General features: G+C 49.9%; 91 protein-coding genes and 1 pseudogene (2 of these 92 cut by a window edge). 68 read left to right on the forward strand and 24 right to left on the reverse strand.

The genetic code is table 11. The features are described 5' to 3' along the window. Nucleotides 1-461, forward strand: partial view of a sensor histidine kinase gene (locus AC3Y23_RS04255; RefSeq protein WP_379196011.1) — the 3' portion only. The gene continues 1,339 nt to the left of window position 1, outside the view; only the last 461 of its 1,800 coding nucleotides appear in the window; the start codon falls outside the window, past its left edge; the stop codon is at nt 459-461. A 192-nt stretch (nt 462-653) separates the two neighbouring features. Then, on the forward strand, nt 654-2,975 hold the full coding sequence (locus tag AC3Y23_RS04260) for a glycoside hydrolase family 95 protein (RefSeq protein ID WP_379196013.1): 2,322 nt from the start codon (nt 654-656) through the stop codon (nt 2,973-2,975). Between the two features lie 460 nt (nt 2,976-3,435). Here AC3Y23_RS04260 and AC3Y23_RS04265 read toward each other — a convergent pair whose 3' ends face one another. Further along, nucleotides 3,436-4,551 carry a GntR family transcriptional regulator gene (locus tag AC3Y23_RS04265; RefSeq protein WP_379196015.1) on the reverse strand — a complete coding sequence of 372 codons (1,116 nt, stop codon included), beginning with the start codon at nt 4,549-4,551 and terminating at the stop codon, nt 3,436-3,438. Nucleotides 4,552-4,852: 301 nt separating this feature from the next. Between AC3Y23_RS04265 and AC3Y23_RS04270 the strand changes: the two genes are divergently transcribed. Both AC3Y23_RS04270 and AC3Y23_RS04275 read left to right on the forward strand, forming a co-directional pair. Beyond that, nucleotides 4,853-7,963, forward strand: coding sequence for an alpha-mannosidase (locus AC3Y23_RS04270; protein WP_379196017.1), 3,111 nt, complete (start codon nt 4,853-4,855; stop codon nt 7,961-7,963). Between the two features lie 110 nt (nt 7,964-8,073). Further along, entirely contained in the window at nt 8,074-10,206 is a 2,133-nt protein-coding gene (locus AC3Y23_RS04275) for a glycoside hydrolase family 3 C-terminal domain-containing protein (RefSeq protein ID WP_379196019.1), read from the forward strand. A 145-nt stretch (nt 10,207-10,351) separates the two neighbouring features. On the opposite strand, the gene proC is transcribed toward AC3Y23_RS04275, so the two are convergent. Genes proC through proB form a run of 3 tightly spaced genes read right to left on the reverse strand, consistent with a single transcriptional unit; the run spans nt 10,352 to nt 13,643 of the window. Further along, nucleotides 10,352-11,221, reverse strand: a complete 870-nt coding sequence (proC, locus tag AC3Y23_RS04280) for a pyrroline-5-carboxylate reductase (protein ID WP_379196022.1) — start codon at nt 11,219-11,221, stop codon at nt 10,352-10,354. Between the two features lie 28 nt (nt 11,222-11,249). Then, nucleotides 11,250-12,497, reverse strand: a complete 1,248-nt coding sequence (locus AC3Y23_RS04285; RefSeq protein ID WP_379196024.1) for a glutamate-5-semialdehyde dehydrogenase — start codon at nt 12,495-12,497, stop codon at nt 11,250-11,252. A 42-nt stretch (nt 12,498-12,539) separates the two neighbouring features. Next, nucleotides 12,540-13,643 carry a glutamate 5-kinase gene (proB, locus tag AC3Y23_RS04290; protein WP_379196026.1) on the reverse strand — a complete coding sequence of 368 codons (1,104 nt, stop codon included), beginning with the start codon at nt 13,641-13,643 and terminating at the stop codon, nt 12,540-12,542. A 446-nt stretch (nt 13,644-14,089) separates the two neighbouring features. On the opposite strand from proB, the gene AC3Y23_RS04295 reads away from it, so the two are divergent. Next, the gene (locus tag AC3Y23_RS04295; RefSeq protein WP_379196028.1) at nt 14,090-14,287 is read left to right on the forward strand and encodes a hypothetical protein; all 198 of its coding nucleotides are present in this window, start codon (nt 14,090-14,092) and stop codon (nt 14,285-14,287) included. A 201-nt stretch (nt 14,288-14,488) separates the two neighbouring features. Here the strand turns inward: AC3Y23_RS04295 and AC3Y23_RS04300 are convergent, their stop codons facing one another. Further along, nucleotides 14,489-15,406 (reverse strand): LysR family transcriptional regulator, encoded by a 918-nt coding sequence (locus tag AC3Y23_RS04300; protein ID WP_379196030.1) that lies wholly within the window; start codon nt 15,404-15,406, stop codon nt 14,489-14,491. 247 nt (nt 15,407-15,653) lie between these two features. Between AC3Y23_RS04300 and AC3Y23_RS04305 the strand changes: the two genes are divergently transcribed. From AC3Y23_RS04305 to hmpA, 19 genes are all read left to right on the forward strand, one after another. Next, nucleotides 15,654-16,475 carry a GNAT family N-acetyltransferase gene (locus tag AC3Y23_RS04305; RefSeq protein WP_379196032.1) on the forward strand — a complete coding sequence of 274 codons (822 nt, stop codon included), beginning with the start codon at nt 15,654-15,656 and terminating at the stop codon, nt 16,473-16,475. A gap of 291 nt (nt 16,476-16,766) precedes the next feature. Continuing rightward, nucleotides 16,767-18,191: a 3-isopropylmalate dehydratase large subunit gene (gene leuC, locus AC3Y23_RS04310; protein WP_379196034.1), complete on the forward strand. Its 1,425-nt coding sequence runs from the start codon at nt 16,767-16,769 to the stop codon at nt 18,189-18,191. A gap of 29 nt (nt 18,192-18,220) precedes the next feature. After that, complete coding sequence (leuD, locus tag AC3Y23_RS04315; RefSeq protein ID WP_379196036.1) at nt 18,221-18,823, forward strand: 3-isopropylmalate dehydratase small subunit; 603 nt, start codon at nt 18,221-18,223, stop codon at nt 18,821-18,823. A 204-nt stretch (nt 18,824-19,027) separates the two neighbouring features. Beyond that, nucleotides 19,028-20,584 (forward strand): N-acetylmuramoyl-L-alanine amidase, encoded by a 1,557-nt coding sequence (locus tag AC3Y23_RS04320; RefSeq protein ID WP_379196039.1) that lies wholly within the window; start codon nt 19,028-19,030, stop codon nt 20,582-20,584. A 164-nt stretch (nt 20,585-20,748) separates the two neighbouring features. After that, entirely contained in the window at nt 20,749-22,185 is a 1,437-nt protein-coding gene (locus AC3Y23_RS04325; RefSeq protein ID WP_379196041.1) for an N-acetylmuramoyl-L-alanine amidase, read from the forward strand. Between the two features lie 104 nt (nt 22,186-22,289). Beyond that, nucleotides 22,290-22,979 carry a GerMN domain-containing protein gene (locus AC3Y23_RS04330; RefSeq protein ID WP_379196043.1) on the forward strand — a complete coding sequence of 230 codons (690 nt, stop codon included), beginning with the start codon at nt 22,290-22,292 and terminating at the stop codon, nt 22,977-22,979. Nucleotides 22,980-23,058: 79 nt separating this feature from the next. Beyond that, a complete protein-coding gene (locus AC3Y23_RS04335; protein ID WP_379196045.1) occupies nt 23,059-25,809 on the forward strand; it encodes an S-layer homology domain-containing protein in 2,751 nt (916 codons plus the stop codon). A 241-nt stretch (nt 25,810-26,050) separates the two neighbouring features. Then, the gene (gene nth / locus AC3Y23_RS04340; RefSeq protein WP_379196047.1) at nt 26,051-26,761 is read left to right on the forward strand and encodes an endonuclease III; all 711 of its coding nucleotides are present in this window, start codon (nt 26,051-26,053) and stop codon (nt 26,759-26,761) included. 2 nt (nt 26,762-26,763) lie between these two features. Then, on the forward strand, nt 26,764-27,030 hold the full coding sequence (locus tag AC3Y23_RS04345) for an NAD/NADP transhydrogenase alpha subunit (RefSeq protein WP_066363024.1): 267 nt from the start codon (nt 26,764-26,766) through the stop codon (nt 27,028-27,030). Nucleotides 27,031-27,685: 655 nt separating this feature from the next. Beyond that, complete coding sequence (locus tag AC3Y23_RS04350; protein WP_379196050.1) at nt 27,686-31,354, forward strand: dynamin family protein; 3,669 nt, start codon at nt 27,686-27,688, stop codon at nt 31,352-31,354. Nucleotides 31,355-31,510: 156 nt separating this feature from the next. Continuing rightward, nucleotides 31,511-32,701 (forward strand): formate-dependent phosphoribosylglycinamide formyltransferase, encoded by a 1,191-nt coding sequence (gene purT / locus AC3Y23_RS04355; RefSeq protein WP_379197088.1) that lies wholly within the window; start codon nt 31,511-31,513, stop codon nt 32,699-32,701. Beyond that, the gene (locus AC3Y23_RS04360) at nt 32,691-33,155 is read left to right on the forward strand and encodes a GNAT family N-acetyltransferase (RefSeq protein ID WP_379196052.1); all 465 of its coding nucleotides are present in this window, start codon (nt 32,691-32,693) and stop codon (nt 33,153-33,155) included. The genes purT and AC3Y23_RS04360 overlap by 11 nt, the downstream gene beginning before the upstream one ends. 884 nt (nt 33,156-34,039) lie before the next feature. Beyond that, nucleotides 34,040-35,689 carry a response regulator transcription factor gene (locus AC3Y23_RS04365; protein WP_379196054.1) on the forward strand — a complete coding sequence of 550 codons (1,650 nt, stop codon included), beginning with the start codon at nt 34,040-34,042 and terminating at the stop codon, nt 35,687-35,689. Between the two features lie 3 nt (nt 35,690-35,692). Next, nucleotides 35,693-37,519: a sensor histidine kinase gene (locus AC3Y23_RS04370; protein WP_379196055.1), complete on the forward strand. Its 1,827-nt coding sequence runs from the start codon at nt 35,693-35,695 to the stop codon at nt 37,517-37,519. Continuing rightward, complete coding sequence (locus AC3Y23_RS04375) at nt 37,516-38,541, forward strand: substrate-binding domain-containing protein (RefSeq protein WP_379196057.1); 1,026 nt, start codon at nt 37,516-37,518, stop codon at nt 38,539-38,541. The genes AC3Y23_RS04370 and AC3Y23_RS04375 overlap by 4 nt, the downstream gene beginning before the upstream one ends. A gap of 312 nt (nt 38,542-38,853) precedes the next feature. Further along, complete coding sequence (locus AC3Y23_RS04380) at nt 38,854-39,948, forward strand: galactose ABC transporter substrate-binding protein (RefSeq protein ID WP_379196059.1); 1,095 nt, start codon at nt 38,854-38,856, stop codon at nt 39,946-39,948. A 137-nt stretch (nt 39,949-40,085) separates the two neighbouring features. Then, the gene (locus AC3Y23_RS04385; RefSeq protein ID WP_379196061.1) at nt 40,086-41,597 is read left to right on the forward strand and encodes a sugar ABC transporter ATP-binding protein; all 1,512 of its coding nucleotides are present in this window, start codon (nt 40,086-40,088) and stop codon (nt 41,595-41,597) included. A 215-nt stretch (nt 41,598-41,812) separates the two neighbouring features. Continuing rightward, entirely contained in the window at nt 41,813-42,820 is a 1,008-nt protein-coding gene (gene mglC / locus AC3Y23_RS04390; RefSeq protein WP_379196063.1) for a galactose/methyl galactoside ABC transporter permease MglC, read from the forward strand. A gap of 394 nt (nt 42,821-43,214) precedes the next feature. After that, nucleotides 43,215-44,474, forward strand: coding sequence for an NO-inducible flavohemoprotein (gene hmpA / locus AC3Y23_RS04395; RefSeq protein WP_379196065.1), 1,260 nt, complete (start codon nt 43,215-43,217; stop codon nt 44,472-44,474). Here hmpA and AC3Y23_RS04400 read toward each other — a convergent pair. Continuing rightward, nucleotides 44,471-44,989, reverse strand: coding sequence for a Crp/Fnr family transcriptional regulator (locus AC3Y23_RS04400; RefSeq protein WP_379196067.1), 519 nt, complete (start codon nt 44,987-44,989; stop codon nt 44,471-44,473). The two genes, hmpA and AC3Y23_RS04400, sit on opposite strands and share 4 nt — an antisense overlap. 673 nt (nt 44,990-45,662) lie before the next feature. On the opposite strand from AC3Y23_RS04400, the pseudogene AC3Y23_RS04405 reads away from it, so the two are divergent. Then, nucleotides 45,663-46,840: pseudogene (locus tag AC3Y23_RS04405) on the forward strand (IS3 family transposase). 177 nt (nt 46,841-47,017) lie between these two features. Here AC3Y23_RS04405 and AC3Y23_RS04410 read toward each other — a convergent pair. Next, nucleotides 47,018-47,200, reverse strand: coding sequence for a hypothetical protein (locus AC3Y23_RS04410; protein WP_379196071.1), 183 nt, complete (start codon nt 47,198-47,200; stop codon nt 47,018-47,020). Between the two features lie 300 nt (nt 47,201-47,500). On the opposite strand from AC3Y23_RS04410, the gene AC3Y23_RS04415 reads away from it, so the two are divergent. From AC3Y23_RS04415 to AC3Y23_RS04450, 8 genes are all read left to right on the forward strand, one after another. Beyond that, nucleotides 47,501-49,465 carry a WG repeat-containing protein gene (locus tag AC3Y23_RS04415; RefSeq protein WP_379196073.1) on the forward strand — a complete coding sequence of 655 codons (1,965 nt, stop codon included), beginning with the start codon at nt 47,501-47,503 and terminating at the stop codon, nt 49,463-49,465. A 215-nt stretch (nt 49,466-49,680) separates the two neighbouring features. Next, nucleotides 49,681-50,409 (forward strand): CAP domain-containing protein, encoded by a 729-nt coding sequence (locus AC3Y23_RS04420; RefSeq protein WP_379196075.1) that lies wholly within the window; start codon nt 49,681-49,683, stop codon nt 50,407-50,409. Between the two features lie 203 nt (nt 50,410-50,612). Further along, nucleotides 50,613-51,548, forward strand: a complete 936-nt coding sequence (locus tag AC3Y23_RS04425; protein ID WP_379196077.1) for a GDSL-type esterase/lipase family protein — start codon at nt 50,613-50,615, stop codon at nt 51,546-51,548. Between the two features lie 66 nt (nt 51,549-51,614). After that, nucleotides 51,615-52,595 carry an ABC transporter ATP-binding protein gene (locus AC3Y23_RS04430; RefSeq protein ID WP_379196079.1) on the forward strand — a complete coding sequence of 327 codons (981 nt, stop codon included), beginning with the start codon at nt 51,615-51,617 and terminating at the stop codon, nt 52,593-52,595. Next, nucleotides 52,588-53,577 (forward strand): ABC transporter permease, encoded by a 990-nt coding sequence (locus tag AC3Y23_RS04435; protein ID WP_379196081.1) that lies wholly within the window; start codon nt 52,588-52,590, stop codon nt 53,575-53,577. Before AC3Y23_RS04430 ends, AC3Y23_RS04435 begins: the two co-directional genes overlap by 8 nt. A gap of 73 nt (nt 53,578-53,650) precedes the next feature. Continuing rightward, nucleotides 53,651-55,633, forward strand: a complete 1,983-nt coding sequence (gene parE, locus AC3Y23_RS04440; RefSeq protein ID WP_379196083.1) for a DNA topoisomerase IV subunit B — start codon at nt 53,651-53,653, stop codon at nt 55,631-55,633. A gap of 28 nt (nt 55,634-55,661) precedes the next feature. Beyond that, nucleotides 55,662-58,103 (forward strand): DNA gyrase subunit A, encoded by a 2,442-nt coding sequence (gene gyrA / locus AC3Y23_RS04445; protein ID WP_379196085.1) that lies wholly within the window; start codon nt 55,662-55,664, stop codon nt 58,101-58,103. 350 nt (nt 58,104-58,453) lie between these two features. Next, nucleotides 58,454-58,897, forward strand: a complete 444-nt coding sequence (locus tag AC3Y23_RS04450) for a MarR family winged helix-turn-helix transcriptional regulator (RefSeq protein ID WP_379196087.1) — start codon at nt 58,454-58,456, stop codon at nt 58,895-58,897. 594 nt (nt 58,898-59,491) lie between these two features. Here the strand turns inward: AC3Y23_RS04450 and AC3Y23_RS04455 are convergent. The 4 genes from AC3Y23_RS04455 to AC3Y23_RS04470 form a co-directional block, all read right to left on the reverse strand. After that, entirely contained in the window at nt 59,492-59,824 is a 333-nt protein-coding gene (locus AC3Y23_RS04455) for a hypothetical protein (protein WP_379196089.1), read from the reverse strand. Between the two features lie 62 nt (nt 59,825-59,886). After that, nucleotides 59,887-60,150, reverse strand: a complete 264-nt coding sequence (locus tag AC3Y23_RS04460; protein WP_379196091.1) for a hypothetical protein — start codon at nt 60,148-60,150, stop codon at nt 59,887-59,889. Between the two features lie 40 nt (nt 60,151-60,190). Further along, complete coding sequence (locus AC3Y23_RS04465; protein WP_379196093.1) at nt 60,191-60,937, reverse strand: RluA family pseudouridine synthase; 747 nt, start codon at nt 60,935-60,937, stop codon at nt 60,191-60,193. A gap of 3 nt (nt 60,938-60,940) precedes the next feature. After that, entirely contained in the window at nt 60,941-61,804 is an 864-nt protein-coding gene (locus AC3Y23_RS04470) for a class I SAM-dependent methyltransferase (RefSeq protein WP_379196095.1), read from the reverse strand. Between the two features lie 253 nt (nt 61,805-62,057). Between AC3Y23_RS04470 and AC3Y23_RS04475 the strand changes: the two genes are divergently transcribed. The 4 genes from AC3Y23_RS04475 to AC3Y23_RS04490 all read left to right on the forward strand — a co-directional run bounded on the left by AC3Y23_RS04475 (nt 62,058) and on the right by AC3Y23_RS04490 (nt 64,864). Beyond that, nucleotides 62,058-62,891 carry a helix-turn-helix domain-containing protein gene (locus AC3Y23_RS04475; RefSeq protein WP_379196097.1) on the forward strand — a complete coding sequence of 278 codons (834 nt, stop codon included), beginning with the start codon at nt 62,058-62,060 and terminating at the stop codon, nt 62,889-62,891. A 100-nt stretch (nt 62,892-62,991) separates the two neighbouring features. Continuing rightward, nucleotides 62,992-63,357, forward strand: a complete 366-nt coding sequence (locus AC3Y23_RS04480; protein ID WP_379196099.1) for a VOC family protein — start codon at nt 62,992-62,994, stop codon at nt 63,355-63,357. 272 nt (nt 63,358-63,629) lie between these two features. Next, nucleotides 63,630-64,082, forward strand: coding sequence for a flavodoxin (locus AC3Y23_RS04485; RefSeq protein WP_379196101.1), 453 nt, complete (start codon nt 63,630-63,632; stop codon nt 64,080-64,082). A gap of 2 nt (nt 64,083-64,084) precedes the next feature. Further along, entirely contained in the window at nt 64,085-64,864 is a 780-nt protein-coding gene (locus AC3Y23_RS04490) for a hypothetical protein (RefSeq protein ID WP_379196103.1), read from the forward strand. A 123-nt stretch (nt 64,865-64,987) separates the two neighbouring features. On the opposite strand, the gene AC3Y23_RS04495 is transcribed toward AC3Y23_RS04490, so the two are convergent. Further along, on the reverse strand, nt 64,988-65,830 hold the full coding sequence (locus tag AC3Y23_RS04495; protein WP_379196105.1) for a GNAT family N-acetyltransferase: 843 nt from the start codon (nt 65,828-65,830) through the stop codon (nt 64,988-64,990). 69 nt (nt 65,831-65,899) lie between these two features. Then, entirely contained in the window at nt 65,900-66,193 is a 294-nt protein-coding gene (locus AC3Y23_RS04500; protein WP_379196107.1) for a GNAT family N-acetyltransferase, read from the reverse strand. Between the two features lie 169 nt (nt 66,194-66,362). On the opposite strand from AC3Y23_RS04500, the gene AC3Y23_RS04505 reads away from it, so the two are divergent. The 8 genes from AC3Y23_RS04505 to AC3Y23_RS04540 all read left to right on the forward strand — a co-directional run bounded on the left by AC3Y23_RS04505 (nt 66,363) and on the right by AC3Y23_RS04540 (nt 74,584). After that, on the forward strand, nt 66,363-67,268 hold the full coding sequence (locus AC3Y23_RS04505; RefSeq protein WP_379196110.1) for an ArsR/SmtB family transcription factor: 906 nt from the start codon (nt 66,363-66,365) through the stop codon (nt 67,266-67,268). A gap of 223 nt (nt 67,269-67,491) precedes the next feature. Continuing rightward, nucleotides 67,492-69,258, forward strand: a complete 1,767-nt coding sequence (locus AC3Y23_RS04510; protein WP_379196112.1) for an ABC transporter substrate-binding protein — start codon at nt 67,492-67,494, stop codon at nt 69,256-69,258. A gap of 61 nt (nt 69,259-69,319) precedes the next feature. Further along, nucleotides 69,320-70,276, forward strand: coding sequence for an ABC transporter permease (locus AC3Y23_RS04515; protein WP_379196114.1), 957 nt, complete (start codon nt 69,320-69,322; stop codon nt 70,274-70,276). 13 nt (nt 70,277-70,289) lie between these two features. After that, the gene (opp4C, locus tag AC3Y23_RS04520) at nt 70,290-71,213 is read left to right on the forward strand and encodes an oligopeptide ABC transporter permease (protein WP_379196116.1); all 924 of its coding nucleotides are present in this window, start codon (nt 70,290-70,292) and stop codon (nt 71,211-71,213) included. 12 nt (nt 71,214-71,225) lie between these two features. Continuing rightward, nucleotides 71,226-72,209 (forward strand): ABC transporter ATP-binding protein, encoded by a 984-nt coding sequence (locus tag AC3Y23_RS04525; RefSeq protein ID WP_379196118.1) that lies wholly within the window; start codon nt 71,226-71,228, stop codon nt 72,207-72,209. Next, the gene (locus AC3Y23_RS04530) at nt 72,202-73,167 is read left to right on the forward strand and encodes an ABC transporter ATP-binding protein (RefSeq protein WP_379196121.1); all 966 of its coding nucleotides are present in this window, start codon (nt 72,202-72,204) and stop codon (nt 73,165-73,167) included. Before AC3Y23_RS04525 ends, AC3Y23_RS04530 begins: the two co-directional genes overlap by 8 nt. 112 nt (nt 73,168-73,279) lie before the next feature. Further along, nucleotides 73,280-73,753 (forward strand): GNAT family N-acetyltransferase, encoded by a 474-nt coding sequence (locus tag AC3Y23_RS04535; RefSeq protein ID WP_379196123.1) that lies wholly within the window; start codon nt 73,280-73,282, stop codon nt 73,751-73,753. A 219-nt stretch (nt 73,754-73,972) separates the two neighbouring features. Then, nucleotides 73,973-74,584, forward strand: coding sequence for a 50S ribosomal protein L25 (locus AC3Y23_RS04540; protein ID WP_379196126.1), 612 nt, complete (start codon nt 73,973-73,975; stop codon nt 74,582-74,584). A gap of 177 nt (nt 74,585-74,761) precedes the next feature. Here the strand turns inward: AC3Y23_RS04540 and AC3Y23_RS04545 are convergent, their stop codons facing one another. Beyond that, the gene (locus AC3Y23_RS04545) at nt 74,762-75,259 is read right to left on the reverse strand and encodes a GNAT family N-acetyltransferase (protein WP_379196128.1); all 498 of its coding nucleotides are present in this window, start codon (nt 75,257-75,259) and stop codon (nt 74,762-74,764) included. A gap of 37 nt (nt 75,260-75,296) precedes the next feature. Next, a complete protein-coding gene (locus tag AC3Y23_RS04550; RefSeq protein ID WP_379196130.1) occupies nt 75,297-76,286 on the reverse strand; it encodes a GNAT family N-acetyltransferase in 990 nt (329 codons plus the stop codon). A 499-nt stretch (nt 76,287-76,785) separates the two neighbouring features. Between AC3Y23_RS04550 and AC3Y23_RS04555 the strand changes: the two genes are divergently transcribed. From AC3Y23_RS04555 to AC3Y23_RS04570, 4 genes are read left to right on the forward strand one after another with little or no spacing between them, the layout of a single operon-like run. After that, nucleotides 76,786-77,415 (forward strand): YhbD family protein, encoded by a 630-nt coding sequence (locus AC3Y23_RS04555; RefSeq protein WP_379196132.1) that lies wholly within the window; start codon nt 76,786-76,788, stop codon nt 77,413-77,415. Between the two features lie 14 nt (nt 77,416-77,429). Next, the gene (locus AC3Y23_RS04560) at nt 77,430-78,113 is read left to right on the forward strand and encodes a hypothetical protein (protein ID WP_379196134.1); all 684 of its coding nucleotides are present in this window, start codon (nt 77,430-77,432) and stop codon (nt 78,111-78,113) included. Next, nucleotides 78,106-78,777: a polymer-forming cytoskeletal protein gene (locus AC3Y23_RS04565; RefSeq protein WP_379196136.1), complete on the forward strand. Its 672-nt coding sequence runs from the start codon at nt 78,106-78,108 to the stop codon at nt 78,775-78,777. The genes AC3Y23_RS04560 and AC3Y23_RS04565 overlap by 8 nt, the downstream gene beginning before the upstream one ends. Nucleotides 78,778-78,833: 56 nt before the next feature. Next, on the forward strand, nt 78,834-80,366 hold the full coding sequence (locus AC3Y23_RS04570) for an MFS transporter (protein WP_379196138.1): 1,533 nt from the start codon (nt 78,834-78,836) through the stop codon (nt 80,364-80,366). A 52-nt stretch (nt 80,367-80,418) separates the two neighbouring features. Here the strand turns inward: AC3Y23_RS04570 and AC3Y23_RS04575 are convergent, their stop codons facing one another. From AC3Y23_RS04575 to AC3Y23_RS04585, 3 genes are all read right to left on the reverse strand, one after another. Then, nucleotides 80,419-81,042, reverse strand: a complete 624-nt coding sequence (locus tag AC3Y23_RS04575; protein WP_379196140.1) for a GyrI-like domain-containing protein — start codon at nt 81,040-81,042, stop codon at nt 80,419-80,421. 751 nt (nt 81,043-81,793) lie between these two features. After that, entirely contained in the window at nt 81,794-82,909 is a 1,116-nt protein-coding gene (locus AC3Y23_RS04580) for an ABC transporter substrate-binding protein (protein ID WP_379196143.1), read from the reverse strand. A gap of 154 nt (nt 82,910-83,063) precedes the next feature. Continuing rightward, nucleotides 83,064-84,707, reverse strand: a complete 1,644-nt coding sequence (locus AC3Y23_RS04585; protein ID WP_379196145.1) for a helix-turn-helix domain-containing protein — start codon at nt 84,705-84,707, stop codon at nt 83,064-83,066. 269 nt (nt 84,708-84,976) lie between these two features. Between AC3Y23_RS04585 and AC3Y23_RS04590 the strand changes: the two genes are divergently transcribed. From AC3Y23_RS04590 to AC3Y23_RS04620, 7 genes are all read left to right on the forward strand, one after another. Continuing rightward, nucleotides 84,977-85,321 (forward strand): DUF2294 domain-containing protein, encoded by a 345-nt coding sequence (locus AC3Y23_RS04590; RefSeq protein WP_379196147.1) that lies wholly within the window; start codon nt 84,977-84,979, stop codon nt 85,319-85,321. A 290-nt stretch (nt 85,322-85,611) separates the two neighbouring features. Beyond that, nucleotides 85,612-86,706, forward strand: a complete 1,095-nt coding sequence (locus AC3Y23_RS04595) for an ABC transporter substrate-binding protein (RefSeq protein ID WP_379196149.1) — start codon at nt 85,612-85,614, stop codon at nt 86,704-86,706. A 2-nt stretch (nt 86,707-86,708) separates the two neighbouring features. Continuing rightward, a complete protein-coding gene (locus AC3Y23_RS04600) occupies nt 86,709-87,668 on the forward strand; it encodes a nucleoside hydrolase (protein WP_379196151.1) in 960 nt (319 codons plus the stop codon). Nucleotides 87,669-87,672: 4 nt separating this feature from the next. Continuing rightward, entirely contained in the window at nt 87,673-88,494 is an 822-nt protein-coding gene (locus AC3Y23_RS04605; RefSeq protein ID WP_175373577.1) for an ABC transporter permease, read from the forward strand. Nucleotides 88,495-88,498: 4 nt separating this feature from the next. Then, nucleotides 88,499-89,287: an ABC transporter permease gene (locus tag AC3Y23_RS04610; protein WP_379196153.1), complete on the forward strand. Its 789-nt coding sequence runs from the start codon at nt 88,499-88,501 to the stop codon at nt 89,285-89,287. Between the two features lie 15 nt (nt 89,288-89,302). Further along, nucleotides 89,303-90,367 (forward strand): ABC transporter ATP-binding protein, encoded by a 1,065-nt coding sequence (locus tag AC3Y23_RS04615; RefSeq protein ID WP_379196155.1) that lies wholly within the window; start codon nt 89,303-89,305, stop codon nt 90,365-90,367. Between the two features lie 22 nt (nt 90,368-90,389). Continuing rightward, complete coding sequence (locus tag AC3Y23_RS04620) at nt 90,390-92,108, forward strand: adenine deaminase (protein WP_379196157.1); 1,719 nt, start codon at nt 90,390-90,392, stop codon at nt 92,106-92,108. Nucleotides 92,109-92,340: 232 nt separating this feature from the next. Here AC3Y23_RS04620 and AC3Y23_RS04625 read toward each other — a convergent pair whose 3' ends face one another. Further along, entirely contained in the window at nt 92,341-93,564 is a 1,224-nt protein-coding gene (locus tag AC3Y23_RS04625; RefSeq protein ID WP_379196159.1) for an MFS transporter, read from the reverse strand. Between the two features lie 250 nt (nt 93,565-93,814). On the opposite strand from AC3Y23_RS04625, the gene AC3Y23_RS04630 reads away from it, so the two are divergent. Continuing rightward, nucleotides 93,815-94,546, forward strand: coding sequence for a type 1 glutamine amidotransferase domain-containing protein (locus tag AC3Y23_RS04630; RefSeq protein ID WP_379196161.1), 732 nt, complete (start codon nt 93,815-93,817; stop codon nt 94,544-94,546). Between the two features lie 149 nt (nt 94,547-94,695). Here AC3Y23_RS04630 and AC3Y23_RS04635 read toward each other — a convergent pair whose 3' ends face one another. After that, on the reverse strand, nt 94,696-95,115 hold the full coding sequence (locus AC3Y23_RS04635) for a MarR family winged helix-turn-helix transcriptional regulator (protein WP_379196163.1): 420 nt from the start codon (nt 95,113-95,115) through the stop codon (nt 94,696-94,698). 201 nt (nt 95,116-95,316) lie between these two features. Between AC3Y23_RS04635 and AC3Y23_RS04640 the strand changes: the two genes are divergently transcribed. Further along, nucleotides 95,317-96,777 carry an MFS transporter gene (locus AC3Y23_RS04640; RefSeq protein ID WP_379196165.1) on the forward strand — a complete coding sequence of 487 codons (1,461 nt, stop codon included), beginning with the start codon at nt 95,317-95,319 and terminating at the stop codon, nt 96,775-96,777. A 4-nt stretch (nt 96,778-96,781) separates the two neighbouring features. Here AC3Y23_RS04640 and AC3Y23_RS04645 read toward each other — a convergent pair whose 3' ends face one another. Together AC3Y23_RS04645 and AC3Y23_RS04650 are read right to left on the reverse strand one after the other, a co-directional pair. Then, nucleotides 96,782-98,389 (reverse strand): helix-turn-helix domain-containing protein, encoded by a 1,608-nt coding sequence (locus AC3Y23_RS04645; RefSeq protein WP_379196167.1) that lies wholly within the window; start codon nt 98,387-98,389, stop codon nt 96,782-96,784. Between the two features lie 80 nt (nt 98,390-98,469). After that, complete coding sequence (locus AC3Y23_RS04650; RefSeq protein ID WP_379196169.1) at nt 98,470-99,474, reverse strand: ABC transporter substrate-binding protein; 1,005 nt, start codon at nt 99,472-99,474, stop codon at nt 98,470-98,472. 205 nt (nt 99,475-99,679) lie between these two features. On the opposite strand from AC3Y23_RS04650, the gene AC3Y23_RS04655 reads away from it, so the two are divergent. From AC3Y23_RS04655 to AC3Y23_RS04670, 4 genes are all read left to right on the forward strand, one after another. Beyond that, nucleotides 99,680-100,129 (forward strand): carboxymuconolactone decarboxylase family protein, encoded by a 450-nt coding sequence (locus AC3Y23_RS04655; protein ID WP_379196171.1) that lies wholly within the window; start codon nt 99,680-99,682, stop codon nt 100,127-100,129. A gap of 43 nt (nt 100,130-100,172) precedes the next feature. Beyond that, complete coding sequence (locus AC3Y23_RS04660; RefSeq protein ID WP_379197092.1) at nt 100,173-101,093, forward strand: sigma-70 family RNA polymerase sigma factor; 921 nt, start codon at nt 100,173-100,175, stop codon at nt 101,091-101,093. A 448-nt stretch (nt 101,094-101,541) separates the two neighbouring features. Continuing rightward, entirely contained in the window at nt 101,542-104,763 is a 3,222-nt protein-coding gene (locus AC3Y23_RS04665) for an ATP-binding protein (RefSeq protein WP_379196173.1), read from the forward strand. 74 nt (nt 104,764-104,837) lie between these two features. Continuing rightward, entirely contained in the window at nt 104,838-105,128 is a 291-nt protein-coding gene (locus tag AC3Y23_RS04670) for a hypothetical protein (protein ID WP_379196175.1), read from the forward strand. Nucleotides 105,129-105,857: 729 nt separating this feature from the next. Here the strand turns inward: AC3Y23_RS04670 and AC3Y23_RS04675 are convergent. After that, complete coding sequence (locus tag AC3Y23_RS04675) at nt 105,858-107,213, reverse strand: PFL family protein (RefSeq protein ID WP_312876365.1); 1,356 nt, start codon at nt 107,211-107,213, stop codon at nt 105,858-105,860. A 16-nt stretch (nt 107,214-107,229) separates the two neighbouring features. Beyond that, nucleotides 107,230-107,499, reverse strand: a complete 270-nt coding sequence (locus AC3Y23_RS04680) for an ACT domain-containing protein (RefSeq protein WP_175373564.1) — start codon at nt 107,497-107,499, stop codon at nt 107,230-107,232. Nucleotides 107,500-107,755: 256 nt separating this feature from the next. Here AC3Y23_RS04680 and AC3Y23_RS04685 point away from each other — a divergent pair, with 256 nt between their 5' ends. From AC3Y23_RS04685 to AC3Y23_RS04710, 6 genes are all read left to right on the forward strand, one after another. Continuing rightward, on the forward strand, nt 107,756-109,387 hold the full coding sequence (locus AC3Y23_RS04685) for a GGDEF domain-containing response regulator (RefSeq protein ID WP_379196178.1): 1,632 nt from the start codon (nt 107,756-107,758) through the stop codon (nt 109,385-109,387). Between the two features lie 49 nt (nt 109,388-109,436). Beyond that, on the forward strand, nt 109,437-109,799 hold the full coding sequence (locus AC3Y23_RS04690; protein WP_379196180.1) for a response regulator: 363 nt from the start codon (nt 109,437-109,439) through the stop codon (nt 109,797-109,799). After that, nucleotides 109,796-113,074 carry an ATP-binding protein gene (locus tag AC3Y23_RS04695; RefSeq protein WP_379196182.1) on the forward strand — a complete coding sequence of 1,093 codons (3,279 nt, stop codon included), beginning with the start codon at nt 109,796-109,798 and terminating at the stop codon, nt 113,072-113,074. Before AC3Y23_RS04690 ends, AC3Y23_RS04695 begins: the two co-directional genes overlap by 4 nt. 243 nt (nt 113,075-113,317) lie before the next feature. Continuing rightward, complete coding sequence (lspA, locus tag AC3Y23_RS04700) at nt 113,318-113,767, forward strand: signal peptidase II (protein ID WP_379196185.1); 450 nt, start codon at nt 113,318-113,320, stop codon at nt 113,765-113,767. A 163-nt stretch (nt 113,768-113,930) separates the two neighbouring features. Then, a complete protein-coding gene (locus tag AC3Y23_RS04705) occupies nt 113,931-114,827 on the forward strand; it encodes an SDR family oxidoreductase (RefSeq protein WP_379196187.1) in 897 nt (298 codons plus the stop codon). Nucleotides 114,828-115,183: 356 nt separating this feature from the next. Continuing rightward, nucleotides 115,184-115,343 carry the 5' end (the start) of an assimilatory sulfite reductase (NADPH) flavoprotein subunit gene (locus tag AC3Y23_RS04710; RefSeq protein WP_379197094.1) on the forward strand. Its footprint extends 1,688 nt past the window's final position, so the window shows 160 of its 1,848 coding nt (coding positions 1-160); its start codon is at nt 115,184-115,186; the stop codon falls past the right edge of the window.

The raw sequence follows: 115,343 nt of genomic DNA on the forward strand, positions 1-115,343 counted from the left end.
TCAAGGCCTATGTCCTGATTGAACAGGCGAGAATCGGTATGCCGCTGCGGGTGCTGTATTTTTTTGAAGAGGGGCTACTGGACCTGCAGTTTATACGCTTGCTCTTACAGCCACTGGTGGAGAATGCCATCCAGCACAGCATACGTGACAACTTCGAACATGGGAAGGTTGTGCTGTCAGGGCGCATTGAAGGGCAGGATTTATTGATCAGCATTGCGGATAACGGCAAGGGCATTCCTCAGTCCGTTCTGGATGACTTAGAGCAGGATCATTCTGAGCTGCGAAAGGGGAAAGGTTCCGGCGTTGGACTGCGCAATGTGAACGAGCGTCTCAAGATCACCTTTGGAAGTAACTATCAGCTGCAGATTGAGTCCAGGGAAGGCAAGGGAACCCGGATTACGATCAGGCATCCGATTTTGGACGGCGATTTCACCGAGAAGACCGATGATGTGGAGGATTAGCGGAAGCATGACCCTAAGTCTTTCGCAATTCTATTACTTAACGATGGCATAGACGAACCGCACGCTGCATGGCTGATGGAATTGTTCAAGCGCCCCGCGTTCCATGCTGCGGATACGCCTTCGACGATCTGCCGCTGATGAAGAGAGCGAAGAACAAATCTGATACAGGCTGAACAAGAGAGGGGATTATATATGCCAGAATTAATAAAGAAGCAAGGCCAGGCTGATGACCTGAAGCTTTGGTACACGAAGCCGGCGGGAGACTGGAATGAGGCACTGCCCATCGGTAATGGCCGACTGGGGGCAATGGTATTTGGCGGGGCGAGGGAAGAGAAGCTTACGCTGAATGAAGACAGCCTGTGGTATGGCGGGCCAAGCAATCGAATTAACCCTGACGCGCGCACCAATCTGGAGACGATTCGGAATTTATTGAGGGCTGGCCAAGTGCAGGAGGCACAGCAATTGGCAGTGCTGGCGTTGTCCGGTGTGCCGGAGTCGCAGCGTCATTATGTTCCCTTAGGGGAGTTTACGCTGGCTATGCATCATGGGGGAGATGTGAATTCATACGTCCGTGAGCTGGATATATCGACTGGTATGGCCGCGGTTCGTTATGCGGCGAACGGCGTGAATTATACGAGAGAAGTCTTTGCTAGCTTTCCGGACCAGGTGCTGGTACTGCGCTTGACGGCGGATGCACCGGGGGCAATCAGCTTCACGGCGAGAATGCGCCGAGGCCCGAACAATCGTTATTATGATGAGTTGGTGCAGGAGGATCAGCAGACGCTTGTGATGAGAGGAAATGGGGGTGGCACGGACGGCGTGGATTTCCGGACGGTGCTGCGGGTGGTAGCGAAAGGTGGCAGCTCCAAGTTTGTCGGAGAGCACCTGCTCGTGGAGCAGGCGGACAGTGTAACCTTGCTGCTAACGGCGGCCACATCCTTTCGCTATGACGATCCGGAAGCTGAAGCGTTGCGGAGGGCGAAGGAGGCGGAGACGCTGGGCTACAAGTCTTTGAAGGAGCGACATACAGCGGATATGGGGGCGTTGATGGGCCGGGTATCACTGCGGCTGGGCGAGAGCGGGTCAGCTGCGGAGTCTCTGCCTACCGATGCCCGGCTGGAGCAGGTATCGCAGGGCAAGCTTGACCTGGGTCTGATCGGATTGTATTTTCAATTCGGGCGTTATTTACTGGTGGCAAGCAGTCGTCCTGGCTCCTTACCAGCCACGCTTCAGGGCTTATGGAACGATCAGTTTCTTCCGCCATGGGATAGCAAATACACGATTAATATCAACACCCAGATGAATTATTGGCTGGCAGAACCCGGGAATTTGGCCGAATGCCATGAGCCGCTGTTCGATATGATTGAACGCATGCGGGTGTCTGGCAGGGTAACGGCGAAAGAGATGTACGGTTGCCGGGGCTTTGTCGCCCATCACAATACCGATATATGGGCCGATACGGCACCGCAGGATCATTATGTTCCGGCAACCTACTGGACGATGGGAGCTGCCTGGCTCTGTCTGCATTTATGGGAGCACTATGAGTATGGGCAGAAGCAGAGTTCCCTGGAGCAGGCTTATCCGGTGCTAAGGGAAGCGGCTGAATTCTTCGAGGATTTCCTGACCGAACAGCCGGACGGCAGAGTTGTAACGAACCCTTCCGTATCGCCGGAGAACTCCTATCTCCTGCCGGACGGCACAGAAGGGATATTGTGTATAGGTGCCTCCATGGACAGTCAGATATTGCATGAGCTGTTCAGCGCCTGCATTCAAGCCGCCGACATCCTCGGTATGGATACGGACTTCCGGGAACGCCTGACGACGCTGCGCGCCAAGCTGCCGCAGCCGGAGATCGGTAAGCACGGCGGGTTGTTGGAATGGCTGGAGGATTATGAGGAAGCGGAGCCGGGACATCGCCATATTTCCCATTTATTCGCACTTCATCCCGGAACCCGCTTTTCGGTAAGAGATACGCCGGAATGGGCGGGGGCCTCTCGCGTTACGCTGGAACGGCGTCTGGCTAATGGGGGCGGCCATACCGGCTGGAGCAGGGCCTGGATCATTAATCTGTGGGCTCGGCTCGAAGACGGGGAAAAGGCGGCGGAGAATGTACAAGCGCTGCTGGCGCATTCTACCTTGCCAAACCTGCTTGATAATCACCCACCGTTCCAGATTGACGGCAACTTTGGCGGCGCGGCTGGCATCGCAGAGATGCTGCTGCAAAGTCATGGCAGCGGGCTGCACTTGCTTCCTGCTCTGCCGGATCGTTGGGCGGAAGGAGAAGTGAAGGGACTGCGAGCTAGAGGTGGAGTGACGGTTGATCTTGCGTGGAGCGAGAACAGGTTGAGCGAAGCCCGTATCCGTCTGGATCGGGCAGGGAAATGTACGGTCCTGGTCGCAAACGAGGTGGAGTTGATGGAGGAGGAGCGAGTACTGGCCTGTGAGCAACCTGCTCCCGGCGTGCTGAGCTGGCAGGCTGAAGCAGGAGTCTTGTATGTACTGCGCTCCAAATAGCGGGTCGGTCCAGCCTCTCTGCTTCCGGCGTGCTGAGCTGGCAGGCTGAAGCAGGAGTCTCGTATGTACTGCGCTCCAAATAGCGGGTCGGTCCAGCCTCCCTGCTTCCGGCGTGCTGAGCTGGCAGGCTGAAGCAGGAGTCTGGTATGTGCTGCGTTCCAAATAGCGGTCCAGCCTTACCTGCTTTCGGCGAGTTGAGCTGGCAGACTGAAGCAGGGATCTAATATGTACTGTGCTCCAAAAAGCGGTCCGGTCCTGCTTTGCTGCTTACCGACCTGATTGTCGACCTGCTGGGAAGTATGATTGCACCTGCGCCAATGTTTACTTAAGCGAGTATTTTAATGGCAGGTTGCTGCCGCATAACAACAAAACAGCGTCCCTCTTCGCCGGCTGCACTGCCTGCTAATGAGGGACGCTGCTGTTATTGGATATTCCTTAACAGGGCTTCAGCGCATTCTGCTTATAGCGCCGCCGGACCTGTTGATGCACGAGGGACCAGAGTCACCGGCACGGTTCTGAAGACCGGCTCGCGCTGCGGCTGCAAAATAAGGTCTGCGATCATCTCGCCCATGGCTGCGAAATTTTGATCGACGGTGGTGATCTGGGCACTACCTGTTACAGCCCATTCGATATTGTCAAAGCCGGTAATGTTCATCTGCTCTGGCACCTGGATCGACAGGCTGAGGCAGCACATATATACGTTGAACGCGACCTCGTCATTTTCACATTCAATCGCTGTTACGCCGGAGCGGAACAAACTGTTGATGGTATGCTTGAGCATATGGTGATCAGTGCTCAGGTTCATGTGGATATGCTCAGGGGGGACCGGCAGATGATGGTCCTGCATACATTGCACGAATCCCCTGTAGCGCTCGGACAGACTGGTTCGCTCCTGTGGGGTGAATCTGGATAAATAGGCGATGTTGCGGTGCCCATAATCAATAAGATGGCGGGTTAACATGTAGCTGCCACCATAATTGTCGCAGACGATGCTGCTCAAATAGCTGATGTCATGCGGCATATCCAGTATGATAACTGGCTTCCCGCTATCCGCGAACAGCTTGAGTATGTCTTTCGGCAGTTCTGCGCCTGCAGGATAGAGAATCAGCCCGCCTACAGGCTGGGCGCTGAGATGCTGAAGCAAGTTGCGCTCCTGTTCCAGCTCGCGCTCGCAAATATGAACCGCCAAATGGTAGCCGTACGCGGCCAGTTGTCTGGAGGCTGCTTCCACGATCCGTAGCATCCCGCCCTCAGTTACTGCGAAGGGGAGGACAAAGGGCAGAGTTTTGCTGGATGTCGCGGCCCCTTGGGGCGTCAACGAATTGGCAGGATCTTTAGAGAACCCGTCAGGAGGGCGGCGAACAAAACTGCCAACTCCGCGCCTGCGGTACAGAATGCCTTCCTTCTCCAGATCGTCGATGGCCCGTTTGGAAGTAATGCGGCTGACGCCATATTGCTCGGACAGGCCTTTTTCGGTACAGATCGGCTCGTCATAGCTGAACTGCTTGTGTTCAATGAGCGACAAAATGTCCTCTTTTATTATTTGATATAGCAATTTTGGGGAATCCTTTGACATATCTTTCTCCGATTTCGTTTTATGACTTAGTGTATCAAACCTTGCGTACAAGTCAATGCACACATCTTCATTTGTGTTCTCCTTGCAGGATAGCTTCGATGGAGTCGGCCAGACCTCCCAGTTGCACCAGCGTTCCTCTCCGCTCAATCCCCAGTTCTTCTTTTCCGCCGTTTCCTACTCACGGATTTGTTAAAACATTGTTATATTAAATAAAAAAGTATTGCATTTTATATTATACAAATCAATAATATGATATATCAAATACTTTTTACTCTAAAACTATTTTAGCAGGAGGCACATTATGCTGAATGAGAAGCAAATCAACCGCATGCTGTCAAAGCTGCAACGCTTTGAAACAACACTGGAGCCGCTGTTGTTCCAGCCCATTGACCAGGTAGAGATGTCCATGTTCCATACGGATCGGCAATTCCATGTCATTCCGGAGGAGGAGCGATTCTCCCCGTGTCTGCCCGGCGACCGCTATCAGGGTGAGGGAAGCTATTGCTGGTTCAAGGGACAATATGCCGTTCCGGCTGAACATGATGGAAAGACGTTGTACATCAAACCGAGTATCGAGGGTTATGAGGCGATGCTGTGGGTGAACGGCAAGCCGTTCGGCACATTTTGCAGCAAAATCGTCGTCACTGGACACGGTAATCATTACTGTGATCTGTTGAAACAGCAGGTGGCCGCCGGAGAAGCGATCGACATTGCGCTGGAGTATTATGCCGGGCATTTTGTGAAAGGCTGTTTTCCGTATGAAGATAACGGGCTGCGCACTTTTGATTACGCCTATAACGGTGTGGAGATTTGTGTGATGGACGAGATTATCGCCGATTTCTATTTTGATTTGCGGACAGTGAATCAGTTGGCCTCTTCGCTGGATGCGCATAGCTTCCGTCGCGCCGCTGTTTTGAATGCGCTTACGGAGGTTCATAAGGTTTTGTATTATTCTTTGGAGTATGTTGAGCGGGAAGCATTTTACGATGCACTTGGGCAGGCCGCCCCTCTGCTCAAAGATGTATTGAAATCGACGAATTCAGATTCTGCACCGTTCGCGGGACTGATCGGTCACTCCCATATGGATACGGTCTGGCTGTGGCATCGGGACGAGACGATCAAAAAATGCGCCCGCACGTATTCCAACCAAATCAGCTTGATGGAGCGTTATCCGGAGTACAAGTTCATCCAGAGTTCAGCGTATCATACCGAGATGATTCGCCTGAATTACCCGGATTTATTTGAAGATATTCGCCAAAAGGTTCTGGAAGGACGGTATGAGCCGAACGGAGCTGTCTGGGTGGAGTGCGACTGTAACATTACGTCTGGGGAATCGATGATCCGGCAATTTCTGTGGGGACAGCGCTATACGCGGGAGCATTTCAACTACACATCCAACGCGTTCTGGCTGCCGGATACCTTCGGATACAGCGCTGCGATCCCGCAAATTATGAAGGGCTGCGGCGTGGATTATTTCCTGACAACTAAGCTGAGCTGGAACGATACGACGGATTTCCCTTACGAGACGTTCTATTGGAAGGGCATTGACGGTACCCAGGTGCTGACGCATTTCAACCGGACGCATATTTGGCCTGATGCCGAGAGCGTGATTGATTTTGTGGTAGATGGAAAAAGACACCATGATCCGATTCGCGAGAAAACGGTGAACAATATGCGACTGCTTTCCTATGGCTTTGGCGATGGTGGCGGCGGACCGCAATTTGAAATGATAGAGATGACTCGCCGGATCAAGGATTTGGAAGGCGTGCCGCGCACCGCTCATGTCACGGTCGGTGAATTTATGCGCAAGCTGGAAGCTTCTGTGGTGAATCCGTCCACACATACTGGTGAGCTGTATCTGCAATTGCATCGCGGAACGTTGACCAATCAGCATTCGATCAAGCGTAATAACCGTAAAGCGGAATTTTTGCTTCGCAATCTGGAGTATATTACGGTCGCTGAAGCAGTCAAGGCGGGAAGTATCGTGACAGACGAAGGCATTCGTCCTTTGATGGAGACGCTGCTCGTGAACCAGTTTCATGATACGCTGCCAGGAACATGCATTCCAAGAGCCCATGATCAGACCAACGAAGAAATGACCGCCCTGCTGCACGACGGTGAAAAGCTGCTGCTGGAGCGTCTTTCCCTTCAAGACGTGGAGGGCAGTATTACAGCGATCAACACATTATCCTTTGATCGGGAAGACGCGCTTTATTTGGCAGTGGCTGAGGACCAAATCGTGGAGGGTGGCTATCCGCAGCAGCGCTTTGTGGACCTGAGCGGACAGCATAAGCTTGCAGTGGGCGGATTGCGCATCCCGGCACTGTCCTCGTCAGCGCTCAAACTGACGGCAGGCACGCCGGACCCATCCTCTGCCTTCGTCTATGACGGAGACACGCTGGAGACACCATTTGCGACCGTTGTATTTGATGAGAACGGCTATATCCGTTCCTTTACCGATAAGCGCAATGGCCGGGAGCTTCGCGGAGAAGGTCTGCCACTGAACACCTTCCTGATGGCAGAAGACGCGCCAAGCGCCTGGGACAGTTGGGACATCGACGCTGATATCGAACTGAAGCTGGCCCCTTGCGCCAAGCTACTGTCCAGCGAGGTGGTTGCGGACGGCGCAGTAGAGTTCAGAATTCGCAGCCGCTATGAGCTATCCCCGTTATCAAGCCTTGACCAAGACATGATCTTCTATGCGGCCAGCCCTGAGGTGCGTTTCGAGACGGTGATGAACTGGCAGGATGACCATCGTTTGCTCAAAACGGCCTTCCCGACTTCGATCCATACCGATTTCGTTCGCCAGGAGGTGCAATTCGGGTATTTGCGCCGTCCTACAACCCGCAATACGAATGAAGAGAAAGCGATGTTCGAGGTGCTCAACCATAAATACAGCGATTTGTCAGAGAATCGTTACGGCATTGCCTTGTTGAATGATTGCAAATACGGCATTTCCATATTGGGCAGCGAAATGCGGCTGACGCTGCACAAGGGCGGCGTCCGGCCAGATTATCGCGGCGACAAGGGGCTACATGAGTGCACGTATTCTTTCTATCCGCACGATGAAGGCTTCGCGGCTAGTTCCGTTATTCAACCGGCGTATGAGCTGAATAGTCCGTCGCTTGTCATCGCTGGACAGACAGAGATCGCTCCGCTGGCGGCAATCGCGGCAGACAATGTCATTATCGAGACGATCAAGCCGTGCGAAGACGGGGAACGGGCTTTCATTCTGCGTTTGTACGAGGCGGAAGGCACGTATACGAGAACTCATCTGACGCTAGGCGCAGGGCTAATCGCACAGTCCTTGACCAACATGCTGGAAGAGCCGCTGGAGCCGCTTGGCGGAAGAAGCGAGGCGGAGCTGGTCTTCCGTCCTTTTGAGATCAAGACCGTCAAGATTGCTTATTAGGCTGGTGAATCGGGAGGGAGTAGTTGACCGGGTCGGATGGCGGTAAGAAAAGACTGCCCTAAAAGTTGTGTCTGTACGACATTAATTTCGGAAGCAAGCGGAGGGAAGATATGAACAAACCGATCTATTTGGATATCGGTTATTCCGATCAGGAACGGGCCGAGGATCTTGTCGGCCGGATGACGCTGGAGGAAAAGGCGGCACAGCTATTGCATCAGGCGCCGGCCATCGAACGGCTGGGTGTGCCGCAATACAACTGGTGGAATGAAGGGCTGCACGGGGTGGCGCGTGCCGGCACAGCGACGATATTTCCACAGGCGATTGCTCTAGCCTCCATCTTTGATGAAGAGTATCTTCATGAGATCGCAGATGTAATCGCTACAGAGGCGCGGGCTAAATATAACGAAAGTCTGCGCAAGGGCGACAGGGATATCTATAAAGGGCTGACTATGTGGGCGCCGAACATTAATATTTTCCGTGACCCAAGATGGGGACGGGGGCAGGAAACCTATGGTGAATGCCCTTATTTAACGGAGCGTCTGGGTGTGGCCTATATAACAGGGCTTCAGGGCCAAGGAAAACGGCTGAAGGTAGCCGCTTGCGCCAAGCATTATGCGGTGCATAGCGGTCCGGAGCAGGGACGGCATGAATTCAATGCGGTTGTCTCGCTCAAGGACTTATATGAGACTTATCTTCCTGCTTTTGAAGCCAGCGTGAAGGAAGGCAAGGTAGAGAGCGTGATGGGCGCATATAATGCGGTCAACGGTGTCCCCTGCTGTGGCAATCGTTTTTTACTGGAAGAGATTCTGCGGCAAGACTGGGAGTTTGACGGCCATGTCGTCTCGGATTGCGGCGCGATCTGCGATTTCCATAATCACCACAAGGTGACGGCGAATGCCGCGGAATCCGCCGCGGTGGCTTTGAAGAACGGCTGTGATATTAATTGTGGACATACGTATCTTCATTTAATGGAGGCTTATCGCGAAGGGCTCATCACAGAGGAAGAGATTACGACTTCAGCCGTGCGCCTAATGCGGAGTCGCATTCGGCTGGGCATTTTCGATGAGGGCGGAGAGTATGACGATATTCCGTATGAGGTGAATGATTGTCAGGAGCATCGTGACAAATCATTGGAGGCGGCACGCAAATCCATGGTGCTGCTCAAAAATAACGGAGTGCTGCCGCTTAACAAAAGCAACGTCTCCTCCATCGCTGTTATTGGCCCGAACGCTGACAGTCAAACGATGCTGCGGGCCAACTATTTCGGCACAGCCTCGAAGTATGTGACGATCCTGGAGGGCATTCAGGCTGCAGTCGAACCGGGCACCCGCGTCTATTATTCCGAGGGCTGTCATCTACTGCGCAGCTCGGTGGAGGACGGCGCCCGGCGAAATGACCGTCTGTCAGAAGCGATCGCGATGGCTGAGCGCTCCGATGTCGTCGTGTTATGCCTGGGACTTGACGCTGATATCGAAGGAGAAGAAGGGGATGCCAGCAATCCCTATGCCAGTGGCGATCGGGTTGATCTGGGCCTGCCGGGTATCCAGCAGGAGCTGCTGGAGCAGGTTACGGCTGTAGGAAAGCCGACTGTACTGATTCTGGGGACGGGAAGTGCGCTGGCGGTTAACTGGGCCGATGAGCATTGCGATGCGATCCTTAATGCGTGGTATCCGGGCAGCCTGGGCGGTATCGCTGCAAGCGAACTGCTATTCGGGGAATTCTCGCCGAGCGGTAAGCTACCAGTTACCTTTTACCGGAGCACGGATGATCTGCTGGCATTTACGGACTATTCTATGGCGGGACGGACCTATCGTTATATGGAGAAGGAAAGTCTGTACCCGTTCGGCTTTGGCCTGACGTATTCCTCAACAGAGCTGTCCGGATTGCTTGCGAGAGAGGAAATTGCAAAGGGAGAGGCCTGTGAGGCAACGGTTACGATTACGAATACGGGGTCCTGTGCCATCGAAGAGGTGATTCAGCTCTACGTGAAGGATCTGGAGTCGGCCTATGCCGTCACCAACTACAGTCTGGCTGATTTCAAGCGTGTGAAGCTGCCCGCCGGGGCGTCGCAAACCGTAACACTGCGGGTTCGACCAGCCTCTATGCAGGTCGTGACGGAGGCGGGGGAACGCCAATACGACAGTCGGCGATTCAGAGGATATATCGGTACCTCGCAGCCGGATGAACGGAGCGTTGCGTTGACTGGAAGCACACCGCTGTCTTTTGAGTGGAGTCTCGTCTAATCCTGCTTTGTTGTAGCGAAAGGGGTTTCCTTATTCCGTTATGAAAACAGTAAAGCGGACGTTTCTCCCATTATGGGGGAAACGTCCGCTTTATATTTTTGAGTCATAGCTGCTTATTTCTGTAGATGCGGGCCTAAGGGAAATTCTATTGCTGCAGTTCTTTCTCTAGCGCCGTTCCCATTTCACGTGAACGTTCAGCGCAACGGTTCACCGCAGCGATGACGGTCTCGAAAAACTCGCCCCGCTCCAGCACTTCTAGCGCCGCCTGAGTGGAACCGTTCGGCGAGGTGACTTTCTTGCGTAGGGACGCCGGTGCCTCACCGGTCTGCTGCACCATTCGGGCTGCGCCGAGCACGGTCTGCACCGTCAGCTCCGAGCTCTGCTCGGAGGACAGTCCGCCACGAATACCAGCGGCGATCATGGCTTCCATCATATAGTAGATGTAGGCGGGACCGCTGCCAGAGATGCCGGTCAGCGTCTCCATGCGTTCCTCATCAATAACGGTTGTGATGCCCACCGCATCAAAGATGTTGAGCGCCAGGCGGCGGCTGTTTTCATCCACTTCTTTGGAGAAGGCCAGGCCGGTTGCGCCAAGCCCGATGGAGCTGGAAGTGTTGGGCATCGAACGTACAACAGGTTGCAGAGTACCCAGCAGCCCTTGCATCGTGCGGATAGACATTCCGGCAATTACCGAAATGACCAGTTGGCCAGGAGAGAGCAGTGGTCCCAGATGGCGCAGGGCTTCTGCAGTGTCCTTCGGTTTCATGGCCAGCACAATCACGGGTGCGCTGCGCAGGTATCCGTTTTTTTGCTCAGGGTCATTTGTCCCCTGAACGCCGTAGCGGGCCCGAAGCTCAGCCAGACGTTCGTTACTGCTCCGGTTCAGCATGATGATATTTTGCGAAGACACTACATTGCGGTTAATCAATCCGCGGGCAATAGCTTCAGCCATGGAGCCCGCACCGTAGAACACGATCTCGTGATTAAGCAATGGAATGGATTGCTGTTGACACATAAGGTTAACGCCCCTTTGAATAATGGAATTAGCCCCGGATCTGACCGTTGCCATATACTTTATATTTTGTGGATGTAAGTGCTGGTAGTCCCATAGGACCACGGGCGTGCAGCTTCTGAGTGCTGATGCCGATCTCAGCGCCGAATCCGAATTCGAAGCCATCGGTGAAACGGGTGGATGCATTATGGTATACCGCAGCCGCATCGACTTCTTGCAGGAAACGGGCTACATGGTCGGTAGTCTCGGACACAATACACTCCGAATGTTTAGTTCCGTATCGTTCAATATGCCCCATTGCTTCATCCAAATCCCCAACGATTTTGATGTTCAGAATATAGTCGTTATATTCTGTCGCATAGTCTTGCTCTGTCGCCGGAAGTGCCCAAGGGACAAGAGCTACCGTCTCTGGACAGCCGCGTAGTTCTACCTTGGCTTCACGGAAGGCTTCCGCAAGTGAAGGCAGGTGATTGCGGGCGTAATCACGATGCACGATTAGTGTCTCCATAGAATTGCAGACAGAAGGGCGCTGAGCCTTGGCGTTAAGGCTGATGTGGAGCGCCATTTCCGGATCGGCGTCGGCATCCAGATACGTATGGCAGATCCCGGCACCGGTCTCAATGACAGGAACAGTAGCATTCATTACCACGTTCTGAATTAAAGAGCTGCCGCCGCGCGGGATGATGACATCCAGTAGGCCGTTCAGCTTCAGCATTTCATCGACAGAAGCACGGCTAGGGTCTTCGATCAGTTGCAGAGCATTTGGCGGGAGGGCTGTAGTGGCCAGGGCTTTGTGTAATACCTCCACAATCTTCCGGTTGGAGGAGAGGGCGGAAGAGCCACCGCGCAGCACAACTGCGTTGCCGGTCTTCAAACAAAGGCCTGCTGCATCCACTGTGACGTTGGGACGGGCTTCATAGATGATGCCGATAACGCCAAGTGGCACCCGGATCTTCTCAACGGACAGGCCATTCGGACGTTCAAAGGTTTCCAGGGTATCACCTACAGGGTCGGGCAGTATGGCAATCTGCCGTAGTCCTTCTGCGATCCCCGCAATCCGGTCCTCATCCAGTGCCAGTCGATCCAGCATCGACTCTGGTGTGCCATTCTGGCGTCCGCGCTCCAAATCCTCTGCATTGGCGGCGATAATCGCCGCAGCTTCATGCTGAAGTGCCGTAGCCATCACCAACAAGGCTTCATTTTTCTGGTCGGTGGTCAATTTAACTAACGCTCCCACGGTTTCCTTGGCCAAGGTTGCTTTGCTTACAACTTCACTCATCATATTTCCCCCCTGAATATAAATAGTATGAATAAGACCCTCTTATCTCAGTGTAATCCATTCGTCACGGTGGATGACCTCCATCCGGTGAACCTCCCCAAGCTTCGGCACAATTTCGCGGCTGGGCAGGCCTTGAATACTGCGAAGCTGGCTATCGTCATAATTGACAATGCCGCGCCCTAGCAGCTGGGCGTCTGGTCCTAGCACCTCTACAACATCTCCGGCATGAAAGCTACCGTCGGTCTGTTTGACCCCAATCGGGAGCAGGCTGTGCCCGCCGTTCAGCAGAGCCTCGACAGCACCGACATCAATATGCAAAGTGCCGAGAGGGGTGGACATGAAGCCCAGCCATTGCTTCTTGACCGGCAGTGAAGAGAGGGTGGTGGCAAAGTAAGTGCCTTTGCCGGTTCCATCGGCTGCAAGCTGGAGATCGCCGGGCTCGGCTGCTCTGCCGATGAAGACCGGGACGCCGCCACGCGTAGCAATCTTGGCGGCATCGATCTTGGAGCGCATGCCGCCGGTACCGACACTGGAGCCAGCACCGCCTGCGATCGCGTAAATCTCGGGCGTGATCTCATCTACTTGATGATACTTCACGGCATCCGGCATTTTGCGCGGATCACCACTATACAGGCCGTCCATATCCGTAAGCACCAGTAGATGGGAAGCCTTGAGCAGATTGGCGACCAGTGCCGACAGCGTGTCATTGTCTCCGAACTTCAATTCATCGACAGAGACCGTGTCATTCTCGTTGAATACTGGCACGGCTCCCTGACGGAGCAGCTCTTCAACGGTCATTCCGGCATTGTTCATGGCCCGGCGGCTGCAAAAGTCAGTCCGGGTGAGCAGGATTTGCGCTGCGATGATGCCATGCTTGGCGAAAGCCTCTTGATAGGCCTGCATAAGCAGCGCCTGGCCTACTGCGGCCGCGGCTTGCTTCTCATGCAGCAGCCGCGGCCGCACCGGGTAGCCGATACTGCGGAACCCGGCGGCTACAGCTCCGGAGGTGACCAGCAGCACCTCCGCTCCCCTTTCACGCAGCCTGGCAATCTCGGCTGCGAAGTAGGCGATGGCGGCATGGTTTAGGCCGCCCTCCGGTCCGGTCAGCGAGCTGCTGCCGATTTTGACCACTATTCTTGTCGTCACTTTTTGTCACTTCCTCAAGGTTGATAAGGATCTTCTGAATTCTGGGTAAATGCAAAAAGCCCCCATCCTTAGACTTAGCAAAGGACGAAAGCTTGAATTCACTTCCGCGGTACCACCTTCATTGATGAGGGTTCATCCGACTTCATTCTCATAACGGGAGGGTCCGTCCTGCGCACGCAGGCCGCTCGGGGGTAGGCTTCAGAACGAAACCGCGGTAAATTCTCTCAGCCTTCCGGAATTTACTCTCTGGGCGCGGGTGGACTCGTTCTTACTGGTCCCGTCAGCACGTTTCAGTATTTGTCCTATAGAATAACATGGCAAAGGGTGGTTTGCAAAGGGGAGGCAAGCTATTTATTTTAGGCGACTAAAGTGTCTTGAAAAAGATGATTATCCTTGGGAGGAACGGGTAAAATACTTATAATCTGTTACCAGGAGGTGGCTGTAACTTGAGTAAAGACAACAAGGTCCAACAGGAACAGATCCAACAATTAAATGAATCCGCTGAGTTTCAGAACAACGTATTGCGCGAGTTCATCGAGGACAAGACAGGGGATCCCGGAACGAGAGGATCGGTGGACGAAAGCACTGCGCGGGTCTCGGATGATCAGAACCGCTTGATTACTAAACGTAATATGCGTAAATAAAGCTATATGTTCTTCTGACAGAAGATTAGTGGAAGGAAAAGTCAGAGATACCTTACACTAAGAAAATGGAGAGCTAAAAAGCCGCTGGACAATCTTGCAAGATGTCCGGCGGCTTTTCTCATGTGGAATATATTGATAATAAACGACGGGGCGATCCTTCACAGAAGAGGCAGCCGTCTGTTTGATAACTACATTTTGTTGCTAAGCTTCCTCATCCGTCAACCCAGCCACGGTTGTGCGGAACGTCTTCATAAAAGCCTCAGCGGCCTTGGATAGATAACGACCGCGGCGGTATGCGAAGACCAGTGTTCGGCTCGGTACAGGCTCAGCCAGCGGTAAGTAGACAGGCACAAATTCGCTGCGCGGTGCCCGGGCGATGAAATGAGGCACAAGCGTAACCCCCATACCTGTAGCCACGAGTGACTGTACAGTCTCCATATTGTTGCTCTCAAAAACAATCTTCGGCTCAAACCCCGCCTCCTGGCATAGCTCAATTGTCAGCTTGCGGAAGCCCTGGCCTTCCTTCAGTACAATAAAAGGCTCATCCTTCAGCTCCTCCAGCGAAGTGCGGATTCCATCTCTGCTGCGGGCTGCAAGCGGGTGATCGGCGGGAACCGCCAGATCAATCCGTTCCTCTCCCAGAACTTCATAAGCCAATGCGGGAACCTCTAAAGGGAGGGATAGCAGGCTAAGGTCGGTTTGTCCGCCAGCAGTTAGCTTCTCCAGGTTCATGGAGGAGTCCTCGAGCAGCGCAATTTCAATCTCCGGATAGCTTTGCTTGAAGACCGGAAGTACATGTGGAAGCAAATGCGCGCCTGTGATCGGCATACTGCCGACGACGACGCGGCCGGAACGAAGCTCCGAGATATCGGACATTTCCTGGCGCAGCAGCTCCACAGCATCGATAATGATCTGGGCTTGCTCCACAAATTTTGCGCCTGCATGGGTCAGCTCAACGGAGCTGGTATTCCGCTGGAAGAGCAGGACTCCTAGCTCTTTTTCCAGCTTGGATAGCTGCTGACTCAGAGACGGCTGGGCGATATGCAGCTTGTCTGCTGCGCGCGAGAAATTTCTTTCGGCAGCGATCTGCAGTGCATACTGCAATTGTCTGAATTCCATATCAAAAAACTCCCTGAATTATTGGATTAGAATAATACTCCTTATAAGTATAACCTATTAATCATTGGCTTAATATAGGCTGTGATTAGAGCAGCTTCTATTCAAGGTAGAGGGGGAGCTGGCGCGGGTAATTGCAGATTTACAAGTGATCAGCCTACTGCTAGACTGTGTGCAGAATCAATTGATTTTTACCAAAATAAGGAGGTGAATTGATATAGTTACTTATACAGTATGTGCACAAGTCGATATGAAGGTTATACATGCGGCTTTTTTGCTGGGATTCTCGGACTATTACCTTCCATTAACCCTGGACCAGCAGGTGTTCACAGAGCGTTTCTTTGGTCCAGAAGGCAATACTTTAGAACACTCCTTCATTGCACTGGATGGGGAAGATCCTGTGGGGCTGATCCTAGGTGGTATTCGACAATTTGATGGGTTAAAGACGATGCGTTGCGGTGGGTTCTGTATAGCACCGGATTATCGGGGCCGGGGGATCAGTGACAAGCTATTCCAGTTGCATAGCAGCGCGGCCATCGCTGAAGGCTGTGAACAGCTGTTTCTTGAAGTGCTCAAGGTGAACAGTCGGGCTATTCGTTTCTATGAAAAACAGGGATATCAGGCCGTTGATACGCTTGAGTATTATACGGGAGAAGCCTCAGCCTTGCCTCCATTATCCATTGCGCCAGCGTGTACTGTGGAAGCTATTTCATTCGGCACATTACAGGCATTTCGGGAGAGCCTCACGGACTGTCACATCAACTGGCAGTGTGATCCCCCGTTCTATGCTACAAGCACAGACTCAGCATTGCTGGCTGCACTGGACGAAGACCACAGGCAGATCGCTCTGATTGCTATGAGCAAGCAAGGACAGATCAACCTTCTTTGGGTGGACCCACTGCGCCGTAGACAGAGGCTTGGGTTGTTCATGATCGCAGAAGCGGCCGCCCGGCAGCACACGGAGAAGCTGAATGTCTGTCTGACAGGCAGCGCGGCTTTAGGAGGTTATTTTCAAGCATTGGGCTTTGGTAAGTTAGAGGTTGAGCAGATTGAGATGCATCTACCTCTGTAGAATCGACCCACAGATCACTCTCTAGATTCTTCGTGCTTGTACACAGCAAGTAAGTTGAAGGCCCCTTGCACAGGGGCCCGGCTGTATTGGCAGATTCAGCTCAGCTCCTTGCGATAGAATATCTGGGCACCTAGTATAGTATTTCTTGCTTGCTATTACTTATAGTCCACGCCTATGAATCCTATAGTTTTTATATCTTGGAATAATAAATAGCGCGATGTTATATTTAGTTCATTCAAGAGAGACTCCACACTCTCTTCCAATGAACGATTAAACGATGAGGTGAAATTCATGAGCAAGAAGACAATGTTTGAGAAAATTTGGGACAATCACGTTATTCATCAGGAAGAAGGCAAACCTAGCATTCTGTATATTGACCTTCATTTGGTTCACGAAGTGACTTCTCCACAAGCCTTCGAGGGCCTGCGCCTGGCTGGCCGTAAGGTTCGTCGTCCAGAGCTTACGTTCGCGACAATGGACCACAACGTACCTACTAAAGACCGTTTTAATATCAAGGACCCGATCTCCAAACAACAAATCGACACGCTCTCCCAGAACTGTCGTGATTTCGGAGTAAGACTGTTCGACCTTAATGACATCGACCAAGGTGTCGTACACGTTATGGGGCCAGAAATCGGTCTGACTCATCCTGGTAAAACAATTGTTTGTGGCGACAGCCATACTTCCACACACGGCGCATTTGGCGCACTGGCGTTCGGTATCGGAACCAGTGAAGTAGAGCACGTAATGGCCACCCAGTGTTTGCAGCAAGCCAAAGCCAAGACGATGGAAGTTCGCTTCACAGGCAAGCGCAATCCTGGCGTAACTGCTAAAGATATGATCCTCGGCGTTATCGCTAAATATGGTACTGACTTTGCTACAGGTTATGTTATCGAGTACACAGGCGAAGCAATTCGTGAGCTGTCGATGGAAGAGCGCATGACTGTCTGCAACATGTCGATCGAAGGTGGCGCGAGAGCCGGTCTGATCGCTCCTGACCAGACTACATTCGATTACCTGCGTGATCGCCAGTACGTACCGCAAGGTGCTGCTTATGACGCTGCAGTTGAGACTTGGAAAGAGCTCGTAAGTGACGAAGCTGCAGAGTATGACACCATTGTTGAATTTGATGTTGAGACCCTGATTCCACAGGTAACCTGGGGCACAAGCCCAGGTATGGGTACCGACATTACAGCAACTGTGCCGAATCCGGCTGATTTTACAACTGAAAATGAACGCAAAGCTGCTGAAAAAGCGCTTGAATATATGGATCTCGTACCAGGTACACCAATCTCTGAAATTGGCATCGATTATGTCTTTATCGGCTCCTGCACCAATGGCCGGATTGAGGACCTGCGTGCTGCTGCACAGGTTGCCAAGGGCCACAAAGTATCTGATCAAGTAACGGCTATCGTCGTTCCTGGTTCCGGACGCGTTAAAATGCAGGCGGAAAAAGAAGGTCTGGATAAAGTATTTACGGAAGCGGGCTTTGAATGGCGTGAAGCAGGCTGCAGTATGTGCCTTGCGATGAACCCGGATGTTCTGCAGCCAGGACAACGCTGCGCATCTACCTCCAACCGTAACTTTGAAGGTCGCCAAGGCCGTGGAGGACGTACGCATCTTGTATCTCCTGCAATGGCTGCTGCTGCTGCGATCAAAGGTCGTTTTACAGACATTCGTGACTGGAACTATAAGACGGAAGCCATAGGCTCATAAGAATCAGATCTAAGCGGGAGGGAACTAATATGGAAGCTTTTAAAAAATTAACAGGAATCGTTGCCCCGGTGGACCGGGTCAATGTAGATACGGATGCTATTATTCCAAAGCAATTTTTGAAACGGATTGAACGGACCGGATTTGGACAATTTCTATTCTACGAATGGCGTTTTGACGAAGCAGGAAACGACAACCCGACATTTGAGATGAATAAGCCGCGCTATAAAGGTGCGTCTGTCCTGATCTCTCGCGCTAACTTTGGTTGCGGCTCCTCCCGGGAGCATGCACCGTGGGCGATTATGGACTACGGCTTCAAGACGGTAATTGCTCCGTCTTATGCAGATATTTTCTATAATAACTGCTTCAAGAACGGTATTCTGCCGATCAAGCTGTCGGAAGAGCAAGTGGAAGATCTGTTCCAACGCACGGCTCAGCATGATGGCTACGAATTGCACGTAGATCTGGAGAATAAGGTTCTGAGCGATGATCATGGCTTAAACATTGCTTTTGACCTTGACGAGCACCGTCGTCAGTTCCTGCTGCAAGGCTTGGACGATATCGGTCTTACTCTTCAGCATGCGGATGAAATTTCCGCCTACGAAGATCGCCATGCTGCTAAGCTGTTTGGTTAATACCTTGTACGACGACTCTATGAGTCATGTTGGTTTATATTAAAATATTCTATTTTAGCAAAAACTTCTATTTCCGACATCGGAAATAGAAGTTTTTTTGTTATAATCGATATATTCGTTGCCTGTAGAGGCAACTTTTGGAAGGTTTCTGTCGTCTGATAGTTATGGAAGTTCGTGAATCTAAATATCAAAGGAGAGAAAAGGATGGGGAGAACCACTCGCTTGCTATTTTCGCTACTTTTACTACCGCTGATATTTCTGTCATTTTCCGTCCATGATGCTGCCGCGGCAGGAAAGGCAAAAGGTAAAATCGTGCTGGACAATAAAGAACTTACACTACCCAAGGGGATCGCTATTGAGAACGTGAACGGAAGTGTGATGATCCCAATACGAGTTGTGGTAGAGAATTTGGGGTTTGAAGTGTTGTGGGAGCAAAAATCTCACAAAGTGACCATAAAACAAAATTTCAAAAGTGTTGAACTTATTGTCGGCAGCAAATCGGCTAATGCTGACGGGGTACATCTGGATCTGAATGCTGCACCCAAACAAACTGGGGGCACGGTGCTGGTGCCTATCCGCTTTGTCAGCGAGCAGTTTGGGCTAAAGGTGGGCTGGGACAACCGTGACAAAATCGTTTATTTAACTGGAGGAGCGCCGACTCCACAAGCTGCAGTACCCACACCAGTACCATCACCTGCTGCTCCGTTACCCTCAGCCACGCCGGGAAATTTGGATGGAAGTATTCCGGGCACAGTCGTTCCGACACCTTCAGCAGCGCCCTCATCTGTTCCGGGCAGCGAGGGTTCTCTTGCAGGTGCGTCACAGGTCAAAGGTGCTGTATTCAGTGAGAATAAGCTGGTTGTTGCTGTTGATGGGAGCGTCAAACCAAGCGTAATGGTAATGAATAATCCGGCCCGGATTATTATAGATTTACCTGGCGCTGCTTTTGCACCGGAATTTGCAGGCAGCTTGCAGCAGGGATTGGCCGGTAACGGCACTCCACAAGGCAAGCTGGATGTGTCGGGATACCCGCTCGTATCCGAGATCAGGTACGCTTTGTTCAGCACCAGTCCTTCTATAGTAAGGTTTGTCATTCAGACAACGGTCAATCAGCCTTACCAACTAAGTTCGGATGAGGCCACCGGTCTGGTTACCATCGATCTCAACACGCAAGGTAATTCCTGGAACGGATGGACACCTGGGAATACTGGCAAACCGATAGTTGTCTTGGATGCGGGGCATGGTGGTTCTAAGCCGGGAGCGGTCAGTATCACGGGGCGATTGGAAAAGGACTTTAATTTGGCCGTGGTCCGTAAAGCGGGAGAATTACTGGAACAGGACGGACGGATGACAGTGGTATACACCCGGACTGAAGATATCCATCTGGAGCTGCAAGATCGGGTAGTGATTGCTGAGGCGGCTGGCGCGACTCTTTTTCTCTCGGTGCATGCCAATTCTCTGGAGACAACTTTTCCGAACTGGAACAAAATCAACGGTAGTGAGACTTATTACAGTCGAAGCGAGAGCCTGCCTTTTGCACAAATTATGCATAAGCATCTGTTAGCCGGAACGGGATTTAAGGACAATGGAGTCCGCTATAAGAGCCTTCATGTAACCAGGGAGACACGCATGCCCGCCGTGCTGCTGGAAGCTGGTTATCTGACCAATATCGACAATGAAGCTGCGCTGTATACAGACGATCTTCAGAGCAACCTTGCGAGAGAGATTGCAGCGGGGATTAAGGAATATCTTGGACTATAGATTAGGGCTGAGGCCGTGGGGGTTCTGCAAATCTCAGTTCCCCTATGGAATATATTCGCAACTTTTGTAGAGAGGCGGCGTCTAATAGATGTCGAAGGTTGCTGGTCGTCAGGTCAACAAGAACGTCTTTCTCAGGCGGAATACTAGATTCTTAGAGGTGGAGAATGAAGAAATTTGGTTTTATGCTGTTGCTGTTACTTTTTGTACTGATCTTGCCGGAAAATGGACATGCCGCTGCCTCGGGCAGCAAGATTATTCTGGATGGCAAGGAGATTACGGCGGAACAAGGAGCTCCTGTTGAAAATGTGAACAGCACGGTTATGGTCCCGCTAAGAATGATTGCAGAGAATCTTGGCTACAAGGTGGACTGGGAGCAGAAGAGTCAGACGGTAACCATCTCTGATTCATTCAAGACGATTAAGCTCGTGGTCAATCAGAAAACGGCTTCTGTCGACAATAAGACCGTTACCCTGGTCACTGCTCCGTTACTGCGCAGTAATACGACATTAGTCCCGATCCGTTTCATCAGTGAACAGTTTGGTCTGCTGGTTGATTGGGACAATTCGCAGAAGATTGTAACATTGACTACACCAAATGCTCCGGAAGACAATGGTTCTCAGCCGGAGAACCCAAGCAATCCAGGAGATGGGCAGCCTCCTGTGAACCCTGGCTCCAATCTGGCCCAGGTAAATGGTTTGAGCTTTAGTGAGAACCGCTTGACCATTGCTGTTGATGGCAATGTCGAGCCGAAGGTATCTGTGGTAACCGGCCCGGACCGTATTGTTGTGGATCTGCCGAATGCTACCTTCTCGAATGTTTTTGGTACCGGACAAGCTCTTGATTCCAACATGAACGGTAGTCTTGCAGTTACTGATTATCCCGATGTGTCGGGGGTTCGCTATTCGCTCTATAATACGAATCCTTATGTTGTCCGCTTTGTCATTGATTTGACCCGTTCGAAGAATTACAGCGTGAATGTTACCGGTGATACTTCGAAGTTAGTGGTCATTGATCTCAATGCGTCAACTACAACTGATCCTGGCACCCCACCAGTGAACAACGGAAGAAAGCTGGTAGTTCTGGATGCAGGGCATGGCGCCAAGGATTCCGGTGCGGTGGGTGTAACCGGAAAGTATGAGAAGAACTTTAATCTGGCTGTCGTATTGAAGGCTGCTGATCTGTTGAAGAAGGAGAATAAGGTTGACGTAGTGCTCACACGAAGCGACGATACGTTTCTCGAACTGAAAGATCGTGCAGCCCTGGCGAACAATCTAAAAGCGGATCTTTTTATCTCCGTTCATGCTAACAGCGGTGCGTCCTCCTCAGCCAGCGGGAGTGAAACCTATTACCAGCGTGATGCCAGCAAAGCGTTGGCAAGCGTGATGCATAAATACCTTGTACAGGCCACTGGCCTCAGCGACCGAGGTGTACGCTATGGAAATTTCCATGTTATACGGGAAACAAAGATGCCAGCGGTGCTGCTGGAGGTTGGCTACCTGAGCAACAAGAACGATGAAGCCCTTTTGTTCAACGATGCTTTCCAGAGCAAAGTTGCTGCTGGTATTGTCAGCGGAATTAATGAATATCTCGGATTAAAATAACAGCTTAACGGCAGACCAGCGCCGCACAGTATTTCCCGCCTGTTTTTCGGCCCGAAAACTATGCGGTACAGGTCTGCTCGTATTCATCTAAGGGGGTATTAGAAATGATGAACAAGAAATTAGGTTACGCAGGAATTGCTGCTTTGCTTTTACTAGTCATTGCCGGATGCGGTGATAAACCGACGGCTGCTCCAGCTAATGGAAACGATTTGGAGCCTGCTGTTGTGAACGGTGCTGGTGAGAACGGCAGCAATAATAATACTGCCGTAGGCGAAGAACAAGCAGAAGCGAGTACATCGCCTGAAGCAACGGAGAAGCCGGAAAATAATACTGTCAACAGTACGCCTGCTCCGACAGCTCCGACTGCTACAGAAAAACCGGCTGCTGTTGAGAAGAAAAGCCAGAGTATTGACGTCTACTATACCGATCCACAGCTCATGGATCTTGTAGCTGCGAAGGCCACAATCCATTTTGCCGATCCAGTGGAGAAGTATAGCGATGCTTTCAAAGCACTGCAAAGTAGCGATAATCAAGAGCAAATCCCGCTGTGGGGCAAAATTGAGCTGAAATCGCTCAAATTCGAAGATGGACAGATCCTTATGGATATCCATAAACCGCAAGATGCACAACTGGGTGCTGGTGGAGAATCCATGGCGATGACTGCCCTTGCCAAAACCTATTTCCAATTTGACGAAGTGAAGAGCATCGAAATGCTGGTGGACGGCCAAAAGGTTGAAAGTCTGATGGGCCACGTCGATCTGGAACATCCTATGACCAGAGAGAACAGCTTGTAATACGAAGGAGTTCTGCTACTGACTGGCGAAGTACTAGGTACACACAACAATCATGGGTTATTGAGAGGAGAACAACCTATTGTCCAGACAAAAAAGATTGAAACGTCCGATGAAGGCGTATTCTGCCAAAGCGGTTTCGGCCGTTCTGGCGGGGGTTATGGTTCTGGGTGGAACAGGCGCGGCTTTTGCAGATAATACTGCAAGCACTACAGCCAACCCGCCAGCGAATCAGAGCAATGTCTCTGCCCCTAGTGCATTTAGCGATGTAAAAGCAGGCTTTTGGGCCGAAAAGCATATTTATAAATTAGCGGCACAGGGGATTATTGTCGGTAACAACGGCTTGTTCCGTCCCGGCGATCCCGTAACCCAGCAGGAAGCTGTATTGATGGCGCTGCGTTTCATGAAGCAGGCGGGCAATGTAGACCCTAATACACAAACCGTTCTTCCAACAGGTTTTGAGGTATCTAACTACTACAAGTCCTACGTGATATATGCACTTCAGCAAGGTTTGCTTGATAAGACTACTGAACTGACAGCAGATAATGGGAAAACTACGTGGGGTGAGCGTAAAGCTTCCCGGGAGTGGATCGCTGAACTGCTGATCCGTTCGCTCGGCAAGGGTGCGGATGCGGTAGCGGCAGGGAACACGTCGACGGGTTTTGCCGATGATGCCAAGGTGTCCGCAAACAAACGCGGTTACATAAACTTGGCGGTTAGTCTCGGTCTGGCGAACGGGCTGGATGGCAACCGTTTTGATCCACAGGGTGCTGTAACCCGTGCACAGCTGGCGACTTTCTTCAGCCGTGCACAAGCACAGTCAGGGCTTGTATATGACAATACTGTGCAGGGGTATATCAGTGAGCTGAAGAATGATAGACTATCTGTCTACGATAACGGAAATACGTCTGTGCATGGACTGAACGCTAGCACCGCATATTTTACTAGCACTTCCGAGAATCGAATCAATCTGAGCGATCTTCAGCCGTACACAAAGGTAACTGTTATTGGAGCTACTTATAATGCGTCCTATGTGGAGATAACTGATCCGGCACAGCAAATTGAAAGCCTCTCAGGCAATTTTGCCATGGTAGCCCCAGGCAATAAGCTGTGGTTGAAATCGGCAACAGGCTTTACTGAGTACTACTACGATGATACGACAACTTTCGTGGATGCCAGCGGCAATAAAATTGAGCCGTCTTCACTAGTAGCGGATAGTGTCGTAACATTGACGCGGGAAACTTATAGCGGTTCTCACAAAGTAGTAAAGGTGCAGGTCACCTCTGGTGTGATCAATAAGACAACAACAGGAACAATCCAAAGTGTAAATCTTACGGACAAGAGTATTACTTTCAAGAATGCTGCCGGTGTTCCTGAGACTTTCAAGTGGGCAGATGGCAATTCGTTGTTCAGCTCTCAGAATAGCGTTCTGCAGCCTGCTGATTTGAAGCCAGGTTCTGCAGTCAAATATACGATTCAAGAGAATGTAATCCGTACCGTAGAGGTTACTGAAGGTGTTGAGCGCACCGTTCAAGGCATTCTGAACGAGATTACGGGTACTACGGTTGTGTATAAGAAAAAGGATGGAGGACGAGAGGTGAAGCTCTTGGCGGCTAAGCCGACGATTGTTATTCCAGGCCTCACGAATCCTTCCAGCGATGATCTGGTGGCAGATGCTACTGGAGGAGACAATATACAGCTTACACTCGGAAGCGATGATCAGGTCACCAAGATTGAGGTCTTGAGTCGGCAGATCGACCAGTTCAACGGCGCGACCATTGTAGATTATAATTCCAAAACTCAGCTGCTGACGATCAAGGATGTGAGTGGCAAGCCGCATGTCATTCAGTTAGATGAAAAAACCAAGCTAGCGTTTGACGGAATTGCGCCAAATCTAACGACAGTCGGAGCAAGATTGACTGAGGGTCGCAAGATAAACTTGCAGGCGCTGGGTATGCGAGTCCTTTCGCTGGAGCTGCTAACCAAATACGAGGGCACACTGACTGCCGTTAATGCCACGGCTAGAACGATGGTCATAAAGATAAATGCAGGGGAAAGTCTTACTCTTCCATATCCGACTTCGGTGGAGCAGTTCGGCAACAGTAACGCTACGGTTTCCGATGTGCCAATTGGCAGTGGAGTAATAGCAGCGCTGGGTACGAATCAGGATATCATCTCTGTTCTTAAAGTAAAATCAGTTCTGCAGCTCGAAACTTCGATGGTCAATTCGGGAACTAACCGGATTGCGATTAAAGTCAACGGAGGCAGTAGTGAGATCAACACTACTCAGTTGCCTTTGACCAACGAAGCTGGGCAGCCTGCGAAGCTGACCGATATGAAGGCAGGAGATTTTGTGAACGTGTCCTTTGAAGGTTCGACTCCACTTGCCATTCAGACCGTCAAGCTTACTACAGGCCCAGTTAGCGGCGTAGATGCTACTGCAGGCACGCTGACCGTGAAGGATTATACGGGTGCTGTGCAGACCTTCAATACAAGCAGTGGAATTAGAATTACTAGAGACGGCACAACAACGACAACACTTGGAAGCTTGACTACAGCTGACCGGATTGAAGCCCGGAAAGATGCCAATGGTTCCATAATCGTCCGTGTCCTGTCTCAGGCAAGCCGCATCTTCTCGCGCTATGAGAGTGCGACGAACGAGATTATAGTGAAGCGGGAGAATATGAACGATAATTCCAATCGTTTCCGTCTGGCACCAAATGCATATATTCACCAAGGAGACACGACATTATCCGTGCAATCTCTCAAAGAAAATGATAAGATTATAATGTATTTCAATAACGATGTCGCAGTGGAAGTTGTGAAACAATAATTGCGAGTGGTGGATTTCCGTGAGAAACACCGTCTTGACGCAAGGCTGTGCCTGCGTCAAGACGTTTTTTTTGAAATATAGCAAGGTATGGTCGTCCTTATTTATAGTTATGCATGAACTGTTCTTTCATCTGTTGAAATGTATGGAGAACTGCGCTATAATACATACTTTGTTTATATTTCCTTACATCAAATGGGAAGCGCTGGCATGTCCAGCGTAATTTGTGAAGCGGAGGGACGCTATGAAGGTTGCAGAAGTCCGCCACATTCTGGATACGATGGGTGACTTGTTTCCTGATGCGCATTGTGAGCTGAATCATAGCAACGCTTTTGAATTAACGATAGCGGTGCTGCTCTCAGCCCAATGTACGGATGCTACGGTGAATAAAGTAACCGTGGATCTGTTCCAAAAGTATAAGACTCCCCTGGACTACATCTCCGTGCCTATAGAGGAGCTGGAAGGGGATATCCGGCGCATCGGCCTCTACCGCAACAAAGCAAAGCATATACAGAGCCTCTGCTCCATCCTGATTGAGCAATATGGGGGCGAAATTCCCCAGGCTCATGATCAACTGGTTACGCTGCCAGGTGTTGGTCGGAAGACCGCTAACGTGGTGGTGTCAAATGCTTTTGGTGTGCCTGCGATTGCTGTAGATACGCATGTGGAGCGGGTCGCGAAGCGGCTTGCCTTGGCAGGCTGGAAAGATTCTGTGCTGGAAGTGGAGAAGAAGCTGATGAAGGCGGTGCCGAAGGATGAATGGACGCTGACGCACCACCGGCTCATTTTTTTCGGCAGATATCACTGTAAGGCCCAGAACCCGGGATGTCAGGTTTGTCCGCTTCTTGATGTATGCCGTGAGGGAAAGAAACGTATGAAATCGTCTGTGATCAGGAAAGATAAAGATCATATGCGAAAGAGCAAAGAGTTAGAGATGAAGAAGAGGATGGGATAGAGATGAAGTGCATTTCTGTGTACACTGACAATTTTGAAGTGTTTTCGGATATTTTTGACCGCGTAGTGGATAGCCCGCTTGAAGAGAACGAAGAGCAGGAAGTTGAAGGCATCACGATCAGCCATTCCGGCGAAGTGCCTGAACACTACCTGGAGCGTATGTCGCAAAAGCCTGAGGTAGTTGTCATGAGAGACAAATCCCGTGGCCTGACTATTCTCCAACATGGTAAAGTATTCGAAATTCTGCTGCCTGAATTGGAAAGTGCATAACACATTCGGGATGATCTGTGATTCATCCGTAATAATGAAGGAGTCTGCCCCCGGGCAGGCTCTTTTTCGTATGCATAGGTCAGCCATAAACTTCTAGTTGGCCTATTCTTGTAGGTATCTAAGATGGCGGTAGCCGGGAGACAACCTGAAACGTCAGCAGTCCCTCTGATTATATTTATAAAATATTACTTCGAACGGCAAGAGGTTTGACCACCACCTTGGGCCACGCACCGCGCGCCGGGAGGCTCACGCGGTTCGGAATGGAGAAGGATTACTCAAGTTGTTTAAAGCTCAGGGCGGGCCTAGTCTCTTCGTAGGGGATTATAGGTTATTTTGTAATTAGTGTGCATTTGATTTGTGGCAGACCGGTGATAAAATAGAATTATTCTATTCTTGTAAACTATAACGGGTCTTGCAAACTATAACGGGAAAAAATCATGTTATTTCGGCACTTTAGGTGCAGATTTGATATATAACGGGAATTTCTCCCGTTGTTCCAACATATTTGCTGCTATGTGAACCTGTTGATTGTTTTAACTGGAGAAATTCCTGTTATTTGGATGAAAAAAGGAGTTTCCTGAGAATTAGCTGGAGTATTTCCCGTTAATTCACTCAGAACGATGGACGATAAGGCTAGAGTAGAGGTGGAGAGCGGATGGGAACGGAACAAGCCAAAGCAGAGAGAACAGCCGATAGTGAAACCACAGTAGAGCTTTTGCAATTGAAAGAATTGTCTGAACGCTGGGGTGCTGAGGAGACCGGGCAGATTTTTGGTGATTTGCTGGAAAAAGAAAAGGCGAATGAGCTGACAATTGCTTTTTGCGGACATTTTTCTGCCGGGAAATCCAGTATGATCAACAAGCTGTGTGGAAGCACCGTACTTCCTTCCGGTCCGGTACCTACTAGTGCCAATATTGTATCGATCCGTAACGGTTCCCCGCGTGTGCTGATTTATCCTCGAGCGGGAGCAGGCGAGACTGTGGTACCTTGGGAAACGACTCAGGAGCGGTTGCAGGAATACTGCCGTGATGGTGGCGAGTATTCGGCAATTGAGGTCTGGGAGGATGCGGCGCTACTCGGTTCCCATGGAGTCTTGATGGATACGCCGGGCGTGGATTCCACGGATGACGGGCACCAGACAGCGACTCGGTCGGCACTTCATTTGGCGGATGTTGTGTTCTACGTGATGGATTACAACCATGTGCAGTCGGAGAATAATTTGGCCTTTGCCAAAAATCTCAGCGATTGGGGTAAACCGCTTTATCTGATTATCAACCAGATTGACAAGCACCGTGAACGGGAGATTCCTATCGCGGAATATCAAGAGCAACTGGAAAGCGCTTTCCATCATTGGGTAATTAAGCACAGCGGGATCTTGTTTACTTCGTTAAAGGTTAAGGAGCATCCGCTGAACCAATGGGAGGAACTGCTGAAGCTAATTACTAAGTTGTTGTCCTCCAGACAGGAATTGCTGCAATTCAGCTTGTCGCGTTCTATTCACCATACAGGGGAGACTATGCTGGCATCGTACCGCGAAGAGCAGCGTGAAGAGAGAGAGCAGTGGCTACAGCAACTGGATGGTACAAACCGTGAGGCTGTAGAGCGGGAGCTGACTTCCCTAGAGCAGAAGAAGAAGGACTTGGAGGATCTTCCCGAGCACTCTAGACAGCAGTTTCGCTCGGCACTAGAGAATCTACTGGGCAATGCCAATCTCATGCCCGCCGATGTACGAGAGGCGGCAGGGGCGTATGTGGAGAGCATAAGCCCGGGCTTCCGGCGGGGGCTGTTCTTCACCGCTGCCAAGCGGGAAAGGGAGCAGAGCCAGCGGCTGGCCGCCTGGCATACGCTGCTGGCCCGCGAGGTGTCCGCCCAGATCGAGTGGCATACAGGGCCACTGCTTCGGGAATGGGCGGAAGCGCTGGAGCTGTGGACGGAGGAGGCGGACAGTAAGCTGAAGGCAGGCTTCCCGGCGGTGAGCTCGGAGTGGCTGGCGGGCTCGGTGAAGCCGGGAAGTGGTCATACGGGTGAGGCGCTGCTCAATCTCTGCCGCAGTCTTGCGGCAGAGATCAAGAGCCGTTACCGCCGCACCGCGCTGGATCTCGGCGATGAGCTGCTGGCGAAGCTGCCGCCGCTCATGGAGGAGCGGCGCGCAGAGCTTGCGCGCCGCGAAGCAGCCCTCGCGCAGCAGGCTACCGCCGCCGCTGCGCTCGCGGCCCTCGACCGCGCGGCGGAGCTCCGCGCGGCCGAACTCGCGGCGCTGCTGCCGCCGCGCCGCAGCCTCACCCCCGGCACCCTGCCGGAGGTGAGGACTGCCCAGCACGCGCCTGCCGCAGAGGCGGCGCGTGACACCCGGCCGCCTCAGCGCACAGCGGCCGAACCAAGCGCCGCCCCAGGCTGGGCGGCGGGTGCACTGTCGCCGGCCGGTGGACGGCGACGATTGTCCGCCGCCGCAGGTGCGTTGGCGGCGGCAAGCGAGCTGCTGCGCGGCGAGCCGGCCATGGCCTCAGCCGCGCGCAGCCTGGCGGCGCGGGCGAAGGACCTCGCCAGCGGCCGCTTTACATTGGCGCTGTTCGGAGCGTTCAGCGCCGGCAAATCCTCCTTCGCCAACGCTTTGCTGGGCGAAGAGGTGCTGCCCGTGTCTCCTCATCCTGCCACGGCGGCGGTGGGTCGCATTCTGGCGCCGGAAGGGGAATTCCGGCATGCCAGCGCGGTTGTGACCATGAAGTCACAGGCTGATATCTGGGACGATATCACCCATTCCTTCAATGTGCTGGGGCTGGGCGCGCCGCAGCCCGAATCCTGGAGTACGGTGTTGTCCAGTCTGCCCCTGGGGGGCATTCATCCTTCTGCACTGCCGCATGCCGGTTTCCTGCGGGCCGCAGCCTCCGGCTGGAAGGAAGCCGAGCCGCTACTGGGAACCGTGCGGACCATCGGGCTGGAAGAGTACCGGCAGTTGGTTGCGGAGGAGACGCGGGCTTGCTTTGTGCAAGGCATCGATCTGTATTATGCTTGCCCACTGACCGAGAGCGGTATTGTACTGGTAGATACCCCCGGGGCGGACTCCCTGCATGCAAGGCACACCGGGGTCACCTTCGGGTACATGAAAGAAGCAGATGCCATCGTATTTGTCACCTATTACAATCATGCCTTTTCCAAGGCTGATCGGGGGCTGCTGGCACAGCTGGGACGAATCAAGGACAGCTTTGCCCTGGACAAAATGTTCTTTATCATCAATGCCTCTGATTTAGCTTCTGATGAAGAGGAACTAGAGGAGGTTCGGGGTCATGTGGCCCGGAATTTGCGGGAGGGTGGACTGCATGCTCCGCGGATATATGCGCTGTCGAGCTTGCTAGCGCTGGAGGGCAAAACTTCAGGTCAGCGTGAGACTTATGAACAATCCCGTTTCGAGCATTTTGAGCAAGTCCTCTCTCAGTTTGCTGGTGAAGAGCTACCTCAGTTATCACTTGCTGCTGCACAGGAGAGTCTGGCCTCAGTCGTCCATCGTGCGGAGGAATGGCAAGCTTTGGCTTCCCGTGAGGAGAGCCAGCGTGAAGCGGAAGCACTTCTCCTGAAGGAACGAATGGGGCAGGCGGAAGAACGGCTCGTTCTTCTGCAGACCGAAGCCCGTCCGGTTGATAGTCTTCGCCGTGAAGGAGAAGAACTGCTGTACCATGTGCGGCAGCGTATCGGGTTCACCTTCGGCCGTTTCTTCCAGGAATCCTTCCACCCATCACTGCTGCGCGAAGAAGCTGGGAATCTGAAAGAAATCTTCTCGGCTTGTGGAGCGGAGCTGTGGCGAAGTGTGCAACGTGAACTGGAACAAGAGCTATGGGCGACGACCCTTCGGCTTGAAGTCGCCGGGAACAGGTTGGTCCATGAAGCTGTGGCAGCTGCAACCGCTGAACTGCCTTTTATGGAAGGCGAAGCTCAACTTGTGGATGATGAAGAAATCCAATGGAGCCCACCGACAGTAATAGAATTGCAACTTCAGCCAGTGCAATGGACTTCCTTATGGGGGCTGTTCAAGTCTCCGCGTCAATTTTTTGAAGGCGGTGGGCGGGACAAGCTCAAATCCGCAGTGGAGCCACTGTTGAAGGAAGCCGTTGCCGTTGCAGCGGCTGCTCAGGAGCCCCGACTGCTAGAACATTACGCGGCCAATGCTCGGACAGCCCTTAATATTGCAGCGGATCGACTGCGTGAAAGATTATCCGAGCAGGAGGAAGCCATGTCGAATCTGCAGAAAGGGGGTGATTCGGCGGAGAGATGGGGTGAATTGGCCTTGCAATTGCGACGTTTTGGAGAAACTTTCGACAAGAAAGCGTAATGAAAAGTGAAGATTGTAGTAAATTGTCGAAGAACACTTGCAATCTTGCGGATGATGGATGAAAATAAAGAAGTATGTAAAATCCATGGATACTGTTACTTTTACTGAAAGGTACAGAAAGTGACAGATTATTGCTGAAAGAGGTTGAAGTCGACAATGTGGGGAGCTCCTTTTTCAACTCAAAGCCGCAAGCTGCTGCTGCTGGGCAGCGGTGAACTGGGTAAGGAAGTTATCATTGAAGCTCAACGCCTTGGCGTAGAGACCATCGCAGTAGACCGTTATAAGGATGCCCCGGCTATGGGAGTGGCTCATCGCTCTCACGTAATTGACATGCTGGATGCGGATGCCCTTAAGGCGCTGATTCGCATGGAAAAGCCGGACGTCATTGTACCGGAGATTGAAGCCATTGCAACCCACGCCCTTCAGGAGCTGGAGGATGAAGGCTTTGTAGTCGTACCAACAGCGCGAGCAGCCCGGTTGACGATGGATCGTGAAGGCATTCGCCGTCTTGCCGCTGAAGAACTTGGTCTGCCAACCGCAGATTACCGCTTTGCGGATAGTTTGGAAGAGCTGCGGCAGGCTATCGACGAACTTGGCACACCTTGTGTGATCAAGCCAATCATGAGCTCTTCCGGTAAAGGGCAGAGTATCTGCCGGAATCCAGAGGATGCAGAGCAATGCTGGAACATCGCTTTGGAGGGTGCAAGAGCCAAGGGAACCAGAGTCATCGTAGAAGCTTTTGTGACTTTTGAGAGTGAGATTACCTTGCTGACCGTTCGTTCGGTGTCGGGAACTGTATTTTGCCCGCCCATCGGACATATTCAGAAGGACGGCGACTACGTGGAATCATGGCAGCCTCATCAGATGGACGAAGGTCAGCTAGCGGAAGCACAAGCCATTGCCAAAGCAGTAACCGACCAGCTCGGAGGCCGCGGTATCTTTGGAGTGGAGTTGTTCCTGACTTCTAAAGGCGTGTTGTTCAGTGAAGTATCGCCAAGGCCGCATGATACCGGTATGGTAACCATGGCCACACAAGATTTATCTCAATTTGCAGTACATGTCAGAGCCATTCTGGGCTTTCCGCTGGAATGTGTTCAATTACTCACACCCGGAGCATCGGCAACACTTAAGGCCGAGACCACGGGACAAGCTTTTGCAGTAACCGGACTGGATGAGGCGCTCGCGCTTCCCCGCACGCAGGTCCGGGTGTTCGGTAAACCGGAAGCCCGGCCCGGACGGAGAATGGCAGTAGCTTTAAGTGCGGCTGAAGATGTGGAAATTGCACGGACGGTCGCCAGGCAGGCAGCGTCTAAGCTTAAAGTGGAGGTATATGAGAATGGACAGTAGTACCCTAGCACCAGTACTGCAAATTCGCAAATGTGGCATGGAAGATCTGGAGAGTATAACAGCCCTACTGCGGGAACTCGGTTATCCGACAACGGTAAATGTAATGAAAGAGAGAATTGAAGGCATGGAGAACAACCCTCTCCAATGTACACTTGTTGCTGAACTAGATAACGAAGTAGTGGGAATGATCGGCCTCAGGCAGGTAAGCTCCTTTTCCAAACAGCAGGAATCCATCACAGAGATTACTGCGCTCATCGTTTCGGAGGAAATCCGCGGCAACGGACTCGGCAAAAGACTAGTAGCTGCTGGAGAGGAATGGGCGCGTCATAAAGGCTGCTGCAAGCTATTTTTGAGAAGCGGCAACCGTGTGGAGCGTGCGCCAGCACATGCTTTTTACAAGCACATCGGGTTCGAAAAAACAGCAGGATACCGCTTTAACAAAGCGCTGCTATAATATTTCTGCGTTACCGATCATACCCATCCCGGATTTGCGGGATGGTTTTTTTTTATTTTTTTGACAATCCGCGAAATTTCTCCGCTCATAAAAGTGTTAAAGTCTCGAAGTGTAATTAACGACATTTTCGTACCTTAATTCCCCTGTAGCTAAGGGTTATTGGGAGTTAAGTGCAATATTGTACCTTAAATCTTCCAGAATCACCCGGCCAACGTGCTTTTTCGAAAAAATAAGATACAAATATGCCCTTATTCCCCTCATTAGCCTATATTAAGGGGAAATAAGGTGCAAAAATGCTCTTAGTTGGGGACGTGGCCCCTCTTTTCTACTGTTAAGACGACTGGTGAAGGGGAATTTACCGCTTCTAGTGGTTGAAATTTGTTGACATTGTATGTTCCGGTGCTAGCTTGTCTATGGAAAGCTTTCAGGCGAACGCTTTGCCCCTACAGTTCCAAACTTCCCCCGTTCGCTCATCTTCGCCTTTTGTTAATTTCTATTGTTCGGTTTATATAGACTGTCGAGCCCAACATTTTTATAGAAAACTAGGCTACAAAGATGCAGGATGTTTATGACTTGATACACAACCTTTGGAAATACTTCTCACGAAAAAATTAACCTTACCGGAAACTTTAGATCAATAAACCAATGGCAGTCGAGGACTTATTTTCCAGTTCAAGACTGCCGTTGTTTTTTATATTGGAGCCAGTTTAATCCTTTATTTTCTCCGCTCATAAAAGGCGATAACATAACTTAACCATAGATTAGACTGAATGAATCAGATAGAATGTACTTACTGTACACCAGCGTTATAAAATAAACTTGAAACAAATCACAACAGTGTGAGAGTAACTTTATAACAAAACCAACCCAAAGAGGGATGATGCATGTACAAATTGATTCTTGCAGAAGATGAGGAAGATGTAAGAGAAGGGATTATCGGGCAGATCGACTGGGAGAAATACGGATTTGAGGTTGTAGATCAGGCAGAGAACGGCCGGGAAGCGGCTGATGCCATTGACCGGCTGCTGCCGGACGTCGTGGTGACTGATATCCAGATGCCATTTATGAACGGACTGCAGTTAGCCGAGTGGATACGCAGTCGCCATCCGAATACGAAGATCATCATTTTAACCGGGTTCGATGAGTTTGAATATGCACAGCGGGCGATAAAATTGCAAATCGACGAATATATTTTGAAACCGTTTTCATCGCAAGAATTAATAGATGTTCTGTTAAAGGTGAAGAGGACAATAGAGTCGGAGATTGCAGAGAAAGAGAATATATTCGTGCTCAGCGAACATTACCGTAAGAGCCTTCCCGTTCTTCGCGAACAGTTCCTGTCTTCGCTGGTTTCGCGCCGTCTGACTCGTACGGAAATCGACGAGAAGCGTGCAGAATACGACATCCCACTGGAAGGCCGCTTGTTTCAAGCGTCAGTTATCAGTGTGGATTACATCCGGCACGTGGGCGGGGAGAACCGGGAGGAAGGCCAACCGATATCGCTGCGCGACACGGGTGACCGCAATTTGCAGCTCTTCGCCGTCCTGAATATTGCCGAGGAAATATGTGAGAAGCATGATTTCGGCAAAGTCTTTATCCACAGGGATTATGTGGTGCTGCTATCTGTCAGCCCGGAGCAGGAAGAAGCCGAAATTACGGCCAAGACCTTTATGATTCTGGAGGAGATTGGTCAGAACGTACAGCGCTTCCTGAAGCTGACGGTTACTTCGGGCGCTGGTACGGTATGCCAGTCACCGGAACTGTTGTTTAACTCCTTCGGGGATGCCCTGCAGGCACTGGACTACCGTTTGATTTTGGGGAATAACCGGGTGATCTGGATTGAGGATGTAGAGTCGAGATCGACCCAAATGCTGGATTATGATGAGCTGTCTCAGCAGTCACTGATTCGCACGATCAAGCTGGGAACGGTTCAGGAACTGACGACGGTAGTGGACGGTTTGTTTGCCGGGCTGGACATTGCTCAGGTCTCCATGCAGGATTACCAGATTTTTTTACTGGAGATTATGACATCCATTCTCCGAGTTGCCAAAGAAGCCGGCAATGAGACCGCTGAGCTTTTTGGCTCAGGACTCTCATCTTTAATGGATATGAACAAGTTCAACAATGTCGAAGAGACCAAGCAGTGGATCATCAACCTCTGTACCCGGATCATGGATTCCATCGCACTGGAGCGGCAGTCCAGCTACAAACAGCTCATTGTGCAGGCCAAGGAGTATATCCGCGATAATTACGAGGAATCCGACATTTCCATCGGGAAGGTCTGCCAGCATCTGCATATCAGCACAGGGTATTTTAGTAGTATTTTCAAAAAAGAAATGAAGATGACCTTTGTAAATTATCTCCTGCAAATCCGTCTAGAGGCTGCCAAGGAGCTGCTCCGTTCCACGGAACTCAAGGCGTTCGAGATTGCTGAGAAAATCGGCTTTGCCGACCCGAACTATTTCAGCTTCTGCTTCCGCAAGAAATATGGTCTTTCGCCGAAAGAGTACAAGAATAGCGCCAGAGGAGGATAAGGCATGCGGAGGGAGAAAGCACCCTTCTTCCCGCTGCGTCCACAGCGGCCTTTTGGAGGCAAGGTTAAATTACCTGCCAAGCTGCGCAGCATTCAGTTGATTATTACTGTTACATTTACTTTTATCGCTGTGCTTGTCGCCGTCCTTGTTAGCTTTATGCTGTACAACAAGTTTGCCAAGACAGCAGAAGAGAATGCCAATCTCAACATGCAGCAGATCATCGAGCAGGTGAACTACAACCTGGAGTTGTACGCCAAGGGGATGCGCAATATTTATGAAAAAGCAGAGGCGCAGATCTCTCTTACCCCGGATATTGATGCCCCTATGCTCAAGGAGCGAATGTCCACGCTGCTGGAGTCCCGGGAAGATCTGGTTTCTGTCGCTTTGTTTACTCCTCAGGGTGATTTAGTTTTGAATGTACCCGGGTTCGAAATGCGCCACAATACACAGCTTGAGAACCAGAGCTGGTATACTTCGCCTCGTCGAACCTCTGAAATCTCCTTTTCGGCCCCTCACATCCAGAATCTGTTCAAGAGCAAGTATACATGGGTCGTGTCCATGAGCAAGCTTGTTCAATACCGCGAATTCGGCGTACGCAAGACAGGGATTCTTCTGATTGATTTTAACTTCGGCACAATTGATAAACTTAGCAAACAGGTCAAGCTCGGCAAGAGAGGATATGCCTACATTCTGGATTCCTTCGGTAATATTGTGTACCACCCGCAGCAGCAGCTAATCTATGCGGGACTGAAATATGAAAATGTGGAGCCTGTTCTGGAGTATGCTTATCGAAGCTATCTAGATGAATCTACCGGTGAGAAACGATTTATTACTGTGCGTACACTGGCTGAGACGGGATGGAAAATTGTCGGTGTCGCTTATTATGACGAGATCGTGACTACGAAACGGGACTTAAATCAGTTTCTGCCCTGGTTCCTGGCCGTTGTAATTCTGTGTGTGATCATCGTCTCGATTCTGCTGTCCGCCCGGATTTCCAGCCCGATCCGCAAGCTGGAGCGTACGGTCAAGCAAGTGGGAGAAGGTGATCTCAATATCCCTATCAATGTCAGTGGGGCCTATGAAGTGGAGCAGTTATCCAAGCGCTTTAATCTTATGCTTCAGCGCATCCGCCAGTTGATGGATCAGATCATTTACGAGCAAGAAACGAAGCGTAAGGGTGAGCTCGAAGTGCTGCAATCCCAGATCAATCCGCACTTTTTGTACAATACATTGAATTCAGTCATTCGGCTCGCGGAACGCGGGAAGACCGACGAAGTCGTCACGATGATCCACTCTCTCTCGAAGTTTTTTCGCATCAGCCTTAGCAAAGGCAAGAATATCATTACCGTTCAGGAGGAACTGGATCATATTCGCCACTATCTGGTGATTCAGAGCTTCCGTTTCAAGAATAAATTCAAGTATGAGATACATGCCCAGGATGAAGTGTTGCAGTGCCAGACAGTCAAACTTATATTGCAGCCCATTGTAGAGAATGCCCTGTATCACGGGATTGAAATGATGCCGGATGAGGGACTGATCTCCATTCGGGCAGAATTGCAGAACAAGCTGATCGTCATTACTATCAGGGACAATGGTCTTGGGATGTCTAAGGAGACTCTTAGCACAATCCTGACGGGTGCATGCAAGGCTGAGACCGGATCGGGTGTTGGGGTGCGCAATGTGAATGAGCGGATTAAACTTTATTACGGGCGTGAATACGGCATTTCCTTTGAAAGCGTCATTGAAGAAGGGACCACAGTTACCCTTAGTTTTCCTGCGCTGGCGTCTCATGAATTTGCTGAAGAAAAGGAGGGGGAAGCTCAGGTATGACGATAAAACGCTTTTGGCGGATCCTGTTCTGGTGTGCTACGGCAGGGTTCATCCTCAGTTCCTGCATAGGTTCACCTCCTGATTACATCAGCACGACCAAGACCCGGAGTATCCATATGATTGTCAAAATGAGCAGAGGCGATTACTGGAATACCGTGAAACTGGGAGCAGAGGCTGCTGCTCAGGAATTCAATGTCAAACTGACGTTTAAAGCCCCGAATTCGGAGAGTGATATCGACGAACAGATCGCGATGGTGGAAGATGCAATCAACGAGAAAGCGGATGTCATCGTACTCGCGGCCAGCAGTTATATGGGGCTTGCGCAGGTAGTGGATAAGGCAGCGGTCTTTAATAAAATCCCCGTGATTTCGGTGGATGCGGAGGTGGGCTCAGCCAGAGTTTCCACTTATATTGGCTCCAACGGATATGAGGCTGGACAAAAATCGGCCGAGCGCCTGATCAAATTGCTGGATGAACACGGAGAGATCGGCATCATCAACTTTACAAGTTCATCAGAGAATGTCCCGCCGGTGTCGTCTACCGCAATGGATTTTGGTGCGAGGGATGCAGATGAACGGGAAAAGGGTTTTCTGAACTATGCCGCCCGTTATCCCAATATCCATGTTGTCGAGATTGCCTACACCCCCTCTAATATTACCAATGCAAAGGAATTGACCAGGGAAATGCTGAGACAGCATCCTAGATTAAGAGGCTTGGCAACCTTGAATGAAACGGCTTCACAGGGCGCGGCCAAGGCGATTCAACAATTGAGATTGAAGGGGATCAAAATGGTGGCCTTTGACAGCTCTCCATCGATGATGGAGCTGCTTCAGGACGGAACGGTCCAGGCTACGGTAGTGCAGAATCCGTTCAGCAATGGCTATTTGGCTATCAAGCACGCTGTGGAGATTCTCGAAGGTATCAAAGTCCCGGAACGAGTGGACACGGGAACCAAAATCATAGATTTAGACAACATGCTATGGCCGGAGAACCAGAAGCTGTTGTTCCCTTTTGTAAGATAATCAGGCTGACAGCCGGTACGCATGAATGGAGGAGGTATGATCCCCTGTTATGTGTTCACCGGTTTTTTTATGCACAGACAAATGAGCGGCAAATCTTATATTGCTTAACACAGAAAGATGAGGTTCTCCCACCGCCAAAGGATAAACTTAGTGGACGTAATATGAGAATAATGAACCCTTTTGTACATGAGAATTTTTATAAAACAGAGTAGTTTTCTATATTCGCAACCGTTTTCAAATAAAGCATAATGTAGATATTCCCAGAGTGAGCGGGGAAAATGAAAAAGAAATTTATCAGGAGGTCAATAAATAATGAAAAAAATCACTTCCGTATTACTGGCCAGCGCTTTGCTGGGTGCTGCTCTTGCAGGCTGTGGCGTCAATAACAATTCTACTAGCACAACTAGCTCCAGGGGCAACTCTGCACCTACCAATAACACCAAAAGTTCCGGTAACAGCGGAGGAAAAAATACAGAGACGCCTAAAGTCGGCGTAGCCATTTACAAATTCGATGATACATTCATGACGGGTGTCCGCAACGCGATTCAAAAATCGGCTGAAGGTATCGCCACCGTCGATATCGTAGACAGCCAAAACTCCCAGCCTACGCAGAATGACAAGGTTGACCTGTTCATCACCAAAAAATATAACGGCATGCTGATCAACCCGGTTGACCGGACGGCTGCCGGCGTCATTATCGATAAAGCTAAAACTGCTAATATTCCAGTTGTGTTCCTGAACCGTGAACCGCTTCCGGAAGATATGAAGAAATGGGACAAGGTCTACTATGTAGGCGCCAAGGCAGAAGAATCTGGCACGATGTCCGGCCAACTGATTGTTGACTACTGGAAAGCACACCCAGAAGCGGACAAGAACGGTGATGGCGTGCTCCAATACGTAATGCTTAAAGGCGAGCCTGGACACCAAGATGCTGAGCTCCGTACGACTTACTCCATTCAAGCTGTAGAAGATGCTGGTATCAAGGTTGAAAAGCTGGCTGAAGATACTGCGATGTGGGATCGTGTAAAAGGCCAAGAGAAAATGGCTGCATTCCTAGGTTCACATGGAGACAAGATTGAAGCTGTGTTCGCGAACAACGATGACATGGCTCTCGGAGCGATCGAAGCTCTGAAAGCTGCCGGATACTTCACTGGCGACAAGTTCATGCCGGTAGTAGGTGTTGACGCAACTGCTCCTGCGGTTCAAGCACTGCAAGATGGCACGATGCTCGGTACCGTTCTGAACGATGCCAACAACCAGGGTAAAGCTGCGATCACTGTAGCTTCGTTGCTGGCAAAAGGCGAAACACCAACCAAAGACAACGTAGGTTTCGATATTACGGACAACCAGTATGTCTGGATATCCTACAAGAAGATCACCAAAGACAACGTTGCGGATGCCAAGTAATCATTATGTTAGTGACATTCTTAAAAGATAGATATGGGGAGCGGTTATCCGCTCCTTGATATTCCTTACGGGTAGGAAACAGGATGGAACCGCTGTGCCTCTCATGGAAAAGAAAAAAGCGTAGGGGGCGTAACAACATGGCTCAAGCCGAGTTTTTGCTGGAAATGAACAATATTTCTAAAGAGTTCCCCGGCGTCAAGGCGCTGGATGATGTTAGCTTGAAGGTTAGACCGGGGTCGGTTCATGCTCTGATGGGCGAGAATGGTGCCGGTAAATCTACATTAATGAAATGTCTCTTCGGAATCTATGCGCCGGATGCCGGTGAAATTTATCTGGATGGCGACAAGGTCTCCATCACAAGCTCCAATGATGCGCTTAAAAATGGAATCTCCATGATTCACCAGGAATTGCATCCTGTGCCGTTCCGTAGTGTGATGGAGAACATCTGGTTAGGCCGTTTTCCGACCAAAGGCATCGGACCGATTCAATTCATTGACCACAAAAAGATGTTTACGGATACAGAGAATCTTTTTAAAGATCTGGACATTGACCTGAATCCCGAGACTTTGGTGGGTAAATTGTCCGTATCCAAAATCCAATCCATTGAAATCGCGAAGGCCGTCTCTTTTCATTCCCGCGTCATTGTGATGGATGAACCAACTTCGTCCCTGACCAGTGTGGAAGTGGAGCATTTGTTCCGGATCATCCGGGACCTGAAAAAAAGAGGTGTAGCTATTATCTATATATCGCACAAAATGGAGGAGATTCTCGAAATCTCCGATGATGTCACCATCATGCGCGATGGTAAAAAGATCGGTACCTGGCCAGCCTCGGAGATGACTACCGATCTGATTATCTCCAGAATGGTGGGCCGTGATCTGACTAACCGCTTCCCTGAGCGCTTTAATGTGCCGGGTGAAGTGTTTTTGAAAGTGGAGGGTCTTACCTCATCAGAACATCGCTCGTTCAAGGATATTTCCTTCGAATTGCGGCGCGGTGAAATTCTGGGAATCGGCGGTCTTGTGGGGGCGCAGCGTACGGAAGTGATTGAAGCATTGTTTGGTCTTCGTAATATTAAGTCAGGCTCAATTTCGATCCAGGGACAGCAGGTTAAGATCAATTCCCCCAAGGATGCGAAGAAACATGGCCTTGCACTGTTGACGGAGGAACGGCGTGTTACGGGTATTTTCCCGGTATTATCGGTGCATGAGAATGGAGCCATTGCTAATCTTGACCGTTACCAGCAGCCTTATATGCTGCTGAACGGGAAGAAGAAAAAAGCAGAAGTCGACAAAATGATCGAAAAACTCCGCACCAAAACACCGACAACCAAGACCCAAATTATGAACCTGTCCGGAGGGAACCAGCAAAAAGTACTGCTGGCCAGATGGCTGCTCACTGAACCGGAGGTTCTGCTGCTGGATGAGCCGACACGGGGGATCGACGTGGGTGCGAAGTTTGAAATTTATACGATCATCGCGGATTTGGCGAAGCAGGGCAAGAGCATTATTATGATTTCCTCAGAAATGCCAGAGCTGCTCGGCATGTCCGACCGGGTCATGGTCATGTCTGAAGGGAAACTGACAGGGATATTGGAAGGCGAGCAGGCTACGGAGACGGAAGTTATGCGACTCGCCGCGCAGCACTAGAATAGGAATGAGATTAGCTTGCGAAAAGGAAAAAACTTCTCATAACAAGGTTTTTATTGTGGTGTGAATTAAAGTTCTAGTAACGGAGTTTGCTGAAAATGAAACTAAATATTCGCATAACAAGGTTATTATTACGGTTTTAGTTGCGCTACGAGTAACAAGATTTGCTTACGATGGGAGTTACGCTACGCGTAACTTTTGAGGAGGAACAACTAATGAATGTTAAAAAAGCTCAGTCCTTTGTCACCCAGAACGCCATCTACATTGTATTGGTGTTGCTAATTCTGGGAATAGCACTTTATGAACCAAGTTTTATTTCAGTAAATACTTTGCGTGACATTATGATTCAATCTTCCACACGGATTATCATCGCGCTTGGTGTTGCTTTTATTCTGATTACAGCAGGAACGGACTTGTCCGCCGGACGGGTCGTTGGCTTCACGGCGGTGATTTCCGCCTCGATGCTGCAGATTCCTGATTATTCACGTCGATTCTTCCCGGATCTGCCGCAGCTGAACGTACTGTTTCCTATTGCCATCGCTATCATCGCAGGTCTTATCTGTGGACTCATAAACGGTCTGGTCGTCTCCAAGCTCAATGTGCCGCCGTTCATCGCCACATTGGGCACTATGGTTATCGTGTACGGTCTGAACTCTTTGTATTTTGATATGGAACCCAACCAGTCCCAGCCGATTGGCGGTCTGCGTCCTGACTTCACCAAAATTGGTTCCGGCTTCTTCGGCAGTGGCCAATATTCAATACCGTTCATAGTCATCATAGCTCTGGTCGTCGCAGCCATAGTCTGGGTGGTCTTTAATAAAACCAAACTTGGCAAGAACATGTACGCTATCGGCGGCAACATTCAGGCGGCTAAAGTATCCGGTATCGATGTATCCAAGAATCTCATCTACATCTACGCGATCGCCGGTGCCCTCTATGGCTTGGCTGGTGTTCTGGAAGCTGCCCGTACAGGCGGTGCCACGAACAACTATGGCAACATGTATGAGCTTGACGCCATCGCAGCCTGCGTAGTCGGCGGTGTATCCACCACCGGCGGTATCGGTACCGTGCCGGGCGTTCTGGTCGGAGTTATCATCTTCACTCTGATCAACTACGGTTTGACCTTTATCGGCATCAGCCCGTACTACCAGCTGATTATCAAAGGCCTGATTATCATCGCGGCAGTGGCGTTTGATATGCGGAAGTATTCATCGAAAAGATAGTCGGGCTTGAGGATAACGTTGTGACTGCGGGGAATGCTTGGACTTCCGGCCGTTGTTGTCTCCAGATTTCTTCGATTTAACCGCTGGCGCGGTTGAAATCTGGAGACAAAGACGGTCGCTGTCGCTCCTACAGTTCCAAGCTTCCCCTTCGTCACGCCTCGATCCTCTCGCTGAGGGGGCAGGGCAGCAAAAAGCAGAGCCCAAAAAGCGTTTGCTATTTCTCGCAAACGCTTTTTGGTATTTCGCTTGCTTCGCTCCGAAATGAACAGAAATTACATTTTAAAAATTCAATTCACAAATCGTTACGAAATGATGTGACTTTAATCACACTGATAGAGGCTTTTCTTTTCATATACTTGACATATTCCAAGTAAATGAAAGCGAGGAGTGCTTTATGCTTAGCGAGAAAACGATAAAAATCATACAATCCACGGTTCCGGTATTAGAAATACACGGGACGGAAATCACAAAGCGCTTCTATCAATTGTTGTTCAGCAGTCATCCGGAACTATTGAATATTTTTAATCATGCGAATCAGAGCCAAGGTAGACAGCAAACAGCCCTCGCCAACGCAATAATTGCCGCGGCTAAACATATTGATAAACTGGAATCGATTCTCCCGGTAGTGAAACAGATTGCCCACAAGCATCGCAGTCTCGGCGTGCAAGCAGAACATTACCCCATTGTTGGACAGAACCTGCTTACAGCAATTAAAGATGTTCTGGGTGACGGCGCTACAGAGGAGATTCTTCAAGCCTGGGGAGAGGCCTATGGGGTCATAGCGGATGTCTTTATCGGGGTAGAAACCGAAATGTACCAGCAGACACAACAGCAGCAAGGAGGGTGGGCAGACTTCAGAGCCTTCCGAGTGGAGCAAAAAGTGAAAGAGAGTGATGTGATCACCTCCTTTTATTTGGTACCACAGGATGGAGGAGAACTGGCTTCCTTCGAGCCGGGGCAGTACGTTAGTGTGAAAGTGGAAATTCCAGAGGAGATTCATACACATATTCGTCAGTACAGTCTGTCCGATGCTTCAGGGAAACCGTATTACAGAATTTCCGTCAAGCGTGAGGATGAGGGAGCTAGTAAGCCGGCGGGGAAAGTCTCTTTGTTCTTACATGATCAGGTCAAAAAAGGAGATCTATTATGGTTGTCGGCGCCTGCTGGCGAATTTACACTGGATCAGCAGGATACCCGTCCGGTTGTGCTCATTAGTGGAGGTGTAGGACTAACACCACTCGTCAGTATGCTGAGTACTTTGGCTGCTGCGAAGTCAGAGCGTCAAATCACTTTTATCCACGCTGCTTTGAATAGCGATGTGCATGCGCTTAGACAACAGGTTGAGGAGCTTTCCGGACGGCATCCGAACATCCAGACCTATTTTTGTTATGAAAAGCCAACTGTCCAGGATAGAGAACAGAAGGCTTTTGATAAAGAGGGATATATCGACCTGCCTTGGTTGAAGAAGGTAGTTCCCTCCCAAGACGCGAGCTTTTATTTCTGCGGGCCCGTTCCGTTTATGCGAAGTGTACACGGCTTGTTGAAGGCCTTGGACATTTCTGCTGCAGATGTTCATTATGAGTTTTTTGGACCTGCCGGCACCTTGGAAGGGGATGCAGACAGCTCCAGAGCGGATGCTTCTCTACAGCGCTAATTTGTAGAATGAGACTCTGATTTCTGGCTGCGCAGCAGTCGGTTAATCGTCTCACGACGAAGTCCGATGAATTGACCAATCTCGTCTTGAGTCAAAACGTCGGTTAGCGTGGCTGGTGATATATAGTCTTGGAACCAGGCTTGCAACTTCTGAAGTTTTTCAGCGGGAGAGACGGTGGAAAGCTGATCTATTCGCTGCTGCATGATCCGCAATCTATCCTGTAATTGGATAGCGATTTCCCGATAGCGGTCAGGGTTTTGTTCCAAGTGTTGATACCAATCCAATTCTGGCAAAACATCAATTTCACAAGTGACAAGCGCAATGGCTGTACCGTAATATGGATTTGGACTGATCAGCGAGTGATGTGGAATGGTCTCATCCGGCACAATGAGATTGACCAAAATCTGTGATCCATCTTGATGGAGCCGCACAATTTTTAACATGCCGCTCTTTAAGTGATACAGGGGTCCGGAATCACCTTGCCTGAATAAAGTTTCACCTTTATGTAATATCATAATTAACCTCCGTGAAGATAAAGAAGCGAAAATCGGTCTAACTGATTTTCGCTTCTGTTCTTTTTTAATAGTATATCAGGTTTGAAAGCATCGGGTTCGCTCAGTGTGAAAGAGGAGTTAGAACGCTAAGTGTGGGAATAATTCATACCTGACCCTTTCGAATCAGGCATACTTTTGCTTAATCTCGAGGTACGTATGGATGGTAGAGGAATTATGTACGACAACATGCCAGTCGAGCCTGGCCGTCAAGTGCGTGTGGACAATGGATATAAGACAAACAAATGAAATTAATAAAAAGCAAAGATAAGCGAACGGGGAAGTTTGGAATTGTGTAGGCGAAAGGCGCTCGTCTGATAGCAGTTTTCCATAGCAAAATTAGCACCGGAACAGGGACTGTCGACAGATTTCAACCACTAGAAGTAGTATATTCCCTTCATCAGTCGTTTTAACTGTGAAAAAAGGGCAATCCCCAACTAAGAGCATTTTTGCACCTTATTTCTCTTTAATATAGGCAAAAGAGGTAAATAAGGGCGTTATTGTATCTTATTTTTCGATAAAACACGCTGGACAGGGTATTCTGGAAGATTTAAGGTACGATCTGAATTAGACTAAAAAGTAGACACGGTAAATCCAACCCAAGATAATAGAATAAACACTAGAAGAGGTGGTAACCGTGGCGGAACGGAAGCGATACAACAAACAGTTTAAAGAAGAAACCGTAAAGTACATTCAAGAACAACGGAAGTCCATGGACGAAATTGCCCTGGAACTAAACATTCCGAAGGGTACACTCAAAAACTGGATGATGACGTACCGCCAGTTCCCCGATGAACCGTTTGTGGGGAGCGGTAAGCTGCGTACGCAAGAGAAACAAATTTCAGAACTAGAGCAGAAGAATAAGGATCTGGAAGAGGAAATCGCCATCCTAAAAAAAGCGATGCACATCTTCAGCAAAGACCGGAGCTAAAGTTTCAGTTTATTGAGGCACACCGCTCAACCTTCCGGATCGAGAAGATGTGCAGCGTACTCGGTGTATCCCGAAGTGGGTATTACAAATGGCGGACAACGCCTCCCAGTGACCGGAAGAAGCGACGTGAACAGCTGTTAGCGCGTATCGAGTACCACTTTTATGACAATGACGCGATATACGGCAGTCCCAAAATCACTCAAAAACTGCATGAAGAAGGGTTTACTGTGGGCGAAAAAACCGTAGGCCGACTCATGCGAGCCCGTGATCTTCGCTCAGAGGCTATGGGTAAATTCAAAGTCCAGACGACCGATTCGAACCATGACTTCCCTATTGCGCCGAATTGGTTAAACCAACACTTCGATGTGTGCACAAAACCGAACCAGGTATGGGTTACAGATATTACCTACATCCGGACACGCCAAGGCACGGTTTATTTAGCGAGCGTTCTAGATTTATTCACGCGTAAAATTGTCGGTTGGGAGCTCGGAAACCGGATGAAAGTGCAACTGGTTTCTGCCGCTCTAGACAAAGCGTACGAGGCACAGAAGCCCGAAAAAGGGCTCATCCACCATTCTGACCGCGGAAGCCAGTACGCCTCCGAAAAATACCGAAAGAAGCTAAAAAAGTACCACATGATTCGCAGCATGAGCCGCCGTGGGAACTGCTACGATAATGCCTGCATAGAATCGTTTCACAGCATCCTTAAGCGAGAATTGATCTACCGTAGGGCCATTTTCCAGACTCAAAAAGAAGCCGAAAACCATTTGTTCCGATATATCGAGTTCTTTTACAACCGGAAACGAATACACAGTAAACTGGGCTATCTCTCACCCGATCGCTTTGAATCGTTGTATTACAGAAATCTAAAACTTGCAAGTTGACCATTTTACCGTGTCCACTTTATTGACAGAAGTACAATCTTGCACTTAATCTCCACTATCGCCTAGCTACAGAGGATTTAAGGCGCAAAAATGCCGTTAATTACACTTCCATACTTTTTATATAAGCTTTCTTTTTTCTTGACTACGTTTTTTCATGCGCCCTATATAGATGGTGGTTCAATCCAGAAATGTGAAAACAACAGCGATCGAAGCAACCTCCCGTTCACGGAGCGCTCGCCCAGTTGCCCAGCCACTCGCCCGCCCAGCTGTTAACGATTTTGCCGTCAGGAAACCGCAGCCAATGGTTTGCTTTTTATCTGTAGGGCCCCGCAACCGTAGGGCGGCCCTATCCCATTGCACCCGCCCACACAGCGGGTGTATTTGTGTTATTTCCACTCGCAGAAAGCAGAGTGCTAGGCTGGAAGCAGCGGAGAGGACGGGAGGAATGCGTAGAAGCGGAGCGCTCGCCTTTATTCTCGGATTCCAACCGTATAGCGGTTAAATCATCAGGAATCCGAGAATAACAGCGATCGAAGCAACCTCCCGTTCACGGAGCGTCCGCCCAGCCGTCCAGCCTACTTCCATGCGATAAAATGACACACAAACGCCCGCATTCCCATATCCTATAGGCAAATGCCTGTGTTAAAGGGGAGCGACTGAATGCTTAGGATCAAGCTGAATGAGCTGAGGGGCGGCGGGAGTGATGGCAGCTTCATAAAGGCGGATGTGTGGAAATGGGACGGGATTGAATGGAGCGAGTATAGCGTTCAGCAGGAAGAAGAGTTTATTCGCGCGGATGATGATCTATTCGTTAGTCTTCCCGCTGAACCAGGATTGTATCGTGTGGACTATTCGAGCAAGTCTTTGGAGGTTCCGTTTGAGCAGCCTGCGTGGGAGGTTAAGGAGCTACGGTCGACATCCTTACATCCCGCTCCTTTCAAGCTGAAAGAAGGCACCCTGTGGGGGTATATCAACGACGAAGGAACTACGGTGATTGAACCCCGGTACGAGTATGCGGAGGATTTTCAGCCGAATGGGCTGGCAGTGGTGCAGTTGAAAGGCAACAGCGGACTTATTGACAATACTGGACAGGAGCGGGTGAAGCCGGTTTATTCCTTTATCGGACCTTTTTTGGAGGGCCGGGCTGTCGTGTCCGATGCGAAAGGATATACCTTTATTGATGAGCAAGGTCATGAAGTCACTTCGGCGCGGGTCGATTATCTGAATTCGCTGCATGAAGGCCGCGCGCTTTTCTCAAAACAGGGGTCGGGTCAGGCATCACGTTACGGCTATTGGGATCGTCAAGGTAGAGAGGTGCTCCCAGCGGTCTATACAGACGCGAATGATTTTATGAACGGGACCGCACTGGTGAAGATTGCCGAGGGTGAATTCGCACTCATTGATCCAGATGGGCATCAGCTCTACACATATAAACATCCTTTTGTAGGCAGCCCAGGCGAAGGCTTGCTGTCCTATCAGGAGACGGAGAACGGCAGATATGGATATCTGAATAAAGATGGAAGTGTGGCGATTAAGCCACAATTTACGGCTGCACTACCCTTTTATGAGGGCCGGGCGGTAGTGAATACAGCGGAGAACTTCGGGAATGCATACGGCCTTATTGACAAGCAGGGACGAATGATTATTCCGGCCAAGTATTATGAGCTTCAGCAGCTTGGAGAGGGGCGGGTGGCATTGGGAACGCCGGTATATCCCTCACAGCCGTATCGCGGCTCCCGCTATGTGATCGCAGACGCAGAGAACGGCCGGATTCTTAGTACCCATCCTCTGCTCGGTGTGAATAGCTACCATGAGGGCCTAGCCTCTGTCTATGATGCTAAAGAGACATATTTTATTGATAAAAGTGGCAAGAGGTCAGCACAGCCGCCAGTCGTACCAGGTACGGGAACCCTAACTTTCAGCGGTCGCTTGATTCGAGCGAATGTCGATCAGCGTACATCCTATTATGACCATAGCGGCAAACAAGTCTGGCGGCAGAACGATGTGATCCCCCTGCGTGCCCCATACTCCGTAATTGAGAAGAAATATAAGCCGAACTTTGATTATCTGGTGTATTATCCTGTAGTGGAGGGGATCTCCAATAAGGAGGTGGCTAGAGAGGTTAACGACAAGCTGCGGAAGCTTTCGAAGGCGGAAGATATCGGTAGTGGCGGTACCGCACAGGATTTTAGTTATACGGGTGACTTTTCGGTAACCTTTTTCCGCAAAAACCTGTTGGTACTGGAGCTGAACGGCTACCGTTTTCCTTTCGGGGCAGCCCACGGCATGCCGACCAAAATCCATACCCATATCAATCTGCGCAACGGCAGATTTTATACATTGCGTGACTTGTTTAAGCCGGGGAGCAAATATGTAGAAAAGCTGAGTGAAATTGTTGGAAAACAGATACAAAATGATCCTCAGTATTCGTATGTCTTTCCGGGAACCTATAAGGGGATCTCAGCCGATCAGCCATTTTTTGTAGATGAGGATGCATTGTCCCTTTATTTTGCACCCTATGAGATTGCTCCGTATTCAGCAGGATTTCCGACCTTCCGTATCCCCTATGCAGAGATCATGGGGCTGATTTCGACAGAAGGCGAATTCTGGCAGTCCTTTCATTAAGATCTTGCATACATCGAATGCTCGCTGATCAGGCGTGCATTCTTTTTTTGTGTCAGAACATCATCCTATCACCCGAATGTTGTCAAAAATTAGAAGCGCACAGCTGATAGATGTGTGCTACAATGGCTGAGGAACATATTACAGTTTTGTAATTATTGCAGCCTCGTTGTCCTGGCAAACCGCAAACTACAACACAAGAATAGGGAGATGGCAGAATGAAGAGCAGAACTTTAAGAGCAATGATAGGCGGAAGTGTAGCAGCCGTTATGGCGCTTAGCATTACTCTTCCATTAACGGCCAATGCGGCCAGCAGTGTAAAGGTGACTACTACGACCACAACCATCAGCTATGATGAATTATTGAAATACCTTAGCAATTTTAATATTAATGGCTTACCTTTTAATTTTAACAACGGCACTAATGTGTCCAAGCCTCAAACGACACCTGCGCCCGTAGCCACACCAGCACCAACGCCGGCTAAACCGGTAGCTACACCAGCACCTACAGCACCACCGAAAGCTACCCCGGCTCCAGCTAAGCCAGCGCCAACTCAGGCACCAGCTGTGGGACAAGCCGGCACGTTCACCCAGCAAATTGTGACACTCGTGAACAAGGAGCGTGCAGCGGCCGGGTTATCTCCGGTCAGTGCGCTGGATAGCTTGAATAAAGTAGCAGCGACAAAAGCAACGGATATGCGGTCAAATAACTATTTCGATCATAATTCTCCAACCTACGGATCACCATTTGATATGATGAAATCCTTCGGAATTACGTACAGAGCGGCAGGCGAGAACATCGCCATGGGCCAACGGTCTCCGGAAGAGGTAATGACAGCCTGGATGAACAGCCCGGGTCACCGTGCCAACATCCTGAACAAGGATTTTAACTACATCGGCGTTGGTTTTGACAACAACTACTGGGTGCAGGAGTTTATAGGAAAATAAAATGTTTCGCCTATGTACAACATATTTCGTTCTCCCGGCAGCGCCGGGGGGGCGATTTTTTTATGGTTTTGGACTATTTTAGCTGTCATTTCTACGCTTCATATTTGCAAATTATGCATAGAAGAATTATGTTTATCTACATAGTTAAGAACTTTGTAAAATGTAGCACAATACACAATAGTACGGCATACGGAGGGATAGCGTTGAATGATTCCAAATGGACCTGGCGCAGTGTAAGCCTCATCTCCATAGCAACAACCCTTGTTTTGATCACAGGATTTGGATATGCAGTAAGTGACATCCTCTATCCAAAGGGCAATGTACCCCTGACAACTCTGCCACAAGCGACGCCTGCGCCCCAGAACGGAGCAGTGAAGTCCTTTAAAGTAGTAGCTCTGGGGGATTCTCTAGCCAAGGGAACTGGGGACAATACAGGGAACGGCTATGTGAAGAATACGGTAGCAGGCTTGGCAGCAAGTGGAATGTCGGCTGAACTGCTTGGCAATATGGGGATTAACGGGCTGACTACAGCCGGGCTGCAAAATAATCTAAAGGAAGCTGGCGTACAGTATTCACTTCGTCAGGCCAATGTGATCCTGCTCTCCATCGGAGGCAATGATCTGTTCCGGGGAGCCGATCTGCTGCAAAATGGCGGTGCCGGGAATGCTCCAGCCGGATCTTCGGCAGGGATTACGGGGCAAACGGGAACAGGATCGAAACCGAGCACTGCTGAAGGAAATCGCACAGGAAAGGGAACAGTACCTGGTGCATCCGGGGGAGAAGGAACGAGCGACTTGACTCCGGAATCGCTGCTCGCCGCGCTGCCGGAAGCTGCCGAGCGACTTGGTAAGATTTTGAACACCATTTCAGAGATCAACCCGGCGGCACAAATCTATTATGTGGGTCTCTATAATCCGTTCGGTGATATTAAAGAAATGCTGATTCCCGGTAATCAGGCGGTAACGGCCTGGAACAATGCTGCGATGGATATCATCAACAAGAATAGCAAGATTACGCTTGTCCCCACTTTTGACCTATTTAACAATCATTTGGACAAATATCTGTCTTCGGACCATTTTCACCCCAACGGTGATGGTTACAAGCGGATCGGAGCGCGGATTGTACAAGCTATCCAGTAAAGTGGACAAGCTGTGTTTCAGCGCATAAGGCAAGACCGAAATGATGGAATAAGGAGCAGTGTACATATGGCAAATGAGCTCAAGGATGGCCCCGGGACAGTAGTTCTCTCGGTCGACGGGGTCCGCAAAAAAATCGGCCGCAAATGGATCATCGATGATGTGACCTTTGATGTGCGCGAAGGTGAAATTTTCGGTTTCCTTGGACCTAACGGAGCCGGAAAAACGACAACCATTCGCATGCTTGTAGACTTGATCCGCCCCAGCGAGGGGAAGATCACGGTGTGCGGCTACAACGTTAATAAAGATCCGGAGAAGGCGCTGCAATATGTGGGCTCCATCGTCGAGAATCCGGAAGTATATACTTACCTGACCGGTTGGGAGAACTTGCAGCACTTTGCCCGGATGCAGCCGGGAGTGGATGAGGCCCGGATTGCTGAGGTAGTAGATACCGTTCGGCTGGATCAGCGCATCCATGATAAGGTTAGTACATATTCGCTTGGGATGAGACAGCGTCTCGGAATCGCGCAGGCGCTGCTGGGCCGTCCAAAGCTGTTAATTCTGGACGAACCCACGAACGGACTGGACCCTAAGGGAATTAAGGAACTGCGTGAATTCATCCGTAACCTTGCCGACGGGGGTCTCGCCGTATTCGTATCCAGCCACCTTCTCAGCGAGATTCAATTACTTTGCGATCGGGTTGCAATTATCAGCAAAGGCCGTGTGCTTGCCGTGGGTGGAGTAGATGAGCTGGTTGCTCGCAACTCCCCATATGTTTTGTGGGAGCTGGAGCCTTTTGACAGGGGGCGGCGTCTATTGGCCGAACGGCCAGATATCGTATTGGCTGATCCCGCAGAGATTACGCTTGATGATACTGTGATCGCGGGCATGGGTCCAAACTCACTGATTACGATTATGGATGATATTCTGATCCCGGAGATCGTTGCTGTGCTGGTCATGGCTGAAGTAGAAGTCCGGGGCGTGCATAAAATCAACCCGACACTGGAACAGCTATTCCTGAAACTGACGGAGGGTGAGACCATTGATTAACCTGTTGCCGCTCATCCGCAATGAGTGTCTGAAGATTATTAAAAAGAAGCGTTTTTATGTTATTTTGTTGATTCTGATCGTACTGGTACCGATGTTTACTTATGCACAAATGCGCATCGCTGAACGCAGTCGTGACAAGTTCAATTCGGACTGGCGGCTGGAAATCCAGCAGCAGATTACGGACAATCAGAATTCGCTCGGAAGTGATCGGATTCCGGAGGAATGGAAATCGTACCGGCGAATTTTTGTGCAGCAGCTGCAGTATTACCTGGATCACGATGTGAATCCGAACGAACCGAGCGGCGTGACCTTTACCCGTGAATTTCTTGACAATTCGGTGTCGTTGTTCATTCCCCTGCTAATCATGGCGGTGGCCTCAGACCTCGTATCCGGCGAAAGGACCTCAGGAACGATCAAAATGCTGTTGACCCGCCCGGTCAAACGCTGGAAGGTGCTTTTCAGTAAAATGTCGGCGCTCTTAATGTTCGTCTCGCTGATCGTATTGTCGACCTTCATCATTAGTTATCTGATTTCAGGTCTGGTGTTCGGGTACAAGGGCTTTAACGTGCCTGTCTTTACCGGCTTCCAGATCAGCGGCGATACGGTAGACATGTCAGGCGTCCATGCAGTGCCGCAGTGGAAATATCTGTTGATGCAGGGTGGGTTGATCTGGTACGTGAGCGTCGTTGTTGCACTGCTCGCCTTCATGATCTCTGTGCTTGTGAGAAGTACGGCTGCCAGTATCGTGGTTATGATGGCCTCGCTGATCGCAGGGACTATCCTGACGAACATGGCTTCTGCCTGGACGACCGCTAAATACTTGTTTATGGTCAATCTGGGATTGACGGGATATCTGTCCGGAACGCCAGCGCCGATCGAGGGGATGAGCCTATCCTTTTCCATGATTGTGCTCGCGATTTGGGCCGCCGTTTCTGTGATCATTTCATTCGCCGTCTTTACGAAACGGGATATTTTGAATTAGAATGTACAAAGTGAACGAAAACGTTTGTTTGCATTTACAGGTTAAAGTGAAGTGAAGAGAAGGAGGAGCATGAATGCTCGAACAGATCGATATGTTTGCAAAAGTCTCCAGTGAAGGCGGAACAGGCCCGACTGGATATGATGCTGACGACATTCAGGTGCTCGAAGGTCTGGTTGCGGTCCGCAAACGGCCCGGCATGTATATCGGCAGTACGAGTTCGTCGGGACTGCACCATCTGGTATGGGAAATAGTGGATAATGCCGTAGATGAGCATTTAGCCAAATTTTGTTCCAAGATTGAGATTACCCTGCGCAAGGACGGCTCGGTAACCGTAACGGATAATGGACGGGGCATACCGACAGGAATGCACAAAACGGGTGTGCCCACACCTCAGGTCGTATTTACAATGCTGCATGCGGGCGGCAAGTTCGGTGGATCCGGTTATAAGAAATCGGGCGGACTGCACGGCGTTGGCGCCTCAGTAACGAATGCATTGTCAGAATGGCTGGAAGTGGAGATCTACCGGGATGGCAAAATCCATCGTCAGCGCTTTGAATATTGGGTGGACGACAGCGGCAAGGAGCATGTCGGTGAGCCGGTGACCGGACTCGACATTCTGGGCAATACGAATAGAACCGGTTCGAAGGTTACGTTCAAGCCGGATATTCGTGTCTTCCAGCACGGCATTGCCCTGAATTATGATACGCTCTCTGAGCGGGTACAGGAGATTGCCTTCCTGAACTCTGGGCTCAAGATTATTTTGACGGACGAACGCAGCGGCCGCCAGGACGAATTTTTCTACGAAGGCGGCGCGAGCCAATTTGTGCAATATTTGAATGAAGGCAAGGATGTGCTGCATGACGTCATCCATTTCAGCTCCGAGAAGGATGATATTGAGGTTGAAATCGCCATTCAGTACAATGCGGGCTATACAGAAACCATTGCGTCTTTCGTCAACTCGATTCCGACACGGAGCGGGGGAACGCATGAGACTGGCTTCAAGACAGCCTATACTCGGGTCATGAACGACTATGCTCGCCGCACGCAATTGCTTAAGGAGAAGGACAAGAACCTTGAGGGGAATGATCTCCGCGAGGGCATGATGGCTGTCATCAGCATCAAGATGGCTGAGGTTGAGTTTGTGGGCCAGACCAAGGACCAGCTTGGCAGCTCCTCAGCCCGCAGTGCAGTGGATTACATTGTCTCCGAGAACATGGCACGCTTTCTGGAAGAGAATCCGCAAGTGGGACAAAGCCTGCTGAAGAAGTCGATTCAGGCGTCCAAGGCCCGTGAGGCAGCGCGCAAGGCCCGTGATGAGATCCGTAGCGGCAAGAAACGCAGCGAAAGCTCCAATCTGGGCGGTAAGCTGACTCCGGCGCAGTCCAAGGACTTTTCACGGACCGAGCTGTTTATTGTGGAGGGTGATTCTGCGGGCGGTTCGGCCAAGCAGGGCCGGGATTCCAAGATTCAGGCCATTCTTCCGTTGAAAGGCAAGCCGATGAATCCCGAGAAATCCAAGCTGCTGGATATCCTGAAGAACGATGAATACAAAGCGATCATCGCCGCCATCGGAGCGGGGATTGGTACAGAGTTTGCGGTAGAAGACAGCAATTATTCCAAAATCATCATCATGACCGACGCGGATACGGACGGCGCGCATATCCAGGTACTGCTGCTGACCTTTTTCTACCGTTATATGAAACCTTTGATTGACGCAGGCAAGGTCTTTATCGCCCAGCCTCCGCTCTACAAGCTGACCCGCAAATCCGGCAAGCTGGAGACCGTGCGTTATGCTTGGACTGACGAGCAACTGCAGAACTATTTGAAGGAATTCGGCAAAAATTTCGAGCTGCAGCGTTACAAAGGTCTCGGGGAAATGAACCCCGACCAGCTGTGGGAAACGACGATGAATCCTGAATCGCGCACACTTCTGCAGGTACAAGTCGATGATGCCGCCAAGGCTGAACGCCGTGTATCCACGCTGATGGGCGATAAAGTCGACCCGCGCAAGCGCTGGATTGTGGAGAATGTCGATTTCACAGAAATTGTGGAGTAGTAGATTGAGGAATAGAAGGTGAGTGCCAATGAGCAGTTTATCAGAACAATTTTTGCCGGCAATTCTGGAAGAGGTCGTCGGTGACCGCTTTGGCCGGTATTCCAAATATATTATTCAAGACCGTGCGATTCCCGATGTCCGGGACGGTCTGAAGCCGGTGCAGCGTCGTATTTTGTATGCGATGTACGATTCAGGCAATACGCCTGACAAACCCTATCGTAAGTCTGCGAAGACTGTAGGGGATGTAATGGGGAATTATCATCCACACGGTGACTCATCCATCTATGAAGGCATGGTGCGCATGGCGCAGCCTTGGAAGATGGGACATGTACTGGTGGACGGGCACGGCAACTGGGGTTCAATGGACGATGATCCGGCAGCAGCGATGCGTTATACTGAAGCCCGTTTGTCGCCGATTGCCATGGAGATGATGCGTGACATTGAGAAGCGTACGGTACTCTTCAAGGACAACTTTGATAATACGGCAAAAGAGCCGGTAGTTGTTCCATCTCGATATCCCAATCTGCTAGTGAACGGCACTAGCGGAATTTCCGCTGGCTTTGCAACCGAAATTCCGCCGCATAACTTGCGTGAAGTTATTGACGCGTGCATCGCCGTCATGCAGAAGCCGGAGATCGCGCTAGAGGATATTATGACCTTCATCAAGGGGCCGGATTTCCCTACAGGCGGCACTATTATGGGCGGTGAAGGCATCATGGATGCCTACCGGACAGGCAAAGGCCGTATCTATCTCCGCTCCAAGACCGAGATTGAGAACCTGCGCGGTGGCAAGCAGCAGATTGTTATCACTGAGGTTCCATTCCAGGTGGTGAAGTCCCGGCTCGTTACAGCCATGGAGAATATCCGACTTGAGAAAAAGGTTGAGGGTATCGCCGAAGTCCGCGACGAGAGCGGACGTGAGGGATTGCGGATTGTAGTTGAGCTGAAGAAGGATGCCGATGCTCAGGGGATTTTGGCTTATTTGCTCAAAAAAACCGACCTGCAGGTCACCTACAATTTTAATATGGTGGCGATTGTAGATAAAGCTCCACAGCAGCTTGGACTCAAAGCGATTTTGGAGGCTTATATCGGTCATCAGCGCGAGGTAGTTACGCACCGGACCCAGTTCGATCTGGAACGGGCGGAGGACCGTGCCCATGTGTTGGAGGGACTGGTTAAGGCGCTTAACATTCTGGATGAGGTTATCGCCGCGATCAAGGCATCGAAGAACCGCCAAGACGCCCAGAACAACCTCGTCTGGATGTTTGGCTTCACTGAACGTCAGGCGGATGCCATTCTTACGCTCCAATTGTATCGTCTAACCAATCTGGAGATCACATCGCTCCAGAAGGAGCTTGATGAGCTGCAGGCACGGATTGAGAAGCTGCGCGGCATTCTGGAGAGCGACAAGAAATTGATCGCCGTGATCCGCAAGGAGCTGCTGGAGATCCGTGATAAATACGGCATCGACCGTCGCTCCATTATTCAGGAAGAAGTAGAGGAGATCAAGGTTAGCCTTGAGGTTCTGGTCAACGCGGAGGACGTGCTGGTCGCCCTTTCGGCAGACGGCTACATCAAGCGGACCAGCTTGTTGTCCTTTACCCGCTCAGGCGGGGAACGTCAGACCTCCGGCGTTAAGGAAGGCGATTATATCGTCAAGCTGCTGGATTTGAACACAAGGGACAACCTGCTCATCTTTACTCGTAAAGGGCAGTATTTCCTCTTGCCGGTGCATCAGATTCCGGACTTTAAGTGGAAAGAACCGGGGACGGCTATTGTCAATGTCATCGGGCTCGCCAAGGGCGATGGCATCGCAAGCGTGCTGCCGGTGAGTAACCTGGATGATCCGCAGACGAGTCTTGTCTTCGTCACCCGTAAGGGCCAGGTGAAGCGTACGGAGCTCAAGGAGTACTCTACGAGTCGTTCCGGCGCAGTCGCGGCATGTAAGGTGGGTGCAGGTGATGAAGTCCTTACAGTGGCTCTTAGCCGAGGAGACAAGGAACTGGTACTGGTCACTCGCGAAGGTATGAGCATTAGGTTCCGTGAGAATGAAGTGAATCCAATGGGCCGAGTGGCCTCTGGCGTGCGGGGAATTCAACTGCGCGAAGGTGATGAAGTAGTGTCCTGCTTCTGGGTTAGCGAAGATGAAGGCGAGATTCTGGCGATCTCTGAGCTGGGATATGCCAAGCGCTCGCTGCTGCTGGATTATCCGTCGCAAAGTCGTGGTGGCAAAGGCATGCCGACCTTTGAATTCAAGGAAGGCAAGCGTGTCCGGCCGAATGGCAGCCGCTTGGTGGGAGCTTTTTACTGTAAGGAACCAGTGGCGCTGCACGCTATTACGCGTGACGGACAGTCACATAGCTTCTCTTCGGAATCCGCACCGCTGGGTGAACGGAAATCGATCGGCAAGCAGATTGTGCCTGTAGAGAAAAAGGATGAGATCATCACCTTGTTCCCGACCATTCAATAATAGATGGATTTAACTTAGGGATTGTAGGTATGGGAGCATACCTCTTCTGAGTTGGACATAACGGAAGATACTTGATTTGAAGATGCATTGATTTGAAGATGTGTTGATTTGAAGATACATTGTCTTGAGTATTCGCTGACTTAAAAATGCATTGAAATTGGTGTCCGCCTGCTTTCTTCGAGAAAACGGGTTGGGCACCATTTTTCTTAGAGAGACGGTGGGAGTTGCGGTGGCTGGGATTATTTATTTTCCAACTTTGCAGGAAATGGAATCTTTTTCTCGAAAATGTAATATAGACCGGTAGGGAAAATACCATAACGACAGTAACGCAAGGAAAGGAAGGAATACGTGTGCACGCCACTGAATTCAGTAAAATATGGCATAAAATTTTGAAGGACTATAAGCTTCATATGGACAGCAAGCTCGCCCCAACGCTTACCGATGCCCAATTGACCGTACTAGAACTGCTTCAGGAACGTGATGCGATCAAGCCTTCCGATCTGGCTCCGTATCTGGCAACCAGCCCGGCGGCGGTGACCATGCTGCTGGACCGAATGGAGAAGCACGACCTTATCGCAAGGGAACGTGATGAAGCGGACCGCCGCATTGTCTGGGTCAGCATTACGGAGACGGGTAAGCGCGAGTCTGCACGGGGGCTGAAGATCCGCAGCGATTTTTTTGCCGAGGCCCTGGACCCGATCTCATCGCACAACCAACAATTGCTCCTGTATCTGATGGGCAAAATGGTTGTCGCTCCAACCCCCGCCCCGACGCCGGAGGGTTCCACACCGTAACACTACGGATTCATAGCTTGGCAAGTTCATTGTATCGCTCAGAGTGGACATGTCATCCGACAATGATTAGAGGAGCATTTCCGAAATATTAAAGCACTGTAGCTGAGGGTTGCATGAGCTGAGAGATTCATGCAACTTTCAAAGGAGATCAAAACAACGAGTACTTCAACAGTTCGCGAGAATTCACTTGATTTGGAAGATGAACTGCATTGGTTATCGCACTTTTTTCTCTGACGGCTGTTTGGGGATGGAGATCATTGAAGTGAATCAAGACCAATGATGTGGATCAGAGATCATTAACGGGAAAAACTCCTGTTAATGAAGCGATAGCATAGTTATTATAGAAAATAACAGGAAAAACTCCCGTTAATGTGGCTGATGGACAGACTTATTACGTCTAGTGAGGCTATTAACTGGAGAAAATCCTGTTATTTTTGTTGAGAGCATTGATTTGATTGAAATAACAGGAGAAATTCCTGTTAACGGTTCTCCCTTGGTTGTATAGTACTTAGTTTTACAAGAGTTGCAGTCTTGGTAGGCTGCACAATTAATGTAAGCTCTCAAGAAGATTATTATAAGAACACTTTAACCTCACTATAGGATCGATTTAACCTCACTGTAACTTTGATAGAGTAGCAGCGTTACCGGCAGTATCAGTAATAGGGGCGGTACCATCGGCACGAGCAATAGCAGCAGTAGAAGTGGTACGAGTAGTAGGAGCGTACCAGTAGAAGTAGCGGACGAGCAGTAGCGGAAGTAGGGGCGAAGCAGCAGTAGCAGCGGTACGGGTAGTAGGAGAAGTAGGAGCGTACCCGTAGTAGCAGCGGCATGAGCAGTAGCAGAAGAAGCATCGTACCCGTAGTAGCAGCGTACCAGCTGCAGTAGCAGTACGAGCAGTAGCAGTACGAGCAGTAGCAGAAGTAACATTGTACCCGTAGTAGCAGTGGTATAAGCAATAGCAACAGTAGCAGCAATAGCAACAGTAGCAGCTATAGCAGCGGTAGCGGCGTATCAGTAGTGGCAGTGGTACCAAGTAGTACCCGCAGTACCCGCAGTACCCGCAGTACCCGCAGTACCCGCAGTGCCCGCAGTACCCGCAGTACCCGCAGTACCCGCAGTACCCGCAGTACCCGCAGTACCCGCAGTACCCGCAGTACCCGCAGTACCCGTAGTACCCGTAGTACCCGTAGTACTACCAGCAATACCAGTAGTATCACCGCCACCAGCACCAGCAGTGGCAGTGTACTAAACACCCGCCTCACCACCAGCAGCTCACAAAAAACAAGGCCCTCCTTAACGGACGGCCTTGTTTTGCAACTCCTGTGCCCAGAGGTTCCAGGGGAAGCTCTGTGGTGGTAAGGAGATCAGTTCGATTTCATCCTTTGTGACCGGATGGGGGAAGGCAACGACTGACGACCAAAGAGCGATCTGCTGTCCTGGTTTGTTCACGGCGGCGCCGTATTTCTGGTCGCCGTATAGCGGGCAGCCGATGGAGCTGAGCTGGACGCGGATTTGATGCGAGCGTCCAGTGAGCAGGTCAATCTTCAGCAGGCTGTAGCCTTCTGCGGTGCCGAGCACAGTGTAGTCGAGGATAGCTTCTTTCCCGCCCGGTGTGCCTTTACGGACCACGGAGACGGTGTTGGTGGCAGAATCCTTGAGCAGTGTGTCGACGAGGCGTCCGCTGAGCGCCTTAGGCTTCCCATGTACCACCGTGAGATACACCTTACGGAAGCTATGGGTGCGAACACTGTCTGACAATCTTGACGCAGCCTTGGAGGTCTTGGCGAAGATCATGGCGCCGCCAACAGGGCGGTCCAGACGGTGAACCAGACCCATGTAGACATTGCCTGGCTTGTTGAACCGCTCTTTGACATCCGCTTTGAGCAGGGTCAATACATCGGCATCTCCGGTGGCATCTTCCTGCACAGGGACATTCACCGGTTTGACGATACCCAGCAGGTGGTTATCTTCATACAGGATCTCAAAAGCAGAGGAAACGCTGTTAGCGTCGTCCTGTCCGCCTTGTGCATGCGGGGCCACGGCTTAGGACTCCCAGCGGCCCAAGATGCCGCAAGGCAGGTTCAAGCCGGAAGAAGTAATCGGCAAGCCAATTTCACCGGAGGTGATTTTGCCACCGTAGCGTTGTCCCATCGTCATAGACAGCATGTTGCTCAGCACGGTCGGCGAGATGCCTGTTGTGTAAGAATTAATGAGCATGAACAGCGGATTGTCGCTCAGGATCTGCATACAGCTCTCAAGGAACGGATACAAGCTTGATTCCAGCTTCCACATTTCACCACCAGGTCCTCTTCCATAGGACGGCGGATCCATGATGATGGCATCGTATTTGCTGCCGCGACGTTGTTCCCGCTGCACGAATTTGAAGACATCGTCGGTAATGAAGCGAACCGGACGCTCGCCAAGGCCGGACAACTGCAGATTCTCCTTGGCCCATTGGACCATCCCTTTAGCTGCGTCAACATGCACAACCGAAGCGCCTGCGCTGGCAGAGGCCACGGTAGCGCCGCCGGTGTAGGCGAACAAGTTCAGCACCTGAATAGGACGATTAGCCGACGCAATCTTGTCCATCATCCAGTTCCAGTTGGCAGCTTGCTCGGGGAATAATCCCGTATGCTTGAAATTGGTTGGACGCAGGTGGAATTTCAGCTTCCCGTAATTGATCTGCCAATTGTCGGGGATGTTTTTCTTCATCTCCCATTGTCCGCCGCCTGCGGAGCTACGGTGATAATGTCCGTGCACATCGCGCCACTGATATGTTTCGTTGTTAAGCGGCCAAATGATCTGCGGGTCTGGACGGCGCAGAATGATATCGCCCCAGCGTTCCAGCTTTTCTCCGCCACCAGTATCAATGACTTCATAGTCTTTCCAATCACTTGCTATATACATTTCTTTATCCATCCTTCAAAAATTCATTTAGCCTTTATTGTACAACATTTCGCCTCATAGCTACAAACAAAATGACCTGAATTTAGCGACTGAGAGCCAGTAGTACAGAAGATTTTTACTCCTCGCTGAAATTTGCTGCTGTTCTCTGGCGTCAGCCGGACGAGTTGTGTATCATCAGATCTAGGTCTAGATGGATGCACAGCTATTTTTGGAATAAAACGCCCTTGAGCCAAGACCGGAAAGGAATGCCTAAATGTTCAACCTCGCGCAGCTATATCACCCGATCACGGCCAACCCGGCGAGGGTCTCGGAATACCCGCCTGCCACAGCACTTAAGCCGTATATCCACTGCTTCTGGGGTCCAGAATCTCCGCAAGGAGATAAGCTTTCAATACTGCCAGCAGGCAATGAGATCATCATCCCGGACACCTGCATGGATATCATCTGGGATCTGGATGAGGCCACTGGGCGCAGCAGCACGCTTTTTCATGGTATCAATGACTCGCCTTTTCAAGTACCTTTAGGGGGGGAGAAGACAGTTCGCTCCAGATTTGCAATCCGGTTTTATTTTTGGGGTGTGCACTATTTTGCTGATCACCACCTTCGGGATGCATTGAACGCCCATGTGGATGTGGAGGCTTATTTTAGCACCTTTCGACGTGAACTTGGCGAATTGTTGATGCGTGAACGTGGGATGCGAGAGCGAATTGCGGCAGCCGAAGACTATTTACTGCGAAGGCTGGAGCATACGCAAAGAACGAATGATGGTGTGATGAATGCGGTATATACGATCCTTCAGTCCAAAGGTTTAGTCACGGCGAAAGAACTGTCGAGCGGTTTAGGACTGAGCCAGCGCCAGTTGGAGAGGCTGTTCCGCGAATATATCGGTATTTCCCCCAAGAAAACTGCTGATCTGGTTCGCTTTCAGAATACGTGGCAAGAGTTGTATCAATTATCCCGGGGCAAAGGAAACATTCAGGATCTTGTGTATGCATACCGGTTCAGCGATCAATCCCATTTCAATAACAGTTTTAAAAAATATGCCGGAAGAACGCCGCTTGAGGCATTGGCCGCCGCCAGGCGTTAATGTCGTTTTTTTGCAATACGCTGGTGGACAAAACGGTTAAATTATAGAAGAGCGGCAACGGACGCGAATGACATCAACGAACAATGAGAGGGGACATATTATGATTTCTTCATTCGAGGGCATTAATTTGTACACTAAGGATACGACGGCTATGGCCGAATTTTACAGTAAGGTACTGGGTGTTCCGATCCCTTTCGAGGGCTATGGTAATTTCAGCGGCGCCAAGATCGCATTTGATGGAGGTCAGCCCGGGATTATTATCTGGGACGCAACCAAGTGGGCCAATCTCACGACAGGGGTAGTCAACCTTGTATTCTCTTGCAGCAATCTCGACGAGACTTATGCGGAGCTTAAGGCCAGAGGGCTCGACTGTGAGCCTCCAGTTACAATGGAATACGGCGGGAAAGAGATGAACTTCTGTGATCCGGATGGCAACCCCATTACTCTGCTTGAGGGTGCATATTAGTACTTTTTTGCGTGCACGAACATACATCAGTCATTGATAGAGACAGTATCATATCGGTGAAAATAAAGATGTCGGCTATTGTACAGTCAGAGCAATCTGGCTGTACAATAGCCGGCTTTTATTGCTTTCAGTAGAAGGATTATGGCATCATTATCTTTAGATATTGACATTGATAATCATTATCAAATAGAATAAGTAAGAAATCTTTATTAGGATGTTTGATGAAACAGGAATAATACAGATATAAAGTTTGAGTAGGGAGGAACAGGTTCATGGCAAAAGTATTAGTAGCGTATGCCAGTCTTACTGGAAATACGGAAGAGATTGCTGAACTGATCGTAGAAGGAATAAACCAGGCAGGCGGAGAGGCTGTATTGAAATCGGTCACCGACTGTAACGCGGATGAGATAAAAGAATATGAGGGTGTATTGCTGGGGGCCTACACATGGGGCGACGGTGAGCTGCCGGATGAATTCCTTGATTTCTATGAAGAAATGGATGAGCTGAACCTGGCTGGTTTCAAGGCAGCGGCCTTTGGGAGCGGCGATACCGGGTATGAGATTTACTGCGGCGCTGTAGACACCATTGAGCAGAAGCTGAAAGAGCTGGGCGCAGAGATCGTGCAGGAGAGTCTGAAGATCGAATACGGGCCAAGTTCTGCCGAGAAGGATGCCTGCCGGCAGTTCGGACGCCAATTTATCGAAGCCTGCGCGGCGGTTTCATAGGGATGGGCCGGCTGGCAGGCAGTATGGCAGCAGGCATAGGCAGCGGACCAGTGACACAGTACAGCCGTCTGCATGACTACCGGATGGAGCATATTATGCTGGGTGGATCGGTAAAAGAGGGCAAGGGCGCTCTGGCGACGGGGCTTCCTCGCTGGCGGCAGCAGGTTCAATATGCAGTTGGGCATACGCTGAACGATTTCTACAGTCTTCGGCCTGAGGTACGCAGGGAGACCCCAATACAGTTTCTACTGGAGCGCCGCTGGCCGCCCAAGGGTGAGGCGTTTCCATCACTGCTGCATTATTGGGACGTCAAGACGACCATCTCCGATGAACTGACGCGGATTGTCTCTGTCAATCATCTGCAGGAAATCCCCTTGATGCTCTATGAGCAGTGGTTCGTTCCTGTCCCTGAATTAGAAGTCGACTTGTCGATGATCTTTCAGCTGGCCTGGAATTCCGGGACGTCGGGACGCAGCCTCAGTATACAGAAATTCATGGTCAACGGGAATGATGACGTGATCACAGGATTTCTACATATGGCCAACGTGTTCTGCAACCAAGCTTACGGTCAGCCGTTCGAGACGGTGGAAATCTATTCACTGCTGGATGGACGCAAGCACTCTTTCGATGGCGGGGCAATTTCCTATGCAGAATCCCTGGATTATGTGCGGTTGTTGTCGGTGTTTCTGGATCATACTGAGCTGGCAGACCGCGCCGTTTGCTCCAGCAACCGTAGGAACGACAAGAATGAGGATGTCTACGGACGGTTCGGATTGATGTAACAGAGCGTAGGTTTATGTTTTAATCATAAATCAAAGAACACCCTTTCTACCCGGTTCTAAGGCCAGGTTGGAAAGGGTGTTCTGCTTACATTCTATTCTTTAGCAGACGATATCAGCACAGGTTTACCCGATAAACCGATAATAGTCCTGCTTGTTCAAAATCACAAAACCGCAGCTTTCATACAGCTTCAGCGCATTGGGATTATCCAGCGCAACCTCTAGATTGATACCATTGTAATTACGCTGTTCGCGCTCAATCGTCTGCAGCAAGGCACTGCGTCCGATCCCGAGACCCCGCAGGGTCTTATCCACAGTAAAGCCATAAATCCAGGTCTCATTATTTTCTGTGTTCAGGCGCATCTTGCCAACTGGCCGCCCGTCAAGCTCAAGCATAATATGCTCTTCCGCGTCATCATGCTTGTTCAATTCGGCGGCTTCTTCCAGCGTCAAGCCGAAGCCATCGGCATCCAGTTGGTTGAGCAGGGAAGTCTCATCCGCACGTGCTGGACGCAGATTCACAGAGGTTCTCGCTGAACTGTCACCACCGCCATAGCGCTTGGCGGCTTCACCGTCCCATTTCATCTGGTATTCGGCATGACTAAAGGTAAGCGGCAGTGTAGCAAGAAAGGCTAACCCTGAGGTAGAGGCCCCAGGTGTATTCAGCAGAATCTTCTGGAGTCCTTTGGATTTGATGATATCCAGTGCCTGATTCCATAACTTGGTGAAAATCCCCCGCCGACGGTAGCCTGGACGGACCATGCCGCAGACCTCTACCTCGCTGCCGAAAGCATACAGCCCTATAAATCCGACGAGCAGCCCGTCCTCGTAGCTTACAAGCCATTCCGCGCCGCCGGGAGCAGAGCCTAAACGCAATGATTCCCAGTTCAGCTTCAGCGAAATGCCATCATGCTGCTCGCATTTTTGTTGCAGTTCTTCAATATCTTTCAATGTGTTGTTAGTAGTCAAACCCGTTCCCTCCAAGTGTGACGGTATCCCGCCCGATTATAGTTGTCCTTGGGAAACGGGGACCGGCCTTCAGGAAGACCGGCTTCCGTCTCCGCTCAGTACATCCTGATACTCAGGATGCTTCTTGAATTGATGCGCAGCATAGGAGCATTCCGGTACTATTTTCAAATTCTCCTCACGCGCTTTGTCCACGACAGCCTTAACGAGATTCTCTCCGGCACCTTGGCCGCGCAGCTCCTCGGAGACAAACGTATGGTCAATGACCAGATCTCCAGTGGTTTCATCTGCTTTATATGTAATCTCGGCAAGGTCTTTGTCGTCACCGGCAACAAAAAAACGACCTTCTCCATGTTGAATTTTCATCTTATTAATCATCCCCCAACAACTTGATGGCTACATATTACCACTTCTACTTTCAAAAAGCGATAGAAGAGCGCACGCAAAACCGAATGCTTGCGCGTTCGACGGGATATACAATAAGATAAAAGCACTAATCTGGCACTGAACAGAAGTTGCACAAGGAGGAACGCCCATGAATTACGAGGTTGAGGTTCAATTTGAACCTGTCTATGAATTGCTGAACAGCGTACATACGTTTATATGCAGGAAGTCCTACAAGAAGATTGATCTGGGCCAGGCTTGGGCGGCGGAAACGCGGAATATGCTGAGCAAGGAACTGCTGAACCTTCTGGACGAGACGGAACTGAATAATGATTGGAAGACGCTAAATCTGCTCATTTACCAGTGTCCCTGTAAGGATAGCGTGGAAAGTGTTCTGAACTGGATCGAAGGGTTGACGGTCGGAGAAATGTACGAGACCCTTTCGGAATATGTCACGGTGTTTCCCCTCCAGATGGAGGCGTTTCGCGGTAAAATGCTCTTTTTACTGAGAGAGTGGAATGCACAGTATTTCAGCCGGCAGAAGTCAGAGGTTATAGAGCGACTACAAAGTCATGCAGATCAGAAGCAGGAAGAACTGAAGATGTCGACCCCGGAGGATTTTATCAATCAGACAACGAACGGCTTTTATTTTAACCCCATTGACGGCCTTCAGAAGCTCGTGTTGATCCCGCAGTTTCATTTCCAACCAGCTAACATCATCTACCACTATGGCAAAATAACGATCTGTCATTATTCCGCACGGATTTCTCTGGCCGAGGAGGAAGAACTGTCCCCATTCATGTACCGGGCCATCCGCAGTTTGGGGGAGAAGAGTCGTCTACGGATTCTGCAATCCGTTAGTGGACAACGCAAAACTTTTACCGAAATCGTCAAGGATGCCGGTATTTCCAAGGGAATTGTCCATGATCATATTTTTAATCTGCGCTGCGCAGGTCTGCTGTACGCTTATATTGACGGAGAGAACGTGACAACTTATAGCCTGCGTCTGGACGGGCTGCACAAGATGAACGAGCAATTGCTGGAATATTTAAAATAATATCTTTTTCTATGCACAAGAGGGCGCCATGAGGCGCTCTTTTTGCTTTATCTGGAAGATGTTTAAATATTTAAATTCTTTATAAACAGAAAAAATATTAAGTTCTCTATTTACAGAACTCGTTTTCCTTTCTATAATGTGAACTATCGGTCTTTAATCATACTTAGTAGGTAGGAATAATAGTTATTGCCGAAAACCACAGAAAAAAACAGGAGATGAGTCCATGAAACAACGATTGATGCTGATCACTTCACTATTGCTTGCCGGTTCACTGCTGCTGTCCGCTTGCGGAGGCAACAATGCCAATACGGCCGGAAACGATGGTGCTAAAGGGAATACGGGAACAACGAATACAGGTACGAATCAGACAGCAAGCTCGAATACCCCGGGGGCAAATGTGGTGCCTGCTGGTGCGCTGAGCGAACCGTTCACGGCCACCGATTTGTCCAAGCTTCCGGCTACCGCGCAGAAGCGCAATGATACGATTATTGTTGGCTTGACCGATCCGAGCGGGGCGTTCACCCCTTATTTTCAGCAAAGCGGATATGACGGGAACGTCTCTTCCTTGCTCTATGCCTCACTTGTAACGGTGGATGATAAAGGTGTGCCTACACCGGAGCTGGCGGAGAGCTGGGATGTCTCAGAGGATGGACTTACATACACTTTTCACCTTCGTAATGATCTGAAGTTCAGCGATGGCTCGCCATTGACCGCGGATGATGTGGCCTTTACCTGGACGATTCAATATGACAAAGCTTATGATGGCGGCTCCCAGTTGCCAACGCTGAATGTGAAGGGCGGCAAAGCTTACAAGGAAGGTACGGCCCAAAGCATCGAAGGCATTAAGATCATTGATCCACAGACGATCTCAGCTACACTTGAAACACCCAACGCGACAGCGCTGGTAACCTTGGGCTCGAACGTACTGTCGAAAGCCTACTATGGCAAGGACTACAAGTTCGGTCATCTGGAATATATCAAGAAGTTGCATGAGCATCCGCTCGGCGACGGTCCTTACAAGCTGGAGAAGTTCATTCCGGGGCAGGAAGTCCGCTTTGTCGCCAACGAGAATTATTTTAAAGGAAAACCTAAAACTGAACATTTTATCTACAAAACTACCGAAGGCGATGTTTGGCAGTTCCTGGAGACCGGGGAAGTGGACTACGCCGCGTTCAGTGCAACAGAAGAGAATATCGAGAAGCTGAAGGCTCTGGGATTTGTTAACATCATTCCTTATACTCCAAGCACCTATGGTTATATGCAAGTCAATTTGAAGCATGAGCAGTTAAAAGATAAGCTGGTGCGTCAGGCAATTGTCTACGGTCTGGACCGGCAAAGCATCTATGTTGATGCAGCTCAGGGCGCAGGCTCTATCGCCAATATTCCGGCTTCGCCGATCTCTTGGGCTTATACGGAAGAAGGCATCAATCCTTACAAATATGATCCGGAAAAAGCAAAACAGCTGCTTGATGAAGCAGGCTGGAAAGCAGGCGCGAATGGCATTCGCGAGAAAGATGGCAAGCCACTGTCGATCCATTACCTGGGCTCGAAGAGCAAGAACACGGATATTTTTATCGCTGTAGCCAAAGAGAACTTTGCAGCCATCGGCATTGATTTCCAGCCGGAGGTCTTCGCAGACTTTAACTCGCTGGTGTCCAAGGTGGAGGGCGGGGATTATGATCTCGTCACCTTCTCCACGCCGATGCTGACCGATCCGTCAGAAGCCTTCATGCAATTCTTCAATGGAGAAGTCACGGATTACGATAATCCGAAATTCACGGAACTGTACAACAAAGCGCTAGCGACCACGGATATTGAACAGCGTAAGGCGGTTTACAAAGAGCTGTACCAGCTTGTTAATGACGAGCTGCCGATTATTTTCACCAACTACAAGAAGACAGTGTATGCCTATAACGGCCGCATCGGTAATCTCACCGTCAGTCCGTACATCGGGCTGGCCGGCAGTTTGCCGGAATGGACCCTGAAATAAAACAGCAAACGTCCCCTGCTTGCACCATTTCGGGCAGGGGACATTTGATAAGGAGCCTGTCATGAGCACTTATTTAACTAAACGATTACTGTACATGATCATTATTCTATTCGGAGCTTCGCTGCTGATCTTCTGTCTGTATGCCTCGACACCCGGGGATTTCATCACCGGTAACATTAAATTGACCGCGGAACGCAAAGCCGAGCTGCGAGAAATCTATGGTCTTAACAAGCCAGTGTTAGAACGCTATGGACTCTGGATGAAGAACGCGCTGCACGGTGACTTCGGCTACTCGCTGGCTCAGCAGAAGCCGGTGCTGCAGCTGTTTAATGATTACATCTGGAATTCATTTTTGCTGGCCGCAGTATCCACGTTTCTGACCTGGTTGATTGCGGTCATTATCGGCGTAATCTCAGCCTACAAGCAGTATTCCTGGTTCGATACGCTGGTGATGGTGGCGATCTTTGCGGCGATGTCACTGCCGTCCTTCTTTATTGGCCTCTTCCTGATCAAGATTCTGGCTGTCGACCTGAAATGGCTGCCGCCGGGCGGAATCATAACGACAGGCAGCAACGCCACCGGGTGGGAATACATCAAGGAAGTCGTGACGCATATGGCGCTGCCGGTTATCGTCATGACGCTGCTGGGTCTCGGCTCGCTGACCCGCTATTTCCGCAGCAATATGGTTGATGTGCTGAAGCAGGATTATATCCGCACAGCCCGGGCCAAAGGCCTGAAGGAACGCAAGGTGCTGTTCACGCATGCACTTCGCAATGCGCTGCTCCCAGCCATTACACTGGTCGGCTTCGAGCTTCCGGCACTGTTCGGCGGGTCGCTAATTATCGAGAAGATTTTCAATTGGCCTGGTATTGGCCAGCTGTACATGCAGTCCTTCGGGCTAAGGGATTATCCTCTGCTGATGGGCTTTACGATGTTTATTGCAATATTAACCGTAATTGGAACGCTGCTATCGGATTTGCTCTATCGCATTGCCGATCCGCGCGTCCGGTTGCAGTAAGGAGGGGACTACATTGGCTGTTAACAGTAGTTTAGCTCCGGTACGCCGGGCAGGGGCAGCAAGCGGGAAATCCTCTTTATTCAGGCAGTCTATGCGGAGGCTTCTCCATAATAAGCTGGCGATCTCCGGATTTGTGGTTGTCCTGTTCATGTTCGCGCTGTGTTTTGCGGGCCCGCTATTCTCCCCTTATACAGACAATAAGATCAATATGGCGATGATGAACAAGGCACCCAGTCTGAAGCACTGGCTCGGGACTGATGCCCTGGGAAGAGATATTCTGACCCGTGTCATGCAGGCCGGGCGCATCTCTCTTACAGTTGGGCTGGCCTCTATGGTCTTGTCCGTCTTTATTGGCGCCCTTCTGGGGGCGATAGCTGGGTATTATCGCGGAGTCGCTGATCAGATTATCATGCGTGTCGCCGATCTGTTACTGACCGTTCCCAGTCTGCCGTTACTATTCATCTTCGGCGCGTTGTTGTCGGAGTGGAAAATTCCGACGGATTATCGCATGTATATCGTCATGCTGATGCTCAGCATCGTGAACTGGCCGGGCATGGCCCGGATGGTCAGAGGTCAGATGCTGAGCTTGCGTGAGCGTGAGTTCATGCAGGCAGCCGTTGTGCTGGGCCTCCGTGACCGGCGCAAGCTGTTCAATCATCTGCTGCCGAATATCATTCCGCTGCTGATTGTTATGGCCACGCTCAATATCGGCGGGGCGATACTTAGCGAATCGGTGCTCAGCTTCTTTGGCCTGGGCGTTATGCCGCCTACGCCAACCTGGGGCAACATGATAGATGCCGCGAACAACATGATTGATTTTCAACAGCGTCCATGGCTGTGGATTCCGCCGGGACTCTCGATTTTTGCCACAGTAATTGCCATTAACATATTCGGAGACGGTCTCAGAGATGTGCTGGACCCGAAACAGAAGAGGTAGGTGACCAGCATCATGAATAACGTAATACGCATAGACGGTCTCAGCACGCACTTCTTCACAGAAGATGGGGAGGTTAAAGCCGTCGATGGCGTTAGTTTCCGGGTACGAGAAGGAGAGACAGTCTGTGTTGTCGGTGAGTCCGGCTGCGGGAAAAGCGTGACTGCGATGTCCATTATGGGACTTGTCGAGTCACCAGGCGGCAGAGTCACCAGCGGTAGCATTGAGTTTCAGGGTGAAGACCTGCTGCAACTGGATAAGCATACACTACGCAGTCTGCGTGGTCATGAGCTTGCGATGATCTTTCAGGAGCCGATGTCTTCACTCAATCCGGTGATCAAGATCGGGGAACAAATCATGGAACCACTGCGGGTTCATCTGAAGTTGAATAAGAAACAGGCGCGCGCTAGAGCTATCGAGCTGATTAGCCAGGTTGGTATTTCCCGGCCCGAACAGATTGCGGATAGCTATCCGCATGAACTAAGCGGGGGTATGCTGCAACGGATAATGATCGCCATTGCAATTTCCTGTGGTCCGAAGCTGCTCATCGCCGACGAGCCGACCACAGCGTTGGACGTGACGATTCAAGCACAGATTTTGGACATGCTGCGACAGTTCAAAGCCGACTCAGGCATGTCCATTCTGTTGATTACGCATGACCTTGGCGTGGTAGCGGAGATGGCCGACTATGTGATCGTGATGTACGCTGGCAAGATCGTAGAAGAGGGTGAGGTCGTGGAATTGTTCAGCAATCCCAAGCATCCGTACACTCGGGGATTGCTCAAATCCAAGCCGGTGATCAACCAGCGGCAGGAAGAACTGTACTCTATTCCGGGACAGGTGCCGAATCCGCTGGAGCTTGCACCCTCTTGTTATTTTCATGATCGCTGTGAACACTGTATGCCAGTATGTCGCAGCAAGCAGCCTGTACTGCAAGACGTTGGCAATGGACAAAAGGTGTCTTGCTGGCTCTATGAGGAGGCGTTAGTCCATGCCTGAGGCACTGCTGGAAGTCAATCATTTAAAGAAGTATTTTCCGATTACGAAAGGTCTGCTTAACCGCACAGTGGGTCAGGTGAAGGCTGTGGATGACATAAGCATCCGGCTGCAGCCAGGGGAGACCTTCGGATTGGTCGGAGAGTCTGGTAGCGGCAAAAGCACGGTTGGCCGCACCATTCTCCGCCTGACGGAGAAGACGGCTGGCGAGGTCAAGTTCAAGGGGATAGATATCCACGCCCTGCCGCCTGAAGAGCTGCGCGGGCTGCGGCCCAAGATGCAGCTGATCTTCCAGGACCCGTACAGTTCACTGAATCCGCGGGTACGGGTAGGGGATGCCATCGGCGAGGCGCTGCTGGATCATGGTTTATGCTCCGCCAGCGATGTACGTGATTTGGTGCTGGAAGCACTGGAATCCTGCGGATTATCATCGTACCATATCGACCGTTTCCCGCATGAATTTTCTGGTGGGCAGCGGCAGCGGATCGGCATTGCGCGGGCGCTGATACTGAATCCTGAGCTGATCATAGCTGACGAGCCGGTCTCTGCACTGGATGTATCCATTCAGGCTCAGATCATTAACTTGTTCAGCAAGCTGCAGCAGAGTCGGGGATTGACGTATTTGTTCATCTCCCATGACCTTAGTGTCGTGGAGCATTTATGCTCGACTATCGGCGTAATGTACCTTGGCTCCATGGTCGAGACGGCATCCCGGGACGAACTGTTCCGTCATCCGCTGCATCCCTATACCAAGGCGCTGCTGTCAGCGGTGCCGATCCCGATTCCGAAGCTGAAGCGGGAACGAATTGTGCTGAAGGGCGATATTCCGAGCCCGGCGAACCCGCCGTCCGGCTGTAAATTCCATACGCGCTGCCCCTTCGCGGAAGAGGTCTGCCGCTCGCAGGTTCCCGTCTTCAGGGATGCCGGAGGCGGACATTTTGTAGCGTGTCATCTGGTTTAGGACTATCATAAAAATAGTTCCAATAAAAGGTACAAAAATGTAGTAGTTTCATCTTCCCTGTGAAAAAAATGATACAATGGGTTTCATTACCTATGACAGGGGATGGAGAGACATGACGGTGACGCTTGCAAAGGCTGTGGAGTCAGATGCGGAGGCTCTTCACAACATTCAAATTCAAGCTTTTCTGCCTTCGTTGGAAAAATACGAGGATATGGATACCAGTCCTGCCAATGAAGGCATTGAAAAGACGATCGGCAGAATTACAAGTCCTCAGGGCGGATTTTATAAAATAGTGCTTGATGACGTGCTTGTTGGAGGCATTCGTGCGACTTGGAAGGAAGAAAAGACCCGGATGTGGCTGGGGCCATTTTTTATTCTTCCTGCATACCAGGGAAAGGGAATAGCCCAAAGAGTGCTTAATTTGATCATGGAGATGTTCCCGCAGGCCGCTGTTTGGGAGCTAGCAACGATTGCTGAGGAAGAACGCAACTGTTGGCTGTATGAAAAAATGGGCTTCGCAAAGACGGGGGAGTACACGCAGCTAAATGATAAAGCAACGTTGGTCTTTTACCGGCGGATAGGGTAATCGCTCAGTGAGTAACCCGTTTATTCGGGGCTTTACTCGAAGCTAGGGAGAAGCCGAATGATATTATTTTGGATATTTTTATCATTTATGACTTTTTTGACTTGTATCATCCGCAGTGCTATACTGGTTCCCATACAGGCAAATATGGTTAATAAGAGACTGATTAGACATACATATCTAATCGGTCTTTTTTTAAATCCCTACTCAGGAGGAATTGTAATGAATACAACAGTACGTTTGACCGAAAGATCCGGCAAGGCCGCTTCCCAGCGGCGTAAAGGCTTTGTACCGGTCGTTGTCTACGGTGCAGGTTCAGATACTCACTCCTTTTCTGCGGATGCAAAAACGATCAACGAAATTCTAAGCAAAAATCCGCGAGCAATCCTGAAGCTGGAACTACCAGGTGCGGGCGCCAAAAATGCCGTGATTCAAGAAGCACAACGTCAGCCACTATCGCGCAGTTTGCTGCATGTGGATTTTCAACAAATTGATATGAAGGCAGAACTGGATACCAAGGTTGCTTTTCATTTTACAGGAGACCCGGCTGGTGTGAAGAACGGGGGCGTGCAGCAGATAGAGCTGTATGAACTGGATATTCGCACACTGCCAGATAAATTGACTGCAACATTCGATGTGGACATCAGCGGCCTGGAGATCGGGGATCAGCTGTTAGTCTCTGACCTGCCGAAGCATGAGGGCTGGGAAGTGCTGACACCGGAAGATACACTAATCATCCGGATCGCACCGCCGGTAGCTGCCGAGGCGCCAGCCGCCGAAGAAGCGGGTGAAACGGCTGCAGACGCTACTGCTGAGGTCAAAGCCGAGGAATAGGACAGGCACTGAGCGCGTGTCTTAAGTGGATTTGAATTACAAGAGCAGGCAAAATCCTTCCGGGAATTGTCTGCTCTTTTTTGTCACTATGCATAGTACGCTTTATGGATGATTATAAAAAATGAAAGGCTTCATAATCGTGAAGGCTATTATGCGCTTGTTCACAGTACATCTCTACTACCTGTAGCACTTGGTGCTAAAAGTCTGGATATACTTGTTCATATCACTCCTGAACGACTCTGTATAGCTCTGCTCCGTATATTCTCCAATCACCTCACGCCAGAATAAGATCGCGGCTTCATTGGAGGACATCTGGGCCACTTTCCAGTTAGCCTTGAAGGAATCAAAGGCCAGTTGTGCTGCTGCTCTTCCCAGCCCCTGTCTCCTGAACTTTCGGAGAATCATAAAATCATAAATAACATGAGTAGGATCAGGATCTATATCCTGATTCTCGAATAACACAACCAGAAATCCGGCAATATGGTTCCCGGAGGTAATGAAGTATGGATTCCAGCGGGAATCTCGCCAATAATGCTCCAGGGAGATGTCATACAGACCACTTTCATTGATCTCCTCCCCAGTGAATGAACTGAAGTCATGATGATATAACTGATAGAGGTTATTCAGTACGTTTTGTTTATCTTCTGGTACAGGGAGTAACTGAACCACTCTCATTCCTCCGATAGAAGTCTGTGACTAATTAGACCTGTCTCTAAAAGGGCCGTCCAAACATCCGGTAAGATCCTCGAAGTGGTGCATAACCTAGGCGCCGATTGATCTTCAGGATCGGTGCGTTAGTGGAATCGTTGTCTGTGCGGATATAATCTGCACGGACTTCTCTCGCAAGGTGAACGGCTTTGAGCTTAAGTCCCAGCCCAACTTTGCGGCCGCGATAGGCGCGGCTCACCCCGGTATATTCGTGATACATGCCATTGGTCTGCTTTTTGTGCAGTACATTGGATACACCAATGTATTTGTCGCTATCGACAGCAATAATCACCTGTTCCGGTGCATAGCCGTCAACCATCAAATTCCATTTGCGCCATTCCTCAATAACGGGAAAATCACCGGTATATCCCGGAATATCAAACGCAGTTTCCTTATAAAGCTCATAAAGCTTCTGCTTGGAGACTTCGCCGGGTTCTTCCGCGAGTGTGGTGAAACGCAGACCCGATTGTTCCAGCGATAAAATGACGCTTTCCTCGTCAAGGTGTTCCCAGTCAACCTTCGCGATGTCCAGCACGGATTGAAAAATATGCCGCTCCTGCTCAAAGCCCCGATGTGCAGCAAAGCTAAGAGAATCCGGTTTATCGTCCCAGACCTGGGCGACAAGGGTGGAGGCTCCAATCTGGCGGCCCCACTCAAGGGCATGATCCAACAGCTTTTGCCCGATTCCCTGCCGACGGTGCTGTTCGGCTACGACCATCAGATTCACCAGTTGGCCCGCCTCCGTCCAGGGCGCACGCCAGCAATAGACATACCCCAGAATTTCATTCCTGTCATTCACCGCAACATGGCGGGTTCGGTCATAGCCTGCAAGCAGCCCATTTTCATCTTTATAGGTATCACCAACCTCGTAGAGTTTAGCATCATCTTCCGCAAGCTGCTGGGCAGTGGTTGGCTCCGCCCACTCCGTATTAAGCAATTTGGCCAGTCCGGTATAATCTTCCGGCAATTGTAAAGGCCGCAGTGTAATCGACATTGTGTTGCCCCTTTCGTTCCTTCTCGCTTTTGTTGTTTTCAATTGTTCATTTTAAATAGATCTGCGATTTCTTCTCTTATTATGGCAGGTCCAAAAGAAGGAATATATGGAAAAAACCGATATAACAAACTCTACCCCTCCCGCAATCTATACATTGAACTTAAGATACTAACCTAAGGATCGGCGTCGTTCTGGTGAAGCTTGGACTTTCGGTCGCTGTTGTCTCCAGATTTCTTTTGTTTAACCACTTGTAACGGTTGAAATCCGGAGACAAAGGGAGTACTCCTTAAGGTATCCATAAAATCAGCCTCTGGGCGGAGGCTTCTCCGTACTGTTCTGGTATAGAATCAGGATGGAAAAAGGCAGGGAACGTGAGTAGTTCAAACATTCACTGGGGGAACGAACGAGTCTTAAGTAAGGAACTTGAGTTCGACCTCTATAGATTTTAGATTTACAACGTAACAGTGTTATGTTACGATGATCGCGAGGAGTGATCAAGATGGAAGAAGATCTGATATCCAAGAAGGATTTGCTGGATTTAACCGGCATATCATACGGCCAGCTCTACCGCTGGAAGCGGAAGCAGCTGATTCCTGAGGAATGGTTTATCCGCAAATCAACCTTTACTGGGCAAGAAACCTTTTTTCCCAGAAAGATGATTCTGGCCCGTATCGATAACATCGTAAGCATGAAAGACGACCTCTCGTTGGATGAGTTGGCAGACAAATTATCTTCACCCCCGCCGATCAGCAAGGCAGCTGTGTCCGCAAAAGAATTACTGGAACGTAACATCGTTTCGAGTTTGGTGCTGGATCGGTTTGGCAAGCAGCCGAAAGCGGAGGGGAATTACACATTTGATGAAGTGATGTATCTGTTCACTGTTGATAGCCTGCTCAGTAGAGGAGAGATGAGCCTTGAAGAAGGTGACTTACTCTTCCGTACCTTGTTGGAGAATTCTTCGAGATTGGAAGGGAAGGCATGGGAGCTGTTTTTTGTCCGCAAAATGGGCGTGACGTCTTTCCTTCTGTCAATTGCACCTGCTGAGCTGATCTTTGATGAAGGAGTACGGCTTGTCAACAGGATCACTGTAGCGAATCTAATGGAGCAGTTAAGAGGAAAGCTTAATTAATGGAGGGAATGAGCATGGTGAAGCAACCTGGCGATTTGGTCATTGCTGGCGTAGGGGGGGCCTCCGGTGGTACTTACGATACAGTTAGGATTGATGGCGTAGGTACCGTTAACGGTTCGGTGGAGGCACGGATTGTTAAAGGGAATGGACATATTCATCTGAAGGGTGATCTTCGGGCAGAAGAACTGGAATGCAACGGAAATATGAATGTTAAAGGAGGTCTGACGGTCGAAAGTCTCAAAGCAGAAGGGATGCTTCGTATCGGAGGCGCCTTGCGGGGTGAATCCTGTATGCTCAATGGTGTGATCAGCACGAAGGCAGATTGTGAGCTAGAGGAATTGACTGGTGAAGGGGCATTTACGGTGAATGGTCTGCTGAGCGCGGGGCATGTGGATTTTGTCCTGCATGGACCGGGCAAGGCCAATGAGATTGGTGTCGAAAGTCTTGTGATTCGTCAGAACAATCAGGGCGCGTGGAACAGGCTGCTGGGAGGAGTGTTTCCTAAACTCAAGCCGGAGCTGAACGTCAGGACTATTGAGGGTGATTTCATTGATTTGGAATACACTAATGCTGATGTTATCAGAGGAAATATTGTCATCATCGGCGAGGGCTGCACAGTCGGAGCCGTGGAATATCGTTCACAGTTAACCGTACATCCGGGAGCCAGAGTAGGAAGGGAGGAGAAGATCGGTGTCTGACAAAACTACGCTTAGCAACCTCAGTATGGTGGGTACTAGCACTTCAGGGGGAGGTTCCTTCCTGAACGTCAAAGTGACAGGTGAGTGCCAATTCAATGATGCTGTAGACTGCCGGAGATTGAGTCTGACTGGTAATGTAAGGGTAGATGGTGACCTGCAAGCGGAGAAGCTGAAAGTGACAGGTGAGCTTGCTGTAGCCGGGGGGCTTGCAGGACAGTCCTTGCGCGGAACCGGCGAGGTCAAAGCAGCTTCAGCTCGAATCGAGCACATAGATTTCAGTGGAAGCCTTGTGGTAAATGGTGATTGTGAAGCAGAGCAGCTGCAGATTTCCGGTGCAGCAGAGGTGGAAGGCTTGCTCAGCGCAGAGCGGCTGCAGATCAACTTGTTTGGACCCGGCAGTGCCCGGGAGGTTGGCGGCGGTACTGTTGTCATCAAGCAAAACAAGGCAGGCAAGCTGCTTAACTTTATAAAAGCGAAGCAGGATGTTATTTTCAGAGCGGGTCTGATTGAAGGGGACAATATAGAACTACACTGTACAGTAGCTGATACTGTCCGAGGTGGGTCAGTGATCATCGGTCCCGATTGTGTAATTCAGACGGTGGAATACCGGGAGACGCTAGAGATTCACAAGAATGCCTCGGTGAAGCAACAGGTGAGAATCTGACAGGCTGCTCAGAGCTATATAGTTTTGTGATATACAGAAATTAAGGAGTGGAAAAGATGAGTGCAGCCAAATCGCCCAATCTGGGCATTGTAATCGCAGGATTGCTGCTAGGAATATTGATGGCTTCAATGGACAGCACGATCGTTGCAACGGCTATGGGCAATATTGTTGGGGAACTAGGGGGAATGGACAAATTTGTCTGGGTAACCTCCGCATATCTCGTTGCAGAAATGGCAGGTATGCCGATCTTTGGCAAGCTGTCAGATATGTATGGCCGGAAGAAGTTCTTTATTTTCGGAATTATTGTTTTTATGGCGGGCTCAGCCCTGTGCGGGACAGCTAGTACGATTACTGAGCTTGCGGCCTATCGGGCTGTTCAGGGGATCGGTGGCGGAGCCCTGGTTCCGATTGCTTTTGCGATTATGTTCGATGCCGTTCCGCTGGAGTCGCGCGGCAAGCTGGGCGGGGCTTTTGGTGCGGTGTTCGGCTTGTCGAGTGTGTTTGGCCCACTGCTGGGCGCGTACATTACAGACCATATCGCCTGGCAATGGGTATTCTACATTAATCTGCCGCTGGGACTGATCGCTTTTGTGATGGTGGTGTTCTTTTACAGAGAATCGCATGAGCATTCCAAGCAGCCGATCGACTGGTTAGGTGCAGGTACATTGCTTGGGGCGGTTATCTCCTTGATGTTCGCACTGGAGCTTGGCGGCAAGCAGTATGCTTGGGATTCATCGGTGATTCTGGGATTATTCGCAGTGTTTGCCGTGTTAGCAATTGTGTTCCTGTATGTGGAGACGAAGGCTGCTGAGCCGATTATCTCGTTTGCACTGTTCAAAAAGCGGTTGTACGCCTTCAGTATCCTGAGCGCATTGTTTAGCGGGGCGGCATTTATTGTGGCTTCTGTGTATATCCCAATCTTTATTCAGGGGGTTATGGGCGGTTCTGCGACGAATTCGGGGATGGTATTGCTGCCTATGATGGTTGGTTCTGTAGTTACAGCAACAACGGGAGGCTTCCTGATGTCAAAAGTAAGCTACCGCAGCCTGCTGATTCCTACCCTTGCGCTGTTGGTGGTGGGAACAGGGCTTGTGGCGACACTTACGCCGGATGCCTCACGTCTGCTAGTGACCGTTTATATGATCCTGATCGGTCTTGGCATCGGAGCTTCCTTCTCGGTGCTGAGCACAGCAGCGATTCACGGGCTGACAGCCCAGCAGCGCGGCTCAGCTAGCGCAACGCTTAATTTCCTGCGTTCGCTGGGGATGACTGTCGGCATTACCAGCTTTGGCATTATCCAAAGCCATTACTTCACCGGCAGCTTGACCAGCATGTTCGCCGGGGGCGCGGGAGCTCCAGCCGGGGCGCTGGATTTCAAAGACCCGCACTCCCTGCTATCGCCAGAAGCCCGAGCGATGATCCCACCTGAAATCTTGTCCAAGATTACAGAAGGATTATCCTCTTCCATCGCGCATACCTTTGCTTGGGCAATGATTCCGGCTGCCCTGGCCCTATTGGCTTCCTTCTTCATGGGCCGGCAGAAAATGGATGCCTCGGCAGCCGGGGACTCGGCGGTGTCCGGGCACTAGTAGTTCGTTAACAGAGAGTGAGGGGGGCCGCCCCCTTGGTTCGGGTCTATCCCTACCGGTTAACTTTGAATCGGAGAACGGTCTTTAGCTTGTCGGGGCGGGTTCTGCGGGCATCCGTCAGGTAAATTTCCCTATGGGTCTTGGAGGCACGTTTCAGCCCATTCCGCATACAGTAGTCCTCCATAGCTGCAAAGCTTTCCGGCTCATTGTCATACGATCCGGAATGGAGCATTTGTACACTCAGGCCATCTTCGACCTTGCCGAAGATGGCCTTTTCCATCAACACATGCGGTTTGGTCTGCTTTACGATCTCCAGAATTTGCGCTGCTAAGTCCTCAGTGACAAACTCTGGCTGCCTGATCATCAATGTATACAGCAGCTCGTCTTTATCCAGAACATCTTTCTCTCTTCCCTCTTGAGTGAGATCCCAGACACCTTCCAGCGGAAAGACAGAGTAATCGTAATAGCTTTCGGTTAACAGCTTTCCTTTTTTGGGGAGCATTTTAGCGGCATAGGCGAGGGAATAGAGCACGCCTACCGTCTCGGAGAATAAGTCACTGTTGGGATTACCGCATCCTTCCAGCATAAAATAATTAAAGCCGGGAACCGTGACCAGCTCCGGTTTCGCTAGTGGCAGGTAGAAGGATTTGTCTTGTTTCTTCCATTCGTATTTCATCTGAATAGCGCCTCCTTTTGAGGTAGAATAGCACAGGCAACTGGACAGCACAGTGTCATGTTTGGAATGGACGGATTCAAACAAAATAAGCCCCTGCCTTAGATTCCGGCAGAAGCTTATTTTTTTTAAGTTAAGATTATATAAGGTGAACTCAAGATTCGAACGTAAAGCGCGGTCGTCACTGTGATGGAACGTTTGGAATTCCGGTCGCCATGCTCTCCAGATAACTCTTTATAAACCACTTTCTACATATAAACGCATTAAAATAACGAACAAAGCTTAGAAGTTATTCCTAGAGTGTAATTAACGTCATTTTTGTACCTTAAATTCACTGCAACTCAGGGTAAATGGGAATTAAGTGCAATATTGTACCTTAATTCTTCCAGAATTCCCTGTTTAGCATACTTTTTCGAAAATTAAGATACAAAAATGCCCTTATTTGCTTCCTTTACCTATTTTCAAGAAAAATAAGGTGCAAAAATGCACTTAATTGGGAAGCGGACCATTTTACACTGTTAAGACGACTGGGAAGACGAAAGACGAAAGACGAAAGACGAAAGACGAAAGAAGAAAGACGGAAGAAGGAAGAAGGAAGAGGGAGGAGAGAAGACGGATGGGAGATCAGTGCCGCCCTCAAACCTCAAACCTCAAACCTCAAACCTCAAACCTCAAACCTCAAACCTCAAACCTCACTCCATCTAAATCATGAGTTTAGTCTCTTTTTTCTCAATTGGCACTCTAAAAGTGCTACTTATTTACTTCCAGTAAGAGCATTAACAACATCGTCGACTTTCAGACCGTCTGCAATAGGACCGTTAAGCGCCCAGTGGCGTGCGGATACCTGATGGACATTGCCTTTTTGGACAGCGGGAATGCTTTTCCAGATGCTAAGCTTTTCCACTTCTGCGGCTTCGCGTACCGATTGCTGAAATTCTTCTTCACTGGACATAGAAGCACCGTAATCCATAAAGAGATAATCGGCTGATAGTTTAGGGAGCACTTCGAGCGACAGCATGGTGCCACCCCACGTATCCGTAGTGGTGGAGGCAATTTTCAATACCTCTGGGTCTGGCTTCAGTCCTAGCTCGTTATACAGCATTGAGGTCCAGGCATATTCCGGGAAATCCAACTCAACATCTTTGGTGCTAGGACGGATAAAAGCTACAGTTTTGTTCTCGCCGACAGCCTGCTTGATGGTAGCTTGGGCCTGTTGAACCTTGTCTTGGAAGTCTTTCAGGACACTTTGGGCTTTATCTTCCTTATCAAGTGCTTTGCCGATTTCGAGAATGCCAGTCTGCCAGTCATCACGGATAAAGGCAATGGTCGGAGCGATTTTGCTCAATTGCTCGTAGCCCTGTTCGTCGGTCATGTATTTGTTCATAATGATCAGGTCAGGATCGGCAGCCGTGATGGCTTCCAGATTAATATCGAAGGAGCTGTTGATGGCGATTCCTTTGTCCTTGAGCTGTTTGTCCAGATAATAACCATCTGTGCTAAAGGCTTGAACCATTGGGACGTCAAGAGAGAGCAGCATGTCCTCCATTCCAATAGAAACAATCCGTTTAGGGTGCGCAGGGATAACAGACTCACCAAACTCATGCTTGATGGTCTTCGGCTGGTCCTTATCTGCATTAACATTAGATCCAGTCTGCTCATTAGTGCTACTCGGTTCCACAGTAGTTTGAGCAGTGGATGCAGGCTCATTATTTCCCTTGCTATTAGCGCTGCTGCTATTATTGGCTCCGCATGCGGTCAGGGTAAGAGTAAATACAATCACCAACCCCATCCATAGTAAGGACACCGGAGATTTCCCGCGTTTAGGGGGAACTTTACCGGATGTAAATCTCGAAAATAAACTGTAATGCATTTGTATTCCTCCACATTCTCATTTGATAATCATTATCATTAATGAGGAGTATATCGCAATCTTTTGCCTCTGTATATTCACTATCGTGCTGTATTCTCAGAAATGAGCGCACAAAAACAAATGGGTGTGTTATCCAACAGAATCATAGGTGTTGTTATCCAACAGAATCAAAGTTGTTATTATCCAATAGAATCCTAGGTGTGTTATCCAGGAGGAGCTTGTGATCCCAAGCCGTGTACTCGATCCAAGGATATACCCAGGAGGAATGTCCTGGTAAACGGTGTACCGCATGATGCTGCACAGCAAGTAGTGTAGTCCAATGCTCCGACAGTTGGAGTTTGTCCCACAACAGGCGGGAGGCGGGGTTATCGTCCACACTGACAATCATTCTGTCTGCATCATAGTTAGTTAGCTGCCAGTCTTCGATTGCTTCGAACCATTCAATGCCATTAACGAGGGGAGCCGGAGTGATCTGCAGATCATCATACAACACGGTCATGGCTTTGCGCCCCAACACAAATAGTCCGTCGGTGGCAATCTTCAGTACCAGCACTTTATCGTCTTTAACGACAGGTTGGATCTGCTCGTGGACGGATCGTGCTTGAGAATCGTAACGTTCAAGCCATTGCTCGCCTTCATGGGTTCGACCCAGAGCTTCGGCCACCAACAGCAGGTGTGTCCGCCAATCGGCGCTCATCCAGGGAAGCAGCAGAACAGGCGCGATTTCCTGCAATCGTTGTTCTTCCTCTGGAGAAATGGTGCTGTCCAGACCAATAATGAGATCAGGTTGGGCTTGTCTAAGCACGCTGCGATTGAATTCATACTCATGCCCAAGCTGAATGATAACATCGCTGCCGTATTGTCGCCGGTAATCATCCGTCCAGTAATGGTCCATAGGAGCGGCATAAGGGATGGTCTGTAACGGAAGCAGGTGACCCAAGATTGGCCAGCTGTATGCTGCCACTTTGCATGCCCGGTTGCGCAAATAGGCGGCTGGAGCCAGGCCGACTTGCTTCTTGAAGACGGTACGGAAATAAGACTCGCTCTGAAAGCCGACCTTTCCGGCAATCTCATGGATAGAATATTCACGTTTCAACATGAGCTGTTTGGCATGATGCAAGCGGATTCCCGTGAGGTATTCGCCAATGCTTTTTCCATAACGTTCCCTGAATATTCGCATTAAGTGGTAGCGGCTGATCCCGGAAGCTACAGCTAGGCGCTCAATCGTGATTTCCTCGGAGTAATGGCGGTCGATCTCTGCTTTGACTTTGGATAGCAGTTTCACCGTCTCTTGTCCCTGGTACTCTATGATCAACGCCAGTAATTCATGAAAAACAGCCTGGGCGCGCATCTTGTCTGCCAGACTTTCACTGAGCCAACTACGGTGTATTTGACCACATAAGGCTGGAGCCGCTGGTATCCGGGATTCCTCCTCCAAGCCCCCACTTTGTGGGTTCTCAGCTGTATGCAGATCTATCACTGCAGGGTTAGTACTTCCCATTTCAAAATACAATAAGTACAGCGGGTGCCCCTCTTCTGAGGTGACGCCAATCTCCACACTCTGCCCGGGCCGGCAGACCACTACCATGCCTGAATACGTTGCGAGAGCCTGTCCGTCTACCACGATTCTGTTCCATTCGCTGCCGGCAATGATTAGCAGATGTCGATCGGTAAGCTCTCTTCGATAAGACCAATAGTCTCTGCTGTAGCCGACCGATTCTATGTTGACTAGCTTGTACCATGTACGGCGTAATACCTCGTCAGGGTCCCCGGTTATATGATCTTGTTTGGTAAACATGTCAGGGCACCTTCCTAATGAAACTTACTTTTATATATGAAGTATTTTAATTGATAATCATTATCATCGTCAAACCTTAAGCAGGGAATTATAGGTCTGACAGGGGGGCAGAAAGGCTCAAATTTCTTTATCAAAAAGATTTATCGTTCGTGTTTGGCGTTACTTGAATGTTTTGTTTGCCTTTTTTCTTGCCCAAAACACAATAATTATGTATAATGACATTAAATATTGATGTGATTGTACGATATTCTGTTGTTGAAGGTGGTTTCATGGCAGAACTGGACAGCAATGAGAACAAGAAGAAGATGTGCCAGATCTACAATGAGCTTTCCAAGGAATTGTTTGGTTTCGGGACGACCCTGCTCCGCGTAACTCTCGATCAGCGGGTCATTACCTTTCACGCCAAGCACCGCCGTTCTCCCCGTTCTTCTGCACTGGAAGGCGAGGCGCCGGAGCTTAAACAGGAAGTGGACTTTCGAATGTCGCTCCTGTTCAAGAAGAAGTTCCAGGAAAGATTAGAAGAAGAGATGGGCCTAAAGATTGAGGTTCTGCTGAGAGATTACGATGCACGAACCCAATGGGCCTTTACGAACATGATTTTGGCTGAAGATTAAAATACCTATCCGGATTTTTGCTTTTGATCTATCTTAAGCGAAGACCGTCTTTCTATAACGGGTAGCTCTTTCCTTTGTTTAAACGGAGAAAAGTGTTCTTGTTCCTACAAGAATACTTTTCTTTTTTTATGAGAAAAAATGGGAAACATAGAATTTAATTATGGTTAGGAGGTGCTGTCAACATCGCCGGGCGCCCGAAATACGGGCTGAAATGACCGATTGTCAACGTGAATTATGAGATTTAAGCCATATTATCTTTATACACACACATCAGGGAGGTCTATTGGATTATGAAAAAGATTTGGGGAACAGCACTTGCACTTACACTTACTGCGGCACTGACCGCTTGCGGATCGTCGGGAAGCAATTCCGCTACTACAGCTAACGGCACTAACAGCGGAACTGCTGCAAACAATGGGAAATCAGGAGCACCCAAGGAATTGGTAATCTCCACATGGGGCTTCTCGGAAGATTTCTTCAAGGAAGCAGTGTACGCACCTTTTGAGAAAGAACACAACGTCAAGATTGTCGTGGAGATTGGTAACAACGCTGAGCGCCTGAACAAGATTCGTCAGGGTAGCTCCAACGTTGACGTTATTTATCTGTCTGATTACTACGCACAGCAAGGTATTAATGAAGGACTGATTGATACCATCGATACCGCTAAGGTGCCTAACCTTGAACATCTCTATGATATTGCCAAAGCTCCACTCGGTGAGGGCTACGGTCCTGCTTACACGATAGGACGTCTCGGTATTGCCTACAATCCGGCTTTGGTTAAGGGTGAGATCACATCGTGGAAAGATCTTTGGACGGCCTTTGATCGCAATCTGACACTTCCGGCGATTACGGCGACTGCAGGACCGATGATGGTAGATGCAGCTTCTGTCGTTGCTGGCAGCACTGACTTCAATGAAGACCAAGCCTTTGCCAAGCTGAAAGAAGTTAACCCGAACGTGATTAAATATTACAGCCAGACTTCCGAATACGTGAACATGTTCAGCCAGGAGGAAATTGCCGGAGGACCGATTATGGAGATGTACTTCAAGGATCTGCAAGCCGCAGTACCGGATGCGAAGTTCGTGGCTCCATCTGAAGGTGCATTTGCTGTTATGAACACTATCAACGTAGTTAAAGGTACAGATAACAAGGAATTGGCCGAAGAATTCATCAACTGGCAGCTGAGCAAGGAAGTTCAAGAGAAATCCGCTAAGGCCAAGGTTGATTCCCCGGTAAACACTGAAGTTGTTCTGAACGAAGAGGAAGCCAAGGGCGTAACTTACGGCGCGGATGTTGTGGGCAAGCTGCGTAAACTGGATATGAAATTCGTCAACGATAACATTAAAGCTTGGACTGATCGCTGGAATAAAGAGATCGGTGGTTAAGGATGACTATTCGTAAAAAAGTAATTCTCGATGTGGATACAGGCGTGGATGACGCCTTAGCCATCATGCTGGCGGTGAAAAGCGGAGCGCTCGACATCCTTGGCATCACCACGGTTAATGGTAACGTATCGTTAGATCAGGCGACAGAAAACACTTGTAAAATCCTGCAGTTTCTCGGCGTTCAGAACGAGATTCCGGTGCACCGGGGAGCGGACAAGCCGCTGGCCCGTGAAGTACATTTCGAGCATCGCGTCCATGGGCGCGACGGCATTGGCGGTGCATTGGCGGATATGGTAGTCGGTAAGCGTGTGGAGGAAGAATCCGCTGCGGACTTCATCATCCGTCAGGTAATGAGTCAGCCGGGAGAGGTCACACTGATTATGACCGCTCCCCTGACCAACCTGGCCGAAGTGCTGCAGAAATGCCCGGAGCTGGTGCAGCATACCGCTGAAGTCATCGTCATGGGCGGCGTAGTGCGCGGCTCAGGTAACATCACCCCTACTGCTGAGTACAACATTTATGTTGATCCCGAAGCCGCCAAGCTGGTGGTGGGTGCGGGTTTCCCGCGCCTCACCCTGGTGGGTCTGGATGTTACTCGCAAGGCGTTGCTGTCGCAAGCGGATATTGCCAAGCTGAGTAATCCCGAGATCGCAGCTTATGTGGAGCAGAGTACAGCCGACTATCGCCAGCGGTATTACGAGCGCAACGGCGTTGAAGCTTGTGCCCTGCATGATCCACTGGCGGTAGGTGTGGCGATTAATCCGGACCTGGTGACAAAGCTGGATTATTACGTGGATGTAGAGACCCGGAGCGAGCTGTGCGACGGGCAGACGGTCTGCGATTTCCAGAACCGGCTGAACAAGCCATATAATGTCAGTGTCTGCCTGGAGGTGGATGACCCCGCTTTTCTTGAGCTATTCATCGGGAGTCTGAACCAAGAGATGAAGACAGACGGGAGTTAACTCAATGAATAAAAGATATCTATATCTGCTGCTGTTGCCGGGATTTCTGTTCCTGGCAGCATTCATGCTGATCCCTATCATTCTTACAATTGTTTCAACCTTTATGCCTGACGGCAGTCTGACCCTGGAAGGGTATATGACCTTTTTCCGAGACGGGTATTTCAATAAAATCCTGCTCACCACCCTGCGGGTAAGTGTAGTGACAACCTTGGTGTGCGTGGTGCTAGGCTACCCTGCTGCCTATTATATTTCCCGTGCCGGCATCCGCAAGAAAAGCATTCTGCTGGCGTTGTCCATTTTCCCGCTGCTGACCAGCCCGGTTGTCCGTTCTTTCAGCTGGATGATCATTCTCGGGAAGAAGGGGCTGCTCAATACGTTTCTGATGAACATCGGTTTGATTCAAAAGCCGCTCGAGATTCTCTATACACCGGTGGCTATGATGGTCGGTCTCGTGCATCTCTTCCTGCCGCTGATCATTATCACCTTGCTGGGCGTAATGGAGAATCTGGATTATGAGCTGGTGCGGGCTGCCCGCAGTCTGGGCGCTTCATCGTTCACAGCTTTCCGTAAAATCATCTTCCCGCTCACCGTACCGGGACTGATTATCGGCAGTATTCTCGTGTTCGTCGGCAGCTTGACGGCCTATACAACACCTGCGCTGCTGGGCGGGAAAGAACGCGTCGTTGCAACGTTCCTGTACCAAAATGCCATGACCTTGAATGATTGGCAGGCGGCGTCTGTCATTGCCGTGATTATGATTGTGATTACATTTGTGGTGGTTGGTCTGATGAATGCCTGGGCGAACCGACTAAATCCGAAGGGGTGAGAAGATGAAGGAAGGAAGCCGCACACTGTCGTTTTACACATTCCTGGTGTTTGTGTTCCTGCTAGGCCCGCTAGTGATTATTTCAATCACTTCATTTGAGCCGGGCACTGTCCTGAAATTCCCCCCGGAGGGCTTTTCGCTGCGATGGTACCGGAATATCTTTGAAGTAAGTATGTTCATGGAGACATTCAAGACTTCCATTATAGTGTCGATGCTGGGCAATCTGCTGGCACTGCTGCTGGGTGTGCCGGCGGCTTATGCACTGAGCCGGTTCGAGTTCCGGGGCCGGGATACACTGAACGCGCTATTCTTGTCACCAGTGCTCATTCCCGGCATTGTGCTCGGGTTCACGCTGCTGCGCTATTTGATTGTGGTGTACGGACTCCCGATTTATGCCGGTCTGCTGATCGGCCACACGGTGATTATGCTGCCGTTCATTATCCGAGTGATTGCCTCAAGCTTGGCCAATTTCGATTTTGCCGTAGAAGAAGCCGCACAGAGTCTCGGCGCGGGTCGTCTAGAGACCTTTTTCAAAGTAGTGCTGCCTAACATTCGTTCCGGCATTCTGGCTGCGGTACTGATCGCCTTCCTGGAATCCTTCAATAACGTGGATATCTCCGTGTTTATGACCGGTCCAGGGGTAAGCACCTTGCCGATTCAAATGCTAACCTATGTGCAGAATTATTTTGACCCTACAATTGCAGCGATTTCGGTCATCCTGATGGTGCTGACAGCAGCGCTGATGTTCCTCATCGAGCGTCTGATGGGATTCGCCTATTTTACCAAACGATAACGGAGGCATACGGTAATGGCATTAATAAGTCTGGAACAAGTATCGGTTGCTTACGACAACCGTTTTATATTGGAAGATTTCAATTTGCAGCTTGAAAAAGGGAAGCTCCTGTCCCTGCTCGGCCCCAGCGGCTGTGGCAAAACGACCACCCTGCGCCTGATCGCCGGCTTCCTGAATGCGGAGCAGGGCAAGTTCATGTTCGGTGGCAAGGATTATACCAATGTGCCAGTGAACAAGCGGAACTTTGGTTTTGTATTCCAGAGTTATGCCTTGTTCCCGCATATGTCGGTGTACGATAACGTGGCCTTCGGCCTGCGTCTGCGCAAAATGAAGGAAGCAGAAGTGAAGCAGCGGGTGAACCGTATGCTGGAGATTGTCAGCCTGGGCGGTTTTGAGAAAAGATTGCCGAAGGCGCTCTCCGGTGGACAACGGCAGCGTGTTGCGATTGCGCGCGCGCTGGTCATCGAGCCGGATCTGCTGCTCTTCGACGAGCCACTGAGTAACCTTGATGCGAACCTGCGGGTGAACATGCGCGTTGAGATCCGCCGAATTCAGCAGGAGCTTGGAATTACGACCGTTTACGTCTCCCATGATCAGGAGGAGTGTTTCTCGATCTCCGATCAGGTGGCCGTGATGAACAGCGGGAAGATTGAGCAGCTTGCGCACCCGACGACTATTTTTAAATATCCGGCTAGTGAATATGTGGCCCGCTTTATTGGCTTCGGCAACTTTATTGCCTTCGAGGGCCGTAATGATACAGGTGAGGATATCGAGCTGAGCCGGGGGGCTTTGAAGTTCCTGGCGGCCAAACGCCCGGATGGGGCAGGCAACACTGGACTGCTGGGCGCGATCAGACCGGATGACCTTCAACTGTGGTCTAGCACACATGAGGCTCCGCTTTCAGGCAATACCCTTTCGGGAAGAGTGCAGGTAAGCACTTATCTGGGACGTAGTTATCAGTATGAAGTAGAGACGGAGCTAGGCGTATTTACGGTCAATCAGGAGATGGATGTACCCTTTGCACAAGGGGAGCAGGTTACGATTTATTTTCCAAAAGACAAGCTGGTGCTGGTGCAGTAAGCCGCAGTAAGGAGCATATACGATGGTTACGGATCAACTAATTCTGAATGTGAATGTGTATAACAGTTACTATAAAAGATTTGAGCTGGCCAATGTGGCTGTGAAGGATGGGCGTTTTTTGTACATCGGTGGTCTGGGCGCGGATACATTCACTGCGAGTGAGGTTATTGATGGTCAAGGAAGATACATGGTTCCTGGTCTGATTGACATCCATCTGCATATTGAGAGCACTATGATTACCCCGGAGACATTCTCTTATGGCATTCTGCGTCATGGGGTGACGACCATCGTTCCTGAGCCGCATGAGATGGCTAATGTGTTCGGTGTCGAGGGCGTACATGAGATGATTCGGGCCAGTGAAGACTGCACGGTGGACATGTTCTACGCAATTCCAAGCTCGGTACCGGCGACACTGCTGGAAACTACCGGCGGCTCCATAGAAATTGAGGATATCGACCAGCTGATGGCGACCGAGCAGATGATCTGTCTTGGGGAAGTTATGAACTATGTGGATGTTATTCGTGATCCGGATGGCAAAAGCAACCGTATACTCCAGCATATCCGCAGCCGCTATCCGGAGCTGGTGATTGAGGGGCACACCCCGAAGCTGCTGGATCTCGATCTGCATCAGCTGATTTACGCGGGCATTGACTCGGATCATACCCACCAGAGCATTGAAGGGCTGACTGCCCGCATTGCTGCCGGGATGTTCATTGAAATTCAGGAGAAGTCCATGACCCCGGATGTCGTGGATTACTTAATTAAACATCCTGTCGGTGAGCATTTCTGCTTTGTGACCGATGATGTGATGACTGATTCGCTCGTGGCTACCGGACATCTGGACCATCTGGTGCGCAAAGCGATCAAGATGGGCATGACGCCTGAGGATGCCGTCTACGCCGCAACCTTCACCCCTGCTCGGCGGATGCGGATGCAGGACCGTGGTGTGATTGCACCGAACAAGATCGCTGATTATCTGCTCTTGTCCGATCTGCATTCCTTTGAACTAGACGCAGTATTCAAAGGCGGCAAGCAGGCCTATGACCGCCATCAGCCGCAGTCCCAGCCGGTGTCAGAGCCCCGCTTCCCGGCGCATTTTTACCAGAGCGTGAAGCTTGATCCGGTAACTGCAGCCGACTTTACGGTTGTCTCGGAGAAGGCAGATGGACGTTATGGCTGCCGCGTGATGATGGTCAACAACGTATCCACGTTCACGGAGGAGAAGCACAGCGAGGCAGAGGTGCGTAACGGTCTGCTGCAATGGCAGGAGAGCGGTTATGGTCTCATCGCTACCTTCGAGCGGTATGGCAAGAATGGCAACCGGGCTTACGGTCTAATCGGCGGCGACACGATCAAACGTGGCGCGATCGCAACCACTTATTCGCACGACAATCACAATCTGCTGGTCGTCGGCCATAATCCCGAGGATATGGCGCTGGCGGCGAATGAAGTCATCGCTGGTCAAGGCGGCTTCTGTGTCGTCTGTGACGGACAGGTGCTCGCCCATCTGGCTCTGCCGGTCGGCGGTATTCTCACCGAGGAGCCGCTGGAGATCACTGCCCAGAAGGTGAAGGAGCTGCGGTCAGCCATGGAATCGCTGGGCTATAATCACTACAACCCGATTATGTCCATCAGCACGCATTCCCTGCCTGTTAGTCCGGCGCTCAAGATCACCGACCTTGGCCTGATTGATGTAGGCAAGGGCGAGGTTGTACCGCTGCTGTTCAGTTTAAGTGAATAATAACAATTATATATATGTAAAGAAAAATCCCCTTCAACTCCATTTTAGAGTGGCGCTGAAGGGGATTTTGTTTTGGCAAAGCAGTGCTTTGATTGGCGAAGCAATGCTTTGATTGGCGAAGCAATGTTTTGATTGGTGAAGCAGTGTTTTGTTTGTTGAAGCATTGCTTAGTTGTTGAAGCATTGCTTAGTTTTGTTGAGATGATGCTTTGTTTGATGAAACAATGAACTGTTTATGGCGTGGTATTGATTTGACCCACTCCACCTGCATTACGCCGCGAAATGGCGTAGCTGAGCCATGCACCGAGGAAGCCCAGAATCGCAAGGGATGCAGACAGCCAAGGAATCGACTCCAGCCCAAAGTGAGTGATCGCGAGTCCGCCGAAGTAGGCGCCACCAGCATTGCCCAAGTTCAGTGCAGAGTGGCTGGATGTCGTAGCCAGCAAGGGAGCCTTATGCGCCAGATTCATGATGCGCAGCTGAATGCCCGGCATAATACCGAACGCGGCAATGCCCCAGAAGAAGATATTGATGACCGATAGCACCGGGCTGTCGAGCGTGAGATTAAGGATAGAAATAATAACGGCCAGCACCGCGAAGTTAACAATTAGGGAAGGCATCAGCTTCCAGTCTGCCAGTTTGCCGCCGACAATGTTGCCGATGGTCACGCCGAGTCCGAACAGTACCAAAATCCAAGTCACGCTATGCTCAGCGAAGCCAGTGATATTCTCCAGCATCGGCGTAATATAGGTGAACAGGGAGAAGAGACTGCCACAGCCGAGTGCTCCGGTAAATAAGATCAGCAGAACCTGCGGATTGATCAGTCCGCGGAATTGCTCGCCCAGGCTGTTGATTTTATCCTGTGTAATTACAGGAATGAAGCGAATAATGCCGAATAAGGATACAATACCCAGCAGGGTGATGGCGCCGAACGAGGCTCTCCAGCCCAATTGTTGGCCGATAAAGGTTCCGAACGGTACGCCGATGATGTTGGCAACCGTCAAGCCTGCCAAGACGATCGAGACCGCACCGGCCCGTTTATCTGGCCTTACAAGTCTGGCAGCAATAATCGTGCCTACCCCTAAAAAGGTACCATGCGCAAAAGCGGTGATCACGCGTGCTCCAATCAGCAGGGAGTAGGTTGGGGCGATGACAGATACAGCATTGCCTGCGATGAAGATGAGCATCAGGATGACGAGCAGCTTTTTCTGAGGCAGCTTATGGGTGAATACGGTCAAGATTGGTGCGCCGATGGCAACGCCGAGGGCGTAGCTGGTAATGAGCTGTCCGGCTTGCGGAATCGTTACGCCAAGGTCATGAGCCACATTGGGCAGCAGACCCATAATAATAAACTCTGTCATTCCAATCGCGAAGGCGCCAAGGGTTAGACACAGCAGCGATAAAGGAAAACGTTCCTTTTTCGCCGGGGGTGACGCGTTGCTTGCTGAAGAATTCATGTGGTGTCTTCGCTCCTAATCTATAATATTTCCGGGTCTTTGCAGCCTTTGCAGACATCGGCCCAGTCTTTGCCGTCAGAATACAGAGCCAGTTTATACATTCTTTCTGAAATGGTCTGTATTTTCATGCAAGTTTCATTTTAACGGCTCCGGAGTCATTGGGCAAAATGTTTTTTTAAAATTTGTGATAAAATGATCGCGTAGATAAACGACGGCCGCTTTCAGTGACCCATGAAGGGAAGAGAATAATATGCCACAGCCGAAAAGAGTGCTGATTCCACTGCCGTCCCAAGACTTTGATACCACAGAAGTGGTGGTACCGTGGTATCTCTGCCGAGAAGCAGGCTTCCAGGTGGACTTTGCCACACCTGACGGGAAGCGCGCCTATACCGATCCCTATTTGTTGACAGGAGTTGTGTTCGGGCAGCTTGGGGCGGACCAAGTGGTTGTGCAGCGGTACCGCCAGGAGCTGGAGTTGGTCCCTGGCTTTTTGCACCCGCTTGCATATGGAGATATTGCTCCCGAAGCCTATGACGGTCTTATTTTGCCTGGAGGGCATGCCAAGGGAATGACAGTATATTTGGAGAGCGTTACTTTACAGGAGAAGGTGCTACAATTTTGGAAGCTGGACAGACCGGTTGGCGCCATCTGTCACGGCCCGATCGTTCTAGCCCGGACTATTGATCCTCAGACCGGTCGAGCGGTGGTATACGGAAAAAAGATGACGAGTCTGACCAAATCCCTGGAGCAGACCGCCTATTGGTTAACTGCCTGGGCTCGCGGCCGTTACTACCGTACATATCCAGAATATGTTCAGAATGAGGTGACCCGGCATCTGCAGAAGCGGGAGGACTATGTGAAGGGCCCTTCATTTAATACGCCCTTCATCGTGGAAGATGGTCAATTGCTGACCGCCAGATGGCCGAAGGATGCAGCCCTATTCGCAGAGACGTTCATACGTAAAGTAGGGGTACAAAAGTAAGATGGAACATTGAACTGATTATAGATTGAAATGGACTTAAAATAATAACCGCAAGCCATCCGTCATCGCGGAAGAGCTTGCGGTTATTTTTAGTGATATGGAGTAAAAATATGGGGAGGTCTCTGCTACCCAATCATTCTGTCAGCAGGTTATTCATCTTCCTGGATAATCCGCTGTAGCAGGGAAATAAGCTGCATTTCCTCTTCATCCGTCAGATGACGGGAGAGTTTGCGATTAAGTCCATTCAGAATCTCCTGCAGGATTGGCGCAAAGTCCATGGCTTTGGGAGTGGGATAGAGCAGGTAGGAACGGCGGTCATCAGGATCGACTTTTCGCTCAATGTAGCCGGATTGCTCCAATAGCTTCACGGCTCGGGCCGTGGTCGCCTTATCGAACTTTAATTCATTCGTTAACTGCTCCTGAGTGACACCCGGCCGGCCTATGATCAGCTTGAGAAAGCTGTGCTGCCCACCGCTGCCGATTCCATAGGGAATTAGCTGTCTCGACAACGTTTTTTGGTTCTGACGATGAATCAGGGAGATCAGCTTCCCAATAGGTTCCTTGTTCAACATGCACACCTCTTTGGTTAGATTGCTTGAATGCGAGGTCAGCGCTCAATATGAATAAAAGTGTACAGCAATATTGTTGCGCACGCAACTAATCTGCTGTACACTGGGAATGATCTAATTGGTTGCATACGCAACTAAAATTCCTCTTGATTCGACAACCTCTTTTCGGTTCCATCATTCTAAGTTTAATGAGGTGTAATTATGAGTTCAATTCCTGCAACCTATCAGGAGAACAGTGACATTCAGAAAAGGCGCTGGATGATTCTGATTGTACTGAATCTCTTTACGTTCATGGCGACACTGGACGGGAGCATTGTCAATATTGCGCTTCCGGTGTTGTCCAAGAGCCTTGGCCTGCCAATTGCGCAGATTGAATGGGTGACGACAGGTTACCTGATGGCGATCTGTGCCGCGATTTTGTTCTTCGGAAAGCTCGGGGATATTGCGGGGAAAATCAGAATCTTCAAGATTGGCACGGTGGTGTTCATCATTGGTTCGCTGTTGTGCGGACTTAGCACGACGCTGCCTTTACTTATTGCGTCACGAGTCATTCAGGCCATTGGCGCTTCGATGACGATGGCCAACAGCCAAGGCATAGTGACCGATATCTTTCCAGCTACTGAGCGCGGTAAGGCGCTCGGCTTTATCGGAACGTTCGTCTCGCTTGGCAGTATAGCGGGACCCAGTCTGGGCGGGATCATCGTCTCTTCACTGGGCTGGGAATATATTTTTTGGGTGAATGTTCCCATTGGCCTGATTGCCATCATTTTGGGTTGGAAGGTGCTACCGAAGGATTTGATAAGGGTTAAGGACCGCATCGATATTCCCGGCAGTACATTGTTTGCTTTCTTTATTGTCCTGCTGTTCGCCGGACTGCTGCTCGGACAGCAGATCGGCTATGGCGATACACGAATTGTTGTATCACTGGTTGTCGCGATCTGCGCCTTTGCAGCTTTTATCTGGGTTGAAATCCGCAAGACACAACCGCTGCTGAATCTGTCCCTGTTCAAAAATCCATTGTTCTCGGTCAGCATCCTATGCGGGTTCCTCGTCTTCGTGGCGAATTTCTGCTTCAATATCATCGCTCCATTCTATGCGCAGAACATGCTGAACCTGTCGCCGTTTGATGCAGGCTTCCTGTTGATGCTGCTGCCGATCTCCATGGTCATTGTGGCGCCGATCAGCGGCGCATTGTCGGATAAGATTGGCTCAGAGCTGCTAACCTTTGCCGGTCTTATCGTCATGGTCGTTGCCCAGATCGGACTGGCGAAGCTGCATGCCGGCAGTTCTGTGTCCCTTGTCGGCCTGTGGATTGCTATGCTTGGGATCGGCAGCGGCCTGTTCCAGTCGCCGAACAATTCACTGATCATGTCCAAAGTACCGCGCACCCAGCTCGGCTCTGCGGGCAGTGTCAATTCACTGGTCCGCAATGTCGGCATGGTCGTAGGCATTACGCTGGCGACAACGATCCTGTTCCATGTCATGAGTAACGATGCAGGGTATCGTGTGACCGGGTTGATCCCGGGCCGTCCGGATATTTTCCTGGAGGGCATGCATGTAGTCTTTATGACCTCCGCATCAATCTGCTTCGTGGCCGCGGTGCTCACCGGCTGGCGGTTAGTTAGCGCTCGGCGCGTAAAAATGCAGACGGAAAAAGGGTGAATTCTCAATTTAATTTGACGAGCAAAGGAACAGCCTCTCGAATCTGTCCGGACATGGATACCGGATCTTCGCGCAGCCAGTCCTCCGAGCCGAGATATACTCGGCGGTTCTGAACAGCAGGTAGGCTATTCCAGATCTCGCTTTGCCGGAGCTCACGAAAATGCTGTTGTGAGACAGGGTCTGGTGAGACGACAACAAACAGATGATCGCCCACATAATGAGCCAGTTCCTGGACCGGAATATTAGATTTGAATGGATGGCCCTTTGTCTTCTGCACGGCAGCTACCGGAGGGGGAGCCTGAAAGCCCAGGTCCTGATAAAGAACCTTCATATCGTTATAGACTTGCACGGTATCCGGGAGTCCTCTTGTCCAAATAAAAGAGAGGGTCTGCCCGGCCTCCAAATGCCATTTCAAAGCATTCCTGGCCTCAAAGGTCTGCTCTTCGTATTGGCTGAGCCATTGCTCAGCCTCTTGTTGTTTGCCGATCAAATCGGCAATAAAACGGAACCGGTCAAAAACCGGCTGGGACCAGGACATATCCAGTGTAGGAGCGATTTTGGCATAGGTATCGTAATGATGGCCGTCAAAGGTAAGAATCACATCCGGTTTCAAGGTGGCGAGCCTGTCCAGGTAAGGGGTCACAACGGATCTGCCGATGTCAGTTATACCCTCCACACGGTCCTGCAAATAACGGCCTTTTAGAAGCTGGGAAGGTGCGCCGACAGGCTTGATGCCCAAAGCGAGTAGTTCCCCCAGATACTGAAGAGAGGCGATCCGGCTGCTATGCTTGCGCAAATTAATGTACAGACGGGGAGAGACTCCCGTGTGCTGCTTGAAGCTGCGGCTAAAGTGAAAGGGATCATGAAATCCCACGCTCCCGGCCACCTCGCCAACCGATACCTCCCGGCTTTGCAGCAGACTTTTCGCCTTGTTCATTCGAAGTTCAATAAGGTAGTCGATAGGGCTTTTGCCGGTTATTCCTTTAAAAATCCGCGAATAATGCCTTGTGGAGACCCCGGCCATTTCGGCAAGCTGTCCATGCGTGAGATCGTAGGCGTAAGCATTGTCCATAAAGGTGATGGTTTTCTGAACCGAACTTGTGACGTCCTGTTCCTTGTTGCATTCGGCGGTCTTCAAGATCATTAACATCATCTCTTGGAAAATAAAGTGACTTTCGTACTCCTCAAGTGGCCCGGACAGATCCCGCCGTTCGTATAGATTGTGTAGTAGCCCCGAAAAATGGCTGAAAGAGGCTACTTCGATCACACCTGTAGGAATTGGCAACCGCTCGGCGGACATTGCTTCAGAAGAGCCCGGCAAGAGCAATTCATCAAATTCGACAAGATACAGGCGTAGAGGACCTGTACCGGCATTTTGGATAGAGACATTTTCCTTCGGGTTTAGAATACCGCAGTGGTTCCCGTAGAGAACGTGGCGTTTGTCGTCACTGTATACCTCAGCAGACCCTTCAACCGGGACGACCAGTATTTTTTCAGCTAGACTACAGATCTTCAGCTCCTCAGCACCTTCCTCCAGTGTATATAAATAAATCTGCGACCAGGTATACATAATAGAGAGACGCGCCGAGCGTCTACTTGGTTGAACCGACATTGTATTCACCTCCCTGTATGAAAGAAAGGAGCTCTTCAGCTGATGCTGAAGAACCCCATATGGTATGAACATGCAACCATTTATTTTTTTAACAACTCAACTGCGTTTTCCAATTGACCCTTAAGGGACATAACGTCATAAGAGAACCATAGGGCTTCATCCACTACGTAGACCTTGTTATTCTTGACCGCTGGAAGGTTATTCCAGAGTCTGCTGTTTTCCACTTCTTGCAGGAATTCAGGATCATTCTTAAATCTAACAAGGAATATCCGGTCGGCAGAAGCATACTCAGGGAGTTTTTCCAGGGAAATCTTGAGCCCCAGTTCGTGGTCTTTAGTCTCCCATTCGTGCTTAACGAAGTCTGTCATTTTAAAATGTAGAGTATCGTATAAAGTATAACCGACGTTCCCCGGTCCGTACACTCTCAACTGTCCTTTTTCATAACCGCCAATAACAACAGCGCCGAAGGTTTCTCCTTCTTGTACGAAAGAGGCCAGCTCTTGACGCGCTTGCTCACTCTCTTTGTTGAAATCTGCAATCCATTGGTCAGCTTCCGCACTCTTGCCGATAACAGCCGCAACGTCTGTGAAGTGTTTGAATGCGTCATTGCCCACCCACTGTACTGCCACTGTTGGAGCAATTTTGTTTAGTTCGTCAATTTTATCCTTATCCATCTCTGTGGCAATGATCAGATCTGGTTGAAGGGATAGGACCTTCTCCATATTGATGGCATTGGCAGGGCCAACATCCTCAATACCACCGATCTGATCCTTGATGGATACAAAGTTGGTCAGCAAATGGGTGACTGCGCCAATAGGTTTGGTTCCTGCGGCGATCATTTCCGGAAGATATTGAGTCGTAATAATTCTTTGCGGATGTGCTGGGATAACGACTTCACGGCCCAAACTGTCGGTGTAGTTTATAGTAGCAGCTGAATCCGTAGCTTCAGCAGAAGACTCATTTGGTGCAGTGGTTGCCGCTGGTTCATTGGCTGGAGCAGCCGAGTTTGAATTTCCGCAAGCGGATAGAACTGATAAAACTAACATTAAAGCAGCTAAAAGCAGAAAATTACGGTGACGATGCATTATGAATAACCCCTTCTCTCATCTAATTGATAATAATAATCATTATTATAGCAGGAATCAAAAAAAGGAGAACATGTTATATTTGGACATGACCATGCATGATTTGGACGTGTGAACAATTTGAATTTTCTATAGAGAGGTTGTCACAAAAAGAATGACTCCTTTGTCTACAGTAATGTAAGACATTTTAAGGAGGATGAATGGGATGAGTTTAAGGTTAAATTACAGTAAGGCTAACCCTAAGGCTGCGACAGCAATGATGGGTTTGGAAACATACGCAGGGAACGCGATTAAAGACAAGGTTCTGTATGAACTGATCAAATTACGGGTGTCGCAAATCAATGGCTGCGCCTTTTGTCTGGATATGCACGCTAAAGATCTGCTGAAGCTTGGTGATCACGGTGACCGCATTCTGCTGCTGAGTGTGTGGCATGAAGTTCCGCATCTTTTTACAGAGCAGGAGCGGGTTGTATTGGAACTCTCCGAAGCGGTAACAACCATTTCCGAGGGCGGTGTGCCAGAGCAGCTGTATGATAAAGTAAGAGGACATTTTAATGAAGCGGAATATGTGGACCTGATTATGGCCATTAATACGATCAACTGCTGGAACCGGATTGCGATCTCGACAGGTATGTATCCGGGCTGTTTTCATTAATCTCAGGGTAGGAAGTATTAGAGGAGGAAGTATGGTGAAGAGCATGGACAAGGTGCAGGAGGTAAGCGTGCCGACAGCGGATGAGCGGGGTATGGAGGAGTTGTATCTCACGTATAAAGGGTATGCTTTTTCCATCGCCTATCGGATGCTGGGGGTGGTCGCCGATGCCGAAGATGTTGTGCAGGATTGTTTTGCAGAGCTGCAGCGGAGGGATCGGAGCGAAATCCGGAACATAAAGGCTTATATTGCCAAAGGGATCACCAACCGTTGTCTGAATCTTCTGAATTCTCCGCGCAATAAACGTGAGGCCTATGAGGGAGAGTGGCTGCCGGAACCGATGTCAGAGATTTACGACGGGCCGGAAGCGACGGCTGAACGCAGGGATACCTTGTCCTATGCTTTCTTGGTCCTACTAGAAAGACTTACACCGACTGAGCGTGCAGTATTTGTCCTGCGTGAAGTGTTTCAGTACGAATATGAGGCCATCGCTGAGATGGTGGGCAAATCGGAAGCCAATTGTCGCAAAATCTTCAGTCGTGCCAAACGGAATCTTCAGCAGGTTCCTAAGAGTGAACGTATGGAGACGGTCATCAAGCCTTCCAGAGAGGTGCTTCTGAAAAAATTTACGACTGCCTTCGAGTCTTATGATATCAACGGAATGCTGGAACTACTGGGTGATCATCCGGTGCTCATCTCCGACGGTGGCGGCCAGGTGCATACTGTGCTCCGGCCAATGATTGGCCGCAAAGGGGTCGCAGCCCTGTTATCCTCGCGGCGGGTGCTTAACCGACTGCGGGAGTGGGAGGCTTCGTTCATCACGGTCAATGGCGAGCCCCAGATCATCTACAGACAGCATGGAGAGATTGTTGGTGTGTTCTGCCTGGAATTGAACCGGTCAGGTGACCGGATTCAGGGGCTGTATTTGATGCTTGATCCCGACAAATTGAGCCATGTGAATCTTTAGGATGTCATAATAGATGTGAGAAAGTAACAATGTGAATTCTTGGGGTAGCCTGCTATTACATTGTGTATAGGCCGTTTCTTAAAATTAACTGGAATCCCTCCAGTTAATTTTTTTTGTTTATAGTGATTTTAGGCCAAGTCCCCATAATAACGGGAGGATTCCCGTTTACTTATAGAATATTGCAGAGATCCGTTATTTTAAAAGGAAGTTTTCATGTTATTCGTATCCGGCCGGGGATGACAACTTGATCATAGATTCATCTGGAATTTCTGGGAGAAATGTTTTTTTCTATGCTTTAATCCCTAGATTAAGTATAATACTGTTCAGCACAGGGACTAAAGTCATCATTATCACCTGCTGCTGATCGAGAGATGATTTTCTATCCAAAAAGGATACGAAAAGACTAAAAGAAAAGGAAAGACAGTTCTCCTGTCAACTGATCAACTATATGATATCCAAAGCCAATCTTGATACGTTGAAAAAGCATGGACTCATTCTTCTTCTCACTCTTGCTCTACTGTTTGGGCTGCGGCTGATTTGGTATGCGGTCCAGGCACCCCCGACTACTCCCCATGCAGTGAACGGTATACTGGACATGAGGGGATGGAATTTCGAGGATTCCAGGTCCATTACACTAGATGGAGAATGGGAATTCTACCCTGACAAGCTGCTGTCAGACGGGAAAGGAAATCTGCCGAAATCATCTAGTCATGTCAAGGTCCCTGGGGATTGGAGGAGCGGGTTCACTGACACTAAGACCAACTCCTATGGGAGAGGTACATATCGCCTACGTATTTTGGTAGATCAGCCGCTAAACCAGCCGTACTCGTTTTGGGTCCGTAAAATCGAAACCAGTTCAGCGATCTTCATCAACGGTGAGCAGCAGTCTGCATTCGGCGTGTTTTCGGAACGGAAGGATCAATCCCAGTCTCGTGTAAGCTCCTATACGATAACCTACACAACGAATGGACAACAGGAGCTTGATGTGCTGGTCCAGGCTGCCAACTACGACAACCCGTCTTTGGGTGGAATTCTTAAATCTGTGAAATTTGGTTCACAGGCTGCTATCGACAAGGAGCGTCTTTATTCAATCGGATTTCAGCTGGTCATTTTTATTGTGCTGCTACTACATAGTGTGTACGCGGTTATTCTATTCTTCTTTAATCCGAAGGAGAAAAGTTTTATCTACTTTTGTATGCTGCTTACAGTGACAGCACTCTCGATCGCGTCCGATCATGATAATCTGCTCCAGCTATGGCTGCCCATCAACTATACCTGGGGGCTAAAGACCCGACTGCTGTCCTATGCTTCCATCTCCTTTTTCATGCTCTTACTGACCCGCACCTTCCACAAAAATGCCGATAACGGCAGAACGTACCTGTTCCGTACTTACGTTGCTTGTTTTGTCCTTTTTGTTTTGTTTATTTTGGTATCACCCGCGAACTGGGTCTTGTACTCCTACCATTTCAAAGTTTTTGGCTTAATCTATTTACTGCCGATGGTCGGAGTGGTCTATCTAATTGCCAAGATGGTCATTCAATCCCAGCGTGACGTGCTTTTTCTGCTGCTGGCTGCAGCAGGCGTTTCTTCCAGCGTGATCTGGGGTGTGCTGCAAAACGCAGGAGTTGTGGACAGTATTTTTTATCCGGTCGATATGATTGCAGCTATCGTCAGCTTCTGTGCTTACTGGTTCAAGCGGTATTTCCGCAACGCGGAGGAGAATACAGAATTGACGGAACGGCTTCGTCAAGCAGATAAGGTCAAGGATGATTTTCTGGCTAACACTTCGCATGAGCTAAGGACGCCGCTGCATGGCATTATGAACATCGCCCAAACGGTGATTACCAACGAACAGCAGGGGATGAACCCAAAAAGCGTCAAAGATATGGAACTATTGATTACGATCAGCAGAAGAATGTCTAGCCTCCTTGGCGATCTTCTGGATATCACTAGGCTTCAGGACAAGAAAATCGTGCTGCGGAGGGAACGCCTTCAGCTTCAGGCTGTCGTTCCGGGCGTAGTAGCTATGCTGGGTTACTTGCTGGATGGTAAACCGCTACGTATGGAGATGAATATCCCTGATGATTTTCCGGCGGTGTATGGCGATGAGAAGAGGTTGGTACAAATTTTGATCAACCTTCTGCACAATGCGATCAAATACACGGATGTTGGAGCGGTAACCGTCAGTGCGGAAATTGTGAATGGCAAGGCTATCATCCGTGTGGCCGATACTGGCGCAGGTATGGATGAGGCAACGGCTGAAAGAGTCTTCAAGCCATATGAGCAGGGTGCACTTGGCATCAATGATGGAGGAGGCTTTGGACTCGGGCTTAGCATCTGCAAGCAATTTGTAGAACTGCACGGCGGTACACTTGTTCTGGATTCTGCACCTGGGCAGGGCTCTGTGTTCTCGTTCACGATGCCATTGTACTCAGGTTTAAACAGTGATTCCAGCGGTAAAGTGGCTGTTGCTAGTGATTCGGAGCCAATCGATACGCTACATACCTACGGTGTGGTTGCTCCGCTTGCTGCGGAAGATCTGGAGCCATCCGGCCTTACGTACACTCAGAGTATTGCCGCGCTGCCGATTGTTCCGGTATTACAGGAAACAACCTCGTTCTCTACTAGTGGCAGCCTGAACATCTTGGTGGTAGATGATGACCCCGTCAATTTGCGGGTGCTTGGCGGCATGCTCTCTGATGCCCATTACTATCTGGTGCCGGCATTGTCCGGTAAGGAAGCACTGGAACTGCTGGACAGAGGGCGCTGGGATCTGGTGATCGCCGATGTCATGATGCCTCATATGTCAGGTTATGAACTGACCCGGATCATCCGTGAGCGTTACAGCGTATCGGAGCTTCCCGTGCTGCTGCTGACAGCCCGCGCTCAGCCGGAGGACATCTACACCGGATTCCTGGCCGGAGCCAGTGATTATGTGATTAAGCCGGTGGATGCGTTGGAGCTGCAATACCGCGTACGCGCGCTGACGATGCTGAAGCAGTCCCTTGATGAGCGGCTACGAATGGAGGCAGCCTATCTCCAGGCGCAGATCCGACCTCACTTTCTGTTCAATGCCCTGAACTCTATTTTGGCCCTTAGTACCATCGATTCTGATAAAATGGCCCGGCTCGGGGAAGCCTTCACTTCGTATCTGAGGATTAACTTCGATTTATTGAATGCCGACGAGCTTGTGCCGCTCGCGCATGAGCTGGAACTTGTCCGAGCATACCTCTATATTGAACAAGAACGGTTTGAGGACAGATTGTCCGTGGAATGGAAGATTGAGGAGGAAATTTGCAGAGACAAGGTAAACGGGCCACAGCTGCCCCCGCTCACGATTCAGCCTCTGGTGGAGAATGCGGTCAGACACGGGCTGCTTAGCCAGGCGCGTGGTGGTATGCTCAAGATTTCCATTACCCATCATGGCAGGGAAATACGAATTGAAGTCAAGGATGATGGAAAAGGCATGGGGCCTGATCAGGTTGAAACATTGCTCGAGCCCTCCCAGCATGGCAAAGGTGGTATTGGTTTGCTGAATACGAACCGCCGGCTGAAGCGGCTCTATGGCAAAGGGTTGATCATTGAGAGCCAGCCCGGTGCAGGCACGACGGTGTCCTTTACTATTCCTGATCAGCGAGATGCCGCTTTCGGTATCACGGTAATCGATTAAGACCTGTTATTTAAACAGAGGATGTCCCAGAAGCTATAGCTCTGAGGGCATCCTCTTTTGCATGATTTGAGCCAATGAGGTGGCTGGTAGTGGTGCTGTCGCTGGTGCTGTCGTTCGTGGGGCCTTCGCTTGTGGCACTGTCGTTCGTAGCATTGTCGTTTGTGACACTTTTGCTCGTGGGACCTTCGCTTCTGGCACTGTCGCTCGTGGGGCCTTCGCTTGTGGTGCTGTCGTTCGTAGGACCTTCGCTTGTGGAACTGTCGCTCGTAGCATCGTCGTTTGTGACTCCGTTGCTGATGGCCCCGTCGCGCGAAATAATGGCAATTCGGCACCTTAATTTAAGGAATAATCGATATATTTTGTAAATAAGTGCATTAATGTACTCTAATTCTTCTGATATAGCCTCTTTTCATGCAAAGTAGAAGAATTAAGGTGCAATTTTGCTCTTAATCTTCTTTATTGAAATCATTCATACAAATTAAGGTGCAGATTTGCATCTATTTCTAAAATCCTCGTTCTTCCAGCCGTGGCAATTGATCGAAGAGAGAGGATGTCCCAAAAGTCATGAGATGGATGCTTGAGATAGAGGATAAACTTTTGTTTGAATAGAGAGGATTACGTTTGAGATCGGCTAGTTTCTCTCGTGCCTATATTGATGAGCAGGCTACAATGGAACAAAAATGCCAAACAGCGCTTCTCAATAACGGGAGAAATCGCTGCTTGGCTGGCTTAGATATTGACTAATTGGCTAAGTTTTACGTTTTCTAATTTAATGAAGTAAGGCTGTCATGTTAGTGAAGATCACTGTCGCGTAAAATCACTGTCGCGTAAAATCACTGTCGCGTAAAATCACTGTTGCGATAGTAGACTCATAAGGCAGGTCCTTAGTGTGTTAGAAATCCTGCCTTACTGTTGCAGCCTATGCTGCCCCAGCTAGCGCTACCCTCGGATAGCGCTGCCACTGACAGCACCTGTGCCATCTGACAGCCGTGCTCTGCTAGTGCTACCTTGATAGCACCTGCCCCAGCTAATACTGTCTCTTACAGTACTGCCTTTGCTAGAGCAGCCAATGCTGCCTCTAGCACAGCATAACTCTAGTTCTTAAAGCTGTGAATCGGCGCCGGAATGCGTCCGCCGCGGTTCACAAAGCCCGCACAGTTAAACGAATTGACGGCCATCACGGGCGCATAGCCTAGCAGGCCGCCGAATTCGACCATTTCCCCAACATCCTTGCCGATGACAGGGATGACGCGCACGGCTGTGGTCTTGTTGTTGACCATGCCGATGGCTGCTTCGTCGGCAATGATTCCCGAAAGTGTCTCTTTAGAAGTGCTGCCGGGAATAGCAATCATATCCAGACCTACTGAGCAGACGCAGGTCATGGCTTCCAGCTTCTCCAGCGTCAGTGCACCGCGCTGAACAGCCTGAATCATGCCATGGTCCTCACTGACCGGGATGAATGCACCGCTGAGTCCGCCGACGTAGGAGGAGGCCATGACGCCACCTTTTTTAACATTGTCATTCAAGATTGCCAGGGCTGCGGTTGTTCCCGGTGCGCCAGCTTCTTCTAGTCCCATCACCTGGAAGATCTCAGCAATGGAATCTCCGATGAGCGGTGTAGGCGCAAGGGAGAGGTCGATAATACCGAATGGAACGCCCATCCGCTTGGAAGCTTCCTGGGCAACAAGCTGTCCCACGCGTGTGACCTTGAAGGCCGTCCGTTTGATGGTCTCGCACAGGGTTTCAAAATCCTGGCCTTTGACCTCTTCCAGCGCTCGCTTAATGACACCAGGCCCACTAACGCCTACATTAATAACGCATTCGCGCTCGCCGACCCCGTGAAAAGCGCCAGCCATGAAGGGGTTGTCCTCCACAGCGTTGCAGAAGACAACCAGCTTCGCACAGCCGATAGAGTCTCTGTCTTTGGTGCGCTCGGCGGTCTGAAGGATGATGTCACCCATCAACTTCACAGCATCCATGTTGATGCCGCTGCGGGACGAGCCGACATTCACAGAAGAGCAGACACGCTCAGTGACGGCCAGCGCTTCAGGGATGCTGTCGATCAGGATGCGGTCGCCTTTGGTACAGCCCTTCTGCACCAGCGCAGAGAAACCGCCGATGAAGTTTACGCCAACTTCCTTAGCGGCCCGGTCGAGAGCCTCAGCTACCGGTACGTAGGTATCAGTGTGAACCGAGCCTGCGGCAATGGCAATCGGGGTTACCGAGATCCGTTTGTTGACGATAGGGACTCCAAATTGCTTTTCCAAATCCTCACCGGTCTTGACGAGCTTCTCGGCAGAGCGGGTGATTTTGTCATATACGTTCTGGTTAAAGGTCTTCAGATCACTATGCGCGCAGTCCATCAGGCTGATTCCCATGGTGATGGTACGAACATCAAGATTCATCTCGCGGATCATTTTATTCGTTTCCTGTACTTCAACAAGTGAGATCATGAGCTTACTCCTCCTAAATTCGATGCATAATATTGAAGATATCTTCGTGCTGAAGCTTGATTTCAACGCCAATTTCGGTGCCGATCAGCTGCAGCTCTTCTACAATTACCTCAAAGCTTTTGGTAGCTCCGGTAAGTTCGACGATCATCATCATGTTGAAATAGTCCTGAACAATGGTTTGCGAAATGTCCAGAATATTCAAATTGTGTTCAGCAAGATAGGTACATACTTTGGCAATAATCCCAACTTTGTCTTTCCCCAATACCGTAATAATCCCCTTCAATCGAAACAGCCTCCCCTTATATGTGTGTGTCCTTCCGCCACTGGGGCGGAAATAATCATTTCAACCATTATGGCAAATGATGTTACAAGCTTCAACCAAAGGTTTTTTGTCAGGTTGATCAACTTTTTAATACCGACGCATTCTTCACAAAGGATATTAATTGACAATGCATTAAAAATATGATGAACTGGAGTTTTGACAGACTCAAAATTTGGTAACAATATGATGCGATATGTCCGTATTTAAAGGAGTTGCTATGACAACACGTAAATATAAAGATTTGGTTGAGCAGAGAACCAGACAGACTCTGGAGGAATGGTCGAAACAGCCTTCAGTGGAGGAAAAAGATATCCATCGGTTCCTGCATAACCTGAAAGGAACAGCCGGAACAGTAGGACTCAAGGAGATTGAGGAGCTGGCTGAGCAAACGCTGCCATTGTTTGGGGATGATAGCGTAAGAGAGTGGTCGTCACTCGAATGGGGCCGTCATTTGTATCCGCTGCTAACTTTGCTTAACGACAGCTCTACTTCCACGATGAAGACCGCGGGTCCCTCTGAAGAGGGAAAGACAGAGGATGCCCGGCCACAGTATGAGATCCTGATTATTGATGATGATGTGCAGCTTGTAGCCTACCTTAAAGAGTCGCTGGAGCGAAATCCTTACTATGTCAGCATTGCATTGTCTGCAGAGCGGGGCCTGAAGTTCTTTTACGAGAGCAAACCGGACATGATTCTGCTCGATATTATGCTGCCGGATCAGAGCGGGATTGAAGTGCTGAATCAGATTATTGGCAAGGCCAAAAAAGAACGGATTCCGATAATTATGATCAGCGCGGAGCACTCCAAGGAGGTACAGATGCATGCCTATTCCCTTGGTGTCATGGATTTTGTTAAAAAACCGGTTGATATTGATATCTTCCTGGCTCTGATCCAAAATCGGTTTGAGCTGAAAAGAGAGTGGCAGGAGTCGATCATTGTCGATGAGCTGACGGGTGCTTTTAACCGCAAGCATTTCAACCAGACGATGAAGCAATTACTATCGGATTACAGACGCACAAATCGGGTATTCTCGCTCGTGCTTATAGATCTTGATCATTTCAAAGCCATTAATGATACATACGGGCATTTGGCCGGGGATGAGGTTCTGCACTCATTTGCAGAATTTGTACAGGCTTCCATCCGGGTGGAGGATGTTTTCTGCCGGTACGGCGGGGAGGAATTTGCTCTTTTCCTGCCCAATACGGATGCCTCTTCCGCCAAGCTGGTGGTCGAGCGGATTCAGAGACGTTTTTCGACAAAAGAGTTCCGTACCAAAAAGCAGGTCTTTAATGTGACCTTCTCCAGTGGTGTAACGGAAGTTAAGGACGGGGAACAGCATGCCGTACAGCTGGTGGAAGAAGCCGATAAGGCGCTTTATGCCAGTAAGCATGGGGGCCGGAATCAGACAACAGTATACACTCAGCAGCTGCTCGCTACTAAATTTGACTCTGTGCTGAATGTGATCATCATAGATGACGATGCGTTGGTGCGCCGAATTGTGACCAGTGAGTTCGCGGGCTGGAAGCCCTCCAATATGGCCAAGGTCAATATCAGCAGTTATGCCAGCGGCCCCGAGTTTTTGGAATCAGACTGGTACAGCAGTGAAGAGAAGTACATTGTCCTACTGGATGGCATCATGCCAGAGCTAGACGGGATTGAGGTGTTGGAACGCATTCGCGGGAACTATCCGCAGGAGAATATTGTCGTGATTATGTTGACTGGGCGAAATAATCAGGCAGATATTGTTCACGCTTTGCAGATGGGTGCCGATGATTATGTAATAAAGCCGTTTGATATGAACGAACTGATGCTGCGTATTGAACGTCTGGCTTTCCGCTTCCTGTTCTAGGCAGGTGGCAGGCGATGACAACCAAGAAGCTAAACAAGTGGAGGTTAGGATGCAAAAAGTATTGGTGGTAGACGACGAAGAAGTATTGCGCATGTTGATTACGGACACGTTAGAGGATCTGGAGGACGTGGAGATCCATACAGCAGAGAACGGTGAGGATGCGCTAGTAAAGCTGGAAGAAGATACGTATGATCTGGTCATTCTGGATTATATGATGCCGAAGATGACAGGGATCGAGGTGCTCGGACAGCTGGATAATGAGAAGAAACAGAGTACCCCGGTTCTGATGCTGACCGCGAAGGCACAGGAAGTGGACCGCAACCGGGCGATTGAGGCAGGTGTGCGCTACTTCATGCCCAAGCCGTTCAGCCCATTAGAGCTGTTGCAAGTCGTGGAGGGGATCCTGAAGTGACCCAAAAGAACCGCTTCGGAAGCACCAGCCTGAAGAACCGATATTTTCGCATCATTGCGACTGTGTTCGCGCTGATCATCTTGTGTGGCATGGCCTTTTTCCTGTATATCAACAAAGAACAGGAGAAGCTGAACTCCAACAGGGAGACACTGCACAAGAAGACGCAGACGATCAATCAACTCGCGGATAATCTTAATGAGATCTTTCTGCGGGCCAGAGGATATATCGCGCTGAACAATGAAAATGAATTGCTGCTGCTGAATCAGGCACTCCGTGATTTTGACGGTGTGTTGAAAGACTATTCTCAGCTTACATTGTCAAAAGAAGAAGCGAAGTATCGGGATGATCTAAAGGCTTTTTACACCGAGTACAAATACAAACTCCTGCCAGGAGCGCTTAAACTGGCAGAAGAAGGCAATTATAAAGCGCTTAGAGCGAACTCGGGAGAGAGCACTACGGCTAAAGTCAATGAATTTCTTGATTACACGAAGGGATATCAACATCGTGCGGACATTGCATTGAATGAGATGGCCAAGAACTCCATTCACAAGGCTAATGAGTTTACGGTGGTTGCTTTTCTGTTCAGTACGGCGATTCTCTTATTCTTCACTCTGCTGGTTTGGCGAATTCTCAGGAATCTGATTGTACCCATCTTGAAGCTGGAAGAGGCGACTCATTCGCTGGCAGCCGGGGAACAAATTCTGCTCGGTACTATGCACCAGAAGGATGAGATTGGGCGTCTGTACAATGCATTCCTGGATATGGCGCACAGCATTCAGGATAAAGAAGAAGAATTGATGATGCAGAATGAAGAGCTGCACGCCCAGCAGGACGAGCTTCATGATCAGCAGAATAGGCTGCAGCGCTCGCTTAATGAAATTGAAAGTATGATGAAGGCATTGGATCAATCGGCAGCTGTGGGTATTCTCTCTGCAAAAGGTGTCTTTACGTATGCCAATGACAATCTGAGCAGTTATACGGGCTACCGAAACTCCGAGATTATTGGTTTTACGTACAAGCTCTTCGAGATGCCAGATATGTTGGCGCAAGACATGCAGCAAATGTATCGTAAACTGAAAAGTGGTGGTGTCTGGACCCACGAAGTCGGGCTGCAAACGAAGTCCGGTGCCACGACCTGGCTGAACCTGACTATCGTTCCTTATCTCAATAGTGAAGGCATTATCTATCAGTATATCCTGATTGCCAGCGACATCACTTCACTGAAGAGTATTCAGCAGCAGCTCGCGCTGACGCTCAAGGCAACGGAACAGACGAAGACCATGCTGGAGCTCAACAATCAGCTCAATCATGATATTTCCTATACGCTTAACAAAAATGAATTTACCGAAAAGTTCTTACAATTTATGAACCGGCTTTATTCCTTTGATTCAAGCTTCTTTTTGCTTGCCAAAGATACAATCTATGCGGCCAAAGGTATTCCTGAGGACCGAATCGAGCGTTATGTGCAAAGCCACTGCAGCGAGATGCTGCACCGTTTGCAAACAGAAAGCGCCTATGTCATTAAACGCCCGGCTACCGAAGCAGAACAGGGAATCGCGCCGAATCAGTTGTATTGTTATGATTTCTATACGAAAGTAGTCAATGCCGAGGATGAGATACTAGCCATCTTCTGCGGCAGCCGGATCGGTCTATCCTTTAGTGATGAAGAGCTGAATGAGGTCCAGGGTCTGATGAACCGGGTGTCACTGGCTATTGAGCGGTTGTTCATGTATGAAGAAATCGAGCATGCCCGGAAACTGAATCAGGACATCGTCAACAATGTGAATGAAGGGATTCAGTTCGTAGATGCCGAAGGTACAGTGCTCCATGTTAATAAAGCGTTATGTCAAATGACTGATTACAGCAGATGGACTGAAGGCGGTCATTCATCAAAAGAAGAGTGGATGTCCCATTTCATGCAGGCTGCCAACGAATCGAACGACCTCCGCGATTTCTTCCAGAATGCACTGGATGAAGAGACGACGGAATCGGCCAGTATGCGGTATTCGATCGGAACCGAGTCAGTGAAGCATATTGATGTATATGCTATACCGGTGTTCCGGCGGGATGCACGAATTGGCACCTTGTTTGTACATCGTGATATTACAAGGGAATATGAGCTGGACCTGATGAAATCGGAACTGGTCAGCACGGTCAGTCATGAGCTGAGAACACCGTTATCAAGCGTACTGGGATTCACCGAGCTATTGCTGGCCAGAACGATGAAGCCGGAGAAGCAGCTGAAATATCTGGAGACGATTCACAAGGAAGCGAAGCGATTAACTGAACTGATCAATGATTTCCTGGATCTTCAGCGTATGGAATCTGGCAAGCAGCACTATGCTACAGAATCTGCGAACCTGAGTGAGATTGTGCTGGGTGTACTGGACCAATACAAGCTAGGTTCACATAATGTGCTACTGGTAGACGAAGCATTTAATTCCGAAGTGGAAGTAGACAGAGACAAAATCATTCAGGTGCTCACGAACCTGCTGAGTAACGCCATCAAGTTCTCGCCAGACAGCAATGAGGTGAATGTTCACTTGCATAATGAGGAAGACCGAATCGTGGTCAGAATTCAGGATCATGGTCTAGGGATTCCGAAGGATCAGATCGGACACTTATTCCAGAAATTCAGAAGAGTAGACAATAGCGCTTCGAAGCGTATTGGCGGAACAGGGCTAGGCCTCGCTATCTGTAAGGAGATCATCGACAAGCAGAAGGGTGAGATCGGCATCGAATCTGTCGAGGGCAAAGGAACTACGGTCTGGTTCAGTCTCCCGAATCTCTACTCCGAGCGAAAGCAATACGAAGAAGACGGGGGCAGATGGAATCCGGACAAGGAAGCTAAGCCCAATGTCATGATCGTGGAGGATGATTACAGCCTCTCGCTGCTGTTGTCGGAGGAACTGAAGGGTAAGGGCTTCCGGGTCACCCATCACTACCATCCGCAAAAAGCGTTTGATCAGGCGCTGAAGACGCCGTTCGTAGCTATCGTAATTGATCTGATGCTTGGTGACGAACTGGATGGCTGGGATCTTATCCGTATGCTCAAGGAAGATCAGCGAACCGAGACGATCCCGCTGGTGATATCCTCGGCCCTGGATAAATCGGATAAAAACGCACTTAATAACGTTATCCAAAAATATCTTACCAAGCCGTATCCGCCTGGCGAGTTGTCGCAGACACTCGAAGAGATTGTGAAGATTAGACAGGCCAGCGGTGAAGTATTGTTTCCGGACAATACTCCGGAGAAGGAAGAAGACAAGTCCTGATGGGGCTTGTCTTTTTTTGGTGAGAAACGGATGAAGCCAAAGTTTGATGATTACAAAAGATTGTTGATTAGTAAAGGAATCTTCGCCCTAAATGGCGAGCCCTAATGATGAGTAACGGCGTTGCAATTGTGCTAAAGTAATGGACAGGCTTGTTTTTTAGGCGGGTTACGATTAGGTTTATAGATAGCACATCAGGGCAAGACCTGGTTTTTAAATTAAGGGTTAAAAGGAGGCTGGCAACCGGTGATTTTTTATTTGATATCTGCACTCGTAATTCTTGTTGATCAAGTGTCAAAATGGCTGGTGCGCACCCATATGGAGGTTGGGGAGACGATCCCGTTCTGGACCCATTTCCTGAAATTCACCTTCTATGAAAATAGTGGTGCAGCGTTCAGCTCCTTTCAGGGCTATGGTCGATACTTTGTCATCGTTGCGGCAGGCTTTGTCGCCGCTATCTTTTATTATCGTCGTAAAGGCGAGATTCGTGGTCATCTGCTGAATGCAGCTGCTGGATTTCTGGTCGGCGGGGCGATCGGTAATGCTATAGACCGTGTGCTGTTCAACAAGGTAACAGACTTTCTGGTTTTCGGCCGCAGTAACGGCATTCTTAATATTGCGGATGTAGCGATCAATGCGGGGGTTGTACTGGTTCTTTGTTATATGATTGTAGGTCAGTTGAAGCGGATTATGTGAATCAAAACGTATTTTAATATCATTAATCAGAGAAGTCTCCTGAGCCGATTTGGAATAAATCAGCGGGGGGCTTCTCTTTTTTGAATAGAGTTGACAATGTACAAACCTGTAACTATAATGATTACAAGTTAGTGATTAAACCACCACTCGGGAGGAATAGAGTATGAGTCAAACAAATGAAGCGGTATTGGTTACAGGTGCAAACGGACAGCTGGGGCAATTGGCCATCGAATGGCTACTTGAGCATCATCAGGGCCCAATTATTGTTACAAGTCGTGATCCGCAGAAGCTGTCCGGTCTTGCGGAACGTGGAGTAATTGTTCGTCAGGCGGACTTTGACCAGCCAGCGAGTCTACCCGAAGCTTTTGCCGGAGCTAAACGACTATTGCTGATCAGCACCGATGCACTTGATGTTCCCGGCCAGCGTGTGCAGCAGCATCTCAATGCTATCGAAGCAGCAGTTCAAGCGGGTGTGGAGCATCTGGTATATACCTCGCTACCTAACCCAGAATCGGGTACAGCTTGTCTTCTGGCAGGAGATCACTACGCTACGGAAGAGAAGATCAAGAGTAGCGGCTTGTCCTACACTATTCTCCGTAATCACCTCTATACCCATAGTTTGATTCCTGCGCTGCAGCAAGCGGCAGCATCCGGGCAATATGCAGCTGCTACCGGTAACGGCGCGACCGCCTATGTTACACGTGAAGACTGCGCTCATGCTGCGGCAGCTGCACTGGTATCCTCCTTCTCGGGACATCGGACGCTGGATGTATCGGGTCCAGAAGCATTGACAGGCGAAGAAATTGCTGCAATCGCCAGTGAGTTCACCGGTCAAGACATTACATTCGTTCCACTGACTACGGAGCAGCTGGTAGGCATCTATGAAGCTGCCGGACTGCCTAATGGAGCGGCACAAGTATTTGCTTCGTTCCAGACGGCTTCTTCCAAAGGCGAATATGACCAAGTCACAACGACTGTTAAAGATTTGACAGGGCAAGCACCCATTAGCTTGAAGGCGGTACTGGCAGCGAACAAAAGTACTTTTACCAGCGCTGAATAATGAACTTGTCCTAATATATAGATGAAACTAATTTAGTTTGCACGAACAAGGGTAGGCCTCAGCCTATCCTTTTTTTATTTTGGAGGTATTAACTGTTAGTTTCGTTTATCAATTTATCTAATACAACTTATTACTTATTGTAATGAAGTAGGGGAAAACGGGGTGATTTACTATGATTTCGATCGTTTTTTGGCGATTAATAGGCAATATTGCATGATTATACAAAAAATAGCGGAATTACAGTTCATTGCCCGTTTCCATTTAATGTGTTAGCCTGAATCCATGATGTGAGGATATAGGGTTGTATCAGCCCTGTATACGGAGCAAGATTTCTTGTTTAGGAGAGGTGGATATTGTTGCAATTACAAGTCACTAACAGTCCGTTTACCCCGGAGCAGGCAGAGCTACTCAATCGTCTGCTGCCAACCTTGACGCCTTCGCAGCAAGTATGGCTCAGCGGCTACCTGTCTGCTCTCCAGGCAGCAGTGCCGGCAACTGAGGTTTTGTCATCTCCGC

The sequence above is a fragment of the Paenibacillus sp. MAHUQ-45 genome, from assembly GCF_058133325.1.

Coding starts and splice junctions, on each gene's coding strand:
- AC3Y23_RS04555 (WP_379196132.1), top strand. CDS start 76,786: ATGGAAGAAGATCTGATATCCAAGAAGGATTTGCTGGATTTAACCGGC.
- AC3Y23_RS04325 (WP_379196041.1), top strand. CDS start 20,749: ATGAAGAAATTTGGTTTTATGCTGTTGCTGTTACTTTTTGTACTGATC.
- AC3Y23_RS04510 (WP_379196112.1), top strand. CDS start 67,492: ATGAAACAACGATTGATGCTGATCACTTCACTATTGCTTGCCGGTTCA.
- hmpA (WP_379196065.1), top strand. CDS start 43,215: ATGCTTAGCGAGAAAACGATAAAAATCATACAATCCACGGTTCCGGTA.
- AC3Y23_RS04415 (WP_379196073.1), top strand. CDS start 47,501: ATGCTTAGGATCAAGCTGAATGAGCTGAGGGGCGGCGGGAGTGATGGC.
- AC3Y23_RS04545 (WP_379196128.1), bottom strand. CDS start 75,259: ATGAGAGTGGTTCAGTTACTCCCTGTACCAGAAGATAAACAAAACGTA.
- AC3Y23_RS04365 (WP_379196054.1), top strand. CDS start 34,040: ATGTACAAATTGATTCTTGCAGAAGATGAGGAAGATGTAAGAGAAGGG.
- AC3Y23_RS04375 (WP_379196057.1), top strand. CDS start 37,516: ATGACGATAAAACGCTTTTGGCGGATCCTGTTCTGGTGTGCTACGGCA.
- AC3Y23_RS04285 (WP_379196024.1), bottom strand. CDS start 12,497: ATGAGTGAAGTTGTAAGCAAAGCAACCTTGGCCAAGGAAACCGTGGGA.
- AC3Y23_RS04380 (WP_379196059.1), top strand. CDS start 38,854: ATGAAAAAAATCACTTCCGTATTACTGGCCAGCGCTTTGCTGGGTGCT.
- AC3Y23_RS04430 (WP_379196079.1), top strand. CDS start 51,615: ATGGCAAATGAGCTCAAGGATGGCCCCGGGACAGTAGTTCTCTCGGTC.
- AC3Y23_RS04650 (WP_379196169.1), bottom strand. CDS start 99,474: ATGCATCGTCACCGTAATTTTCTGCTTTTAGCTGCTTTAATGTTAGTT.
- AC3Y23_RS04370 (WP_379196055.1), top strand. CDS start 35,693: ATGCGGAGGGAGAAAGCACCCTTCTTCCCGCTGCGTCCACAGCGGCCT.
- mglC (WP_379196063.1), top strand. CDS start 41,813: ATGAATGTTAAAAAAGCTCAGTCCTTTGTCACCCAGAACGCCATCTAC.
- AC3Y23_RS04485 (WP_379196101.1), top strand. CDS start 63,630: ATGGCAAAAGTATTAGTAGCGTATGCCAGTCTTACTGGAAATACGGAA.
- AC3Y23_RS04475 (WP_379196097.1), top strand. CDS start 62,058: ATGTTCAACCTCGCGCAGCTATATCACCCGATCACGGCCAACCCGGCG.
- AC3Y23_RS04320 (WP_379196039.1), top strand. CDS start 19,028: ATGGGGAGAACCACTCGCTTGCTATTTTCGCTACTTTTACTACCGCTG.
- AC3Y23_RS04625 (WP_379196159.1), bottom strand. CDS start 93,564: ATGAATTCTTCAGCAAGCAACGCGTCACCCCCGGCGAAAAAGGAACGT.
- AC3Y23_RS04605 (WP_175373577.1), top strand. CDS start 87,673: ATGAATAAAAGATATCTATATCTGCTGCTGTTGCCGGGATTTCTGTTC.
- AC3Y23_RS04595 (WP_379196149.1), top strand. CDS start 85,612: ATGAAAAAGATTTGGGGAACAGCACTTGCACTTACACTTACTGCGGCA.
- AC3Y23_RS04575 (WP_379196140.1), bottom strand. CDS start 81,042: ATGAAATACGAATGGAAGAAACAAGACAAATCCTTCTACCTGCCACTA.
- AC3Y23_RS04260 (WP_379196013.1), top strand. CDS start 654: ATGCCAGAATTAATAAAGAAGCAAGGCCAGGCTGATGACCTGAAGCTT.
- AC3Y23_RS04500 (WP_379196107.1), bottom strand. CDS start 66,193: ATGAAAATTCAACATGGAGAAGGTCGTTTTTTTGTTGCCGGTGACGAC.
- leuC (WP_379196034.1), top strand. CDS start 16,767: ATGAGCAAGAAGACAATGTTTGAGAAAATTTGGGACAATCACGTTATT.
- parE (WP_379196083.1), top strand. CDS start 53,651: ATGCTCGAACAGATCGATATGTTTGCAAAAGTCTCCAGTGAAGGCGGA.
- AC3Y23_RS04265 (WP_379196015.1), bottom strand. CDS start 4,551: ATGTCAAAGGATTCCCCAAAATTGCTATATCAAATAATAAAAGAGGAC.
- AC3Y23_RS04580 (WP_379196143.1), bottom strand. CDS start 82,909: ATGCATTACAGTTTATTTTCGAGATTTACATCCGGTAAAGTTCCCCCT.
- AC3Y23_RS04655 (WP_379196171.1), top strand. CDS start 99,680: ATGAGTTTAAGGTTAAATTACAGTAAGGCTAACCCTAAGGCTGCGACA.
- AC3Y23_RS04270 (WP_379196017.1), top strand. CDS start 4,853: ATGCTGAATGAGAAGCAAATCAACCGCATGCTGTCAAAGCTGCAACGC.
- proC (WP_379196022.1), bottom strand. CDS start 11,221: ATGTGTCAACAGCAATCCATTCCATTGCTTAATCACGAGATCGTGTTC.
- AC3Y23_RS04470 (WP_379196095.1), bottom strand. CDS start 61,804: ATGTATATAGCAAGTGATTGGAAAGACTATGAAGTCATTGATACTGGT.
- AC3Y23_RS04600 (WP_379196151.1), top strand. CDS start 86,709: ATGACTATTCGTAAAAAAGTAATTCTCGATGTGGATACAGGCGTGGAT.
- AC3Y23_RS04640 (WP_379196165.1), top strand. CDS start 95,317: ATGAGTTCAATTCCTGCAACCTATCAGGAGAACAGTGACATTCAGAAA.
- AC3Y23_RS04455 (WP_379196089.1), bottom strand. CDS start 59,824: ATGTTACTTCTGCTACTGCTCGTACTGCTACTGCTCGTACTGCTACTG.
- AC3Y23_RS04490 (WP_379196103.1), top strand. CDS start 64,085: ATGGGCCGGCTGGCAGGCAGTATGGCAGCAGGCATAGGCAGCGGACCA.
- AC3Y23_RS04705 (WP_379196187.1), top strand. CDS start 113,931: ATGAGTCAAACAAATGAAGCGGTATTGGTTACAGGTGCAAACGGACAG.
- AC3Y23_RS04515 (WP_379196114.1), top strand. CDS start 69,320: ATGAGCACTTATTTAACTAAACGATTACTGTACATGATCATTATTCTA.
- AC3Y23_RS04670 (WP_379196175.1), top strand. CDS start 104,838: ATGAGGTGGCTGGTAGTGGTGCTGTCGCTGGTGCTGTCGTTCGTGGGG.
- AC3Y23_RS04345 (WP_066363024.1), top strand. CDS start 26,764: ATGAAGTGCATTTCTGTGTACACTGACAATTTTGAAGTGTTTTCGGAT.
- AC3Y23_RS04400 (WP_379196067.1), bottom strand. CDS start 44,989: ATGATATTACATAAAGGTGAAACTTTATTCAGGCAAGGTGATTCCGGA.
- AC3Y23_RS04620 (WP_379196157.1), top strand. CDS start 90,390: ATGGTTACGGATCAACTAATTCTGAATGTGAATGTGTATAACAGTTAC.
- AC3Y23_RS04690 (WP_379196180.1), top strand. CDS start 109,437: ATGCAAAAAGTATTGGTGGTAGACGACGAAGAAGTATTGCGCATGTTG.
- AC3Y23_RS04585 (WP_379196145.1), bottom strand. CDS start 84,707: ATGTTTACCAAACAAGATCATATAACCGGGGACCCTGACGAGGTATTA.
- AC3Y23_RS04385 (WP_379196061.1), top strand. CDS start 40,086: ATGGCTCAAGCCGAGTTTTTGCTGGAAATGAACAATATTTCTAAAGAG.
- AC3Y23_RS04660 (WP_379197092.1), top strand. CDS start 100,173: ATGGACAAGGTGCAGGAGGTAAGCGTGCCGACAGCGGATGAGCGGGGT.
- AC3Y23_RS04665 (WP_379196173.1), top strand. CDS start 101,542: ATGATATCCAAAGCCAATCTTGATACGTTGAAAAAGCATGGACTCATT.
- AC3Y23_RS04615 (WP_379196155.1), top strand. CDS start 89,303: ATGGCATTAATAAGTCTGGAACAAGTATCGGTTGCTTACGACAACCGT.
- AC3Y23_RS04550 (WP_379196130.1), bottom strand. CDS start 76,286: ATGTCGATTACACTGCGGCCTTTACAATTGCCGGAAGATTATACCGGA.
- AC3Y23_RS04330 (WP_379196043.1), top strand. CDS start 22,290: ATGATGAACAAGAAATTAGGTTACGCAGGAATTGCTGCTTTGCTTTTA.
- AC3Y23_RS04540 (WP_379196126.1), top strand. CDS start 73,973: ATGAATACAACAGTACGTTTGACCGAAAGATCCGGCAAGGCCGCTTCC.
- AC3Y23_RS04300 (WP_379196030.1), bottom strand. CDS start 15,406: ATGGAATTCAGACAATTGCAGTATGCACTGCAGATCGCTGCCGAAAGA.
- AC3Y23_RS04360 (WP_379196052.1), top strand. CDS start 32,691: ATGGACAGTAGTACCCTAGCACCAGTACTGCAAATTCGCAAATGTGGC.
- AC3Y23_RS04610 (WP_379196153.1), top strand. CDS start 88,499: ATGAAGGAAGGAAGCCGCACACTGTCGTTTTACACATTCCTGGTGTTT.
- AC3Y23_RS04630 (WP_379196161.1), top strand. CDS start 93,815: ATGCCACAGCCGAAAAGAGTGCTGATTCCACTGCCGTCCCAAGACTTT.
- AC3Y23_RS04275 (WP_379196019.1), top strand. CDS start 8,074: ATGAACAAACCGATCTATTTGGATATCGGTTATTCCGATCAGGAACGG.
- gyrA (WP_379196085.1), top strand. CDS start 55,662: ATGAGCAGTTTATCAGAACAATTTTTGCCGGCAATTCTGGAAGAGGTC.
- AC3Y23_RS04505 (WP_379196110.1), top strand. CDS start 66,363: ATGAATTACGAGGTTGAGGTTCAATTTGAACCTGTCTATGAATTGCTG.
- AC3Y23_RS04535 (WP_379196123.1), top strand. CDS start 73,280: ATGACGGTGACGCTTGCAAAGGCTGTGGAGTCAGATGCGGAGGCTCTT.
- AC3Y23_RS04350 (WP_379196050.1), top strand. CDS start 27,686: ATGGGAACGGAACAAGCCAAAGCAGAGAGAACAGCCGATAGTGAAACC.
- AC3Y23_RS04420 (WP_379196075.1), top strand. CDS start 49,681: ATGAAGAGCAGAACTTTAAGAGCAATGATAGGCGGAAGTGTAGCAGCC.
- purT (WP_379197088.1), top strand. CDS start 31,511: ATGTGGGGAGCTCCTTTTTCAACTCAAAGCCGCAAGCTGCTGCTGCTG.
- leuD (WP_379196036.1), top strand. CDS start 18,221: ATGGAAGCTTTTAAAAAATTAACAGGAATCGTTGCCCCGGTGGACCGG.
- AC3Y23_RS04590 (WP_379196147.1), top strand. CDS start 84,977: ATGGCAGAACTGGACAGCAATGAGAACAAGAAGAAGATGTGCCAGATC.
- AC3Y23_RS04480 (WP_379196099.1), top strand. CDS start 62,992: ATGATTTCTTCATTCGAGGGCATTAATTTGTACACTAAGGATACGACG.
- AC3Y23_RS04560 (WP_379196134.1), top strand. CDS start 77,430: ATGGTGAAGCAACCTGGCGATTTGGTCATTGCTGGCGTAGGGGGGGCC.
- AC3Y23_RS04570 (WP_379196138.1), top strand. CDS start 78,834: ATGAGTGCAGCCAAATCGCCCAATCTGGGCATTGTAATCGCAGGATTG.
- AC3Y23_RS04525 (WP_379196118.1), top strand. CDS start 71,226: ATGAATAACGTAATACGCATAGACGGTCTCAGCACGCACTTCTTCACA.
- nth (WP_379196047.1), top strand. CDS start 26,051: ATGAAGGTTGCAGAAGTCCGCCACATTCTGGATACGATGGGTGACTTG.
- AC3Y23_RS04530 (WP_379196121.1), top strand. CDS start 72,202: ATGCCTGAGGCACTGCTGGAAGTCAATCATTTAAAGAAGTATTTTCCG.
- AC3Y23_RS04645 (WP_379196167.1), bottom strand. CDS start 98,389: ATGTCGGTTCAACCAAGTAGACGCTCGGCGCGTCTCTCTATTATGTAT.
- AC3Y23_RS04305 (WP_379196032.1), top strand. CDS start 15,654: ATGAAGGTTATACATGCGGCTTTTTTGCTGGGATTCTCGGACTATTAC.
- AC3Y23_RS04685 (WP_379196178.1), top strand. CDS start 107,756: ATGACAACACGTAAATATAAAGATTTGGTTGAGCAGAGAACCAGACAG.